The sequence below is a fragment of the Sphingopyxis sp. L1A2A genome, assembly GCF_005502465.1.
GTDB lineage: Bacteria > Pseudomonadota > Alphaproteobacteria > Sphingomonadales > Sphingomonadaceae > Sphingopyxis.
This window is the reverse complement of sequence record NZ_SCOT01000009.1, coordinates 1-110859: the sequence shown is the minus strand read 5'-3', so window position 1 is coordinate 110859 and position 110859 is coordinate 1. Positions and strand designations below refer to the sequence as shown.

96 protein-coding genes are annotated in these 110859 nt (G+C 65.5%); 42 read left to right on the top strand and 54 right to left on the bottom strand.

Annotated features, from left to right (window positions below; all coding sequences use genetic code 11):
- Positions 1-31 precede the first annotated feature (31 nt).
- Positions 32-526 carry a helix-turn-helix domain-containing protein gene (locus FFS68_RS08230; protein WP_137752703.1) on the bottom strand — a complete coding sequence of 165 codons (495 nt, stop codon included), beginning with the start codon at positions 524-526 and terminating at the stop codon, positions 32-34.
- Between the two features lie 197 nt (positions 527-723).
- On the opposite strand from FFS68_RS08230, the gene FFS68_RS08225 reads away from it, so the two are divergent.
- Together FFS68_RS08225 and FFS68_RS08220 are read left to right on the top strand one after the other, a co-directional pair.
- Positions 724-1455: an SDR family oxidoreductase gene (locus tag FFS68_RS08225; protein ID WP_137752702.1), complete on the top strand. Its 732-nt coding sequence runs from the start codon at positions 724-726 to the stop codon at positions 1453-1455.
- The gene (locus FFS68_RS08220) at positions 1449-2054 is read left to right on the top strand and encodes a 2-hydroxychromene-2-carboxylate isomerase (RefSeq protein WP_137752701.1); all 606 of its coding nucleotides are present in this window, start codon (positions 1449-1451) and stop codon (positions 2052-2054) included. Before FFS68_RS08225 ends, FFS68_RS08220 begins: the two co-directional genes overlap by 7 nt.
- Before the next feature lie 115 nt (positions 2055-2169).
- On the opposite strand, the gene FFS68_RS08215 is transcribed toward FFS68_RS08220, so the two are convergent.
- The gene (locus FFS68_RS08215; RefSeq protein WP_171003782.1) at positions 2170-3177 is read right to left on the bottom strand and encodes a DUF3011 domain-containing protein; all 1008 of its coding nucleotides are present in this window, start codon (positions 3175-3177) and stop codon (positions 2170-2172) included.
- A 172-nt stretch (positions 3178-3349) separates the two neighbouring features.
- On the opposite strand from FFS68_RS08215, the gene murA reads away from it, so the two are divergent.
- On the top strand, positions 3350-4633 hold the full coding sequence (gene murA, locus FFS68_RS08210; RefSeq protein WP_137752699.1) for a UDP-N-acetylglucosamine 1-carboxyvinyltransferase: 1284 nt from the start codon (positions 3350-3352) through the stop codon (positions 4631-4633).
- Here the strand turns inward: murA and FFS68_RS08205 are convergent.
- The 4 genes from FFS68_RS08205 to FFS68_RS08190 all read right to left on the bottom strand — a co-directional run bounded on the left by FFS68_RS08205 (position 4620) and on the right by FFS68_RS08190 (position 9648).
- A complete protein-coding gene (locus tag FFS68_RS08205) occupies positions 4620-5900 on the bottom strand; it encodes an alpha/beta hydrolase (RefSeq protein WP_137752698.1) in 1281 nt (426 codons plus the stop codon). The genes murA and FFS68_RS08205 overlap by 14 nt on opposite strands.
- Positions 5901-5947: 47 nt before the next feature.
- A complete protein-coding gene (locus tag FFS68_RS08200) occupies positions 5948-6904 on the bottom strand; it encodes a DMT family transporter (RefSeq protein WP_137752697.1) in 957 nt (318 codons plus the stop codon).
- Positions 6901-7911 carry a beta-eliminating lyase-related protein gene (locus tag FFS68_RS08195; protein WP_137752696.1) on the bottom strand — a complete coding sequence of 337 codons (1011 nt, stop codon included), beginning with the start codon at positions 7909-7911 and terminating at the stop codon, positions 6901-6903. The genes FFS68_RS08200 and FFS68_RS08195 overlap by 4 nt, the downstream gene beginning before the upstream one ends.
- 519 nt (positions 7912-8430) lie before the next feature.
- Entirely contained in the window at positions 8431-9648 is a 1218-nt protein-coding gene (locus FFS68_RS08190; RefSeq protein WP_137752695.1) for an argininosuccinate synthase, read from the bottom strand.
- Positions 9649-9816: 168 nt separating this feature from the next.
- Here FFS68_RS08190 and FFS68_RS08185 point away from each other — a divergent pair, with 168 nt between their 5' ends.
- Together FFS68_RS08185 and FFS68_RS08180 are read left to right on the top strand one after the other, a co-directional pair.
- Positions 9817-11886, top strand: coding sequence for a S46 family peptidase (locus FFS68_RS08185; RefSeq protein ID WP_137752694.1), 2070 nt, complete (start codon positions 9817-9819; stop codon positions 11884-11886).
- A 93-nt stretch (positions 11887-11979) separates the two neighbouring features.
- Positions 11980-12417, top strand: a complete 438-nt coding sequence (locus FFS68_RS08180) for a DUF1801 domain-containing protein (RefSeq protein WP_137752693.1) — start codon at positions 11980-11982, stop codon at positions 12415-12417.
- A gap of 180 nt (positions 12418-12597) precedes the next feature.
- On the opposite strand, the gene FFS68_RS08175 is transcribed toward FFS68_RS08180, so the two are convergent.
- From FFS68_RS08175 to FFS68_RS08165, 3 genes are read right to left on the bottom strand one after another with little or no spacing between them, the layout of a single operon-like run.
- A complete protein-coding gene (locus FFS68_RS08175; RefSeq protein WP_137752692.1) occupies positions 12598-13368 on the bottom strand; it encodes a molybdopterin-dependent oxidoreductase in 771 nt (256 codons plus the stop codon).
- Positions 13365-14216 (bottom strand): cytochrome b/b6 domain-containing protein, encoded by an 852-nt coding sequence (locus FFS68_RS08170; RefSeq protein WP_137752691.1) that lies wholly within the window; start codon positions 14214-14216, stop codon positions 13365-13367. Before FFS68_RS08170 ends, FFS68_RS08175 begins: the two co-directional genes overlap by 4 nt.
- 30 nt (positions 14217-14246) lie before the next feature.
- Positions 14247-15953 (bottom strand): class I adenylate-forming enzyme family protein, encoded by a 1707-nt coding sequence (locus FFS68_RS08165; RefSeq protein ID WP_137752690.1) that lies wholly within the window; start codon positions 15951-15953, stop codon positions 14247-14249.
- 134 nt (positions 15954-16087) lie between these two features.
- Between FFS68_RS08165 and lgt the strand changes: the two genes are divergently transcribed.
- From lgt to FFS68_RS08135, 6 genes are read left to right on the top strand one after another with little or no spacing between them, the layout of a single operon-like run.
- The gene (gene lgt, locus FFS68_RS08160) at positions 16088-16906 is read left to right on the top strand and encodes a prolipoprotein diacylglyceryl transferase (RefSeq protein WP_249340078.1); all 819 of its coding nucleotides are present in this window, start codon (positions 16088-16090) and stop codon (positions 16904-16906) included.
- A complete protein-coding gene (locus FFS68_RS08155) occupies positions 16899-17963 on the top strand; it encodes an SAM-dependent methyltransferase (protein ID WP_249340076.1) in 1065 nt (354 codons plus the stop codon). Before lgt ends, FFS68_RS08155 begins: the two co-directional genes overlap by 8 nt.
- Entirely contained in the window at positions 17960-18478 is a 519-nt protein-coding gene (locus FFS68_RS08150) for a GNAT family N-acetyltransferase (RefSeq protein ID WP_137752688.1), read from the top strand. Before FFS68_RS08155 ends, FFS68_RS08150 begins: the two co-directional genes overlap by 4 nt.
- Entirely contained in the window at positions 18475-19236 is a 762-nt protein-coding gene (gene pgeF / locus FFS68_RS08145; protein ID WP_137752687.1) for a peptidoglycan editing factor PgeF, read from the top strand. Before FFS68_RS08150 ends, pgeF begins: the two co-directional genes overlap by 4 nt.
- Before the next feature lie 16 nt (positions 19237-19252).
- Entirely contained in the window at positions 19253-20659 is a 1407-nt protein-coding gene (locus FFS68_RS08140; RefSeq protein ID WP_137752686.1) for a DASS family sodium-coupled anion symporter, read from the top strand.
- A gap of 59 nt (positions 20660-20718) precedes the next feature.
- Positions 20719-22044: a cystathionine gamma-synthase family protein gene (locus tag FFS68_RS08135; RefSeq protein WP_137752685.1), complete on the top strand. Its 1326-nt coding sequence runs from the start codon at positions 20719-20721 to the stop codon at positions 22042-22044.
- 98 nt (positions 22045-22142) lie between these two features.
- Here the strand turns inward: FFS68_RS08135 and FFS68_RS08130 are convergent, their stop codons facing one another.
- Positions 22143-22862: an HAD-IB family hydrolase gene (locus tag FFS68_RS08130; RefSeq protein ID WP_171003781.1), complete on the bottom strand. Its 720-nt coding sequence runs from the start codon at positions 22860-22862 to the stop codon at positions 22143-22145.
- Positions 22863-22951: 89 nt separating this feature from the next.
- On the opposite strand from FFS68_RS08130, the gene FFS68_RS08125 reads away from it, so the two are divergent.
- From FFS68_RS08125 to FFS68_RS08110, 4 genes are read left to right on the top strand one after another with little or no spacing between them, the layout of a single operon-like run.
- The gene (locus FFS68_RS08125) at positions 22952-24058 is read left to right on the top strand and encodes an ABC transporter permease (protein ID WP_137752684.1); all 1107 of its coding nucleotides are present in this window, start codon (positions 22952-22954) and stop codon (positions 24056-24058) included.
- Positions 24058-24924, top strand: coding sequence for an ABC transporter ATP-binding protein (locus tag FFS68_RS08120; protein WP_137752683.1), 867 nt, complete (start codon positions 24058-24060; stop codon positions 24922-24924). Before FFS68_RS08125 ends, FFS68_RS08120 begins: the two co-directional genes overlap by 1 nt.
- Positions 24924-25865 carry an MlaD family protein gene (locus FFS68_RS08115; RefSeq protein ID WP_137752682.1) on the top strand — a complete coding sequence of 314 codons (942 nt, stop codon included), beginning with the start codon at positions 24924-24926 and terminating at the stop codon, positions 25863-25865. The genes FFS68_RS08120 and FFS68_RS08115 overlap by 1 nt, the downstream gene beginning before the upstream one ends.
- A 14-nt stretch (positions 25866-25879) precedes the next feature.
- Complete coding sequence (locus FFS68_RS08110) at positions 25880-26488, top strand: ABC-type transport auxiliary lipoprotein family protein (protein ID WP_249340075.1); 609 nt, start codon at positions 25880-25882, stop codon at positions 26486-26488.
- Positions 26489-26772: 284 nt separating this feature from the next.
- On the opposite strand, the gene pepN is transcribed toward FFS68_RS08110, so the two are convergent.
- Entirely contained in the window at positions 26773-29370 is a 2598-nt protein-coding gene (gene pepN / locus FFS68_RS08105; RefSeq protein ID WP_137752680.1) for an aminopeptidase N, read from the bottom strand.
- A gap of 46 nt (positions 29371-29416) precedes the next feature.
- Here pepN and FFS68_RS08100 point away from each other — a divergent pair, with 46 nt between their 5' ends.
- Positions 29417-30214: an SDR family NAD(P)-dependent oxidoreductase gene (locus FFS68_RS08100; protein WP_137752679.1), complete on the top strand. Its 798-nt coding sequence runs from the start codon at positions 29417-29419 to the stop codon at positions 30212-30214.
- Between the two features lie 87 nt (positions 30215-30301).
- On the opposite strand, the gene FFS68_RS08095 is transcribed toward FFS68_RS08100, so the two are convergent.
- The 17 genes from FFS68_RS08095 to hisG all read right to left on the bottom strand — a co-directional run bounded on the left by FFS68_RS08095 (position 30302) and on the right by hisG (position 51104).
- On the bottom strand, positions 30302-31486 hold the full coding sequence (locus FFS68_RS08095; RefSeq protein WP_249340077.1) for a DUF445 domain-containing protein: 1185 nt from the start codon (positions 31484-31486) through the stop codon (positions 30302-30304).
- Between the two features lie 171 nt (positions 31487-31657).
- The gene (locus FFS68_RS08090; protein WP_137752678.1) at positions 31658-35074 is read right to left on the bottom strand and encodes an efflux RND transporter permease subunit; all 3417 of its coding nucleotides are present in this window, start codon (positions 35072-35074) and stop codon (positions 31658-31660) included.
- A gap of 38 nt (positions 35075-35112) precedes the next feature.
- Positions 35113-36294, bottom strand: coding sequence for an efflux RND transporter periplasmic adaptor subunit (locus FFS68_RS08085; protein WP_137752710.1), 1182 nt, complete (start codon positions 36292-36294; stop codon positions 35113-35115).
- Between the two features lie 322 nt (positions 36295-36616).
- Positions 36617-36886 (bottom strand): GlsB/YeaQ/YmgE family stress response membrane protein, encoded by a 270-nt coding sequence (locus FFS68_RS08080; RefSeq protein WP_137752677.1) that lies wholly within the window; start codon positions 36884-36886, stop codon positions 36617-36619.
- A gap of 154 nt (positions 36887-37040) precedes the next feature.
- Entirely contained in the window at positions 37041-37304 is a 264-nt protein-coding gene (locus FFS68_RS08075) for a GlsB/YeaQ/YmgE family stress response membrane protein (RefSeq protein WP_037512925.1), read from the bottom strand.
- A 961-nt stretch (positions 37305-38265) separates the two neighbouring features.
- Positions 38266-39255 carry a quinolinate synthase NadA gene (nadA, locus tag FFS68_RS08070; protein ID WP_137752676.1) on the bottom strand — a complete coding sequence of 330 codons (990 nt, stop codon included), beginning with the start codon at positions 39253-39255 and terminating at the stop codon, positions 38266-38268.
- A 70-nt stretch (positions 39256-39325) separates the two neighbouring features.
- Entirely contained in the window at positions 39326-40039 is a 714-nt protein-coding gene (locus tag FFS68_RS08065; RefSeq protein WP_137752675.1) for an adenylate cyclase, read from the bottom strand.
- 67 nt (positions 40040-40106) lie between these two features.
- On the bottom strand, positions 40107-40754 hold the full coding sequence (locus FFS68_RS08060) for a DUF4230 domain-containing protein (RefSeq protein ID WP_137752674.1): 648 nt from the start codon (positions 40752-40754) through the stop codon (positions 40107-40109).
- On the bottom strand, positions 40751-41554 hold the full coding sequence (locus FFS68_RS08055; protein ID WP_137752673.1) for a hypothetical protein: 804 nt from the start codon (positions 41552-41554) through the stop codon (positions 40751-40753). Before FFS68_RS08055 ends, FFS68_RS08060 begins: the two co-directional genes overlap by 4 nt.
- 1 nt (position 41555) lies before the next feature.
- Positions 41556-42473 carry an MBL fold metallo-hydrolase gene (locus FFS68_RS08050; RefSeq protein WP_137752672.1) on the bottom strand — a complete coding sequence of 306 codons (918 nt, stop codon included), beginning with the start codon at positions 42471-42473 and terminating at the stop codon, positions 41556-41558.
- 364 nt (positions 42474-42837) lie between these two features.
- Positions 42838-44523 carry a M56 family metallopeptidase gene (locus FFS68_RS08045; RefSeq protein ID WP_137752671.1) on the bottom strand — a complete coding sequence of 562 codons (1686 nt, stop codon included), beginning with the start codon at positions 44521-44523 and terminating at the stop codon, positions 42838-42840.
- Positions 44520-44888 (bottom strand): BlaI/MecI/CopY family transcriptional regulator, encoded by a 369-nt coding sequence (locus tag FFS68_RS08040; RefSeq protein WP_137752670.1) that lies wholly within the window; start codon positions 44886-44888, stop codon positions 44520-44522. The genes FFS68_RS08045 and FFS68_RS08040 overlap by 4 nt, the downstream gene beginning before the upstream one ends.
- Before the next feature lie 502 nt (positions 44889-45390).
- Positions 45391-47508: a sodium-translocating pyrophosphatase gene (locus FFS68_RS08035; RefSeq protein WP_137752709.1), complete on the bottom strand. Its 2118-nt coding sequence runs from the start codon at positions 47506-47508 to the stop codon at positions 45391-45393.
- A gap of 181 nt (positions 47509-47689) precedes the next feature.
- Positions 47690-48619 (bottom strand): thiamine-phosphate kinase, encoded by a 930-nt coding sequence (gene thiL / locus FFS68_RS08030; protein ID WP_137752669.1) that lies wholly within the window; start codon positions 48617-48619, stop codon positions 47690-47692.
- Positions 48620-48702: 83 nt separating this feature from the next.
- Positions 48703-49152 carry a transcription antitermination factor NusB gene (nusB, locus tag FFS68_RS08025; protein ID WP_137752668.1) on the bottom strand — a complete coding sequence of 150 codons (450 nt, stop codon included), beginning with the start codon at positions 49150-49152 and terminating at the stop codon, positions 48703-48705.
- A 10-nt stretch (positions 49153-49162) separates the two neighbouring features.
- Positions 49163-50455 carry a histidinol dehydrogenase gene (hisD, locus tag FFS68_RS08020; protein WP_137752667.1) on the bottom strand — a complete coding sequence of 431 codons (1293 nt, stop codon included), beginning with the start codon at positions 50453-50455 and terminating at the stop codon, positions 49163-49165.
- Complete coding sequence (gene hisG / locus FFS68_RS08015; protein ID WP_137752666.1) at positions 50442-51104, bottom strand: ATP phosphoribosyltransferase; 663 nt, start codon at positions 51102-51104, stop codon at positions 50442-50444. The genes hisD and hisG overlap by 14 nt, the downstream gene beginning before the upstream one ends.
- A 38-nt stretch (positions 51105-51142) precedes the next feature.
- Between hisG and FFS68_RS08010 the strand changes: the two genes are divergently transcribed.
- On the top strand, positions 51143-52222 hold the full coding sequence (locus tag FFS68_RS08010) for a DUF2332 domain-containing protein (RefSeq protein ID WP_137752665.1): 1080 nt from the start codon (positions 51143-51145) through the stop codon (positions 52220-52222).
- A gap of 154 nt (positions 52223-52376) precedes the next feature.
- Here FFS68_RS08010 and grxD read toward each other — a convergent pair whose 3' ends face one another.
- From grxD to FFS68_RS07995, 3 genes are read right to left on the bottom strand one after another with little or no spacing between them, the layout of a single operon-like run.
- Positions 52377-52706, bottom strand: coding sequence for a Grx4 family monothiol glutaredoxin (gene grxD, locus FFS68_RS08005; RefSeq protein WP_137752664.1), 330 nt, complete (start codon positions 52704-52706; stop codon positions 52377-52379).
- 45 nt (positions 52707-52751) lie between these two features.
- Positions 52752-52985 (bottom strand): BolA/IbaG family iron-sulfur metabolism protein, encoded by a 234-nt coding sequence (locus FFS68_RS08000; RefSeq protein ID WP_137752663.1) that lies wholly within the window; start codon positions 52983-52985, stop codon positions 52752-52754.
- Between the two features lie 3 nt (positions 52986-52988).
- Positions 52989-53315, bottom strand: a complete 327-nt coding sequence (locus FFS68_RS07995; RefSeq protein ID WP_137752662.1) for a DUF1476 domain-containing protein — start codon at positions 53313-53315, stop codon at positions 52989-52991.
- A 209-nt stretch (positions 53316-53524) separates the two neighbouring features.
- Between FFS68_RS07995 and FFS68_RS07990 the strand changes: the two genes are divergently transcribed.
- From FFS68_RS07990 to FFS68_RS07955, 8 genes are all read left to right on the top strand, one after another.
- Positions 53525-56641, top strand: coding sequence for a CHAT domain-containing protein (locus FFS68_RS07990; protein ID WP_137752661.1), 3117 nt, complete (start codon positions 53525-53527; stop codon positions 56639-56641).
- Positions 56642-56645: 4 nt separating this feature from the next.
- Positions 56646-58733 (top strand): adenylate/guanylate cyclase domain-containing protein, encoded by a 2088-nt coding sequence (locus FFS68_RS07985; RefSeq protein WP_137752660.1) that lies wholly within the window; start codon positions 56646-56648, stop codon positions 58731-58733.
- Positions 58720-59478, top strand: a complete 759-nt coding sequence (locus FFS68_RS07980) for a hypothetical protein (protein ID WP_137752659.1) — start codon at positions 58720-58722, stop codon at positions 59476-59478. The genes FFS68_RS07985 and FFS68_RS07980 overlap by 14 nt, the downstream gene beginning before the upstream one ends.
- 184 nt (positions 59479-59662) lie before the next feature.
- On the top strand, positions 59663-61483 hold the full coding sequence (locus tag FFS68_RS07975) for a ShlB/FhaC/HecB family hemolysin secretion/activation protein (protein ID WP_137752658.1): 1821 nt from the start codon (positions 59663-59665) through the stop codon (positions 61481-61483).
- A gap of 26 nt (positions 61484-61509) precedes the next feature.
- On the top strand, positions 61510-68424 hold the full coding sequence (locus FFS68_RS07970; protein ID WP_137752657.1) for a hypothetical protein: 6915 nt from the start codon (positions 61510-61512) through the stop codon (positions 68422-68424).
- Between the two features lie 134 nt (positions 68425-68558).
- Positions 68559-70043 (top strand): cysteine--tRNA ligase, encoded by a 1485-nt coding sequence (gene cysS, locus FFS68_RS07965; RefSeq protein WP_137752656.1) that lies wholly within the window; start codon positions 68559-68561, stop codon positions 70041-70043.
- A 67-nt stretch (positions 70044-70110) separates the two neighbouring features.
- The gene (locus tag FFS68_RS07960) at positions 70111-70554 is read left to right on the top strand and encodes a DUF559 domain-containing protein (protein WP_137752655.1); all 444 of its coding nucleotides are present in this window, start codon (positions 70111-70113) and stop codon (positions 70552-70554) included.
- Positions 70555-71499: a D-2-hydroxyacid dehydrogenase gene (locus FFS68_RS07955; RefSeq protein WP_137752654.1), complete on the top strand. Its 945-nt coding sequence runs from the start codon at positions 70555-70557 to the stop codon at positions 71497-71499.
- Here the strand turns inward: FFS68_RS07955 and FFS68_RS07950 are convergent.
- The 8 genes from FFS68_RS07950 to pyk all read right to left on the bottom strand — a co-directional run bounded on the left by FFS68_RS07950 (position 71496) and on the right by pyk (position 82533).
- Positions 71496-72344: a metallophosphoesterase gene (locus FFS68_RS07950; RefSeq protein ID WP_137752653.1), complete on the bottom strand. Its 849-nt coding sequence runs from the start codon at positions 72342-72344 to the stop codon at positions 71496-71498. The two genes, FFS68_RS07955 and FFS68_RS07950, sit on opposite strands and share 4 nt — an antisense overlap.
- Before the next feature lie 43 nt (positions 72345-72387).
- Positions 72388-74322 (bottom strand): cytochrome c3 family protein, encoded by a 1935-nt coding sequence (locus tag FFS68_RS07945; protein ID WP_137752652.1) that lies wholly within the window; start codon positions 74320-74322, stop codon positions 72388-72390.
- Positions 74323-74332: 10 nt separating this feature from the next.
- Positions 74333-75214: a hypothetical protein gene (locus FFS68_RS07940; RefSeq protein ID WP_249340074.1), complete on the bottom strand. Its 882-nt coding sequence runs from the start codon at positions 75212-75214 to the stop codon at positions 74333-74335.
- Positions 75214-77649 carry a cyclic nucleotide-binding domain-containing protein gene (locus FFS68_RS07935; RefSeq protein ID WP_137752651.1) on the bottom strand — a complete coding sequence of 812 codons (2436 nt, stop codon included), beginning with the start codon at positions 77647-77649 and terminating at the stop codon, positions 75214-75216. The genes FFS68_RS07940 and FFS68_RS07935 overlap by 1 nt, the downstream gene beginning before the upstream one ends.
- Before the next feature lie 286 nt (positions 77650-77935).
- Positions 77936-79027: a hypothetical protein gene (locus tag FFS68_RS07930; RefSeq protein ID WP_137752650.1), complete on the bottom strand. Its 1092-nt coding sequence runs from the start codon at positions 79025-79027 to the stop codon at positions 77936-77938.
- A 4-nt stretch (positions 79028-79031) separates the two neighbouring features.
- The gene (locus FFS68_RS07925) at positions 79032-79739 is read right to left on the bottom strand and encodes a hypothetical protein (RefSeq protein ID WP_137752649.1); all 708 of its coding nucleotides are present in this window, start codon (positions 79737-79739) and stop codon (positions 79032-79034) included.
- A 306-nt stretch (positions 79740-80045) separates the two neighbouring features.
- Positions 80046-80819: an arginyltransferase gene (locus tag FFS68_RS07920; RefSeq protein ID WP_137752648.1), complete on the bottom strand. Its 774-nt coding sequence runs from the start codon at positions 80817-80819 to the stop codon at positions 80046-80048.
- A gap of 259 nt (positions 80820-81078) precedes the next feature.
- Positions 81079-82533: a pyruvate kinase gene (gene pyk, locus FFS68_RS07915; protein ID WP_137752647.1), complete on the bottom strand. Its 1455-nt coding sequence runs from the start codon at positions 82531-82533 to the stop codon at positions 81079-81081.
- A gap of 107 nt (positions 82534-82640) precedes the next feature.
- Here pyk and FFS68_RS07910 point away from each other — a divergent pair, with 107 nt between their 5' ends.
- From FFS68_RS07910 to pal, 17 genes are all read left to right on the top strand, one after another.
- Positions 82641-82967, top strand: coding sequence for a DUF1244 domain-containing protein (locus tag FFS68_RS07910; RefSeq protein ID WP_137752646.1), 327 nt, complete (start codon positions 82641-82643; stop codon positions 82965-82967).
- 76 nt (positions 82968-83043) lie between these two features.
- Positions 83044-84366 carry an amidohydrolase family protein gene (locus tag FFS68_RS07905; RefSeq protein ID WP_137752645.1) on the top strand — a complete coding sequence of 441 codons (1323 nt, stop codon included), beginning with the start codon at positions 83044-83046 and terminating at the stop codon, positions 84364-84366.
- A 101-nt stretch (positions 84367-84467) separates the two neighbouring features.
- Positions 84468-84710 (top strand): DUF2312 domain-containing protein, encoded by a 243-nt coding sequence (locus FFS68_RS07900; protein ID WP_137752644.1) that lies wholly within the window; start codon positions 84468-84470, stop codon positions 84708-84710.
- 32 nt (positions 84711-84742) lie between these two features.
- A complete protein-coding gene (locus FFS68_RS07895) occupies positions 84743-85063 on the top strand; it encodes a YbjQ family protein (protein WP_137752643.1) in 321 nt (106 codons plus the stop codon).
- Positions 85060-85551, top strand: a complete 492-nt coding sequence (locus FFS68_RS07890; RefSeq protein ID WP_137752642.1) for an arsinothricin resistance N-acetyltransferase ArsN1 family B — start codon at positions 85060-85062, stop codon at positions 85549-85551. The genes FFS68_RS07895 and FFS68_RS07890 overlap by 4 nt, the downstream gene beginning before the upstream one ends.
- A gap of 59 nt (positions 85552-85610) precedes the next feature.
- Complete coding sequence (locus FFS68_RS07885; protein WP_137752641.1) at positions 85611-86357, top strand: YebC/PmpR family DNA-binding transcriptional regulator; 747 nt, start codon at positions 85611-85613, stop codon at positions 86355-86357.
- Positions 86358-86585: 228 nt separating this feature from the next.
- Entirely contained in the window at positions 86586-87059 is a 474-nt protein-coding gene (gene ruvC, locus FFS68_RS07880; RefSeq protein ID WP_137752640.1) for a crossover junction endodeoxyribonuclease RuvC, read from the top strand.
- A gap of 163 nt (positions 87060-87222) precedes the next feature.
- Positions 87223-87825 (top strand): Holliday junction branch migration protein RuvA, encoded by a 603-nt coding sequence (ruvA, locus tag FFS68_RS07875; protein ID WP_137752639.1) that lies wholly within the window; start codon positions 87223-87225, stop codon positions 87823-87825.
- Positions 87822-88433, top strand: coding sequence for a hypothetical protein (locus tag FFS68_RS07870; protein WP_137752638.1), 612 nt, complete (start codon positions 87822-87824; stop codon positions 88431-88433). Before ruvA ends, FFS68_RS07870 begins: the two co-directional genes overlap by 4 nt.
- Entirely contained in the window at positions 88430-88840 is a 411-nt protein-coding gene (locus FFS68_RS07865) for a GFA family protein (protein WP_137752637.1), read from the top strand. Before FFS68_RS07870 ends, FFS68_RS07865 begins: the two co-directional genes overlap by 4 nt.
- Positions 88837-89865 (top strand): Holliday junction branch migration DNA helicase RuvB, encoded by a 1029-nt coding sequence (gene ruvB, locus FFS68_RS07860; protein WP_137752636.1) that lies wholly within the window; start codon positions 88837-88839, stop codon positions 89863-89865. The genes FFS68_RS07865 and ruvB overlap by 4 nt, the downstream gene beginning before the upstream one ends.
- A 130-nt stretch (positions 89866-89995) precedes the next feature.
- Positions 89996-90475 carry a YbgC/FadM family acyl-CoA thioesterase gene (locus FFS68_RS07855; protein WP_137752635.1) on the top strand — a complete coding sequence of 160 codons (480 nt, stop codon included), beginning with the start codon at positions 89996-89998 and terminating at the stop codon, positions 90473-90475.
- Complete coding sequence (gene tolQ, locus FFS68_RS07850) at positions 90469-91167, top strand: protein TolQ (RefSeq protein ID WP_137752634.1); 699 nt, start codon at positions 90469-90471, stop codon at positions 91165-91167. The genes FFS68_RS07855 and tolQ overlap by 7 nt, the downstream gene beginning before the upstream one ends.
- Positions 91167-91685, top strand: a complete 519-nt coding sequence (tolR, locus tag FFS68_RS07845; RefSeq protein WP_137752633.1) for a protein TolR — start codon at positions 91167-91169, stop codon at positions 91683-91685. Before tolQ ends, tolR begins: the two co-directional genes overlap by 1 nt.
- 141 nt (positions 91686-91826) lie before the next feature.
- Complete coding sequence (locus tag FFS68_RS07840) at positions 91827-92528, top strand: hypothetical protein (RefSeq protein ID WP_249340073.1); 702 nt, start codon at positions 91827-91829, stop codon at positions 92526-92528.
- Between the two features lie 122 nt (positions 92529-92650).
- A complete protein-coding gene (gene tolB / locus FFS68_RS07835; protein WP_249340072.1) occupies positions 92651-93898 on the top strand; it encodes a Tol-Pal system beta propeller repeat protein TolB in 1248 nt (415 codons plus the stop codon).
- A 106-nt stretch (positions 93899-94004) separates the two neighbouring features.
- Positions 94005-94523 (top strand): peptidoglycan-associated lipoprotein Pal, encoded by a 519-nt coding sequence (gene pal / locus FFS68_RS07830; protein ID WP_171003780.1) that lies wholly within the window; start codon positions 94005-94007, stop codon positions 94521-94523.
- On the opposite strand, the gene FFS68_RS07825 is transcribed toward pal, so the two are convergent.
- The 15 genes from FFS68_RS07825 to FFS68_RS07755 form a co-directional block, all read right to left on the bottom strand.
- Complete coding sequence (locus FFS68_RS07825; protein ID WP_249340071.1) at positions 94510-95280, bottom strand: A24 family peptidase; 771 nt, start codon at positions 95278-95280, stop codon at positions 94510-94512. The two genes, pal and FFS68_RS07825, sit on opposite strands and share 14 nt — an antisense overlap.
- A 1-nt stretch (position 95281) precedes the next feature.
- Positions 95282-95998, bottom strand: a complete 717-nt coding sequence (gspN, locus tag FFS68_RS07820) for a type II secretion system protein N (protein WP_137752631.1) — start codon at positions 95996-95998, stop codon at positions 95282-95284.
- Positions 95995-96477 (bottom strand): type II secretion system protein GspM, encoded by a 483-nt coding sequence (gene gspM / locus FFS68_RS07815; RefSeq protein WP_137752630.1) that lies wholly within the window; start codon positions 96475-96477, stop codon positions 95995-95997. Before gspM ends, gspN begins: the two co-directional genes overlap by 4 nt.
- On the bottom strand, positions 96474-97619 hold the full coding sequence (gene gspL, locus FFS68_RS07810; RefSeq protein WP_137752629.1) for a type II secretion system protein GspL: 1146 nt from the start codon (positions 97617-97619) through the stop codon (positions 96474-96476). The genes gspM and gspL overlap by 4 nt, the downstream gene beginning before the upstream one ends.
- 1 nt (position 97620) lies before the next feature.
- Positions 97621-98628 (bottom strand): type II secretion system minor pseudopilin GspK, encoded by a 1008-nt coding sequence (gene gspK, locus FFS68_RS07805; protein WP_137752628.1) that lies wholly within the window; start codon positions 98626-98628, stop codon positions 97621-97623.
- Positions 98625-99239: a type II secretion system minor pseudopilin GspJ gene (gspJ, locus tag FFS68_RS07800; protein ID WP_137752627.1), complete on the bottom strand. Its 615-nt coding sequence runs from the start codon at positions 99237-99239 to the stop codon at positions 98625-98627. Before gspJ ends, gspK begins: the two co-directional genes overlap by 4 nt.
- Complete coding sequence (gspI, locus tag FFS68_RS07795) at positions 99236-99613, bottom strand: type II secretion system minor pseudopilin GspI (RefSeq protein ID WP_283214596.1); 378 nt, start codon at positions 99611-99613, stop codon at positions 99236-99238. The genes gspJ and gspI overlap by 4 nt, the downstream gene beginning before the upstream one ends.
- Complete coding sequence (locus FFS68_RS07790) at positions 99603-100085, bottom strand: GspH/FimT family pseudopilin (protein WP_137752626.1); 483 nt, start codon at positions 100083-100085, stop codon at positions 99603-99605. The genes gspI and FFS68_RS07790 overlap by 11 nt, the downstream gene beginning before the upstream one ends.
- The gene (gspG, locus tag FFS68_RS07785) at positions 100060-100566 is read right to left on the bottom strand and encodes a type II secretion system major pseudopilin GspG (protein ID WP_137752625.1); all 507 of its coding nucleotides are present in this window, start codon (positions 100564-100566) and stop codon (positions 100060-100062) included. Before gspG ends, FFS68_RS07790 begins: the two co-directional genes overlap by 26 nt.
- Before the next feature lie 3 nt (positions 100567-100569).
- Entirely contained in the window at positions 100570-101784 is a 1215-nt protein-coding gene (gspF, locus tag FFS68_RS07780) for a type II secretion system inner membrane protein GspF (protein ID WP_137752624.1), read from the bottom strand.
- On the bottom strand, positions 101777-103270 hold the full coding sequence (locus tag FFS68_RS07775; protein WP_137752623.1) for an ATPase, T2SS/T4P/T4SS family: 1494 nt from the start codon (positions 103268-103270) through the stop codon (positions 101777-101779). Before FFS68_RS07775 ends, gspF begins: the two co-directional genes overlap by 8 nt.
- Positions 103267-105471, bottom strand: coding sequence for a type II secretion system secretin GspD (gene gspD, locus FFS68_RS07770; protein ID WP_137752622.1), 2205 nt, complete (start codon positions 105469-105471; stop codon positions 103267-103269). Before gspD ends, FFS68_RS07775 begins: the two co-directional genes overlap by 4 nt.
- A 5-nt stretch (positions 105472-105476) precedes the next feature.
- Positions 105477-106349, bottom strand: a complete 873-nt coding sequence (locus tag FFS68_RS07765) for a type II secretion system protein N (RefSeq protein WP_249340070.1) — start codon at positions 106347-106349, stop codon at positions 105477-105479.
- 289 nt (positions 106350-106638) lie between these two features.
- Positions 106639-109362, bottom strand: a complete 2724-nt coding sequence (locus FFS68_RS07760) for a TonB-dependent receptor (RefSeq protein WP_137752620.1) — start codon at positions 109360-109362, stop codon at positions 106639-106641.
- 82 nt (positions 109363-109444) lie between these two features.
- On the bottom strand, positions 109445-110859 hold a 1415-nt coding region (locus tag FFS68_RS07755; protein WP_137752619.1), incomplete at its 5' end, for a hypothetical protein.

The following is a 110859-nucleotide window of genomic DNA, read 5'->3' as shown; positions in this document are numbered from 1 at the left end:
CCCCTAACCCCTCCCTTACCGGGTGGGGGATTCAGTTCGATCTCCGCCGCGCCTGCTCGGCCTTGAGCGCCGCCGACGGCTCGCCTTTCAGATCACCATAACCCAGCGGTTCGCCGCAGCCCGGACACACCATTGCCGTCCCGACATCGGTGCCGCAGGCGCGGTGGATGTAACGCATCGCCGGCCCGCCGCCGGTCTCGCCTTCGCGATATGCCCAGCGTTCGGCCCAGCCGCGCATCGCATAAAGCACGTCGAACAGATCCTTGCCCTTGTCGGTCAGCCAATATTCGTAGCGGACGGGACGCTCCTGATACGCGCGGCGCTCGACCACGCCTTCGCTCTCGAGCAGCTTGAGCCGCGCCGACACGAGCTGCGGGCCAAGCCCGGTGTTCGCGGCGATGACCTCGAACCGCCGGTTGCCAAAGAATAGGTCGCGCAGGATGAGCAGCACCGCACGATCGCCAAGCAGCTCGGCCGAGCGGCCGACGGGGCAAAAGGTCGCTGACAGATCGGTGCGTTTGGGCATCGACCGTCCTTCATTCCCGTCATTGCGAGCGAAGCGAAGCAATCCAGAGCGGTTTACGCCACTCTGGATTGCTTCGCTTCGCTCGCAATGACGACGTTTTGCCTAGCCTCGGCACTCTACGCTCCCTTCACCGATCAAAATTTCCCTTGTCACTATGATTATCATAGTTACTATCAAGCGCAAGAGGAGAGTCACTCATGCCCAATCCCGCAGCCGTCATCATCGGGGCCGGCGACGCCACCGGCGGCGCCATCGCCCGCGCCTTCGCCGCCGAAGGCCTCACCACCTGCGTCAACCGCCGGACACGCAACGCCGATCAGCTCGAGGCGCTGGCGCAGTCGATCCGCGACGACGGCTTGGCGGCCCGCGCCTTCCCCGCCGACGCGCGCGACGAAGCGGCGATGATCGCGCTGTTCGATCAGGTCGAGGCCGAGGTTGGCCCCATCGAGGTCGCGGTGTTCAACATCGGCGCCAACGTCAATTTCCCGATCGGCGAAACGACGGTGCACGTTTACACCAAGGTCTGGGAAATGGCGTGCCTCGGCGGCTTCCTGATGGGGCGCGAAGCGGCCAAGCGGATGACCCCGCGCGGCCGCGGCACGATCATCTTCACCGGCGCGACCGCATCGTTGCGCGGCGGATCGGGTTTTTCCGCTTTCTCGGGCGCGAAAGCAGCGCTCAGGATGCTCGCGCAGGCGATGGCGCGCGAACTCGGGCCGCAGGGCATCCACGTTGCCCACACCGTCATCGACGGCGCGATCGACACCGACTTCATCAAGGGCCGCCATCCCGATTTTGATAACGCCAAGGCGCAGGATCTGATCCTCAACCCGGCCGCGATCGCCGCCAATTATGTGATGCTTCATCAGCAGCCGAAAAGCGCCTGGACGCACGAACTCGACCTGCGCCCCTGGGGAGAAAAATGGTGACCAGAACCCTCGAACTGATCTTCGATTTCGGCAGCCCCAACGCCTATCTGTCGATGAAGGCGCTGCCCGAACTGCTTGACCGCACCGGCGCCGACCTGATCATCACCCCCTGCCTGCTCGGCGGCATTTTCAAGGCGACGGGCAACAAGGCGCCGATGATCCAATATGCCGACGCCCCGGCCAAGCTCGCTTATGAAAATCTGGAAATGCGGCGCTTCATCGAAAAGCATGGCCTGAACAAGTTCCGCATCAACCCGCATTTCCCCGTCAACACGCTGACGATCATGCGCGGCGCGATCGTCGCCGACGACGAAGGCGTTCTCGACGATTATATCGACGCGGTGAACCGCGCGATGTGGGAAGACGGGCTGAAGATGGACGATCCGGAGGTGATCGCGGCGTTCCTGTCGGCCAACGGCTTCGACGGCCCGGCGCTGCTCGCTCGAACGCAGGAGCCCGAGATCAAGGCGAAGCTGGTCGCCAACACAGAGGCCGCGGTCGCCCGCGGGGTGTTCGGCATCCCGACCTTTTTCGTCGATGGCGAGATGTTCTTTGGCAAGGACAGGCTTGGTCAGGTCGAAGCAGCGCTGCTCACGTAAACACTTCCGTCATTGCGAGCGAAGCGAAGCAATCTCCAGCTATGTCGGGCTTTCCGGCAGCTGGAGATTGCTTCGTCGCTACGCTCCTCGCAATGACAGCGACCAAAATCGTCGCCTACGAAAAATCCAGCTGAATGATGTCGCGCGGCGTCGCCCGACAATACATCTCGATCGCGCGCGCGCCGTCGGGATAGGTCGCGGTCATCGCGGCGCGGATCCGCCAGCCGCCATTGCCCTGTTCGAGCGACACCAGCTTGTCATAGGACAGCCGTGTGCCGCCGGTGACGCCGATCTGCCGCGCCGCGTCGGTCATGCAATTCTGCACCGACGGCCGCGCAGCGCTCGGCAGCCCGCTGAGGTTCGCGCTCAACGTCGCCGGTCCGCGTGCCGGATGCGTCGTCGCGGCGCTGTCGTCGGCGGTGCCATCGGGCTTCTTCTTTTTCTGACTCGCGAGCAGCGCGATCAACCCGCCCGCGACGACAATGCCACCGATGATCAGCCCCGTGCTTGGCCCTTTCTTTTTCTCGGGCTCCGGCTGCGGCAACGGCACCAAGTTGCGATAACCATAAGCGAATTCGGCGCGGCAGCCCTTGTCCACCCAGATGAAATCGCTGGTATAACCCCATTGCCGCCCAGCGTTGCACTTGCCGCCAAGTTTGCGCAGCAATTCGACGCGGCCGTTCGTCGGAACATTGCATTGCTGATATTTATAGCTCCACGATTCGCAGTTCAGCGTCCCCGCATAATCGTCGACCGGCTGCGGCAACGGGGTCGGATAGCCGCCGCTATTGGCATAACCATAAGCGAATTCGGCGCGGCAACCGCCCGACACCCAAATCTGGTTCGCGGTCCAGCCCCAGTCGCGCCCCTTTGAGCAGCGCCCGCCGATCACGCGCAGCAAGTCGACGCGATTGTCGGTGCGCACCGTGCAACGCTGGGTCTTGTTGCTGCGAGATTCGCAGCGGATCGTCCCTGCATAACCATCATAACCGGGCCGCGGCGGCTGGATCTGCGGACCACCCGGCGGTGGATAGGGATAGGTCGATTGCGGCATCGCCGGGACGGCCAGCTGGCTGGCGATCAACCCCGCTGACGTAACGATCGTGACGACATTATTCCGCATGACCTTCTCCCCTGTGAAAAGCCGCTTCAGTTCGCACTGCCCTGGTCGAACCCGGATATCGCGGAGGATAGTTTCATATTCGGGACCGGAAAGCCACGGCGAATACGGTCTGACGGACATGGCAGCGTTTAGCCCCGCTTGCGCCCCTGCGCCCGTGCGCTAAAGACAGCCGATGGATCAAATCGTCATTCGCGGCGGCCAGCGACTCAAGGGCCGTATCCCCATCTCCGGCGCCAAGAATGCGGCGCTCACCCTGCTGCCCTGCGCGCTGCTCACCGACGAGCCGCTGACGCTGCGCAACCTGCCGCGGCTCGCCGACGTCGACGGCTTTGGCCATCTGCTCAACCAGCTCGGTTGCTCGACGACGATCGAGGGATCGCGGCCCGAGGATTTCGGCCGCGTGATGACCGCGCGCACGACTACGCTGACCTCGACCGTCGCGCCCTATGACATCGTCCGCAAGATGCGCGCGTCGATCCTCGTCCTGGGCCCGCTGCTGGCGCGCGCGGGTGAGGCGACCGTGTCGCTGCCCGGCGGCTGCGCGATCGGCAACCGCCCGATCGATCTTCACCTGAAAGCCCTGGAAGCCTTTGGTGCTCAGATCGAGCTGACCTCGGGTTATGTAAAGGCCGTCGCACCCGGCGGACGGCTCGCGGGCGGCAAGTTCACCTTTCCTGTGGTGTCGGTCGGCGCGACTGAAAATGCCCTGATGGCGGCATCGCTCGCCAAGGGCACCTGCGTCCTCGAAAACGCCGCGCGCGAGCCCGAGATTGTCGACCTGTGCAACTGCCTGGTCGCGATGGGCGCGCATATCGACGGCATCGGCACCGAAACGCTGACCATCGAGGGCGTCGATCGGCTCCACGGCGCGACGTACCGCGTCATGGCCGACCGGATCGAAGCGGGCAGCTATGCCTGCGCCGCGGTGATCACCGAAGGCGACGTTGAACTGGTCGGCGCGAAGGCCGACGAGATGGAAGCGACGCTGAGCGCGCTGCGCCAGGCTGGCGCGACGGTCGAGGAAACCAAGACCGGCATCCGCGTTGCGATGTCGGGCCGCGCCGAACCCGTCACCCTGTCGACCGCACCCTATCCCGGCTTTGCGACCGACATGCAGGCACAGTTCATGGCGATGGCGACGCTCGGCAAGGGCGCCAGCCTGTTCACCGAAACGATCTTCGAGAACCGCTACATGCACGTTCCCGAGCTTGCCCGCATGGGCTGTGACATTGATGTGCGCGGCCGCAGCGCGGTGGTGCGCGGGGTCGATCACCTCGTCGGCGCGCCCGTGATGGCGACCGACCTGCGCGCCTCGATGAGCCTGATCATTGCGGGTCTGGCGGCAGAGGGAACGACCGAGGTCAACCGCGTCTATCACCTCGATCGCGGCTACGAGCGGCTGGAAGAGAAATTGCAGGCGGTCGGCGCCGACATCGAGCGGATCAGCGCGGGGTGACGCTTTTCGTCAAATGCTCGGCGCGGCCATAGGGACCGTGCGCCGTGCCTTTGATCCAGTCGCCGAGCAGCTTCAAATAGCCGTCGGTAATCCGCGTACCGCTGCGCGATCCGTCGGCATTGGTTCGATACTCGAACATGCCATGGTCGGTTTCAGGAAAAAGATAGACATCGACCGGCTTGCCGTCCTTCGCCAGCCCGAGCAGCGCGCCACGCGTCGTTTCGATCGGTGCCTCGCGATCCTCTCCGGCCAGCACCCACAGTAGCGGGGTATCGAGCTTTTTGAGCGCCGCAAGCGCATCATAGTCCCAGATCAGTTCCAGATTGTCGAAGCGCGCGCGGCCGACGCGGCGCAGTTCGTCGTTCGACATGCGCAGTATGGCGCCGCTATGCTCGCCCGCAATCGTCGCCGTCCACTGTTTGCCCGCCATGTCGCGGCGCACGGCGTCGAGTTCGTCATACCCCGCGGCAAAATTCGACAGCAGCAGCTTGCTTGTCGCCGCAGACAGCCGGTTGACGAGCTGCACGGCATCATCGCCCCGCCCCGCTGCCCGTACTTCCGAAACCAGCTGCTCGCGATCCTCCTCGATCGGCGACGCGACAAGGCCGAAACCGACCGCGACAAAATCAGCCTTCGTCAACGTCGCAGCGCGCGGTGCGACCCAGCCGCCCTGGCTGCCGCCGAAAAACCCGGCGCGGCCCACACGCCCCGTCGTCATGCTCCGCGCCTGATCGAGCGCCTGCGCCGCATCGGCGGCGAGCAGTTCGAAATTCTGCGTATATTCACCTTCCGACGCGCCCGTCCCGCGCTTGTCATAGACGAACACTGAAACGCCCTGCGCCGCCATCGCATAGCCGTAGACACCGCCGATTGGCGACGTGCGCTCCGATCCGTGTACCATCACCACGAGCGGTCGCTTGGCATCAGCCGCGCCCGGCGGCTCGATCAGCACGCCCGATATCTTTGACCCCACGCTGTCGAACGTCGTCGGCGTTTCGCGAAACGCAATCGGTTTCCACGTCCGGCCTTGGACGCTCACCTTGCCGGTGCCGCACGCCAGCGGCGCGCCCGCATCCGACGTCGCGCCGCGGCGACCGTCGCGAAACAGGTAACGAAGCCCCGGAGCGGGGATCGACGGCAGCGGCACGAGCACAACGAAATCGCCATCGGGCGCTGCATAGGTGCCGGGCTGGCAGTCGGTCTGGGCGACGGCAGGGGCGGACACGAGGGTGGCAAGTAGGACGAGCGTAGTGGCGAGACGTTTCATGTCGCCGACCTATCGAAACGACGCACCGGTGACAACCTGAGCTGAACCTAAGTCTCGCGCTCCACGGGAACCGACACCGTGTTGCCGCTGACCGAAGGCCGGTCTGGCCGTTTCGCCACCGCAATCACCAACCCGATCAGCGCGACCAGTCCGCCGCCGATCGACAGCGGCGCCCAGCGATAGCCCTCGAACAACGTCGAAAACCCCATCGCGATGATCGGGATCAGGACGCTCGACCATGCCGCCTGCCCCGGGCCGACGGCGCGAATGATATTGAAATAGAGCGGGAAGGTCACCGCGCTGGCAATCACGCCAAGATAGAACACGCCGCCAAGATAGCCCGGGGTCATTTCGATCGTCGGCGGCCCCACGGTCATCCAAGCGAACAGCGCATCGCCCAGCGCGCCGAATAGCATCGCCCACGCGATCATCACCGCCATCGACTGCTCGCGCGCGATGCTCGAACCCTGCATCACATTCGAAGCCGATGCGCTCATCACCCCGCACAGGGTCAGTACGGTCCCGATCAGCACTTCGCCCGCGCCGACATTGGCGGCGCGATATTCGTGGAGGATCATCATGCCGACCCCGACGATCGCGATCCCGGCGCCGAGCAGAAAGCGCCCCTCGACCCGCGTCTTCAGGAAAGCGCGGCCGAGCAATGTGTTGGGGACGATCAGCAAAGCAAACAGCACCGCAACCAGTCCCGATGTAATGTGCTGTTCGGCGCGATAGACGAAGTTGAAATTGAGCGCGAACTGCGCGAGGCCCAGCAGCGCGGCAAAGCCCCAGCCCGCCCCCGACAGCGTCAACCGCTCGCGCCGCCATGCCGCATAGGCAAACATCGCCGCCGCCCCGACAAAGAAGCGATAGGCGACCGACCAGCTCGGCGGAACGACACCAAGCTGCCCGGTGATGACGATCCACGTCGATCCCCAGATCAGGGTGACGAACAGGAACGGAAAAAGGACGCGCGGCGTCAGCAGGCCGGGCTGCGCGCTCATAGCGCCGCGATCGCGGCCGCCAGCGGCGCGACCGCCTTCGCATCCTGATCCCAGCTGACGACCAGGCGCGCCGCGCCTTCGCCCCAGTCATAGAAATCGAAGCCGGCGCCGCGCAGTTTCGCCGCCTCGGCCGCGGTCAGGCGCACGAACAATTCATTCGCCTCGACCGGATGCATCAGCCGGTCGCCGCACGCCATCGCCAGCGTCGCCGCCCCGGCGTTGGCGGCGCGCGCGTTGGTCAGCCACAGGTCGTTCGTCAGCATCGCGCGGATCTGCGCCGCGACAAAGCGCCCCTTGCTGAGCAGGTGCCCGCCGCGCTTCTTCAGTTCGCGAACTCCCGGCCCGCCGCTGCCACCAAAGAACACGATCGCCTCGGCCATCATCGCGCCATTTTTGGTAAAGCCGAACGACAGCGCATCGACCCCGGCGCGCCAGGTGACGTCGGCGGGGGCGCAGTCCAGATAGGCGACGGCATTGGCAAAGCGCGCGCCGTCCATGTGCAGCTTCATGCCCTTGCTCTTGGCAATCTCGCTGATCTCGCCGATTTCCTGCGCCCGCCAGGCCAAGCCATATTCGGTCGCGTTGGTGATGCTGATCGCCGCCGGCTGGACCTGATGCACATCCTGCCGGATGCCCGCAATCCGGGCTTTCAACGCCGCAGCGTCGATCTTGGCGCCGCGCCCGGGCAGCGTCATCAGCGTGGCGCCGCCCGAATAAAAGGTCGGCGCACCACATTCATCGACCTCGATATGCGCCTCTTCGTAACAGAGAATGCCCTGCCACGGCCGCACAAAATGGGCGAGAATGATGCTGTTGGCCGCGGTCCCGGTGGGAATCCACACGACTTCGCAATCGCATTCGAACAGCTCGGAAAAGGCCGCGTCGAGCGATTGACTGAGCGCGTCGCCATCATAGGCCGTGTCGACATGATTGGCCGCCGCCAGGGCGTCCATCACCGCCGGATGAACCGTGGCGGCATTGTCGGAGAAAAAACGGGTCGCGGTCACGACTCGCCCCTTAGCGCAGGTCCGGGCGCCATGCTAATGCTACATTGTGGTCGCGTTTCGTCAGGCGGATCGTGCCCAAACTTTACAGCTGCTGATCCGCCGAAGGCTGCCGATATATCCATTTGCTGAACGTGCGCGACTTGCGAACAAGATAGCGGCCGGGCCATATCATCCCGGTCCGCACGCCGTCGCGATTGATCAGCAAACCGACGCGCGGAAAGGCCACCCGGCAGGGGCGCCATTCATAGTCGGGATTGTCCAAGGTCGGTTGATTCTGCATCGCTTCATACTCGCTATATGCCCGCCCCTGGCTATTTTCTTACATATTCTCACTAACTTACCGTTCTATGGCTATCATCGCCATGTGGCAAAGTCATGACGCCATCACGCGGGACGGCGCGGCCGGTTCCCGTCCCGGCGCGGTGTCGCACCGAATATGCGACGAAGCGATCCCGGCCTGTTCAGCCCGGAACGATTCGGTCGGTGACGATGACGTCGGGGCCGCGGTCGGCCCCCGGCTCAGCGGTCGCGCTTGGCGAGCAGTTTCAGGCGCAGCGCGTTCAGTTTGATGAACCCCGCCGCGTCCTTCTGATCATAGGCGCCGGCATCATCCTCGAACGTCACATGGCGTTCGCTGTACAGGCTGTTCGGCGACTTGCGGCCGACGACGCTGGCGTTGCCCTTATAGAGCTTGAGCCGCACGGTGCCGCTGACCTTTTCCTGGCTGTGGTCGATTGCCGCCTGCAGCATTTCGCGCTCGGGCGCGAACCAGAAGCCGTTGTAGATCAGCTCGGCATATTTCGGCATCAGCTCGTCTTTCAGATGCGCGGCGCCGCGGTCGAGGGTGATGCTTTCGATACCGCGGTGGGCGCGCGCATAGATTTCGCCGCCCGGCGTTTCGTACATGCCGCGCGATTTCATGCCGACGAAGCGGTTCTCGACCAGGTCGAGGCGGCCGATGCCATGTTTGCGGCCGAGATCGTTCAGCGCCGCGAGCAAGGTCGCGGGCGACATCGCTTGGCCGTTCAGCGCGACGCCATCGCCGCGCTCGAAATCGACGGTGATATATTCGGGGGTGTCCGGCGCATCCTCGGGATTGACGGTGCGCGAATAGACATAGTCGGGGGTCTCGTCCCACGGGTTTTCCAGGACTTTGCCCTCCGACGAGGTGTGGAGAAGGTTGGCGTCGGTCGAAAACGGGCTTTCGCCGCGCTTGTCCTTGGGCACGGGAATCTGGTGCTGCTCGGCAAATTCGATCAATGCGGTGCGGCTCGCCAAATCCCATTCGCGCCACGGCGCAATCACCTTGATGTCGGGGTTCAGCGCATAGGCCGACAGCTCGAACCGCACCTGATCATTGCCCTTGCCCGTCGCGCCATGCGCCACCGCGTCGGCGCCGGTTTCCTGCGCAATCTCGACCAACCGCTTGGAAATCAGCGGCCGCGCGATCGAGGTGCCGAGCAGATAATCGCCCTCGTAGCGCGCATTGGCGCGCATCATCGGAAAGACGAAGTCGCGGACAAATTCCTCTTTCAGATCATCGATATAGATATGTTCGGGCTTGACCCCCATCATCACCGCCTTGGCGCGCGCGGGTTCCAGTTCCTCGCCCTGCCCCAGATCGGCGGTAAAGGTCACCACTTCGCAGCCATAAGTGACCTGCAGCCACTTCAGAATGACGCTGGTATCGAGACCGCCCGAATAGGCGAGGACGACGCGCTTGAAGGACTCGGACATGATGACACCTTTGGCGTATGAGGACAGACGCGGGCGCGGCTAGCAGCCCGCCGCGCAGCGCGCAACCGGCGCCTGTATGGTACCGCTCCGGCGTGCTTTATTCGCTTGGCCGCCCTCGCCGCCGCCGCTAGTATCAAATGATACCTTATAACGCCGAAGAGGATCCTCATGCGCCTGACCCTTGCCCTGACCTTCGCCGCTCTCGCCGCCTTAAACACCGTCAGCCCGGCCGCCGCCGAAGAGGGCATGTGGACTTTTGACGGCGTTCCCACCGACGCGATCCGCAAGGCCTATGGCTGGGCGCCCGACCAGCAATGGCTCGCGCGGACTCAGGCGGCCGCAGTGCGGCTGACCGGCGGCTGCTCGGCCTCCTTTGTGTCGAGCGAGGGGCTGATCCTGACCAACCATCATTGCGTCATCGGCTGCCTGCAAAACCTATCGACCGCCGACAGCGATCTGGTTGCCGGCGGGTTCAACCCCGCCGACCGCGCGCGCGAACGCAAATGCCCGGGACAACAGGCCGAGGTCGTCACGTCGATCACCGACGCCACCGCCGACATTCAGGGCGCGATCGGCACGCTGACCGGCGAAGCACTGGTCAAGGCGCGCGACGCGCGGATCGCCGAACTGGAATCGGCGGGCTGCACCGATCGCGATAAGACGCGCTGTCAGGTTGTGACTTTGTTCGGCGGCGGCCAGTACAAGCTGTATAAATATCGCAAGTACAGCGACGTCCGCATCGCCTGGGCGCCCGAATTCCAGGCGGCCTTCTTTGGCGGCGACCCCGACAATTTCAACTTCCCGCGCTATGCGATGGATGCCGCGTTCCTGCGCGCCTATGAAGACGGCAAGCCGGTGGCGACGCCGGTGCATCTCAAATGGAACCCACGCGCGCCGCAAGCCGGCGAAATCACCTTCGTCGTCGGCAACCCCGGCTCGACCCAGCGCCTGCTGACCGAAACCCAGCGCGAATTCCAGCGCAGCGAACGCCTGCCGTTGACCCTGATCCTGCTGTCCGAGTTCCGCGGCCGCCTGATCGCCGAGATGGACGAAAGTCCGGCAAAGACACGCGAGGGCGGCGACGAGCTGTTCGGTTATGAAAATAGCTTCAAGGCGCTGTCGGGGCAGTTCCGGGCGCTCAACGATCCGGCCTTCACCGCCAAGCTGACCGCCGAAGAAGCCGATCTGCGCGCGCGGGTAAAGGGCAATGCCGAAATCGGTGATCCCTGGTCCGAAATCGGCACAGCGATGGCCGAACGGCGCAACACCTATTTCGACAGCGTGTTCCTGCAAAGCGGCCCCGCCAGCTATTCGACACTCGCGGGTTACGCGCAGACGCTGGTGCGCGCCGCGGCCGAACGCGGCAAGCCGAACAATGAACGCCTGCCCGGCTTTACCGATTCGGCGCTGCCGCTGACCGAAAAGCGGCTGACCGATCCGGTGCCGACCTATCCCTGGCTGGAAGAACTGGGGGTCAGCTTCTGGGCCAGCAAGGCGCGCGAATATCTGGGCGCCGACAATGCAGACGTCAAAATGCTGCTGGGCAAGGAAAGCCCCGAAGCCCTCGGCAAGCGGCTGGTGACCGGAACGAAGCTGGCCGACCCCGCTTACCGCAAACAATTGTGGGAGGGCGGCGCGGCCGCGATTGCGGCGTCGGACGATCCGATGATCCGTTTTTTTGCCGCGCTCGATCCGCGCGCCCGCGCGATCAAAACGGCGTTCGACCGCGACTATGACGCGCCGGTTACCGCGGCGCAGGCGCGGCTCGCAAAGGCACGTTTCGCGGCCTATGGCGACAGCCTCTATCCCGACGCGACCTTCACGCTGCGGCTGTCCTATGGCCAGGTCAAGGGGTGGGACGAGCGCGGCAAGCCGGTCGCGCCGACGACGGTGATGGGCGGCACCTATGACCGGGCGACGGGTCAGGCGCCCTATCAACTCGCCAAGGGCTTCGTCGATGCCGAAAGCCGGATCGACAAGGCGGCGGTGTATAATTTCGTCACCACCAACGACATCATCGGCGGCAATTCGGGATCGCCGGTGATCGCGCGCGACGGCAGCGTGATCGGCGCCGCCTTCGACGGCAACATCCACTCGCTCGGCGGCAATTTCGGCTATGACGCGACGCTGAACCGCACCGTCGTCGTGTCGAGCGCGGCGGTGCAGCAGGCGCTGGAGAAAATCTGGCCCGCCCCGGCGCTGGTGGCCGAACTTGCAGGCAAGCGCCCGCGGCGCTGACCGCGCGGCAAGTCCAGCGGGTTCGCTGCGCGCGACCCCGCTGGACTTGGATTTTCCCCGCCAAACCGCTATTTCGATCGCGGGAGACACGCGATGGCCAAAACCGAAATCAAGACCAAAGCCACTGAAGTCGGCGTCGCCGACTTCATCGCCGCGGTGCCCGAAGCGCGACGGCGCAAGGAGGCCGCGGTGGTCGATGCGATCCATCGCCGCGTGACCGGGCTCGAACCGAAAATGTGGGAGCCGTCGATCATCGGGTACGGTAGTTATGACTATACATATGACAGCGGCCATTCGGGAACGATGTGCCGCGCCGGGTTCAGCCCGCGCAAGGCGGCGCTGACGCTGTATCTGATGGGTAATTACTGCAATCGGCAGGGCGAAGCCGACGCGTTGTTCGCGCGGCTCGGCAAGCACAAGACGGGCAAGTCCTGCCTGTATATCAACAAGCTGGCCGACGTCGATGTCGATGTGCTGGAACAGTTGGTCGCGCTCAGCTGGGACAGCATGAACGAGCTTTATCCGCGCTAAATCCTCCCCCTTGATGGGGGAGGCAGCGAGACTTGCGAACTTGTTCGTTAGTCGCAGCGGAGGGGGTGGGCTCTCGGCCTGACGCGACGGCGCGATGACGCACCATCACCCTCATCCAACTTCGCCTAATCGCTCCGCGATAAGGCTGCGTATCCTTCTCCCATCAAGGGAGAAGGCGGTTCAAATCCCTGCATACCATTCGTAATCGATGCGGTCTTCCCAATAGCCGCCCTTGCCCGCGCCGATGGCGTCGAGGCTGGTGACCGCCTCGATCGCGTTCACATATTTGGCGTGCTTATAGCCAAGCTGGCGCTCGATCCGCAGCCGCAACGGCGCACCATTGGCGATCGGCAGCACCGCATCGTTGAGCGCCCACGCCATGATCGTCTGCGGATGCCGCGCATCGACCATGTCGCAGCTTTCATAATAGAGCGCATCGCCAAGCCGGTCGGCGCAGCGAAACACGATGTAGCGCGCGCTGTCCTTGACCCCAGCGGCGGCCAGGATGCGGCTGAGCTGCACCCCGGTCCATTGCCCGATCGCGCTCCACCCTTCGACGCAGTCGTGGCGGGTGATCTGGGTGCGCTGCGGCATCGCGCGGATGTCGGCCATCGACAGCGACAGCGGCCGCGCCACCAGCCCGGTGACCGCGACCCGCCAGTCGGCAAAGCCGCTCGCCGCATGCGCGGCATAAGCGGCGCCCGCGGGCAGCCGCGTCCCGTTCGGCCGGAAGTAGGGCGACCGGTCGGCGCGGCTGAACTCGCGCGCCAGCGCATTCCGATCGGTCAATGCCCGCTGGCTCGCGCGGTTCATCTCTTCGCCCATCGACAATATCTTGCGCACCGCGGGCGCGTCGTTGATCGCATCGCAGGCCGAGAGCAGCGGCAGCGCCGCCGCCAGCCCCCCGGCGCGGGCGATCAATTGCCGCCGCGGCAGGATGAACTCGCTCATGCGTCTTTCTCCGGCGGCAAGCGGAACCAGCCGGTCACCATCGAGCGGACCTCGTTCAACAGCCCCGCCAATAACACCATGACGATATGGACGACAAAAAACGCGATCAGCGCCCACGCCGCGATGAAGTGGATCGACCGCGCCGACTGCCGCCCGCCGAACAGGTCGAGCAGCCATGGGGCGCTGGCGTTCAGCCCCGGCGACATCGTCAGCCCGGTCGCGATCATCAGCGGCAGCAGGATGAAGATCACGCCGATATAGCTGAGCTTTTGCAGGATGCCGTAACGCGCCGCCGCCTCGCCCGTCGGAAAGCGCAGCCGCGCGTGATCCTTCACATCGTGCCAGATGTGGCGCGGCGACCATTCGCCGCGGCGCACATGCAAATCCTTGCGGAGATGCTCAGCAACCGCGGTCCACAGCATATAGAGCGTCAGCCCGATCGCCATCACCCACGCGAAAAACAGATGCCAGCGCCGCCCGTCGGCCAGGCTATAGCTGGTCGGGATTGTCGCCCAGCCCGGAAAGGCCCAGGTCTTTTCGACGCCCTCGGCGTTGGTCCAGCGGCCGAGCACCCCGGTCGTGTCGACCCGCCAATCGCCGACGCGCAGATAGCCGCTGTCGGGGGTCGACCCGATCACCAGCCAGGCGCGGTCGAAATTGGCGCCATATTCGCCCCAGTAAAGCCGCGGATGCGCGTTAAAAATCGTCAGCCCGCTCATCAGCAGGATCAACAGCGTGACGGCGTTGACCCAGTGCCAGACCCGCGTCGGCAGCCGGTGGCGATACACGCGCACCGGTGCCAACGACGTCGGCGCCGACGGAGCAACGGGAGTTTCAGCCTCGGCCATGATCCCGGTTCGCCCCTTCACCGCAAAAAGTTACGCGACGACCTCCGCCGCATATTCGGCGCGATAGTGATTGCGCAAACTGACCTTGTCGATCTTTTCGCTGCCCAGCTTCGGCAATGCGTCGCTCGCCATCCAGATTTTGCACGGCACCTTATAGGGCGCCAGCCGCGCGCTGAGGAACGAGCACATGTCCTCCGCGGTCACGCTGCTGCCGGGCTTGACCCAGACAACCGCACCGACAACCTCGCCCAGTCGTTCGTCGGGCAGGCCGAACACCGCACATTCATTGGCGTCGGGATGCTCGTAGATCGCGGCTTCGACTTCCTGACAGCTGATATTCTCGCCGCCGCGGATGATGATGTCCTTCTTGCGATCGACGATGAACAGATAACCGTCCTCATCGACATAGCCGAGATCGCCCGACCGGAAATAACCATTGTCGAAAAACGCCGCCTTGGTCGCCGCCTCATTGTTCCAATAGCCCGAAAAATTGGCGACCGATCGGATGCACACTTCGCCAACGCTGCCCTGCGGCAGGGCGTTGCCATTGTCGTCGAGGATCGCCATGTCGACCAGCGGCTTCGACGCCGGGCCCGTCGACAGCGGCTTGGCGACATAATTTTCGTTGATGATGCCGCACCCGACCGCATTGGTTTCGGTCAGGCCATAACCCAGCAGCGGCTTGGCCTCGCCCATTTCGGACGCCAGGCGCCGCACATGTTCGGGCGGCCGCGGCGCGCCGCCGCCGGCATAGCTTTTGCACGTCGATAGATCGTAATTCTTGCGGTTCGGGCTGACCAATATCTCGTAACTCATCAGCGGCACGCCGACGAAATAATTGCACTTTTCGTCCTGGATCAGCCGCATCGCTTCATCGGCGTTCCATTTCGGCATCAGCACCAGTTTGCGGCCCAGCGCGAAACTTTGCAGGAACACCGGCACTTCGGCGGTGACATGGAACAGCGGGGTGCAGATCAAGGTCGCGGGCTGAATGTCCGACATCAGCCCGTCTTCGGTCAGCAGATGGACGATGCTCGCGGTCTGGGTGACATAGTTGAAGATCGCCTGGCATATCGCCTCGTGGCGCGAAAAGGCGCCCTTCGACTGGCCGGTCGAGCCCGAGGTGAACAGGATCGTCGCCAGATCCTGCCCGGTCAGCACCGGCAGCGTGGTCGCGGCGCTGCCCCCCGCACCGGTGAGCGGCGCGATCGCCTGATCGATCGGCTGCCGGATATCGAGGGTGATGACCTTGGCGCCATGCTCGACCTCTGCGAGCCGCGCCGCGCGCTGTTCATCGGCAATCACCAGCCTGGTTTCGCTGTCGGTAATTCCCGCCGCCAGCTCGCCCCCCTGCCACCAGCCGTTGAGCAAGGTCGCGCAGCCACCCGCCAGCAGGATGCCGATATAAGCAACGCACCACGCATTGGCGTTGCGCATCGCCAGCCCGACGCGGTCGCCGCGCTGCACGCCATGGCCGTCGATCAATCCCGCCGCGACCTGCCGGGCGGCGACATAGACCTGCTTGAACGACAGCCGTTCGTCGCCCTCGACCAGAAAGGTCGCGTCGCCATGCTGCGCCGCAAAAAACGCAACATAATCCGCCAGATTGGTCGGGGCGTTGGTGATAAAGGGCAGCTGCCGGCCGAAGCGTTCGACCGACCCGACCTGGATCGGTCCGCCCGGACCGGTGATCAGATTATAGGCGGCTTCCAGGCGCAAATCGAGCGCTGATGGCATCTTGTATCTCTCCTCTTGGTCTCGCTGGCCTAACCCCTTATGGGGAGGCCTCTCCTGGGGAAGGACCGCGCGACTTTATGTTTCTTTTTGCAACCCTAGCCGAAGCAACGCAATATGTGAACTTCCATGACCTGATGGGAGAAAACAGCGAGATTGCGTTCAGCATTTTCGGCCTGCCGATCCGTTGGTACGCGCTCGCCTATCTCGCCGGCATCTTTGTCGGCTATTGGTATCTGCTCAAGCTGATTGCGCAGCCGGGCGCGCCGATGGCGCGGCGCCATGCCGACGACATGATTTTTTACGCGATGCTCGGGATCATCATCGGCGGGCGGCTCGGCTATGTGCTGTTCTATAATCTGGGCGAATATATCAAGGAACCGCTCGGTGTCTTTCGCCTGTGGGACGGCGGCATGTCGCTGCATGGCGGCGTCATCGGCGTGCTGATCGCGATCTGGTATGTGACGCGCAAGGAGAAGCTCAGCTTCCTGCGCTTTTGCGATTATGTCGCCTGCGTCATCCCGTTCGGCCTGTTTTTTGGCCGCATGGCCAATTTCGTCAACGGTGAGCTGTGGGGCCGCGAAACCAAGGTGCCTTGGGGGATCATCTTTCCCGACAGTGGATCGATGGAAGCGCGCCACCCGAGCCAGCTTTACGAAGCCGGTCTCGAAGGACTGCTGATGATGGCGGTCCTGACCTTCCTCTTCTGGCGGACCGATGCGCGTTATAAACCCGGATTCCTGTTCGGCATGGCGGCGATCATCTATGGCCTCAGCCGTTTCGCTGTCGAATTTGTGCGCGAACCCGATGTGCAGCTGGGTACATTGTCGTGGGGGCTGACGATGGGGCAGACGCTGACCATTCCGATGCTGCTGATCGGTTTCTGGCTCGTCGCGACCGCCAAAGGCCGCCGCCAGCGGATCGAGCCGGTCGCCGGACCCGACAGCGTTGCGTGACGGACCGCCGACGCCTGCCCAGTTGATCGGCGACATCGCCGCGGCGCGGGCGACGACGGTCGCCGATTTCATGGCCGCGGCGAACAGCCATTATTATGCGACGCGCGACCCGCTCGGCGCCGCGGGTGATTTCACCACCGCGCCCGAAATCAGCCAGATGTTCGGCGAGATGATCGGCATCTGGATCGCCGACCTGTGCGCGCGCGCGGGCAATCCGGCGTTCCGCTATGTCGAGCTTGGCCCCGGACGCGGCACCCTCGCCGCCGATGCCTTGCGCACCATGGCGCGCTTCGGCTGCACGCCGATCGGCATCCATCTGGTCGAGACGAGCCCCACGCTGCGCGCGGCACAGCGCACCCGCCTGCCCACGGCCGCGCATCACGACGACGTCGATACCCTCCCCGACGACGCGCCGCTGATCATCGTCGCCAACGAGTTTTTCGATGCCCTGCCGATCCACCAATATATCCGCACCGCAGACGGGTGGCGCGAGCATATGGTCGAACGGCGGGGCGACAAGCTCGCCGCCATGCCGGGGAAAACGCCCGCCGATGACATCGTCCCCGCGGCGCTCCGCACCGCCGCCGTGGGAAGCATCGTCGAAACCGCCCCGGCGGCGGCAGCGATCATGCAGGGCTGCGCTTTTCGTCTTGCGCGGCTGGGCGGGGCAATGTTGGTGATCGACTATGGTCATGCCGGTCCCGTGGTCGGCGACACGCTGCAAGCGGTCAAGGCGCACCGCTTTGCCGACCCCTTTGCCGATCCGGGCGAGGTTGACCTTACCACCCACGTCGATTTCACCGCGCTCGCCGACGCGGCGCGGCCCGCCGGGGCGGCGGTCACTGCTGTTGCCATCCAGGGCGACTGGCTGCAACGGCTGGGCATCGATGCGCGGCTGCAATCGCTGGCCACCGCCGCGCCGACCCGCGCCGCCGAATTGCAGGGCCAGCGCGACCGGCTTGTCGCCGCCGATGCGATGGGTGAATTGTTCAAGGTGATGGCCATCACCGCACCGGGCTGGCCCCACCCCACCGGCTTCACAGGAGGCGCCGCATGACCGCGATACAATTGGCAACGCCCGGTGACGCCGAGGCGATCGCCGCCTTTGCCAACGGATCCTTCACCCACACCTTCGGCCATATCTATGACCCAGCCGACCTTGCAACCTTCCTCGCCGACTGGAACCCGCCCGCACGGGTGCGCGCGCAGCTCGCCGACCCCGGCTACGCCATCGCGCTGGTCCGCGACGAGGCGGCGGCCATCCTCGGCTATATCAAGATGGGGCCGGTCGATTTCGACCTTCCCACTGAGCAGCCGACCGGCGATGCCGTCGAGTTGCACCAGCTCTATGTTGCCGATGCGGCAAAGGGAACGGGCGTCGCGGTGGCGCTGATGGAATGGGGCATCGCCTGGGCGCGCGCGCGCGCGTCGATCCTCTACCTCACCGTGTTCACCGAAAATGACCGCGCCCAGGCCTTTTACCGGCGCTATGGTTTTTACGACGTCGGCCGTAACGAATTTCGCGTCGGCAATCATGTCGACGAAGATCGTTTTTTCAGGCTCGATCTATGACCGCGCCGTTCGTCACCGCAGAACCGCTGGGCGACATCGCGCACGGCTTCTTCGGCCGCCGCGGCGGCGTATCGAGCGGCGAACTGGCCTCACTTAACTGCGGCCTCGGCTCGGGCGACGACCCGGCGCTGATCGCCGAGAACCGGCGCCGCGTCGCTGATGCCGTGCTCCCCGGCGGGGCGCTCACCGGCGTTTATCAGGTTCATGGCAACCGCTGCCTTATCGTCGATGACGCGACCGACCTTGCCGCGCGGCCGGATGCCGACGCGCTCGCCACCCGCACCCGCGGCATATTGCTCGGTATACTGACCGCCGACTGCGTCCCGGTGCTGTTTGCGGACCGCGACGCAGGGGTCGTCGGCGCGGCCCACGCCGGGTGGAAAGGCGCGCTGGCCGGGGTCACCGACGCCACGCTCGCCGCGATGGAAAGCCTTGGCGCGCACCGCGCCAACATTGCCGCCGCGATCGGCCCGTGCATTGCGCGCGCTTCCTATGAGGTCGACGACGGATTTGTGCAGCGCTTCACTACTGACGATCCCGCCAACGAACGCTTCTTTTCCGCGGGCAAACCCGGTCATGCGATGTTCGACATCGCCGCCTATGTCGCAGCCCGCCTCGCTGCGGCGGGGGTGACCCGAATTGCCATCGGCGGGCAGGACACCTATGTCGAGGCGGAGGATTATTTCAGCTATCGCCGCGCATGCCATAAAGGGGAAAATACCTATGGCCGCCAATTGTCGGTGATCGGCCTGAACTGACACCAATGGGGGACGGATGACACGCACGCGCCTGTTTGGATTGGTCGGCGGCTTGCTGACCTTCATCGTCATGCTCGCGCTGCCCGCCCCCGCGGGCATGGAAACCACCGCCTGGCACGTCGCGGCGATGACCGTGCTGATGGCGGTCTGGTGGATGACCGAGGCGCTGCCGCTGACCGTCACGGCGCTGCTCCCTTTCCTGCTCGTCCCCGCCTTTGGCGTGATGGACGCCAATGCCATCGCCAAGGAATATTATTCGCCGATCCTGTTCCTGATCCTCGGCGGCGCCTTTCTGGCGCTCGCGATCGAACGCGTCGGGCTGCACCGCCGCCTAGCACTCGCCTTGCTCAAGCGCGCCGCGCCGACCGCCACCGGGCTGCTGTTCGCCTTCATGGCCGCGACCGCGCTGCTCAGCATGTTCATTTCCAACACCTCGACCGCGCTGATCATGATCCCGATCGCGCTCGCCGTCGTCCGCGCCGGCGGGGTGCGCGAGGGCGAGACCGAGGGCTTTGCCGGCGCGGTGATGATGGGGATCGCCTTTGCCGCGTCGATCGGCGGGCTCGGCACGCTGGTCGGCAGCCCGACCAACGCGATCGCCGCGGGGCTGATCGAAAAGGCGCTGGGCCTACGCATCTCGTTTCTCGATTGGGCAATTTACGGCGTCCCCGTCGTCCTGCTCGGCACCCCCGCCGCGATGATCATCGTCACGCGGGTTCAGCGCCTTGCCGCGCATCCCTTCGACGGCGTCGCGGCGGCGTCGGCGCTGGGCAAACAGGCGATCTGGTCGACCGCCGAACGCCGCGTCGTTCCCGTGTTTCTGCTCGTCCTGATCGCCTGGATCGCGCAGCCCTGGCTCGAACCCTTCTTGCCCAAGGGCGCGCTGACCGACGGCACCATCGCGGTGGCGGGCAGCCTGCTATTGTTCGTCCTGCCCGACGGAACCGGCCGCCCGCTGCTCGTCTGGAAAGAGGCCGACCGCGCGCCATGGGGCGTCATCATGATGTTCGGCGGCGGCCTCGCGCTCGCCGCGGCGATCACCGCCAGCGGGCTGGCCGCATGGCTGGGCGCCGTCCTTGCCCCGCTCGGCAGCATCCCGACGATCGCGCTCGCCGCGATCATCGTCGCACTCACCATATTGATCACCGAATTCGCCAGCAATGTCGCGACCGCCAGCGGCATCATGCCGGTGCTCGCGGCGCTGATCGCCGCGACCGGGGTCGACCCGGTCCTGCTCGCGCTGCCCGTCGCGATGGCGGCGAGCTGGGGCTTCATGCTGCCGTCGGGGACCGGTCCCAACGCGCTCGCCTGGGCGACCGACCATATCGCGCTGCCGCGTATGTTAAAGGCGGGGCTGGCGCTCGACATCATCGGGGTGCCGCTGTTGATCGGGGTCATCTGGACCGTTGCGATGCTGGGGTGACGCGCGGACCAAAGGGCGCTAGTTGCAATCGAAACTAATCTGACCCCAAGGAAAACTATATGCCCCCGATCGACAACAGCGACCTCACCGGCACCACCCCGCGCCGCAAGCCGAAGCAGGACGTCACCGAAATCGGTGGGCGCGAACTGTCACCGGCAACGCTGATGATGGGCTATGGCTATGACCCGATGCTGTCCGAAGGATCGCTCAAGCCGCCGATCTTCCTGACCTCGACCTTCGCGTTTGAAAGCGCGGCGGCGGGCAAGCATCATTTCGAGGGGATCACCGGCAAACGCCCCGGCGGCGCCGACGGCCTCGTCTATTCACGTTTCAACGGCCCCAACCAGGAAATCCTCGAAGCACGTCTCGGCGTGTGGGAAAAGGCCGAGGACGCGCTGGTGTTCTCGTCGGGCATGTCGGCGATCGCCACCCTGCTGCTCGCGCATGTCAGCATGAACGACGTCATCGTCCATTCGGGCCCGCTCTACGCCGCGACCGAAACGCTGATCGCGCGCATCCTGTCGCGCTTCGGCGCGACCTACGTCGATTTCCCTGCCGAAGCCTCACGCGAAGAGATGGACGCGATCCTCGTCCGCGCCAAACAGATGGCCGACGATCAGGGCGGCAAGGTCGCGATGGTCTATCTGGAAAGCCCGGCCAACCCGACCAATGCGCTGGTCGATGTTCAGGCGATGCGCGCCGCGACCGACGCGGCTTTTGCCGAAGGCGCGCGGCCGCCGATCGCGATCGACAACACCTTCCTTGGCCCGCTGTGGTCCAAGCCGCTGGCGCATGGCGCCGACATCGTCCTCTACAGCCTGACCAAATATGCCGGCGGCCACAGCGATCTGGTCGCGGGCGGGGTGCTGGGCGCGAAACATTGGCTCGGCCCTATCCGCATGATGCGCAACACGATCGGCACGATCTGCGACCCGCACACCGCGTGGATGCTGCTGCGCTCGATGGAAACCGTCGAGCTGCGGATGAGCCGCGCCGGCGAAAATGCCGAAAAGGTCTGCGCCTGGCTGCGCGATCATCCCAAGGTCGATGGGCTGGGTTACCTCGGTTTCCTGCCCGAAGGATCGCAGAAGGACATCTTCGACCGCCACTGCACCGGCGCCGGATCGACCTTTTCGCTGTTCATCAAGGGCGGCGAGGCCGAGAGTTTCCGCTTTCTCGACGCGCTGAAGATCGCCAAGCTCGCGGTCAGCCTGGGCGGCACCGAAACGCTGGCCAGCCATCCCGCCGCGATGACCCATTTGTCGGTGCCCGACGCGCGCAAGACGTTGATGGGGATCACCGACAATCTGGTCCGCATCTCGATCGGCATCGAGGACGCCGACGACCTGATCGCCGATTTCGCGCAGGCCTTGGACGCGGTTTAATCCGTCATTGCGAGGAGCGAAGCGACGCGGCAATCCAGAGGTGGCGTAAACCGCCCTGGATTGCTTCGCTTCGCTCGCAATGACGGGGTTCTGAAAGCCTATTTCCGGCGGCGCCAATCGACCACCGACCAGCCCATCTGCGGCGCCAGCCGTTTGAGTCCGCGCGACGGCGTCGTCGCGACCGCCTCGTCGGCAAAGCGCAGCATCGGGTGATCGGACACATGGTCCGAATAAGCGCGAATATGCGCGGCATCGCGGGTGATCGCGTTGGCGGCCATCCAGCCGTCGATCCGCGCGAATTTGGCGTCGCCATAACAATTGTCGCCCGACAATCGCGCATGGATATGATCGGTGCCGTCGGGCTCGTCGAGCCGGGTCGCCAGCACATCGTCCATGCCCAGCCGCTTGGCGATCGAATCGACGTAAAGATGGAACGACGCCGTCGCCAGCAACAGGCGGTATCCCGCTTCGCGATCGGCGGCGATCTGTTCCAGCGCGGCGGGGTGCAGCCCGCGCGCCACCACCTTGTCGGCATAGCTTTCGGCGAGCGGGGCGATCTCGGCGCGCGCGAAACGCTGTCCGACCAGCAGCCGCAGGTTGATCGCCTTCAGCCGCGACCGGTCGATCAGGCGCAGCGCATAGGCCAGGCTCGCCAGACCCACCAGCGGCAACAACAGCAGCCGCCATTGCTGCCGCCGCCGCGCAACATGCATCAAGAACCCGCTGTAAGTCCCTGATCGGGTTATCGTCCGGTCCATATCGTACATCGCCACGCGGTGTGCGTAATCGGTGGGCGGGGCGATCGGCGGCGTTTCCATTCGCCCGTCATAGAACGCTGCCGCGCGGCGGCCAAGGGGGCGGGATTCGCTTGCCGTGATCGGGCAAATAATACAATGTCCTCCGCACGATGGTGGCCAGGGCGGATTTCGAACAAAGCGAGGGTGCCAATGGCACCGATATCCGCTTCACCGGCCGGCTGACGCTGGCGCGTCTCGGCGATTTGCCGGCGCGGCTCGATGCGCTCGGCCCGATCGCGACCCTCGACCTGTCGGCGCTCGAACGGATCGACACCGTCGGCGCCTGGATCGTCACCCGCACCGTCAACGACCATGGCGCTAAAATTGTCGGCGCCAGCCCGGAAGCGCAGCGGTTGCTCGACGCGCTGGCCAGCGACAAGAGCGAATATCGCGTCCACCGCGACCGCCGTCCGCCGCTGGTCCGCATGCTCGAACAGATCGGCGTCGCCAGCATGGCGGTGTGGCACGAACTGCTCGGCATCATCGGCTTTTTCGGCGCCATGATCATGGCGCTGGGCACCCAGTTACGCGCCCGGCGGCGGCTGCGCTGGCATGCCATCATCACCCGCTTCCAATCGGTCGGGGTCGATGCCCTGCCGATTATCGGCCTGATGACCTTTCTGATCGGCATCGTCGTTGCACAGCAGGGCGCGGTCCAGCTGCGCCAGTTCGGGCTGGAAGTGTTCACGGTCAATCTGGTCGGCCGCGCCTCGATCCGCGAACTAGGGCTGTTGATGACCGCGATCATGGTCGCGGGCCGGTCGGGATCGGCGTTCGCGGCCCAGATCGGCACGATGAAGCTGACCGAGGAAATCGACGCGATGCGCACGATCGGCGTCTCGCCGATGGAAGCGATCGTGCTGCCGCGCGTCGCCGCGGCGACGATCCTGATGCCGCTGCTCGGCTTTTACGCCAGCATCTGCGCGATCATCGGTGGCGGGGTGTTCTGCTGGATCGGGCTCGACATTCCGCCGGTCACCTATGTTCAGCTGCTGCGCGACATCATCCCGATGACCGATTTCTGGGCAATGCTGATCAAGGCGCCGGTGTTCGGCATATTGATCGGGGTCACCGGCTGTTACGAGGGCATGCAGGTGCGCCAGAATGCCGAGGAAGTCGGCCAGCGTACCACCTCGGCGGTCGTCGCCGCGATCTTCCTGGTCATCGTTCTCGACGCGATGTTCGCGGTCTTCTTTTCCTCGATCGGATGGAATTGATGAGCGACGAGATCGACGAACAGGTCGCCGAAGAGCTTGCCGCCGCCGACGCGGTGCGCCCCGACGAATTCGACTATGCCATCCGGATCCGCGGGCTGGTCAACAAGTTTGGCGACGCGGTGATCCACGACAGGCTCGACCTCGACGTCCGCTCGGGCGAGATCATGGGGGTCGTCGGCGGCTCGGGTACCGGCAAGTCGGTGCTGATGCGCTCGATCATCGGCCTCCAGACCCCGTCGGCGGGCGAGATCGAGGTCTATGGCAAGACGCTCGACACCATCGCCAACGAAGAGGAATCGCGCGACCTGCGCCGCCGCTGGGGCGTGATGTTTCAGGGCGGCGCCTTGTTCTCGACGCTGAGCGTCGCCGAAAACATCCAGGTGCCGCTGCGTGAATATTATCCGCGCACCGACCAGAAACTGCTCGACGAAATTGCGGCGTACAAGGTGGCCATGGTCGGCCTGCCCCCCGACGCCGGGCCGAAATACCCCGCCGAGCTGTCGGGCGGCATGGTCAAGCGCGCCGGGCTCGCGCGCTCGCTCGCCCTCGATCCTGCGCTGCTGTTTCTCGACGAACCGACCGCGGGACTCGACCCGATCGGCGCCGCCAAATTCGACGAACTGATCCGCGAGTTGGCCGATACTATGGGGCTCACCGTCTTCCTCATCACCCACGATCTCGACTCGCTCTATGCGACTTGTGATCGCGTCGCGGTGCTCGCCGAAAAGAAGGTGATTGCGGTCGGCACCATCCCGGAATTGCTTGCCACCGAGCATCCCTGGATACAGGATTATTTCAACGGACCCCGCGGCCGGGCAGCGGCAGGATGCAATATCGCCACCGAGCGGCAGGATAGGAAAAGCTGATGGAAACTCGCTCGAACAACGTCCTCGTCGGCGCCTTCGTCCTTTTCTTTACCGCGGCGCTCGCCTTTTTCATCGTCTGGCTCGCGAACGACAGCGGTGGTCAGAAGCGCGAATATGACATCTTTTTCAAACAGTCGGTCGATGGATTGAACAAGGGCGCAGCGGTCCAATTCTCCGGCGTACCGTCAGGTCAGGTGCGCGAAATCGCGCTGTGGCCCGACGATCCGCAGTTCGTCCGTGTCCGCATCGAGGTGAACGAGGGCGTGCCCGTGCTGCAAGGCACGACCGCGGCCCTCGAAGGCGTCGGTTTCACCGGCGTGTCGCAGATTTCGCTCGACGGCGCGGTCAAGGGGGCGCCCGCGATCGCCGACAAGGGGCCGGCGGGCAAACCCGTCATCCCGACGCGCGTCGGAGGCCTCGGCGAATTGCTCAACACCGCACCGCAATTGCTCCAGCGGCTGTCGACGCTGACCGAACGCCTCGCCGAACTGGCCGACGACCGCAATCAGGCGAGCTTTGCTGCGATCCTCGACAATGTCGAAGCGAGCACCGCGATCCTCGCCCGCAACGGCCCCGCAATCGAAAAGGCGCTCGCCGACACGCGGATCGCCATCCAGCAGACCGGGGTCGCCGCCGAACAGATCGGCAACCTCGCGGCCTCGGCGCAGGGGACGATCGACCGCAACGTCGACCCGGCGATGCAGGATCTGCGCAAGACGCTGCGCTCGGCAAGCGAATCGATGGCCACGCTCGAAGGCGCGATCGCCGATGCGCGCCCCGGCCTCAAGACCTTCAGCGAAACGACGATCCCCGAAGCCAATGCGCTGATCCGCGACCTGCGCCGCACCTCGGCGTCGCTGTCCAGCCTGACCGACAAGCTCGACCAGCAGGGCGCCGGCGCCGTTCTGGGCGGCAGCAAGCTGCCCGATTACAAGCAATGAGGACCAAATCCGCCATGCCCAACCGCGTCCGCCGCTTTCGCACGCCGCTGCTCGCCGCCGCCGCCGCCGTCTCGCTGTCAGCGTGCATCGGCCTGGGCGGCAAGACGCCGCCCTTCCTGCTGACGCTCGATGCAGCGGCCTCACCGCCGGCGGGCGCCGCCCGCACCGCCGCCGATGCCTCGACGCTGACGATCCTGATCCCGACCGCGCCGCAGAAACTGCGCACGACGCGCATCCCGGTGCAGCAGGACAATAGCAGCGTTACCTACGTCAAGGACGCGCAATGGGTCGAGGCGCCGAATCGCCTGTTCCAGCGCCTGATATCCGAAACGGTTTCCGCCAGCACGTCGCGGGTGGTTCTCGACGAAGGCCAATATCTGACCGCGCCGGGCGAACAGCTCGCGGGCCAGCTGATGGAATTCGGCGTCGACGCGCGGACGAACGAAGCCGTCGTCGTCTATCAGGCGATGCTGGTCGCCGCGGGCGGCAAGACCGTCAGCCAGCGCCGGTTCGAGGCACGCGAGGCGATCGGCGGCGCGGTCGAAGCCAAGCCCGTGGGCGAAGCGCTGACGCGCGCGGCGAACAAGGTGGCGGGTGAAGTTACAGGGTGGCTGGGGGGCTGAGTGCCGCTCGGGGAATGTCCGCGTGCGACCAGTTCCCCGTCCTTTCATCGTCATCCCGGACTTGATCCGGGATCCATGACGACGGTGCAGCTATGGATCCCGGATCAAGTCCGGGATGACGATGGTCTGAATTCGACCGGCAGACGACATTCGATTCCCCATCACTTCGTCATTCCCGCGAAAGCGGGAACCCAGTCCGACGTTGCTGCCGGGTTCCCGCTTTCGCGGGAATGACGAAGGTGGGTGATGTCCGCTCCCCACCCCAAAAAAACTGCCCCAACGCCCTACCCCAGCAAACTCTTCGACGCCTGTTCGGTCACATCGCGCGACAGCCCCGGCTGCGCCAAAATCCGCTCCAGCTCGGCCTTCATCATCGCCGCGCGCGCATCGTCGAAGCGTTTCCAGCGGCCGAGCGGCGGGATCATCCGCGCCGATGTTTGCGGGTTTTTCGGATCGAGCGCGATGACCAGATCGGCGATCAGCCGGTATCCGGCGCCGTCGGCCTGATGAAACGCCGCCTGATTGCCCGACAGCGCGCCATAGAGCGACCGCACCCGGTTCGGATTGGCCAGCGTGAAGTCGGGATGCTGCGCCAGCTCCCTGACCGCAGCGACCGTATCGGCGCGCAGCGACCACGCCTGCACCTGAAACCATTTGTCGAGCACCAGCGGATTGTCGCGATAGCGCTGATAAAAGATGTCGAGCGCCGCGACACGTTCGTCGCTGTCGCCATGCGCCAGCGTCGCTAGCGCCGCCTGCCGTTCGGTCATCCCGTCGGCGTCGGAGAAAATCCGGAACGCGAGCGCGGGCACGTCGTCCATTGTCGTCGCCGCCAGATAGGCGAGCGCGACGCCGCGCAGGCGGCGGCCGCCCTTGGCCTTGCGCGACAGGTCGGTCGCGGGCGGCGCGGCGCCCGTCAGGATCGCGCGCCACTCGCTTTCCAGCGCGGTGCCGATCGCCGCCTGCAGCGCCAGCCGTTCGCGGCGGATCGCGTCGGGATCGACCGTCACCATCTGGTCGCCGATAAAGGCTTCGCTGGGCAGCAGCACCGCCTCGGCGACGAACGCCGGGTCGCTCGCTGCGCCGGAGAGCGTTTGGCCGATCGCGTCGATCACCGCCCGGCTATCGCGCGCCTCGCCCGATACCGCGGCGACCAGCGTATCGAGCATCAGCTGCTGCAACGCCTCATAGCGCGCAAAAGGATCGTCATCATTCGCCGCCAGCCACGCAAGTTCGCCGTCTTCGCGCGCGAAATCGACGATCACCGGCGCCGAAAAACCGCGATTGAGCGACAGCATCGGGCGGCTGCGATGGACGCCCAGCGGCACCGCCATGTCGGCGCGGTCGAGCAGCACCAGCTGCTCCGCCGCCGCATCGCCTCCATCGCGGTCGAACGCCTTGATCCGCAGCGGGATGAGCATCGGCTGCTTGTCGGGCTGGCCCGGGGTCGGTGGGACGGTCTGTGCCAGACGCAGCGTGCATTCGCCCGTCGCCGCATCGGTGTCGATCCGCGCGGTGACCCGCGGCGTGCCCGCCTGGCTGTACCACAGGCGAAATTGCGTCAGATCGATGTCCGCGCCCGCCTCGATCGCGCGGACAAAATCCTCGCACGTCGCGGCCTCGCCGTCGTGGCGGTCGAAATACAGGTCGGTGCCTTTGCGGAAGCGTTCGGCGCCGACCATCGTCGCCATCATGCGAATGATCTCGGCCCCCTTGTTATAGACGGTCGCGGTGTAGAAGTTGCTGATTTCCTGAAAGCTGTCGGGGCGGATCGGGTGCGCTAGCGGCCCCGCATCCTCGGGGAATTGCGCGGCGCGGAGCAGGCGGACATCCTCGATCCGTTTGACCGGCGGCGATCCCATATCGGCCGAAAAACTCTGATCGCGATAAACGGTGAAACCCTCTTTCAACGACAGCTGGAACCAGTCGCGGCAGGTGACGCGATTGCCCGACCAGTTGTGGAAATATTCGTGGGCGACGACGCCCTCGACCCCATCGTAATCGACGTCGGTCGCGGTGTCGGGGTCGGCCAGAATGTAGCGGGTGTTGAAGACGTTGAGCCCTTTGTTCTCCATCGCCCCCATGTTGAAATCGCTGACCGCGACGATGTTGAACAGGTCGAGGTCATATTCGCGGCCATAGACGCGCTCGTCCCACGCCATGCTGTCCTTCAGCGCCTGCATCGCATGGCCGGTGCGCCCCTGATCGCCGTCGCGCACCCAGATGCCCAGCTCCACCTCGCGCCCCGACATCGTCGTGAAGCTGCCTTTGTTGACGACCAGGTCGCCCGCGACCAGCGCGAACAAATAGGAGGGCTTCGGCCAGGGATCTTCCCACAGCGCCCAATGATTGCCGCCCGCGCCGTCACCCTTGCCGATGCAATTGCCGTTCGACAGCAGGATCGGGAACGCCGCCTTGTCGCCTTCCATGCGGACCCTGTAACGGCTCAGCACGTCGGGGCGGTCGGGGTGAAAGGTGATGCGCCGAAACCCCTCGGCCTCGCACTGGGTGCACAGCATCCCGTTTGAGGCATAGAGCCCCATCAGCTGGGTGTTCGACGCCGGATGGATCAGCGTATCGATCTCGACCGTCGCCGCGGACCGCTCGCCCAGATCGATCACCAGATCGCTGCCGTCCAGCCGCCAGTCGTTCCAGCCTTCGCCGTCGACACGCACCGCCGCCGGGGTCAGCCCGTCACCGCGCAGGACGAGCGGTACCGGCGTGTCGGCATGGCGCACGACCGACAGTGCTGCGGCCACGCGCGTCGCTTCGACCGCCAACGCGAAATCGAGCGCCACGTCGGGCACCTGCCAGTCGGGCGGGCGATAATCGCCGCGGTGGATGGTGACGGGGATGGCGGGGGTGGAAGAGGCATCGGTCATGTTTCGGGTCTAGGCGCGGGGCGCGGGGCGCGCAATAAGGCGGGCGATGGGACAGATGCTGATTTTCGGGATGGGCTATGCCGCGGGCCACCTTGCGGGCCGCTTGCGCGCACGCGGGTGGGACGTGGTCGGGACGACGCAGGACGGGCGCGGCGACAGCATCGCGTTTGCCGACGAGGGCGCGGTGCTCCCCGCCCTGCGCTCGGCGACGCATATCCTCTCGTCGGTGCCGCCGGTCGCAGGTGCCGACCCGGTGCTTGCGCATTATGGCGATGCGATCGCGGTCGCCCCGGCGACGTGGGTCGGCTATCTGTCGTCCACCGGCGTTTATGGCGACACCGGCGGTGCGTGGGTCGATGAAAGCGCCCCGATCAAGGGCCGCCGCGCCGACCGCAACGCCGCCGATGCAGCGTGGGGGGCGCTGCGCGGCGATGTGTCGATCTTTCGCCTCCCCGGCATCTATGGCCCCGGCCGCTCGATCCTCGATCGCATCAGCGAGGGCCGCGCGCACCGGATCGCCCTGCCCGACCAGGTCTTCAGCCGCGTCCATGTCGACGACATTGCGCGCGGCGTGATCGCATCGTTCAAGGGACCGGCGGGGGTCTATAATCTCGCCGACAATGACCCCTGCCACCAGAACCGGCTGGTCGAATGGGGCTGCGCGATGCTGAGGGCGCCGCTGCCGCCGCTGCAAACGCTCGACGAGGCGGGCCTGTCGCCCGCGGCGCGCGCCTTCTATGCCGAGAACCGGCGCGTTGCGAATGGCAAGGCCAAGCGGCTGTTGGGCTGGGCGCCGCGTTATCCGAGTTATCGGGAGGGGCTTGCTAGCATAATCCAAACCTAACTTCGTCATTCCCGTGAAAGCGGGAACCCAGCGAGCAGGCGTTGCAACTGGGTTCCCGCTTTCGCGGGAATGACGAATGGGTTGGCTCTAAATCACCACATCGACCGTGTGGATCAACACCCCGACCAGCCCGCCAACCAGCGTCCCGTTGATGCGGATATATTGCAAATCGTCGCCGACCGCATTTTCCAGCCGGTCGGTGATCGTCTTGGCATCCCAGCCGCGGATCGTGTCCGACACCAGTTTCAGCGCGGTTTCGCCATAGCTATCGACCATGCCGACGACGGCGCGGCGCGCATAGCGATTGAGCGTGCGCTTGATCGCGACATCTTCGCCCAGCATCGCACCAAATTGCGTGACCAGCTCGCCGATCCGTCCCGCCAGCATCGTGTCGGGATTGCGCGCCGCCTTGAGCAGCGCACCGCGGCCCTGCTCCCACAGACCGTCGAGCCAGCGTTTGACCGCCTTGTTTTCGAGCAGTTCGTCGCGGACCTTGGCGACCTTGGCCTGCACCTCGGGGTCGTGCTGCAGGTCGAGCGCCATCTTGGCCAGCCCCTCCTCGACGCGGATGCGCAGCGGGTGCGTTTCGTCGACCGCCATCTCGCTCAGCAGCTTTGACAGCCCGGCGACGATCCGATTGGAAATGCTTTCGTCGAGCCCGGTGAAACGGACGATCGCGTTCGAATTATCATGGACCATCTGGTGGATCAGATGCTCGTTCAGTTCGAGCGTCTTCGACCCCCATTTGACCATCGCATCCAAAAGCGGTTGATGCCGTCCCTCGGCCAGCGCTGCCTGCATCGCCTGCCCCAACAGCGGCGCGACATCAAGTTCGCGCAGGCGATCGGCGATCGCCGATTTGACCATGCCGCCCAGCCGTTGCTGGTCGAGCGCGCCCAGGGCGTCGGCGATGATCCGCGACGCGCCGATCTTGAGCCGCCCGCCCCCCTCGGCCGGTTGCGACAGAAACGCGCCGACCGCGCCCGCCACATCGAGCGTCTGCATCTTGCGCGCGATCAGCCGCGGCAACAGGAAGTTGGTGAGCAGGAAACGCGCCAGCGTATCGCCAATGCGGTTCTTGTTGCGCGGGACGATGGCGGTGTGCGGGATCGGGATACCCATCGGGTGGCGAAACAAGGCGGTCACCGCGAACCAGTCGGCCAGCCCGCCGACCATCGCCGCCTCGGCAAAAGCGCGAATGAAGCCGACCGCGGGGTGAACGTCCTGATAAAATTTGGCGGTGATGAACACGAACGCCATCACCACCAGCATCCCGGTCGCGACGACGCGGATATTCAATCCGCCGGTCGGAACGGCAACGCCCACCCCGATAGGGTGGGCGCGTCCGGCGGTCGCCGGCGTCGAATTATTGTCGATCATCCGCCTAAAATGGCGACGCGACGCAAAAGTTGCAACCAAAGCAGCACATTTGCGCGGGTCGCCTCATTCGGCAGGCTGCGGCGTCGGTTCCCCATGCGGTTTCGTATCGTCACCCTTTTTATAGGTGAGCAGATTGCGCGAGAAGAAGCGGCCCATGCGCTTTTCCATGCTGTCGGCCAGACTGAAGCCCGCCGGAACGATGAGCAGCGTCAGCAGCGTCGACAGGATCAGGCCGCCGATCACGACGACGCCCATCGGCGCGCGCCACGCCCCGTCGCCCGACAGCGAGATCGCCGTCGGCACCATGCCCGCGACCATCGCGACCGTGGTCATCACGATCGGCTGGGCGCGCTTGCGCCCGGCATCGAGCAGCGCATCCATCTTGCTGACGCCATGGTCCATTTCCTCGATCGCGAAATCGACGAGCAGGATCGAGTTTTTGGCGACGATGCCGAGCAGCATCAGCAGACCGATGTAAACCGGCATCGAGATTTCCATGCCGGTGATCGCCAGCCCCAGCAGCCCGCCGAGCGGCGCGAGCAGCAGCGACGACATATTGACCAGCGGCGACAGGAAACGGCGATAGAGCAGCACCAGCGTCGAGAAGACGAGCAGCAGCCCCGACACCACCGCAATGATGAAGTTCATGATCAGCTCGGCCTGCCATTTGGCGTCGCCCTGAATGACCTTGCGGATACCCTGCGGCATATTTTTGACCGCGGGCAGCGCATCGATCTTTTTCTGCGCTTCGCCGGTCACCAGCCCGGGCGCCAGGTCGGCGCCGATGACGATGCGCCGCGTCTGGTTGTACCGGCGCAATTCGGTCGGTCCCGCGCCGAACCCGATCTCGGCGACCGATTTCAGCGGCACCGTCGTCCCGCGCGATGTCGGCACCGGCAGATTTTCGATCGTCGCCAGGCTGCGGCGCGAATCTTCGGACAGCAGCACCCGGATCGGGATCTGGCGATCGGACAGCGAGAATTTCGCCGCGTTCTGATCGATGTCGCCCAATGTCGCGATGCGGATCGTCTGGCTGAGCGCCGCCGTCGTCACGCCAAGCTCGGCGGCCAGATCCATGCGCGGATTGACGATGATTTCGGGGCGCGGAATATCGCCTTCGATGCGCGGTGCGCGCAATTCCTTCACCCCGCCCATCTGGGCGACGATCGTGCGGGCATGTTTTTCCAGCGCTACGGGATCGTCGCCGCCGATGACCATCGTAATGTCGCGGCCCGAAAAGCCGCCCGACTGGCTTTGGAACGACACCCGCGCATCGGGGATCGCCGCCAGTTTCGGCTGCAGGCTGCGTTCCCATTCGACGCTGGTCAAATCGCGCTCTTTCTTGAGCGTGATAAAGGCGTTGCCGCCGCCGACATTGACGTCATAGAAAGCGGTCTGGACGACCGGGCTGTTGTCGAGGACGTCGCCGATCTGCCGCACGATATTCTCGCTCTGCGCCAGCGTCGAACCCGGCGGCAGCTCATAGCGCACCTGGCTGTAATCGCTGTTGGTCGTCGGCTGGAACTGCTGCGGCAGCACCATGAACAGGCCGATGCTCGACAGGAACGCGAGCAGCCCGACCCCGACAATCCAGACGCGATGATCGTGAAGGCGCGCCCAAAAACGCTGGATCATGAACTTTGCCCAATGGGTGAACGCCCATTGGCGCATACCCATCACATAAGCGAGCGCGCCGACCAGAATGGCGAGCAAGCTGGTCGCCAGGAACGTCACGATCGCCATGACCGGGGTCAACACCAGGAAATGGACCGCCGGATTGGGGCCATCCTGCCCGGCGGGGACGGGCTGAAAATAAAAGAAGATCGAAAACAGGACATAGAGCCCGGCGAGCACCAGCGGCACTGCCAGATAGGCAATCTTGGTTGACGTGCCGTCGTACCGCGCCCGCACCGCCTGTTGCTTCGTGCTGTCGAGCGTCCAGGCGAGCAGCCGCTCGTAACGATCGACCCACGGTCCCGCGGCATGGTCCTGCTCGCCCTGCGCCGACAGGAAATAGGCGGCGATCATCGGCGTGATCATGCGCGCGACCGCCAGGCTGACGAGCACCGCAAAGACGACGGTCATCCCGAACTGGACGAAAAACTGCCCCGAAATACCCGGCATCAGCGCGACGGGCAGGAACACCGCGACGATCGACATCGTCGTCGCCACCACCGCCAGGCCGATTTCGTCGGCGGCGTCGATCGACGCCTGATAGGCGGTCTTGCCCATCCGCATGTGCCTGACGATATTTTCGATCTCGACGATCGCGTCGTCGACGAGCACCCCCGCGACCAGGCTGAGCGCAAGCAGCGACAGGCTGTTCAGCGAAAAGCCCATCATGTCCATGAACCAGAAGGTCGGGATGGCGGACAGCGGGATCGCAAGCGCCGAAATCAGCGTTGCGCGCCAGTCGCGCAGGAACAGGAACACGACCACGACGGCAAGCACCGCGCCCTCGATCATCGCCAGCATCGAACTGCGATATTGTTCCTTGGTATATTCGGTGCGGGTGAACAGGATCTTGAAATCGACCTTGGGGTTCGCCTTCTTGATCTCCGCGAGTTTCTTCATCGTCTCGTCATGGACGGTGACGTCGGACGCACCCTTGGCCTTTTCGATCGAGAAGCTGAGCACCTGGCGGCCCTTGATCTTCGCCAGATTGCGCTGTTCGGCATAGCCGTCGGTCACCTTGGCGACGTCGGACAGGCGCACCGTGCGGCCATTGCCGATCGACAGGCGCGCATTGCCAAGATCGAGCGCGTTGGCGGCGTTGCCGAGCACCCGCACCGCCTGTTCGCTACCCGCGATTTCGGTGCGACCGCCGGCGGCGTTGACGTTGGTCTGGCGCAGCTGCTGGTTCACCTGGCTCGCGGTCAGGCCATAGCTTTGCATCCGCGCCGGATCGAGGATGACGCGAATTTCGCGATCGACCCCGCCCGAACGGCGCACCTGGCTCATGCCGGGGATCGCCAGCAGTTCTTTCGCCACCGTATTGTCGACATACCAGGACAGCTGCTCGAGCGTCATGTCGGACGCTTCGACCGCAAAATAGGTGATCGGGCCGCCGGCGATGTCGACACGCACGACTTGCGGTTCGAGGATGCCGTCGGGCAGGTCGCTGCGGATCTGCTGAACCGCCTGATTGACGTCATTATAGGCACGGTCGATCGGTGTACCGATCGCAAACTGCACCATCGTCCGGCTGCTGCCTTCGCTGACATAGGAAGACATTTCGTCGACGCCGCTGACGCCGCGCACCGCCGCCTCGACACGCTGGGTGACTTGCGTCTCGAGTTCGGTCGGCGCCGCACCCGGCTGAACGACGATGACTTGCACCGCGGGGAATTCGATGTCGGGATTGTCGTTGACGTCCATCCGGTTGAAACTGACGATCCCCGCCAGCATCAACAGTACGAACATGACGACCGGCGGCACCGGATTGCGAATGCACCAGGCGGAAATGTTGCGAAAGCTCATGATTCAAACGCCTTTTGTGCGCACGCGACCGAGGATAGTTATTGCGACGATTTCTGGACCACCGGCTTCACCTTGTCGCCGACGTTCAGGAAGGCACCGGCGAGCACAACCACGCGTTCATTGCCTGCCAGACCCGATGCGATCGACACGCCGTCGTCGGTGATCGTGCCGACCTTGACCGCACGGCGCTGGATTATGTTCTTGCCATCGACGATCAGCACATAACTGCCTTCGGGGCCGCTCTGCACCGCGCTTTCGGGCAGCAGCGGCGCTTCTTCGGTCCCCGACACCAGCCGCGCGTCGGCAAAGCCGCCGGGGCGGAGCGCCGCGCTATACGGCACCGCGATGCGGACCATGCCCTGCCGCGTGTCGGGATTGATGACCGGCGAAACCTGCCACACCTGACCCGCGATCTGCAAATTGGTGCCGACCGGGCTGATCGTCGCGCGTGTACCGACGCGCACCCGCTGCAGATCGGCTTCGGCCATCTGGGCCAGCAATTCCATTTCGCCGCCGCGCGCCATGCGGAACAAGACACCGCTGCCGGCGCCGACAATCTGCCCGGGCTCGACGCCGCGCGTCAGCACCAGGCCTGCCGCGGGCGCGACGATGTTGAGCCGGCCGTTGCGCGCCTGCGCCTCGGCATATTGGGCCTGCGCGACGCGGACGCGCGCATTGGCGGCGTCGCGGGTCGCGCGCTTGCGGTCCATGTCGGCCTTGGAAATAAAGCCGCGCGCCACCAGCGCGTCGGCGCGGGTCAATTCGGCCTGCGCCAGGTCGGCATCGGCCTGCGCGACGCGGATCGAGGCGGCGAGGCTGGCGGCCTGCTGCGCCTGAACCGACCGATCGATGACCGCGAGCGGCTGTCCGGCACCGACCCACTGGCCGGGCTCGACCAGAACGCGGACAACCTGTCCGCCCTCACCGGCGACGCCGACCGGCATTTCGCGGCGCGCCGCGATCGTGCCGTTGGTCGAGATCGTCGACTGGACCGACTGGCGGCCGGGAATGACGACCGTGATGCTGGGGACGGCTGCGGCGCCCGCGCCGCCCGCCGCGCCATCTGCTCCGGCGGCGCCATCCTTGCTGGAACTGAACGCGTACCAGGTCGCCGCCAGCGCCAATGCCATCAGCACCACGGCAATGATCAGCCACGTCCGCTTGCGGCGGCTGTCCGCCTCTTCATAATAGCTCTGGGTCGAACCCGCGAGGCTGTCCATCACATCCACTTTCCGCTCGTAGTTCACGCCGAATGCCTTCCTGCCCGGTGCGGCAGCCGATGCGGCAAGCGCGACAGCGCTTCGCCCCCTCAGACCCGCACGACAGGACCGAAATCCCGTATGAGGTGTATTACCTAATTAAACCACCGCTGGCAAGAGGTCAAACTTCGCCGCCTCACCGCCCCCTCGGCGCGTGGTTCATAAGCGGGTATCGCCGCGATTTCCAGTGGTTGCGGACATGAAAAAGGGCGGCGCGCCTGTCGGCCCGCCACCCTTTGATCCGGCCAATCCCAAAGGATCAAAGGCCGGTTTGTCGATCGTTTCAGCGAACGCGACCGCGCCGCACGAGGTTGACGATGGCGAGCAGCACGACCGCACCGATAAAGGCGGTGAGCAGGGTCATCGGGTCAAAGGCGTTACCGCGCAGGTGACCGCCGCCCAGAAACTGGCCGAACAGAAAGCGACCGAGGATCGAGCCGATACAGCCGACGATGATGTTCAGGAAAATGCCCTGCTGGGCATCGGTGCGCATCACGATGCTGGCCAGCCAGCCGATAACGCCGCCCATGACGATTGCGATAATGAAATCCATGATATTGACCCCCTACGATCATTGGTGTCGCCCGACATTGCGGGCATGTCTTTGGTAACCCAGATATTTGAAATCGCCTAGCACTATGGCTCGGCGGGATAGGCGCGGCAGAATGGCGGCGGTGCGACCCCGCACCGCCGCCATGCCGTTTTACTTAACGAACGCTGCCGCGGCGAACCAGGTTGACGATGCCGAGCAGTACCACCGCACCGATGAACGCCCACAACAGGCCGATCGGGCTGAAGGTGTCGAGGCTGGCGCCCATACCGAAAAAGCTGCCGAGGAAATTGCCGAGGAACGCCCCGACAATGCCGACGACGACATTCAATATGATGCCTTGCTGCGCATCGGTGCGCATGACGATGCTCGCCAGCCAACCGATGATGCCGCCGACGATCAAAGTGATAATCAAACCCATGTTAATCCCTTCCTGAACCGCCGGGCAGACGCCGACACCCGGCGAAGCATTTTCAAACGTCCGGTCGCGCCCGGACATCGTTTCAACGATGCGAAGATAATGCGGAAGGGGAGCGAAAGGTTCCCGGCCGGCCCGAACGGGCGCGGCCGGGAAAGTGGGATCAGTTCCAGATCAAGAACTGCTCCGGGTCGCAACGACCGGGTTAAGCAGCCTTGTTTGACCGCGATGTGACGGACGTCACAGATGCGGAAATAAACTCGGAAAATGGGGTGGAGAAAATCGGGGGGCCGGGCGGCGCCGCGCGCTGCACCCAAACGAAATGCCAAACGAAATGGGGGCCGACATCGCTGCCAACCCCCACTATCCGGCTTTGCCCCACGTACTCCGCCTCACTCCATCCCGGTCCGCTTCTCTTGCGATCAGCAGCCCGCAAAACGATGCGTTGCGGCGCACGCCGGAACAATCCGGCGACGGTTTGGTCGGCCCCCTTTCGGGGGCCGGCCGCACCTGGAAAGCCCTTCATCATCTCTTCCGGGTCTCTGCCGAAGCAGTCGCCGTTCCAAGCGATGGACTGCATTTCCTGTACCCGATCGGGTCCGCATCAACTCGTGGGAATCGCTACGTTCCGTGACCAGGCTATCGGTCGATTTCCTCGTAAAACCAGTCCGTTCTCTTCTGGCTAGTCTTGCAACTACCCTTGATGTCCCGGCGGTCTTTCGTCTCTGTCGTCCGATGATTTGAAGCTGACATGAAGCATTCGGGCAGCCAACCGAAAAACGCCCAAATGCCCCTCCCGAACGTCGGCTGCTGTGGATAAGTCCGGTATTAGCAACAAGCGGATTCGGTGCAGCATTTTTGTAACAAGCATGCAGCATTTTCGGATTCGAATTTGCCGCTTATCGAGCCGTCGACGTTCCGCCGACTCGTGGTAGCGAGTCGAAAACGCGACTCGCTTCAGCGATCACGCCCGTCCCAGATCACCCTTGCCGATCGTCCCCGATGCCATCTCCAGCATCCGGTCGAGGCTTTTGCGTGCCGCCAGCCGCAGCCCTTCCTCCATCTCGATCTGCGGTTTCAGGTCGCGCAGCGCGAGGTAGAGTTTCTCCATCGTGTTGAGCGCCATATACGGACAGATGTTGCAGTTGCAGTTGCCGTCGGCGCCCGGCGCCCCGATGAAGGTCTTTTCGGGGATCGCCAGCTCCATCTGGTGGATGATGTGCGGCTCGGTGGCGACAATCAGCGTGTCGCCGGGAAAGCTCTTGGCGAATTGCAGGATGCCGCTGGTCGATCCGACATAGTCGGCATGGTCGACGATGTGCGGCGGACATTCGGGATGCGCCGCGACCGGGGCGCCGGGGTGCTGCGCCTTCAGCTTGATCAGCTCGGTCTCGCTGAACGCTTCGTGGACGATGCACACGCCGGGCCACAGCAGCATCTCGCGCCCGAACTTGCGGTTGAGATAACCGCCCAGATGGCGGTCGGGGCCAAAGATGATCGGCTGGTTTTCGGGAATCTGGCTGATGATCGTCTCGGCGCTCGACGAGGTGACGATGATGTCGCTCAGCGCCTTCACCGCCGCCGAGCAGTTGATGTAGGTCAGCGCGATATGGTCGGGGTGCTTTTCGCGGAAGCGTTTGAACTGTTCGGGCGGGCAGCTGTCTTCCAGGCTGCACCCGGCATCCATGTCGGGCAGGATCACGATCTTTTCGGGGCTCAGGATCTTTGCCGTCTCGGCCATGAACTTCACGCCGCAGAACGCGATGACATCGGCGTCGGTGTCGGCGGCCTTGCGCGACAACTCCAGCGAATCGCCGACGAAATCGGCCAGATCCTGAATCTCGGGCTTTTGGTAATAATGCGCCAGGATTACCGCGTTGCGGTCCTTGCGCAGGCGTTCGATTTCGGCGCGCAGGTCAACGCCCGAGAGATTCTCGCGGATGGGAGCAGTCATCGCTTTTCCTTATCTGGCTTTTGCCTTGGCCACCCCCCTACACCGCGACCCCGGACAGGGCAACGCGGCGTCAGCCGCCAACCAGCCGGTCCGCGAGCGCAATGACAGGGGGTGTCAAAGCCACCAGATAGATGGTGAGCCGCACCGCGATGACAATCACCGCGATCGCCTTTGTTGCGGGATGCACGCTGCCCAGCGTCCGGCGGTCATACATCACGATAATGCCGACCACGCCCAGCTGGATCAGCCCGATCGGAATGTCGGACCAGCCGATCATCAGCGGCATCGGCAGGATGCGGCCGAGCGCGGGTTCGAGGATGATGATCGTCGCCCCGATCATCAACCGCCGGTGCCACGCCGTCGTGTGGCGCCGCCGCACCGCCGCCCACACCATCAAGCCGAACACCAGCGATTCGATGAAGGTCAGCGCGAGAAAATAGGGCGGCGAGAAAAAGGGCGGAAAACGGCCGAGCACCAGCGACGCGATCCCGGTGAATATCCCCAGCCCGGTGATGATGATCGCGAGCGTGGCGCCGGTCCAACCGAGCCGCCGGTGCAGCGCCATATTCTGCCGCGATACCAGCGTCGGTTGCACCACCAGCAGCCCGAGCCAGGCGAGCATCAGTCCGCCGTGCAGGTGCACCCAGAAGGGCGCGGCGACCGGATCGACAAAACCGCGCAACGCGAATTGCAGGAAGCCGAGGATGATGAAAAGCGCGAGGCCGATTGCCATGCGCTGCCAGAAAAGTTCGGCGCGCTCTGCGCCCGCTGCCGTCGTTGCCATGCCACACCCCCCAGTCGGCCGGAATTGGGGCCAGACTAGCGAAGGATGACGCCGCGCGAAAGCCCGCCTAGCCAGCAGGGGTATTGGCAAAGCGCGCGGTGACCGTGGCGTCGATGCCCGCGGCCTTGAGCGGCATCGCGAAACTCTGCTCGATGGCCGCCCGCGCCGCGCCCTGGGCCAGCCGCATCGGGGTCGCCCCCTTCGCCTGCTTGATCAGTTCGGCCTGCGCCGCCTTGCGGTTGGCGGCGTCGAGCGAGGCTTCGGCGTCGGTCAGCGTCAGCAGGATCGCGCCATCGCGAAACTCGCTGATCGCATCGAGGTCGATTTCGGGGCCCGCGAGCCGCAGCGGCGGCAGGGTAACGGTCAGCGCCCTGGTCGCGGCATCCCAGTCGAGATCGGCTTGCTTGAGCTTGCCCAGATCGACCTCATAACGCACCGTGCCTGGCATGATCAGCGTCTTTTTCGCGCTCAGCCCAAGTCGGCTCTGCGTCGAGGTGACAACCGCAACGTAGCGCGCGGTGAACGGCACGAGGATATTCTGTTCCTGCAAACCCTGCAGGCTCGCAGCCACGACGGTTTCGGGGTCATAGCCCCGTTGCCAGTCGCGCCACGCCGATACCGCCCACCACACGGCAAGAAGGAGCATCGCCGCCGCAGCGAGCAGGATCAGGCGCCCGGCGAGGCGCGGTGCGGGCGAGGAAGGAGTCGAGGTCATGGGGTTGTATAGACCGAACAATCGGGCGCGGGGCGATCCATTTCGTAACGGCCCGTCGCAGGATTGTGGCGCAGCACGCGTTCATAGCTGCACTCGGCGTCTTTCCAATGCGCGAGATCGCTCTTCTTGAGCTTCTGCCCGCTATTGTCCTCGCTCCGCCGCGACGTCTGCGGATAGGCGGTGGCAAAGCTGCGATAGGTCAGCGGCGGCAATTCGCCGCCATCGTCCGGACCGGGTTTCAGCACCGCTTTGAATTCATATTCGTCGTGGCAGGCGTCGAGCCGGTCCTTCGCGTCCTGCTCGGAAAAACAGGCGCGGATCATCAGCGCGCTGTTCCAGACAACATCGAGCACTTCGCCGCTAAGCCCGATCGCGTGTGGCGCCATGCCAAAGCGCAGCAGGTGAAGCCGCGCGCCCGAACCGCCGCCACCCGAATACATCGCGCGCTGCTCACCGATCACCCCGACCAGCATCTCCAGCCCTTCCCGCCCGTCAGCTTCGTCGCCGCTGCGCACCGAGACGATTTGCGGCCACAGCCGCAACCCTTGTGGATCATCCGCAAAGGCGGGGAGCGGCAGCGAGGTTTTTCCGGTATCGCCTGACCCCGGGAAAGAAACAATCAGACTGGCTGGCCCCTCACCCGTGTCGGCACTGTTCGACAGTTCGAAACATAGCTGACCTTCGGGCAGGCAATGCTGGCCGCCTTCGCGGGCGATCAGGTCCATAATGCGCGATTGCGCGGCGGCGGGCGCGGTGTCGGCGGCGGGCTGCGCGGCGGCGAGCAGCATCGTCAAAAGCATGTCAGGCAAGTTCCCATTCGTCATCACGTTCGCGCACCACGCCGCGCGCGCGCAGGTCGAACAGATGCGCGAGCACCGAACGTCCGGCGGCGCCGGTCAGCCGCGGGTCTAGCCCCTTGTACATATGCGCGACCATCGCCGGGATGACCCGGGTTCCCTTTTCCAGCTCGCGCACAATCTGCCGCTCGCGCTGCTTGCGGTGCCCCAGCATGCCGCGGACAAGCTGCCGCGGCTTGGTCACCGCGGGGCCGTGCGCGGGATAATAGATGCGGTCGCCCCGCTCATACAGCTTCGACAGGCTGGCCATATAGGCCGCCATGTCGCCATCGGGCGGGCTGACGACGCTGGTCGACCACGCCATGACATGATCGCCGGTGAACAGCGCGCCGCTTTCGAGCAGCGCAAAACAGAGGTGGTTCGACGTGTGGCCCGGTGTCGCCACCGCCTCGATTGTCCACCCGCCCCCCGAAATCCGCTCGCCGTCGGTCAACACCCGATCGGGGGCGTAATCGGGATCGAACGCCGAATCGGCGCGCGGACCGTCGTCGCGGATCGCCAGCGGCGCGCAGCCGATGATCGGCGCGCCGGTCGCGGCTTTCAACGGCGCCGCGGCGGGGCTGTGGTCGCGGTGGGTGTGGGTGCACAGGATCGCAGTGACGCGCTGGCCGCGGGTCGCGCGCAGGATGGCATCGACATGGCCGATGCCATTGATGTCGGCGGGATCACCGATGCTCATCCCCGATCCGGTTGGCCCCGGATCGATCACCGCAACATCGCTGCCCGCGCCGACGATCCACGTCTGGGTGCCGGTAAAAGTATAGGGCGACGGGTTCGGCGCCAGCACGCGGCGGACGAGCGGCTCATGCTGCTCGCAATCGCCGGCGCGGATGCTGTCGGGCCAGGGCTTTTCTTCGCTCATGGACCTCATGTGGCATTGCGGGGGGCGGAACGAAAGGGGTGGCGGCGATCATTTCAGATAATGGCCGGTTGCGGGCGATCGCAGACCTAACGATCCTCCCCATCGACTTGCGATGGGGAGGTGGCAGCGCGAAGCGCTGACGGAGGGGTAACGACGCAGCGTTGCTGCCCCTCCACCACTCGCTTCGCGAGCGGTCCCCCTCCCCATCGCAAGTCGATGGGGAGGATCAGCGATGTTCGATCCCCACCCCAAAGCACAATATTTCGACCACCCACACGAAAAAGGGAGCGGTCGCCCGCTCCCTTTCCCGCCCCTGCCGCCAGCCCCACCGGGGAGCAAAGGCTGGCGCGGAAGCTGTTCGGGCCTAGTGGTCCGATTTCTCGAAGTCGGCGATCGCCTTGTCCAGATCGGCGGCGACCTTGGCGCGCATGTCGTCGGACAGGCCGCGCGCACGCTCGCCCTCGGCAAAGGCTTCGCGCGCTTTCTTGAGCGCCGACAGCCGCGCCGCTTTGCCTTCGGCGCTGTCGTTGCAGGCAAACATGACGACGCGGCTGCGCTTGTTGCCGTCGCTCTCGTCGCGGTTGACGATCGGCGCCGCTTTTTTGCTGTCGCCGCACTTGCCCAGCACCATCGTCTGACCATGCACCGACGACCAGGCGCCGTGCGGCATGGGGGGCATCGGCGGCATCGGGGCCAGCACCGTGCGCAACCGTTCCTTGCGTTTCGCTTCCAGCTTGTCGGCGATCGCCTCGGCCTGCTGGCCGGTGATGCCCTGTTCCTTCAGCGTCGCGAGCACATCGTCGCGCGACAGGCTGCCCGGCATGCGGACGTCGATACGGCGCAGCTTGTCCTTGCCGTCGGCGGGCGCAAACATCACCATCGGTGCCTTGCCCTCACCATCGCCGTCGCGGCGGATGACGATGCGATGCACTTCGCGTTTTTTCCCATCCTTGTCGGTGGTGACGTCTTCGCTGTGGTCGGTGAAGACCGTGACCTCTGGGGCGGCGGGGGCATCCGGGGCGTCGGGCGCTTCGGGGGGTAGCGGTGCCTCGGGCGGCAGTGGCGGCGCGGGCGGCTCGCCCATATCGACCGTCTGCGCCGTCGCCGTGACGATCCCCGCCGGCACCAGCGTCGCGGTCGTCGCCAGCACCGCCAGCGTTGCCCCACCGATCAGCACCCGGCCCGCCAGCCCGCGCTGTTTCGAAATATCCCTCCGCATCAACATCGTCAGCCTCTCCTGCAAATTATCGTGAACCGCCATCGGCGCCGCCAGCGACAGCCGCGAACCGACGGCTGCCTTGGCAATTGCGGTCGCATAGCGTGCGGTGCGCTCGCCGCGCGCGTCCTGGTCGGCCCCGCCATCGACCAGTGTCAGCACGCGCGCGTCGCACGCCGCCTCCTGATCGAAGCGAAAGGCGCGGATCGCGCGCCACGCGAACGGATTGAACCATTGCGACGCCAGCAGCACGAGCGCCGCGGCATTGGCCCACAAATCGCCGTGCCGGTGGTGCGCCAGCTCATGATCGACCGCGAGCGCGCGCTCGTCGGCGGCATAGCGGGCAAAGAAATCCTGCGGCACCGCGACGATACGATGCCACAGGCCAAAGGCGACGGGGCCGTCGACCGCGTCGGTCATCACCAGCCGGATCGTCCCGATCGGCGCAAGCTCGACCGCTTCGGCGAGCACCTCGGCGCGGAAGCGGCGGTGCGACAGCAGCGCCATCGCGAGCACTGCGGCCATGCCCATCGCCCATAAAACAAAGACATAGGGCATCGCATCGGCGATCGACCAGGCCGGGATCACCGGGGCGGTCATTGCCATATCGACCGCAACCAGCATGGCTTCGCCGCTGTCGGGCGCCGCCACGGGATCGGCGAACGGCAGCGGCGGCAGCACCAGCCGCAGCGCCGGGATCAGCCACAGGCTATACGCCAGCCGCGGCCCGAAATGGCGCGCGAACGGCTTGCGGACCAGCAGCACCGCCAGGACGAGCAGCCCGGTGGTGAGCAGCGTGTCGCTCCACACCTGCATCCATGTCGCGGCGCTCATGACTTGAGCCTCCGCAGCAGCGCCTCGATCTCGGCGATGTCGGTGTCGGTCAGCGCCTCGCGATCGGCGAGATGGGCGATCAGTGGGCTGACGCGGCCGCCGAACAGGCGGTCGACAAAACGCTGCGATTCCTCCCCGACGGCGTCGGCGCGCTCGATCGCGGGGCTATAGAGGTACCGGCGGCCGTCGGCGGCGGCGGTCACCGCGCCCTTCTGGACCAGCCGCGCGAGCAGGGTCTTGACCGTCGCCTGCGTCCAGCCATTGGTTTTGCCGATGCGGTTGGTCAGGTCGGCCGCGGTCTGCGGGGCGTCGTCCCACAGCGCCGACAGCACCTGCATCTCCGACTCGCTTGCTCGTTCCGCCATCAGAACCCCTCCCATTGGCACCGCCGATTTGCGATGCGACTACAAATGTAGTCAATGGGCTGAATGGTCGATGAACGAAGCTGAACGGGAAAGTGTCGGGATTTTTGACAAGCGGCGCCAGCGGTAAGGAATCGCTAACCACCGTGACTCGCGCATATCCATCGCCGCGGCAAATTGGCACGGCAATTGAATAGTATCAGATGTTCCCGAGTGTTCCGCTCAATGGAGCGGTGGGGGGCATCGGTCTGGTCCCTGATGCCCCCTGCCCCCACCGGGAAATCCTCACTTACCCCCGATGCAGACGGGGGGCGGAGCGGCCGAAAGGCCCCGCCCCCCGGACGCTCGTTCCGCCAATCGCATCGGACGTTCGCCCAATCAAAGCGAAACGAGGACGATGTCCGTTCACGACCGAACGAGCCGCTGCCCGCCCCAAAGCCGTCGCATAAAAAAGCCCCGCCGGATCGCTCCGACGGGGCCTTCTATTGCCCGCAGGCGGTGCGGCCTAAACCGCGCCGTTCGCCAGCGCCGCGAGGAGCAGGATCGCCACGATGTTGGTGATCTTGATCATCGGGTTGACCGCCGGACCCGCGGTATCCTTGTACGGATCGCCGACGGTGTCGCCGGTCACCGCGGCCTTATGGGCCTCGCTGCCCTTGCCGCCGTGGTTGCCGTCTTCGATATACTTCTTCGCATTGTCCCATGCACCGCCGCCCGAGGTCATCGAGATGGCGACGAACAGGCCGCTGACGATGACACCAAGCAGGAGCGCACCGAGCGCTTCGAGCGCCGCAGCCGGACCCGCAACAGCGCGGATCACGAAGAACACGACGATCGGTGCCAGCACCGGAAGCAACGACGGGATGATCATTTCCTTGATCGCCGCCTTGGTCACCAGATCAACCGTCCGCGCATAGTCGGGCTTGCTCTCATAAGTCATGATGCCGGGGTTGTTCTTGAACTGGTCGCGAACATCCTTGACCACCTCGCCCGCCGCGCGGCCGACCGCGGTCATGCCGAACGCACCGAAGAGGTACGGCAACAGTGCGCCGAGCAGCAGCCCGACGATGACATAAGGCGACGACAGCGAGAAAGTCAGCGGCTCGGTCAACCCGAGCTTGGCCGAATATTCGGTGATGTCGGCCGTATAAGTGCCGAACAGCACCAGCGCCGCCAGACCCGCCGAACCGATCGCATAGCCCTTGGTCACCGCCTTGGTCGTGTTGCCCACGGCGTCGAGCAGGTCGGTCTTTTCGCGCACCGAATCATCGAGCCCCGCCATTTCGGCGATGCCGCCGGCGTTGTCGGTGACCGGACCATAGGCGTCGAGCGCGACGACCATGCCGGCGAGCGCCAGCATGGCGGTGGCCGCAAAGGCGATACCAACGATGCCCGCGATCTGGAACGCGGCGATGATGCCGGCACAGATGACCAGCGTCGGCGCCGCGGTCGATTCCAGGCTGATCGCCAGACCCTGGATGACGTTGGTGCCATGGCCGGTTTCCGACGCCTTGGCGATCGAGCGCACCGGGCGATAGTTGGTGCCGGTGTAATATTCGGTGATCCAGATGATCAGCCCGGTGATGATCAGGCCGAGCAGCGAGCAATAGAACAGGTCGTTGCCATTGAACGTCTGGCCGGTGATGTCGGTCGCCATGTCGCCTTTCAGGACATAGCTGGTCGAGAACCAGATCGCCGGGACCGAGAGGACCGCGGTGACCAGGAAGCCCTTGTACATCGCGCCCATGACATTCTTGCCGCCACCGAGGCGGACAAAGTAAGTCCCGATGATCGAGGTGATGATGCAGACGCCGCCCATCAACAGCGGCAGACTCATCAGCGGCAACAACATGTCGCCCGCGCCCTTCAGCAGCAGCGCCATCAGCACCATGGTGGCGCCGACGGTGACGACATAGGTTTCAAACAGATCCGCGGCCATACCGGCGCAATCGCCCACATTGTCGCCGACGTTATCGGCGATCACCGCGGGGTTGCGTGGGTCATCCTCGGGGATGCCCGCCTCGACCTTGCCGACCAGATCGGCGCCGACGTCGGCGGCCTTGGTAAAGATACCGCCGCCCAGACGCGCAAAGATCGAGATCAGCGAGGCGCCGAACGCGAGCGCAACGAGCGCGTCGACGACAGTGCGATCCTCACCACCAACGGTGAAGCCGCCGGGACCGATCAGATACCAGAAAAAGACCGAGATCGCGAGCAGAGCAAGCCCCGCCACCAGCATGCCGGTTATCGCCCCGGCGCGGAACGCCATGGTCAGACCGGCCTGCAGCCCGGTCTGCGCCGCGGCCGCGGTGCGGACGTTGGCTTTCACCGAAATGTTCATGCCGACGAAACCGGCAACCCCCGACAGGACGGCGCCGATGACAAAGCCCGTCGCCGAAATCGCGCCGAGGAAAATTCCGACGAGAATGGCGACGACGACGCCGACGATGGCGATGGTGCGATATTGGCGGCCCAGATAGGCTTTGGCGCCTTCCTGGATGGCGGCGGCAATTTCCTGCATCTTTTCATTACCCGGCGAGGCGCTGAGCACCTGGCGGGAGGTAATGAAGCCATAGAGCACGGCGATAAGGCCGCACGCTATCGCGATCATAACCGGATCAATCATGAATTTCCTTCCCCATTGAGCGGGGCGGAGTCAGGTGAACAGTCGAGCACGTCCGACTTATATTGCCGGTTCGCCCTCTCCCCTGATGCGACCGCCCCTAAATTTGGACGCCGCGTTATGGGAAGAAAGAAAGCCAAGGGCAACCCCGGTTTTTCGGCACTTTTGTAACGATTTCGCGTCAGTGCGTGAAACCAAGACGCTCGGGCAGCGCAAGCCGCTGAGCCCGGTGTGTCAGCGTGATTCCCTCGCCCACCCCGGCATGACCGATCGGCGTTGCCGCCACGTTCAACCCGGTTGCGATCTCGCGGATCGCCGCCGCGGCGCCGGGGTCTGCCGCGAACAGCAGCTGATAATCGTCGCCCGCACTCGCGGCGGCGAGCCGGGTGTCGACCACATCGGGCCGCACCGCGAGCAGCGCCGCCGACAGCGGCATCGCCTCGAGCATCAACACAAACTCGCATCCGCTGGCGACCGCCATCCGCTGCGCGTCGATCAACAGGCCGTCGGACACATCCATCATCGCATGGACGTGCGGCACCAGCGCCTGTCCGAACGTCAGCTGCGGCTGCGGGCGGCTGTAGGCGGCCAGGCAGGTTTCGTTCGGGTCGATCTGCCCCAGCCGCATCGCCAGCCCCAGCCCAGCGTTGCCGATCGAACCGGTGACCCACAGCTGATCGCCCGGCCGCGCGCCGCTGCGCGAGGGCGCGCCGCCCGGCGGCGCCCGGCCGATCGCGGTCAGGCCGAAACTGCGCGGCGCCCCCGCTGGCACCCGCACCGTATCGCCGCCGAGCAGGATGATACCAAAGCGGCGCAGCACCAGATCGAGCCCGTCGACAAACGCCGCGTCCCACGCATCGTCGCCCAGGGTGTAACCGACGAGGACGCCGATCGGCGCCGCGCCCTTGGCGGCCATATCCGACAGATTCACCGCCACGAGTTTCCACGCGACGTCCTGCGGCGTGTCGTCGGGCAGAAAATGGATGCCCTCGACGATCATGTCGTGCGTCAGCACCAGCCCCTCCCACTCGGCAGCGTCATCGGCGAGCCCGCGCGCGGCGGGGTCGGTCGCTATGGCGCGGAGGCGGGCGATGAAATCGGCTTCGGACATGGGCTGAGCTTAGGGGATACCGCAGCGGTATAATAGACACCGTGCGATCCTCCCCATCGACTTGCGATGGGGAGGATATTTCACTATTTCGCCCGCACATCCTTGCCGATCGCATCGAGCAGGCCATTGGCAAACCCCGCCTCGCGCGCGTCGAAGAACGCTTTCGCGACATCGACATATTCGCTGACCACCGCGCCGACCGGCACGTCGCCGCGCGCCATCAGTTCATAGGCGCCGGCGCGCAGGATCGCCTTCATCGTGCGGTCGAGCCGCTCCATCGACCAGCCGCTCGCCAGCCGCGTGATGATCGCCGCGTCAATCTCTTCGGACCGCGCCAGCGTGCCTTTCACGATATCGTCGAAAAATTCGGTGTCGGCGCCGGCATATTCGGCGTCCTCGATCGTCGCGCCGATGCGGTGCTGGTGAAATTCGTGGATCAGCTTGGCGACCGGGGTCGCTTCCATCTCATGCTGATAAAGCGCCTGGACGGCGGCGAGACGGGCGGCAGAGCGAGACTGAGAGCGTTTGTTCATGGTTCTTTTCTTAGCTGAGACGCTGGCGGACCGAAAGCGCGTGGGCGGGAAGCCCCTCGGCCCCCGCGAGCGCGACCGCGGCCGGACCGATCGCGGCAAGGCTGGCTTCGTCGAGCGCGAGGAAGCTGGTGCGCTTCATGAAATCGCTGACCGACAGCCCGCTCGAAAAACGGGCGCGGCGGCCGGTGGGCAGGACATGGTTCGGACCCGCGACATAATCGCCGATCGCTTCGGGGGTCTGACGGCCCAGAAAGACCGACCCGGCGTGGCGCACTTTGGCAAACAGCGCGTCGGCCTCGGCGGCATCGACCGCGAGTTCGAGATGTTCGGGCGCGAGCCGGTCGCAGAGCGGGATCGCGTCGGCAAGCGTCGGCACGATGACGATGGCGCCATTGGTGTCCCAGCTGGCGCGCATCGTCGCGGCGGTCGTCAGATTAGGAATCTGATGCTCTATTGCTGCCACCACGGCGTCGGCAAAATCCGCATCGTCGGTGAACAGGATCGACTGGCTCGTCGGATCATGCTCGGCCTGGCTGAGCAGATCGGCGGCGATGATATGTGGTTCGTTCTGCCCGTCAGCGACGACGACGATCTCGCTCGGCCCCGCGACCATGTCGATGCCGACGACGCCATAGACTTGCCGCTTCGCCTCGGCGACCCACGCGTTGCCGGGGCCGGTTACGACGTCGACCGGGGCGATACGGTCGGTGCCATAGGCCAACGCCGCAACCGCCTGCGCCCCGCCGATCCGCCAGATTTCATCGACCCCGCCGATATGCGCCGCGGCCATGACCACTGGGTTGATTTCGCCGCCCGGCGTCGGGGTCATCATCACGATGCGGCCGACCCCCGCGACCTTCGCCGGCAGGATGTTCATCAGCACCGACGAGGGGTAAGCGGCGCGGCCGCCGGGAACATAGACCCCCGCCGCATCGACCGCGTTCCAGCGCGCGCCGAGGCGCGCTCCCGTCGCATCGCGATAGTCGCGGTCTTCGGGCAGCTGCGCAGCGTGATAGGCACGGATGCGGTCCGCGGCGAGATTGAGCGCGTCACGCAATTCGGGCGCCAGCGCCTCATAGGCCGCGGCGCAGTCTTCCTTAGAAATACTCCACCCGCTCGCGTCGAGATCGAAGCGGTCGAACCTGGCGGTAAAATCGGCCAGCGCGGCGTCGCCGTCGGCCTTTACCCGCGCGATGATCGCCGCGACGTCGCTCGACACATCCGAATCGCTTTCGCGCCGATCATTGACCAGCGCGTCGAACGCCGCCGCAAAGCCGGGTTCGGAGGCATCAAACCGCCGCATCACCCTGCCCCACCGCCATGCGGAACCGCTCGACCAGCGCCGGAACCTCGGCCGAGCGCAGCTTGAACGCGGCGCGATTGACGATCAGCCGCGCCGACACGTCGCTGATGATCACCTGCTCGGCGAGTGCGTTCTCGACCAGCGTCCGCCCCGTCGAAACCAGGTCGACGATATGCGAAGCGAGCCCCAGCTTCGGCGCGATCTCCATCGCCCCGTTCAGCTTGATGCACTCGGCCTGGATGCCCTGGGCGGCGAACCAGCGGCGCGTCGTCGCGGGATATTTGGTCGCGACGCGGATATGGCTTTCACCCAGCCCCGGCGGCGGTGCGTCGGCAGGCCCGGCGAGCGACAGGCGGCAATGGCCGATGCCCAGATCGACCGGCGCATACAGCTCGCTATAGTCAAACTCGTCGACGACATCGGACCCGACGATGCCCAGCTGCGCCGCGCCATGCGCCACAAAGGTCGCCACGTCGAACGCGCGCACGCGGATCAGCGAAATATGCGGCTGGTTCGTCGCGAACACCAGCGCGCGGCTGTTCTTGTCAAAGAAATCCGCCGCGGGCTCGATCCCGACGCGCGCGAGCAGCGGCAGCGCCTCGTCGAGGATGCGTCCCTTGGGGATGGCAAAGATGATCGGTTCGGGCATAAGCGTCGCGCACATAGGCGGCGGAGGGAAAAAGGGCAATGAGCGAGCGCTACGACTTCGTTGACATGGCCGAAACCGGACCCGCGGCGGTCCGCACCGCTTTTGCCAATCAGGTCGCCTATTGCCGCGCCAATGATGCGCCGATCACCGCGCGCATCGTCGCCGCGCTCGGCGCCTTGCTCAACAAGCCCTCAAGCGACTTTGCCCGCCGGATCGCCGACTGGAAAGGCGCCCCGCTCGCCGATGCGCTGCCGCTGCGGGCGGCGGGCGGCATTCACGCACTGCATCTGGCGGGCAGCGCGCATGAACTGGCGCCGATCTATGCCGACGCCGACGACATCAACGACGCCGCGATCGTCGCCGGGGTGGTGTCGCGCCACGAAGCGGCGCTTCTCCCCTGGCTCGACGGCCCGCCGCAGACCAACGAGGCGGGGCGCTCGTCAAATTTCATCGCCGCGATGCTGTGGCTCGCCGACAAGGGGTTGCCGCCGCGCTTCGACTGCCGCGAAATCGGGTCGAGCGCCGGGATCAACCTGATGATCGATCGCTATCATTATGATCTTGGCGGGGTCCATGTCGGGCCGCGGCCCGGCGCCATGGCCTTCACCCCCGACTGGCGCGGCAACCATCCGCCGCAGCACGCTATCGAGTTTGCGAGCCTGAAGGGCTGCGACGTTGCGCCGGTCGACCTCAGCGACCCGGCGCAGGCGCTGCGGCTGAAAGCCTATATCTGGCCCGAACATCATATCCGTTTCCAGCGCATGGCGGCGGCGATTGCCGCAGCGACCGAAGCGCCGCCGCAGCTGATCCATGCCAACGCCGCCGATTTCGTCGAAGCCGAACTGGCGCGCCCACAGGCCGATGCGACGACGCGGGTGCTGATGCATTCGATCGTCTGGCAATATGTCCCCGCTGACCAGCAGGCGCGGATCACCGCGGCGATGGAAGCCGCGGGCGCACGCGCCACCGCAGAACGGCCGCTGGCCTGGATCGCGCTCGAGGCCAATCGCACCGTGCATCATCACGAACTGGTGGTGCGCCACTGGCCCGGCGGCGCCGAACCGGTGAAACTGGGCCACGCCCACGCCCATGGCGCGTGGGTCGAGTGGTTAGGCTAAGCGATGGTTTGCGAACGAAACCAGCCGTTCCCAGGTGAATGCCGAGGATCATAGCCTCCGTCCACCACCCCAAAACGCCGATCCGCATCGACAAAAAGGGCGGCACTAAGCCACCCTTTAAATATCCATCACTAGCGATCATTCGCCCGAGGACTTACTCGGCCCGCGCCGGAATCCCCGTCATCAGCGTGTGGAGCTCGCCCGCTTCCCACATTTCCATCATGATGTCGCTGCCGCCGACAAATTCGCCCTTCACATACAGCTGGGGGATCGTCGGCCAGTCGGAAAATTCCTTGATGCCCTGGCGGACTTCCATATCCTGCAGGACGTCGACGGTGTCATATTCGACCCCGAGGCGGTCGAGCATCGCGATCGCACGCGACGAAAAGCCGCATTGCGGGAACAGCGGTGTGCCCTTCATGAACAGCAGCACGGGGTTGTCGGCGACCAGCTTGGCGATGCGGTCATGCGTGGGTTCGGTCATAATCGTCTCCGGCGGCGCCATTGCGCCATAAATTGGGTGATCCCCCTATGAAGGGACGGCCGTGGTCAATTGCAAGGCATGAAGTTCGCCGCCCATGCGCCCGCCGAGCGCGGCATAGACCGCCTTGTGCTGCGCGACGCGCGTCATCCCGCGAAAGGACTCGCTGATCACATGCGCGGCATAATGGTCATTGTCGCCCGCCAGATCGGTGATCGCGACATCGGCATCGGGAAAGGCCGCGACGATCATCGCCCGCAAATCATCCTCGCGCATGCCCATGGCTTAGCTCTGGCTGTCCATGAACTGGCGTCGCGCCTCGACCGACTTGTCGTTCAGCGCCGCACGGATCTCGGCGTCGCTGATCTCGACCTGCGCCGCGGTCAGGTCGCCCGCGAGCTTGCGGATGACGTCTTCGTCGCCCGCTTCCTCGAAATCGGCCTGCACCACCGCCTTGGCATAGGCATCGGTTTCCTCGGGGGTCAGCCCCATGCGTTCGGCGGCCCATTCACCGACCAGCCGGTTGCGGCGCGCGGTGATCCGGAACTGCATTTCCTGATCGCGGGCGAACTGGGCCTCGAAGGCGCGTTCTCGGTCGTCGAATCCGCTCATATTGTCCTCATGGGTTTGAAACTGTCGCCTTGCAGATAGGTTGCGCGTCCCACGGGTGCAAGCGGCCTGTGCCGCTGATCACTTCCCTTTTACGGGCGAAGGGGTTAGGGTTCGGGTCAGGGAATGGGTCGTACCGCAGCAATGAAGACTGCGCCTTGCCGCAATATCGTCGGCACGGCGCCTCTGGGCTTGTGTTTGGGGGATTGGTGATGACCTTACGACGTCCGTTTTGCCTGCCGATTCTGGCGGCGCTCGCTTTCGCGACGCCCGGAACCGCGCAGGCGCAGGGCACCGACCCCACGCTTCGTGACAGCTTCTCGATCGGCGATCAGGGCGGTTCGCTCTGCGCTGTGCAGGCGACGGTGCGCGACGCTGTCATCGACGGGATGTTCGACCGCGCCTGGGTGATCCTGTGCCGCGATACCAGCCAACCGGTCGGCTATGTTCGCATGCTCCGCGCCGGCCCCGACGCAGCGAAAGCCCGGGTCGAGCGCGGCCGCGCCGGGACCGTCACCTGCACCGCCGATGGAACTTGCACGGTCAAGGACAGCAGCGTCGTCTGGCAGACGCGGATCGAGACCGATGGCGACACCGCTTATGTCGTCGAGGGTTTCGCCGCTTATGGGGATGCATTGAACATCGCGCTCGATTCGATCCGCGAGCGCAAGGTCGTCCCCGGGGTGATCAAGGTCGCCACGACATCGGTCGGCGGCAACGACGGTTTCGCCCGGACGCTCGCCGGGGCCATCGACGTCGACAAGGCGCTGGCCGAAGGATACCGGCGCAACCACAGCGGCGACTATGCCGAAGCCGCCGAATTTTTCGAAACCCTGTCGCGGCGCACCCAGGGCGACCAGGCGGCGGCCGACATCGATCCGACCGAATTCACCCTGAACCGTGCGCTGCAACGCTCGAACCTGGGCGAGTTCGGCGAGGCCGCACGGCTGTTTGCCGAGGCCGAGGCGGTGCCGACCAGCGACCCCGTCCAACTGCGCCTGCGCCGCAACTTCCGCGCCATCCATGCGCTGAACCAGCGCGATTACGACGCCGCCGCCGAACTATTGCAGCGGGCGATCCCGCCGTTGACCAGCGCGGTCACCGTCGATGGGGCCAGCGTCACATTAACCCCGACGATCGTCGCCGGGGTGAACAGCGGCAGCAATGCCCGCGCCGTCCAGCAAGGGTCGGACCGTGAACGGCTGACCCCGATCGAGCGCGGCCAGATCATCGATGCCCAGGCGGTCCACCTGCTCGGCACCGTCGAACGGCTGCGCGGCAACGGCGCCGCGGCCAGGGCGGCGCAGCTCAAAGGCCTCGCCGATGCGGTCGCGGTGCGCGAGGGCCGCGTTACCTCGATCGTGCGGCTGCGCTCGCAGATGCTGGGCGAACTCGCGCTGGCCGAAGAGGCGCTGGGCGACACCGCCGCCGCCGACGCGCGCTTTCTGGAATCGATGAACGCGCTCGCGATCGAATATCCCGAAACCAACGCGCTCGCCTCGGCGCGCGCGCGCTACGCCGCCTTTCTGACCCGTCATGGTCAGGACGACAAGGCGCTCACCATCTATCGCGAGGTGGTCACCGCGCTGGCGAATTCGCAGCGCTCGACCACCGGGATGGCGAACATGATGGCGCCCTATTACCGGCTGCTTGCCAGCCGCGCCGCGACCGACCCGGCCGCGGTCAGCGATTTCTTTGTCGCCAGCCAGCTGCAGGTCCGCCCCGGCGTCGCCGACACCCAGGCGGTGCTGGCGCGCGAATTGTCGAGCGGCAGCGACGACGGCGCGCGCTTGTTCCGTCAGGCGACGACGCTGAACCGCGACATCGAACGGGCGCGGATCGAGGATGCGCGGCTCGCGCAGCTGCCGGTGTCGCCCGAAGTGGGCGCACTGCGCGCCGATCTGAAGACGCAACTCGACAATCTGGCGTTCCAGCAGGCCGAATCGATCGCCCTGCTGTCGGCCTTCCCGCAATATCGCGTCGTCGCGCCGGGCAAGCTCGACCTTGCCGAACTGCAACAGGTGCTGCGCCCCGACGAAGCCTATCTGAAGATGCTCGTTGTCGGCGATGCCGTCTATGCAATGCTGATCGAGCCGGGCGGCGCGCAGCTGTGGAAATCGGACATTGGCGCCGCGGCGCTCGACACCGCGGTCGATACGCTGCGCTCGACGATCTCGATCGTCGAAAACGGCCGCCGCGTCACTTATCCCTTCGATGCCGCGACCGCTTACAAACTCTATGGCCAGCTGTTCGGCCCGGTTGCGGCCAAGCTGCCGTCGGTCGCGCATCTGATTTTCGAACCCGACGGCGCGATGCTGCGCCTGCCGATCAACCTGCTCGTCACCGCCGACACCGGCCTTGCGGCCTATGAACAGCGGCTGCTCGACCCCGACGCCGATCCGTTCGACATGCGCCAGGTCGCCTGGCTGGGGCGCACGACGCGGCCCAGCACCGCGGTCTCGACCCTCGCCTTCCGCAACGCACGGCAGGCGGCGCCGTCGAAAGCAGCGAACCAATATTTCGGGCTGGGCCAGAACCTGCCGATCAATGGCACGACTTTGCCGTCGCTCGGCACCCGCGGCGGCGCAGCCAGCACCATCGACGGCGACTGCCAGTGGGACGTGTCGCAATGGGCGCGGCCGATTTCCGCCGACGAGTTGGTGACGGCACGCAATGCGATGGGCGACGACGCCGGGACGCTGCTCACCGGCGGCGCCTTTACCGACAGCGCGGTCAAGACCCGCACCGACCTCTACGACTATCGCATCATTCATTTTGCGACCCACGGGCTCGTCACCGCGCCGCGCCCCGCCTGCCCGGCGCGGCCGGCGCTGGTCACCTCGTTCGGGGGCGGCGATTCGGACGGGCTTTTGACCTTTCAGGAAATCTTCGACCTCAAGATCAACGCCGACCTCGTCATCCTGTCGGCGTGCGACACGGCCGGCGCGGCGTCGGTCGCGGCGACGCGCGAAGCGGGATTGTCAGGCGGCGGCAACGCGCTCGACGGGCTGGTGCGCAGCTTCATCGGCGCCGGCGGCCGCTCGGTGATCGCCAGCCATTGGCCCGCCCCCGACGATTTCGACGCGACCAAGCGGCTGATCGGCGGCCTCTTCACCGCCGGGCGGGGCACCAGCGTCGCCGATGCAATGTGGGGAACGCAAATGCGGCTGATGGATGATCAGCAGACGTCGCATCCCTATTATTGGGCCGGGTTCGCGATCATCGGCGACGGCGGTCAGGCCCTGCTGCACAGCGGCGCGGCCACCGCCGATGCGGCGCCCGCACCGGTCACACCCGCCCTGGAAGGTGCCGGCCGCGCTGCCCGCTGATCCGATGACCGACCCTGACACCAGTACGCCCGCGGCCGAAACGTCCGCGCCGGACGGTCAGCGGCCCGCGGTGCCGCTGCGCAAGCAGGTGCGCCGACTGGTCATGCAGCTTGGCCCGTCGCGGATGGCGGCGACAATCCTGTTCCTGATCGTCGCGGTCCTGATCGCACGCTTCAGCTGGCAGATGCCGTTGATCGATGCCGCCGAACGCGCGCTGTACGACGCACGCGCGACGCTGATGGCGCCGCACGTCGAACAGGACAAACGCATCGTCCTGATCACTTATAATGACGAAACCTTGTTCAACACCGGCATCCGCTCGCCGCTCGACCGCACCCTGCTCGCCAATGCGCTCGGCAATATCGACCAGATGGGGGCGAAGGCGATCGGCATCGATATTGCCTTTGATTCGCCGCGCCCCGACGACGAGGCGCTGAAAACCCAGCTGCGCGCGATGACGACGCCGACCTGGCTCGCCTATGCCGAGCAGGCGAGCAATCCGAACACGATCTTTTACGAACAGCAGAAGTTTCTCGAAGCCTTCATCGCCGCGGTCGCGACCGACAAGACGAAACCCACCAGCGTGCTGTTCCGCACCGACGACGACAGCGTGATCCGCAACTGGCCCGACCGGCCGAAAAACCTGCCGCCGCTGATGTCCAACGCCATGGCGCCGGTCGATCCGGCGCATGCGGATTTCCAGGGTAATATCCGCTTCCTCGTGCCAGCGCGCGCCGCCGCCGGCCAGGAAGAACCGGTCTTTGCCAATATTCCGATCGACACCTTTGCCATGCCGATGGACGCCGATATGCGCGCTGGCTTTTCGGAGCTGGTGAAGGATCGCTACGTCCTGATCGGCGGCGATATCATCGACAACGACCAGTTCAACACACCATTGAGCCGCTTTACCGATCCGATCACCGGCCAGCATGAAACGATGATCGGGCTGGAGGTTCACGCCCATATGCTGGCGCAACAGCTCGACAATGGCTGGTCGCGCCCGCTGTCGGCGCCCGTGCTGTGGATACTCGCCGTCCTGATCGTGCTCGCGGGGGGGCTGACCAGCCTGATCGACCTGCGCGCCCGCTGGGTGGCGCTCGCGTTTCTCGGGCAGATGGCGTTTTTCATCGCCTTCCCCTTTTGGTTACAAGGCCGCGGCGTCGACACCACCACCCTGCCCACCTTTGGCTGGGCGATCGGCTGGCTGTTCGGCTATGCGGCGGTCGGCACCGCGGCGCGCACCATCGGGTCGCGTCAGCGCGCCTTTGCCCAATCGGCGCTAGGCAAATATCTGCCCGCCGACGTCGCGGAACAGATCATGCGCGATCCCGACCAGCTGTCGCTGCACGGCGAACGGCGGAACATCTTCTGCGTCTTCACCGACCTCGAAGGCTTTACCAAGCTCAGCCATGCGGTGACCCCGGAAACCGTCGCGCGCCTGCTCAACGCCTATCTCGATCGCTTGTCCGACATCGTGCTCGACCATGGCGGGACGATCGACAAATTCGTCGGCGACGCGATCGTGGCCTTTTGGGGCGCGCCGCTCCACCGCCCCGACGATGGCCCGCGCGCCGCCGCGGCGGCGCTGGCGATGTATGAGGCGGGCGAGAAATTCCGCGTCGACCTGGCCGAGGGCGTTCCGCCACTGGGCATGACCCGCGTCGGGCTGCACGTCGGTGACGCGATCGTCGGCAATTTCGGCGGCGAAGGCCGCATCCAATATACCGCGCTGGGCGACAGCATGAACACCGCCTCGCGGCTTGAAGCGGCGAACAAGAGCCTGAAAACCGGCGTACTGATCTCGGCCGAGGCCGCGGCGCGATCGGGTCGCGACGACCTGATGCCGATGGGGCGGGTGACATTGCGTGGTCGCGCCCAGCCGGTCGACGTGTTTACGCCGCGCCCCGACCTTGACCCAGAACGACGCGCCCGCATCGCGGCGCTTGTCGCCGCGCACGCCGCGGGCGATACCGGCACCTATGTGACGGGCGCCACAGCATTGGCGCGCGAATTCGGTCAGGATCCAGCCATCATGTTTCTGATAGACCGTCTGAACAATACCGAAAAAGGAGAAAGCTATGTTCTTTCCTGATCTGCCGAAGCGCCGCCTGAGCCTTGCCGCCGCCGCTGCCGTCATGGCGGTGGCCGTCGCCGGCACCGCCGCCGCGCAATCGATGGTCGTCCGCTCGACCGGACCGTCGGCGAGCAAATATCCGACCGGCGCCAAGCTGAAGTCGGCCGACAAGCTGACCCTGGTCGCGGGCGACAAGGTCGTGCTGATGCAGGCGGGCAAGACTCGCACCCTGTCCGGCCCCGGCACCTTTGGCGCCAGCGGCACGATTCAGGCCAGCCAGTCGATGAGCGGCACGGTGACGCGGATGCTCGCCAAGGGGCCGACGATGCGGTCACGCGGCGGATTTTCGCGCGGTCCCAATGACCCGGCGCCCGCCGAGGCCCGCGCGCCCAATTTGTGGCTGCTCGACTATCGCGAAACCGGCACCTTCTGCGTCGCTGATCCGGCAACGCTGATGCTGTGGCGCCCCAACATGGAAGGCGACACCGCGCTGGAAATCGAAAGCACCGGCAAAAAAACGACCGTCGCGATTGTCGATGGCGCCAATTTCCGTAAATGGCCGACCGATACATTGCCGGTCCAATATGGCGTCGACTATCGCCTGTCCGGCGGCGGCTTGCCCGCGCCGGTCAAGGTGCGCTTCACGCCGCTGGGGAATGCCCCCGATACCATCGAGGGATCGGTCGATATGCTGATGGCCAAGGGCTGCACACCGCAGCTCAATCGCCTGGTCGATGCGATGTCGGAAGGCGAGGCGGGATAAGGTTAACCGAAACGGGGAAATATTGAACCGTTCGGGACCATCTGATAACGATAAGAAGAAAATCTGCCGATCCGTCGGCAGAACCTTTCCTTGGGTCGAAAAATTCGCGCTGCCGGTGTTTGGCAGAGCCTGATGAATTGCCGCACCGCGATTTCGCGGCTGCGTTCGTACACAAGGGGTGGTGATGGTCACGGGGGTTCAGGGAATTTATGCGGGCGTTCGGCCGAAACGCGCCGTCCTTCGGGACAGGTTGTGCGGTTCGGCGGCGCTGATCGCTGCCGCTTTACCCGCGGCGGCACTGGCCCAGGCGACCCCGCAGATCCCCACGCGTGAGGAAATTCAGCAACCGACGCTGGCCCCGGTGACCCCACCCAGTGAGCGGGTCGTGTCGGCCGACGATGCCATCGAGCGCGCGCCCTGCCCGCTCGCTAATCCCGAATTTGCGACCGTCCGCATCACGCTGCGCGGGGTCGAATTTTCGCGCGTCGAGGGCATCGATGCCGCGATGCTGATGCCGAGCTGGTCGGACAAGGTCGGACAGGATCTGCCGATTTCGGTCGTCTGCGACATCCGCGATCGCGCCGCGACGATGCTGCGATCGAAAGGCTATCTGGCGGCGGTCCGGGTGCCCCCGCAAACGATCGCCGACGGCGTCGTGCGGCTCGACATATTGGCGGCGCGGATGGCGCGGATCGAGGTGCGCGGCGATGCCGGCGCCAACGAACCGCTGCTGCAACGCTATCTGTCGCGGCTCGACGACCAGCCGGTGTTCAACATCGTCGATGCCGAACGCTATCTGCTGCTCGCGCGCGATATCCCCGGGCTCGACGCGCGGCTGACCCTGCGCCCGGGCGCCGCGCCGGGCGAAGTTGTCGGCGAAGTGGTGGTGGCGCGCACCCCGGTGCTGTTCGATTTCAACGCGCAGAATTTCGGATCGCGCGACGTCGGGCGCTGGGGCGGCGTCGCGCGCGTCCGCTTTGCCGGGCTGACCGGCATGGGCGACCTCACCACCGCCAGCTTTTACTCGACCCCCGATTTCGACGAGCAACAGGTCGTCCAGCTGGCGCACGAGTTCCGCGTCGGCGGCGAAGGGCTGCGCTTCGGCGCCAGCTACACCTACGCTTGGACGCGCCCCGACATCGCGGCGTTTCCGATCAAGTCGAAAACCCAGATCGCCAGCCTGTTTGCGTCCTATCCGGTAACGCTGACGCAGGCGCGCCGTCTGACGATCGGCGGCGGGCTCGACCTGATCGATCAGGACATCGGCCTGGGCGGGGTGCCGATCAACCGCGACCGGTTGCGGGTGTTCAACCTGCGCGCCGATGCGAGCTGGATCGATCCCGCGTCGGTCGCCGGCCGCGGTGGGTTCAGCCCCAGCGAACCGCGCTGGGCGCTATCGACCTCGCTCGAAGCGCGGCAGGGTGCCAGCTTCCTGGGGGCCAGCGACGATTGCGGCCCCACCGGGGCGACCTGTTTCCTGCCCGGCGCGGTGCCGCTGACCCGCGTCGAGGGCAAACCCGATGCGTTCCTGCTGCGCGCCAACGCGCTCGCCGAATGGCGGCCGCACAAGCTGTTCACCCTGTCCGCCGCGCCGCGCGCGCAATGGGCGAGCGATCCGCTGCTCGCTTATGAAGAATTTTCGGGCGGCAATTTTACCGTCGGGCGCGGTTTCGATCCCGGCACCATCATCGGCGACAGCGGCGTCGGCGTCGCACTCGAGGCGCGCTACGGCTCGTTCGTCCCCGCCAATACCAAAGCGTTCGCGCTCCAGCCCTTTGCCTTTTTCGACGCGGCATGGGTGTGGAACAAGGACAGTGCGTTCGACGGCCTGAACCCCCAGAAACTCTATTCGGCGGGCGGCGGGATGCGCGTCGCATATGGCGATGTCGCGCGGCTCGACGTGACGATGGCGGTGCCGCTCAACCGCGGCGGCTTCCTGACCCAAAAGCCCGACCCGCGACTGCTGGTGTCGCTGACCACCCAATTCGGCGTGAAGGCGCGCTGATGCTTTTCGTATCGAGGACCAACGCCATGCGTGCCACCGCCACCTCCGCGCCCGACCACCACGGCAAACGGCGCCTGCTGACCAGCTGCGCGATCGGCGCGGGCATGATGGCGCTGGCCCATGGCGGACCGGCGCTGGCGCAGGTGGCGGGGTCGGGGACGATCACCACCCTGCCCGCCGGGACGACGACCGGTACCGGCGTGAACCCTTCGACGGTCAATGTGAACGGACCGCAAAGCATCATCGACTGGACGCCGTCCAATGCGCCCGTCGGCGGCATCATCGATTTTCTGCCGACGGGAAACACCCTCAATTTTGTCGGCAACACGGTCGACTATATCGTGCTCAACCGCTTTATCGCGGCGTCGGGCACCCCGATTGCAGACCAGATCGCGCTGAACGGGACGGTGAACAGCGTCGTGTCGATCGCGGGCCTGCCGACGCTGCAAAATGGCCATATCTGGTTCTATAACGCCGGCGGCATCCTGATCGGCAATGGCGCCGCGATCAACGTCGGCAGCCTGGTACTGACCACCAACGATGTCATCACGACCGGCGGCCTGCTGGGCCCGGCAGGCGAAATCCGCTTTCGCGGCGCGTCGGGCAATATCGCGCCAGTCACCATCGCGAACGGTGCGGCGCTCAACGCCGACAATGCGTTCAATCCGGGCAGCAGCTATGTCGCGATCGTCGCGCCGCGCATTGTCCAGGCGGGCGCCGTGCGCGTCGATGGCTCGGCGGCCTATGTCGCCGCGGAACAGACCGACATCCGCATCAACAGCGGACTGTTCGACATCAATGTGCTGGTCGGGGCCGAGGGCGGCAACGTCATCACCCACACGGGTAGCACGACCGGTCCGGCGCATGTCGATGGCGACGTCGATCAGAGCCGCATGTATATGGTCGCCATCCCCAAAAATGACGCGGTCACGATGCTGGTTTCGGGTTCGATCGGTTATGACGATGCCGTATCGGCATCAACCGACCCCGATGGCGCGGTGCGCCTGTCGGCGGGGTATAATATCTTCAATGGCGAACTCGACGGCGCCCCGGCGAACGCTTTGGCCGCCAATATCACCATCAACGACACGTTGTTTCGCAGCAACACCGTCGCGCGCGCCAGCGGCGCGCTGCTCGGCCAGCCCTTGCTCCAGGTGCCGTCGGGCGGGCCGTCGAGCTTCGTGCCGCCGCCGCACCTGGGGCGCGTGGTCGTCCAGGGTGACGGCCTGTTCATCGGCGACGCCAGCGCGACGTTCAACCTTGGCGCTGGGCAGGTCATTGGCGCGACCGGCAATCTGACTTTGGCGTCGGGCGGCGCCAATGGCGCAGGCGGCAACGCTGCGATGAACGTCAACGGGGGCCAGTTGCTGACCGGCGGCATGCTGGCAGTGCTTGCCGGGGGCCAGATCGACGCGACGACGGGCAGCAGCACCGCAGGGACCGCATCCTTCACGATGACCGGCGGCGCCGTACAGCTTGGCGATCTGTCGGTCGCCGCCGATGCCGAAGCGGGCGTCGGGACCGACGGAACCGCGGGCACCGGCACCGGGGGGACGGCGACAATCAACCTGCTCGGCGGGGTGCTGAACAGCAGCTCGGTGACGGTGTCGGCGACCGGCACCGGCGGCCGCGGCCCCAACGGCAGCGACGACAATGCGGCGAATATAATTCCCGGCGGCACCGGCGGCACCGGCGTCGGTGGCAGCGCGACGATCGTGATCGACGGGGCGACGGTCACCGCGACCGGCGCCGTCGCCGCTTATGCCGAGGGTCAGGGCGGCGCCGGCGGCGATTTCAGCGCCTTTGGCGGCATTGCCGACGCCGGCGGCCTGGGCGGCAACGGTCAAGGCGGCACCGCGGCCATCGAAATGGTCTCGGGAACGCTCAACACCGGCGACCTGATCGCCGGCGCGGGCGGCTTTGGCGGCACCGGCGGCAATGTGTTTGCCTCCAGCAGCTCGGGATCGGTCACCGGCATCGGCATCGGCGGTAACGGCGGCAACGGCCAGGGCGGCACCGCAACGCTCGACCTTGCCGCGCCGGTGAACGCGACGGGAACGGTAATCAGCACCGCCGCGGCCCAAGGCGGCAATGGTGGCTTTGGCCTGATCGGCGGCAGCGGCGGCAACGCGACCGGCGGGCTGGCGCAGATCATCGTCACCGATTTCAGCGCCGATCCGCTGTTCGTGAATGTCGATGCCTCGGCGCGCGGCGGCGATGGCGCGTTCGGCAACAATGGCGCGGGCGGCGACGGCGGCGACGGAACCGGCGGCACCGGCCGGATCCAAGCGACCGGCGGCGGCGGGCGCGCCACGCTCAGCCAGGCCAATTTCCAGACCGGCGGCACCGGCGGCAACGGCGGCAGCGCGGGATCGTCCTTTTTCGGCGCAGAAACCGTCGGCGCCGCAGGCGGCAGCGGTGGATCGGGCAGCGGCGGCACGCTGGAAATTTTGGCCAGCGGCGGCGCCACCATCTTCCTCGATTCGGACGCCGGGGGGCTCGTCTCGCTCGGCAGCGATGGGGCCGGCGGCATCGGCGGTGATGGCGCGTTCAACGGCTTTGGCGCCGGATTCATTGGCGGCGACGGCGGTGATGGCGGCGCCGCGACCGGCGGCACGGTGCGCCTGTTCTCCAATGGCGGCACGATCAGTTCCAGCGGCAGTCCGGTCAGCATCGCGGCGGGCGGCATCGCGGGCACCGGCGGCGCGGGCGGCACCGGAACCAGCGGCAACGGCGCGGCGGGCGCCGCGCTGCAAACCACCGGCGGGCGGGCGCTGATCGAGGCGACCGGCGGGGAAACCGCCGCTCTGGTCAACCTGGGGGTGACGACGGTTGCCGCCAATGGCAATCTCGCCGGGCGGATAGAAATCCGCACCTCGGGCGACGGCGCGGTCCGGATGACCAGCCTCGCCGCCGAAGCCCTGGGTGACGCACCGCCGACCAACAACGACACCGACGAAGCGCCCGCGGGCATTTTCTTTACCGCAAACGGCGGCACGATCGCAACCACCGGCACCATGACGCTGACCACCGACAGCTCGTTCGGCGCCTATGCCCAGTCGAACGGCACCGTCAACGCCGGCAGCAACCTGGCTATCGATGCGGGTGACCAGATCGACATCCGCCACGATAATCGCGAAGGCATCGCCCCGACGATGGCGGCGGGCGGCAATTTGACCGCGAGCGCGGGCAGCATCAGCGGCGCGCCGGGCAGCCTGCTGAACGCGGGCGCCACGCTGGCGCTCACCTCGACGCTCGGCGCGATCGGGGTCGATCGCCTCAATGGCAATGACATCCTGATCACCGCCGCGGGCGCGGCATCGGTCGAACATGCCGAAGCCGCGAATGATTTCATCGCCAGCGCCGCCAGTTTCCGCACCGGGCTGAATTCGATCATCACCGGCGGCAACATCATCGTCACCTCGCCCGGCGCCGTCGATCTGGGCAATTCGAGCGCAGGCGGCTTTGTCCAGGTCGATGGCCAGTCGATCCTGTTCAACAACATCGACGCCGGCGCGTCGGTATCGCTGACCGCGAGCGGCAATGTCGCGGGTGCCGAGGGGATCAGCGGCGGATCGATCAATGCCGACGGCAACGTCAACCTGACCGCGACGCGCATCGCGATCACCGGCACGGTCACCGGCGCCGCGTCGCTGTTCGCGATCGGCAGCGCTGGGCCGGTGGCGATCAACCTGGCAAACATCGGCGATGATATCGCGGTCTCGGCCCGCGGCGACGTCACCGGCACCTATAATGCAGTCGGCAATATCCGGCTGCGGTCGAGCGCCAACATCAATGCGTCGGCCAACGCCACCGGCTTTGAAAGTTCGAGCAGCGGCCCACCGATCGCCGCCAGCGTTTTCGCCGATGCTGTCGGCAACGTCACCCTCGCCAACAGCAGCGCCACGGGCATGTTTGGAGTCAACGCCGGCGGATCGGCATCACTCAGCGGAATCAACGCCGGCGAAGACATATTGGTGCTGGCGGCGACGACCGCGACGCTGACCGATCTCACCGCGGGCGATGACCTGACGGCGATCGCCGCGGGCGGGATCATTGCCAATGGCCTGACCACCACCGGGGCCGGACCCGACACCGCGACGCTGACCTATCGGCTGCCCAGCCCCGTGGCACCGGGGGGCTTCCAGATCAACGCATCCTCCCCCGACCTGTCGAACATCGTGCTGACCGCATCGGCGGGCAATATCGGCGGCGGCAATATCAATGCCTTCGACAATCTGACGCTGACCGCTTCGGGCGCGGTGACGACCACCGGTACCCTGCGGTCGGGGCAGGCGACCAGCATCAATGGCGACAGCATCGCCTTCGCCGCAATCGATGCAGGCAGTACGGTCAACCTGTCCGCCACCAACGCGATCAGCGGAATCAACATCGCGGCTGGCGGCGACATCACCGTCTTCGGTGACAGCATTGGGCTGACTGGCGCCGTTACCGGCGATGCGTCCTTCTTCGCCTTTGGCCTTGGCGGCCCGGTGGCCGTGAACCAGACAAACGTGGCGGGGACGATCTCGATTTTCGCCGATGGCGACCTGACCGGCGCCTTTGTCGCGGGCGGCGACGTCAGGTTGAATTCGAACGCCAACATTACCGCATCGGCGACGGCGAATGGCGGCTATGTCGATTTCAACGGCGGCATCGCGCAGGGCAATGTGTTCGTCGAGGCGGCGGGCAACGCCGCGCTGACCAACAGCGGCGCGGCGCGCATGTTCGGGGTCAATGCCGGCGGCTCGGCGACGCTGACCGGGGCCAGCGCGGGTGAGGATATGCTCGTCCTCGCCGGCACCAACGCCGCACTCAGCGGCGTGACCGCGGGCGACGATGTCGAGGTGCGCGCGGCGGGCGCCCTGACCGCCACCGGCGTCAGCGCCACCGGAACCGGCGCCGACACCGCCACCCTCGGCTATATGGCCGGTAACGGCTTCACGATCAGCCAGGGCGAGGGTGTCTCGGCGACCAATGGCGCCGACGTCTTCCTCACCGCGGGCGGCGCAATCACCGCATCGACCTTGTCGGCCGCCGACGACATTCTGGTCACCACAACCGGCGCCCTCGCGATCAACGGCGCGACGACGCTGGGCCAGGGGGTAACGGGCGGCAGCAGCGACATTCGCACCCAGGGCGGCGACACTATGCTGGCGGGGATCAATAGTTTCACCGACGTCCTCGTCACGGCAACCGGCACCCTCGACGCGACCGGACCGGTGACGGCGGGCCGCCATATCGCGATCACCGCGGCGGCGGCCAATCTGGCGCCGCTCGCCAGCCCCGGCGGCGCGGTCATCGACACCCTCGATGCGGGTGGCAATCTGTCACTCGTCACCGTGGGCGCCATCGTCGGCGGCCGCTTTCGCGCCGGGGGTGACCTGATCCTGACCGGCGGGCGCATCGACATCGTCCGCGCCCAGACCACCGGTACGGGTCCGTTGACGCTGACCGGCACGAACGGCGTCAACGCCACCAACATTCAGGCAGGCGGCGCGACGTTGCTCAATGCCAGCAACGGCGCGGTGACCTCCAACGGCGTGATTTCCACCGGCCCGGTTACCGTTGCCGGCGACAGCATCGACCTGGGCACCGGAGGCGATATCGTCTTTGCCGTCCTCGACGCCGATGTCGGCGACGCGGTGGTGACCAACGGGTCGGGGACGCTGACGATCACCTCCAGCATTGTCGCGGGCCGGACCACGCTGACCTCTGAAAACGGCAATGACATCATCATTTCGCAGCTAGCCGCGAACGCCGCGAACATTTCGGCCGAGGGCGATATCGTCGTCAACGGCGTGCTGACGGCGCAGAATATATCCTTGCGATCGAACGACATCATCATCGCCAGCGGCGCCCGCGTCGGCACCGCGGGCAGCACCGAGAGGCTGTCGATCGAGAACAACGACGTGTTCAGCCAGACCTTCGTCGGCGGCACCGGGACGCGCAGCGGCTTCCATCTCGATGCCAGCGAACTGACACGCCTGTTCGGCACCGACATCGAAGTTTTCGCGCCCGAGGTCGAGGCCGTCAACGACGCTTCGGTCGGCAGCAGCGCGCCGCCCGACATCATCGTCGACAGCTTCACGCTTGCTGGCGGCGCCGCGGGGTCGAACCTTGGTGCCAATGGCGCACTGACCATTCGCACCCCCGGCAAGATGCGGGTGATCGGCAATGTCCAGCTGACCGGCCTGTCCGACACCAATGCGCTCAACCTGTTCGCCGACGACGCGCTCGAGGTCATTTTGGGCCAGGGTACAGTGCGGCTGGTCAACGGCACAAACGCGGCCGGACAGCTCAACATGGTGTCCGACGACATCATCGTCGCCACCACCGCGGCGATCGGCGATGTCGGCGCCGCGACGACGACCGACGCAATCGAAACGCGCCTCGCGCAGAACGACGGGATCGTCATCGATGAAGGATCGCTGTTCGCGCGCGGCATCCGCGCCGAGGTCATCGGCGGCTTCTATGTCCAGAACAGCGGCGCCGGGACCGATTTCGCCAGCCGCCGCGGGCTGACCTTTGGCGCAGGCGGGATCGACGTCCTCACCGAAGGAAGCGGCTCACGGATCGTTATCAACGGGGTCCAGATCGGGGCGACCGGCCAGGTGACCGGGCTCGACACCATCCCGCTGCTCACCATCGGTGGGTCGGCACCATCGGCGGGCAGCTTTGACCCGCGCTCGACCTTCAACGGCTGCGTCATCGCCAGTGCCGCAAGCTGCGCCTTCGTGGGTCTGGAAAACAGCTTCCCGGTCCAGGACGTCATCGAGGAAGAGGCCGATGCCGAGGATGAAGACGGCAGCGGCCAGAGCCTGCCGGTGCCGCTGATCACGATGCGCGGCCTCGATCCGCTGAGCGGCGAACCTTTGCTCGACGATCCGGTGACCGGCGCCGGCAACGACGACCTGTGGACGCCGACCGAGGGGCCGTAGCGGGCTTTGCAACAAAACCGTAGCCCTGAGCCTGTCGAAGGGCGCCTATCCGAGAAGCGCCCTTCGACAGGCTCAGGGCTACGGTCCTTCAAGCGGGTTGACGCCTCACCCAGCCGCAAGGCATGGGCGGCAACATGACCGACGCCCCTGCCCCAACCCCGCTCAAGCTGTTCAACAGCCTGACGCGCCAGCTGGAAGAGTTCCAGCCCGTCCACCCCGGTGAGGCGCGCGTCTATAGCTGCGGACCGACGGTCTATAACTATCCGCACATCGGCAATATGCGCGCCTATGTCTTTGCCGACACGCTGGGCCGTACGCTGTCGTTCAAGGGTTATCAGCTCACCCACGTCATCAACATCACCGACGTCGGCCATCTGACCGACGACGCCGATGCGGGCGAGGACAAGATGGAAAAGATGGCCGCGGAGAAAGCGCAGTCGATCTGGGACATCGCGCGCCATTATACCGAGGCCTATTGGGCGGATGTAAAGGCGCTCAACATCCGCCAGCCGGCGCACTGGTCGATCGCCACCGATTACGTGCCGCAGATGATCGAGTTTGCGAAGGCGATTGCCGACAAGCATTGCTACGAACTCGACGGCGGCCTCTATTTCGACACCTCGACCGTCGCCCACTACGGCGCCCTCGCACGCGCGAAAACCGAGGATGGCGAAGGTCGCATCGGCGAAGTCGAAGGCAAGCGCCACGCCGCCGACTTCGCGATCTGGCGCAAGACGCCTGCGGGCGAGACACGCCAGATGGAATGGGACTCGCCCTGGGGCCGCGGCGCGCCGGGCTGGCACCTCGAATGCTCGGTGATGTCCGAAGCCCTGCTCGGCTTTCCGTTCGACATCCACACCGGCGGCATCGACCACCGCGAGATCCACCACCCGAACGAAATCGCGCAGAACCAGGCGCACAGCTGCAGCGACGCCAGCGGCGCGCGCGTCTGGATGCACAATAATTTCCTGATCGAACGCAGCGGCAAGATGTCGAAATCAAGCGGCGAATTCCTGCGCGTGCAGTTGCTGATCGACAAAGGCTACCACCCCCTCGCCTACCGCCTAATGTGCCTGCAGGCGCATTATCGCAGCGAGCTGGAGTTTTCGTGGGAGGGCTTGGGCGCGGCATTCACGCGTCTAAAGCGATTAAATTTGGCCGTGAAAAATGCGCAAATACAAATGCACGTTCAGGCGCCGAACGGCGGGCCAATATCCGATGAGCAAGTGGTGATTGGCCCTGAAGTCCAACAGTTCCTTGCACGCTTCGATGCCTCCGTCAGTAACGATCTAAACACTGCAACTGCGCTCGTTACTCTCGAAGAGCTTCTCAGCAATAAGAAGCTCGACCCTCGTCAGGTTGTTCGCGCTGCCCACAAGATGGACGAGGTTCTTGGGCTGGAGCTCTTCTGGGGTTCGGCTCAGCGTGTTCTCCGCATCCGCCCCAAATCCGCCACCATCACCGAAGCCGAAATCGAAGCCGCCCTTACCCGTCGCAAGGAAGCGCGCGCGGCCAAGGACTTCGCAACCTCCGACCAGCTCCGCGACGAGCTCATCGCCGCGGGCGTCGAGGTGATGGATGGCGACCCGCTCGGCTGGGACTGGCGGCTGGAGGCATAGAATATCCTCCCCATCGACTTGCGATGGGGAGGTGGCAGCCCGCAGGGCTGACGGAGGGGCAACGACGATGCGGCCAGACAAACCGGCGAAATCCGTTCACCGCGCAAAACGCTTCCGCCGCGACCTCAGCCTTCCCGAAGCGATGCTCTGGCGAATTCTGCGCACGTCGCCAGATGGGCATAAGTTCCGCAAACAACACCCAGCTGGCCCGTATGTCCTCGATTTCTTCTGCGCGCGCGCCAATCTCGCGATCGAGATCGACGGTATCTCGCACGACATGGGCGACCGCCCCACTCGCGATGAACGTCGCGATCACTTCCTGCGCGAACATCGCGTCGACACGCTTCGCATTCCGGCAAGAGATGTGCTGGACAGCGTGGAAACCGTAGCCCAATCTATCGTGGAAATCATCGAGAGCCGCTTGGCGGCGTTCGGAAAAGCCCCTCCGTCATCGCTTCGCGATGCCACCTCCCCATCGCAAGTCGATAGGGAGGATCAAGAAGGAATCTGAATGACCAAAACCGTTACCGTCCTGTCGGGCCTCATCCGGCCGCTTGTCGAAAACCGCCTGCCCGACTGGGTCGAACCGCGCTTTTTCCAGTCGAAGGACGACGCGCTCGCACTCGCGCCGTCGGCCGAGATCGGCTGGTTCGACATGTACGACAAGAAGGATATGGCCGCGGTCATCACCGCCGCGACGAAGCTGAAATGGCTGAACTCGATCTACGCCGGGGTCGACGGCATGCCGCTCGACCTGCTCGGGCAGCGCGGCACCGTCGTCACCAACGGCGCCGGGATCAACGCGATCACCATCGCCGAATATGTCGTGATGGGGATGCTCACCGTCGCCAAGGGCTATCGCGACGTCGTCCGCGCGCAGGAACGCCGCGAATGGCTGATGGATTCGCCGGGCAAGGTCGAGCTGTTCGGATCGAAGGCGCTGCTGCTCGGCTATGGCGCGATTGGCAAGCTGATCGAGGAACGGCTGAAGGCGTTCGCGGTCGACGTTACCGTGGTGCGCCGTTCGCCGGGTGAGAACACGCTAACCCCCGATCAGTGGCGCGCGCGGCTTGGCGATTTCGACTGGGTGATCCTGGCGGTCCCCGCAACCGCCGAGACCGATGGCATGATCGGCGCCGCTGAGCTCGCGGCGATGAAGCCGACCGCGACGCTGATCAATATCGCGCGCGGCAGCGTCGTCGATCAGGACGCGCTGGTCGCGGCGCTAAACGAAAAGCAGATCGCGGCGGCGTTCCTCGACGTCACCACCCCCGAACCGCTGCCCGCCGATGACCCGCTGTGGAGCCTCGACAATGCCCACATCACCATGCACCTGTCGGGCCGCGCGCAGGACAAGATGTTCGTGCGGTCGGCGCAGCGGTTCCTGGAAAATCTGGCGCGCTGGAAGCAGGGCGAGGCGGTCGAGCCGCGGGTCGATTTGACGCTGGGGTATTAGCCCGGCCGCTCGGCCTTCAACTCGCGCACCAGCGGCTGCAGATGCGCGTCATATTTCGCCAGCATCGTATGCGCCCCGGCAAAATCGTAAAAGCTCACCAGTTCGCGGCCGTTCCAGCGGTGGAGCGCATAGGCCGGGTCTTCGGCGACGATCATCGGCCGGTCGTCGGGGCGGTCCGCATCGATCGGGCGCAGGTCGAGCGAGACTTGCGGCGCGGTCGATGAACAGATCGCGACGGTGCGCCCCTCCCACGCCACGGTGACGCTGCGGTGAAGGTGGCCGCAGATCAACCCGCGCACTTGGGGGTGACGGCTCATCACATCGGTGAAGGTCGTGACCCACGGCTCGTCGGGATGGGTGTTCATCCATTCGATGCCGCTTTCGACCGGCGGATGGTGCATCACGATATAGGTCGGCTTGGCGGCGTCCTTCGCCAGTTCGGCGTCGAGCCACGCCGCCCGCGCCTCGCAAAACGCCCCGCCGTGGCGCCCTTCCTCCAGTGTGTCGATCGTCACCAGCCGCATTTCGGGCAGTTCGATCGTGTATTGGACAAAGCCGTTGCCATCGTCGAAGCCCGGAAACTGGGCGTGGAAATTATCGCGCAAATCATGATTGCCGACGCTGGGCCACACCGGGAACGGGCAGCGCGAAAAGGCGTTGGCCAGACGGCGATAGCTGTCCTCGTCGCCGCGATCGGTGATGTCGCCGGTGGCGAGCAACAGGTCAGGGCGGTTAGGCCCCTCGATCAGCAGGTCCAGCACCTCGTCGAGGCGCTTGCGGTTATACTCGGCCGGATTGTCCGGATCGAACCCCAAATGGATATCGGTGATCTGCGCGACCAGCACATCCGTCCCCTGCTCCGGCCCGTTATCGGCCCCGGTTCTAAACCTATCCGCCCCGCCTTGCCCCGTGCAAGGCAGATGTGCGCCACGTCACATTGTAAAGACCCCGTGTCCCGATGCCTGTGATCCCACTCACACCATAGGTAGCACGCAGGGGTTTATTTGTGATTGCCGCGGCATTGCCCTTCCGCTGACGGTTCGGAACCCACGGCTGGCCGCCGTCCGAATGATATTCGTGGCACATCGCGCAGGGCGATTCGGTTGCGGTTTCGACCTTGACGATCCGCGCCCCGCCCTCACCGACATGACAATCGCGGCATTGGCGCAGACCGGGGACGAGCAGGTCGCTCGATGCTTTCGACGCGGGCGCGGCGGTGTGGCAGTCGGCGCAGTCGGTCTCGCGGTGGGCGTCATGGTCGAACCAGCCCTTTTGCAGGTAGCGCGGCGTCTGGCTGACCGCCGCGACCCGCCAGCTGTTGCCCGCCTGCGGCGCAAAGATCGTGTGGCAGTCGTAACAGGCGCCGCCTTTTGAAAAGACCGCGCGCACCGCATCCTCGGCGCGGCCCGGCCGCACCGCGACCTCGCGGAAATAGATGTTGTACACCTGCCCCTCGGCATAGGCGCCGGGCCGCCGCCGCTGCATCCCGCCCAGCTGGAGCGGACGCGCGGGCGGGGTCGCGCGGTAATAGGCGGTAAGGTCGGCGACGACCTGATCGGGTTCGCCGTGGCGCAGCGTCCGCGTCGTGCCGCCGACGGTCTCGAACGCCAGGCTGTGACACATCGCGCAATCGCGCTCCATCTCGACCGGCTTGACGCGCACCCCGTCGGCCTCGACCCGGTGGCAGTTTTCGCACGCCAGCTTTTGCCCGAAATCATAACGCCCGCGAAAACTCGCCGCCATCCGCGCGACCCCGCCCGTCGCCTGCAAATGCATGTCGTGCGGGAATTTCAGCCCGTTGTAATCGACGGTCCCCTTGCCCGGCGCCGCACGCGCCAGCTTCGCGCCCGGTACGGCGCGGACCAGCGGGCGGAATTCGGGGTGGCCGGTGCCGAAGTCGGCGGCATCGGCCAGCGTCGTCGGATGCCCCGCGGCCTTGAGCCTGCCCTGCATCCCGTCGTGGCAATCGGCGCAGAATTTTTGCGGCGTCGCGGGCATCGGCCCGGCGCCTTCATGCTCGGTATGGCAATCGACACAGCGCCCCTGCGGCCGGTTGAACGCCTCGCCGACATTCGCCAGCAATTTGTCGAACCCGCCGTCGCGCGCGCGCGCGGCGAGCAGCATCGCGGTCGGCGCCCCGGCGTGCGCGGCGCTCATCGCCTCATGCTCGCCGGTGTGACAGCTGACGCAGGCCTTGTCGGTCACCGCCACGAACGGCTCGACGTGGCACGACTGGCAATCGTCCTTCAGGCTGGCGTGCGCGCTCGACAGCGGTCCCGAAGACCAGCTGCTGTCGGCGTGGAAGCCATCGGGGCGCTCGTCGACCTGCCTGTAACTATACCAGGCCCAGATCGGCCCGATCAGGAACGCCGCCAGCATCAACAGTCCGAACGCCCAGGCCCCCACGCGTTTGCCGAGCATGACACCTTGCAGCGAGAACGCCTTCGCCTCGTCGACATCCTTCGACGATTGTGACAGCTCGTCGATCCGCTCGACGAGCAGGATGATATTCTCCCCCTCGCGCGCGATCGTCAGCCGGTGGCCGCCGAAACGCAGCTCGCCGCCCGCGGCGCTGTCGATGTCAGCGACGGCCTCGCTGCGGCCGTTCAGGTCGAAACCCAGTCCCTCACTCGCGGTGACGCGGACGTGGCGGCCATCGGTGCTGCCGATCGTCGCATGCTGCGGGTTCACCGCCAGATCGGCGATGTGGATGATGTTGCTGCCCTCGCGGCCCAGCGTGATCATGTCGCCCGGCAGCGGCTGATCGCGGATGATCTGCTTGCCCGTCTTGGTCGTCGAAATGCGGCGCAGGATGAAGCTCATCGTCCCCGCCTCACCAGTAAAAGAACACGCTGATGATGTGCGCCGACAGCGCCGCGATCAACGCAAAGGTCAGCGGCACATGCACATAAAGCCAGATTTCAAGCAGCGCGCGCAGCCGCAGATGCGCGCGCAGTCGCGCCAGTGCCGCGACCTTCTGCTTCAGCAGTCCGACCACCTTCTCGCGCGCCGCCGCATCGCTGCTGAGCGACGCCGCCAGCGTGCGCAGCGCCGCCGCGGTCGCGCAATTGGGATAGCGTCCGCCCAGGCGCGCCACGATGCCGCCCGCGAACGGGTCTTCATCGAGCGCCGCCAATACCGGCGCGGTATCGGCGGGGGTCAGCGGCTGCGCGGCGCTATGCAGCTGGCGGTCAAAGGCGCGGATCGCCTCGAGCATCTGCATCTGCGTCATTTCGTCGCGGTTGTTCGACAGCGCCGCGGGCAGCGTCGCATAGACGATCACGCCGTACAGCCCCGACAGGATGACCAGCAGCATCAGCGCCCACGCCAGCGTATGGACATTCCAGCCCAGCTGGAACCCGGTGTGCCAGGTGCCAATGACGATCAGGCTGAGCCCCAGATAGACATGCGCCGACGTCCACGCCTTCAGCGACCAGGCGGTGCTCGTCATCTTGCGCTTGCGATAGCCGAGCGCGGTGAGCCACAGGATCAGCGCGGCGCCGATCGTGCCGAGCGTATAGCCGTACCAGCTGCCGCCATTGTGCCGTGGCGTCACGTCGACCATGGCATAGCTGACGATAATCAGCAGGCACAGCCCGCCCGAAATCTTCGCCCAGCGAAAGCCTGCGTAGCGCAGGAACCCCTCATGCTTGCGCTCGCGGACGCGCTCGGTCTGGGTGGCCTTTGTGCGACCCCGTTTAAACAGGCTCGCCATCAACCGGCGTCCTCTTCGAGCCGCGCGATCGACAGAAACTCCTCGGGCGACACGCGGATCGCGGCGCCGGTCGGGCACGCCCGCACGCATGCCGGGCCGCCCGAAATGCCTTTGCACATGTCGCATTTGACCGCGATCTTCTTGGGCTTCTCGTCACCCAATTGCTTCTTGGTCCATTTTGGCGACGGCTCGCCTGGACCGGGACCAAAACCGGTGAGCAGCCAGCGCAGCAGGCTGGGCTTCTCGGGCGGTGCCGCCTCCATGCGGATCACGCCATAGGGGCAGTTACGCATGCAGTTGCCGCACCCGATGCAGCCCGGCTCCATGAACACCTCGCCGTCGGGACCGCGGTGGATCACGTTGGGTGGGCAATCGGCCATGCAATGCGGATGCTCGCAGTGGCGGCAGCTCGTCGGCACATGCAGATGGGCAAAGGTCTTGCCCGCCTCGCGGTCGAGCCGCGACAGCCCTTCGTGGCTGTCGGCGCACGCCTTTTCGCAATTGTCGCAGCCGACGCAGAGATTCTCGTCGATCAGCAGCGCGTCGGTCGCCTCGCCTAGCCCCTCCTTCATGATGAAGGTCGCGGTGTCCGAATACAGGTCGACCGCGCTCGAATAGCTCGCCTTGCGCGATTCGATGAAGTCGTTCATCGCCGCGCGTTCGGCGACCGCCGCCTCGGTCGCGGCGCGCACCTGCGGCCGTTTGGCGAGCATGTCCTTGAACTGCTCGCCCTTCAGCCGGATCACTTCGCTGGCGACCGCGGCCTTGACGGTGGCGTTGCGCGGCGCGCCGCTCAGCACCGCCATTTCGCCGAAAAAGCTGCCCGCGGGCAGGTAGCGCAGGAAGATCGGTTTGCCGCCGATGTCCTTCTCGACCACCATCGAGCCCGACCTGATCACATAAACATCGTCGCCCGCATCGCCCTCGGCGAGCACGACTTTCCCCGCCGGAAACCGTTCGATCGCCGGATCCTCGACGATCGGCTGCAGATCCTCGACCGTCAGCCCGCCCTTGAAAATCTGGAGCAATTGCCGTTCGAGCGAGATGCGGTTGATCACCCGCTTGGCGCCCGGCACTGCCGCCATCAGCTTCAGCGCCGCGGTGCGCGACACTTCGACAAAGATCGCATCCTCACCCGCCCGGATCGTCGCGCCGCGCTTGCGGCCCGAAATCAATCCGACCTCGCCAAAGATCGATCCCTGCTCGATCGGCACGGTCACATCGGGACCGACCTCGACCACCGCATGGCCGTCGGCGATCGCGAACAGCGATGACCCCGGCTCGCCCTTCTCGAACACGACATCGCCCTTGCCGTAAAAGGCGACCTTCGAATCGAGCATGAACTCGCGCATCTGCAGCGGCGACACGTCGGCAAAGATGCGGATGCGGGTGCGCAGATAGTCCAGCCATTCGCTAACCGATTTCTGCTGCGGCAACCCCGCAAAGATCGCCGCCAGATCCTTTTCGTCGGCGGGAGTCAGCGCCTGGTTGCCGTTGATGAACTCGACGACGTCATAGCCCTGGTTCATGCAATGCTTGATCAGCGGATAGCCCGCAAGCGCGCCGATGACATAGAGGCCCGGCACCGTCGTCTCGAACGTCGGCGACAGCTTCGGAAAGGCTTCGCGGTCGGGTCCGGTAAACTCGATCCCCATTGATTCGACGAAGCCGCGCGGCGCCACCGACCCCAGCCGCGCGACGATCACGTCGCATTCGATCTTTTCCTCGCCGGTCGGGGTTTCCAGCGTTAGCCACCCGGCCTCAACCAGCTTCGGCTGGGTTTCGGTGCGGATCGACATAAAGCCATTCTCGCCCGCCTCGGTCATATCAGCGACATTCTTCGCCTTGGCGCGCGCAAAATCCTTCGATCGGTTGAGGATGGTGACGGTATTTTCCAGGGCTTCCTCGGCGACACCCAGCGCATTTTCGATCCCCGCGTCGCCCGATCCGACGACGGTGATATGCTTGTCCTTGAAATCCTCGGGATCGTCGACCTGATAGATGATGTGCGGCAGGTCAGCGCCTTCGCAGCGCATCCGGTTCGGATTGCCCTGGGTGCCGATCGCCAGCACGATATTTTCGGCGTGAAAGATATCACCCTTCGCGGTCCGAATCGCGAACGCGCCTTTTTCGCCGGTCACTTCGGCAACCTCGGCATGATAGGCCACCTGCACCTTGTTGTTCGCGGCATCCTCGTCCCAATTGCCAAGGATATATTCGCGCGCACCCTCGGCAAATCGGCAGTCGGAGCGCAGGTCGAGCCGCTCGGGCGTCGCGAGGACGCGCTTGCCCTTTTGATATTTGAAAATCGTGTCCGACAGATGGTCGGTCTTTTCGAGCAATATGTGGCTGAGGCCCAGTTGCGCGGCGCGCGATGCGGCGCTCAGCCCCGCCGGCCCCGACCCGATGATCGCGACCTTGACCGGCTCGCTCATGGGCGCACAAACCCGCGGCGACAACCGCTCACCCAGTCGCTGGCCGTGATGCTGACGAACGCGCGCACGGGCATCCTTTCCCCCTCTCGCCAGCCCCCCGGCGAACTCATAACGGATGCGACCCGGACTAATGTCCTGGACGCAAAGCTATGCCCTTGAAAGCGGGGAAAGGTCAACCGGTAGCCGCGGACAATCGTTGCGCGGCGGGTCCATCGGCAGGGCCACTGGTGCGGCGGGCCTTGGCGCCCGTTTTCAATTACGGCGCATCACAATCAGCGGGTGATCGTCATCCGGCGTCATCGACGGTCTGCAGGCGCGGCGTCACCGCATCATATTTCGCAACCACCCGGCACGGCTTCTCTGCGCCCTGGCAGGCGCGATAGAGGCGCTGCTCCAGCATTCGGTCGCCGCTGGCGCTGATCCAGCGGCTTTCGCCCTTGGCGTTGACATAGTGGGCGAGCATGCCGTTTGCTGCGAACGAACTGATGACACACGGCATTTTCGTATCGGCACGGCAGCGGTCGAGAACCTCTTTGCGGACCGCGTCGGCCCCCTGCTTGCCGCTGATCAGCCAGCTTTTCGACTTGAACGCCGGCGGCGCGTTTTCCGGCCGCGCGACCACGACCCAGTGGTGACGTCTCACAGTGTAGTTCGGAAAGATATCTTTCGAATAGTCGGCATCCGGGTCGGCACTATAGTGGATGAAGGTGCCGGGAAAATGGAACGACTGATAACAGCCAAAGGAGTTGGCGTTGCAAAGCCGCAAGGCGACATTCTTGGCTTGCTGGCGGTCAGCAAGGTCGCCTTTAATTTGGGGGACACCCTTTACCCAGGGAATGCCCATCGCATCATAGACAACAACGATCGTGGCCCAGCTGTCTCCCGTCCCTCCGAGCGTACACCCTCCGCCCATGGCGGCGTTGCAAGCGCTTAGCACATGCTGCTCGGCCGGCTTTTGCTTCCAATGCGCGCGGGTGATCCAGACCGCCGACGTGTCGACATGCGTGGCAATGGCCATGAAGGCGGTGAACGATGGTGGCGGCGGCGGTGCGCGCGGGGATTCCGGCTCGTCATATTGGTCCGAGCTCCACCCCCCATAGGACTCCGCCGCCTGTCGGCCGTAATCGACCATATTCTGGTGATGCTGCTGGTTCATCTGGCAAATATTGGCCAGATCGGAACAGGCCAGCGCGGGGCTCGACATGCTGCCAAGCGCAGCAAAAAGGCCGATGCCAAGAGCGCGCCGCGCAGTACCAAATCGATTCCAACGTGCAACAATTCCGTCGTGCAGAACATGGGAAACAGCCATATCCAGCCTCCGCTTCATCGGGACGGCCGAAAGATCAGCCGCGTCGGGGTGAACAAATATACTGGTCATGCAACTAGCCCTTGGCGCCCGCACTCATGCATTTTTCCAGTTCCTTGCGGGCGGTCAGGCCGTCATGCCATTCGAACCTCGCGCTGCCATAGCCCTCCTGTTCGATGGTGAAGACCGCCTCATCTTCCATCCCGGTCAGCAGATCGCCGATCGTCGGAACCGCAAAAGCGAAGGAGCCCAGAGCAAAGCCGGGCATTTTCTGGTTGAACACCTGGACGGTCTGCGGCGACCCGTCGCCCTGATCCAATGTGACCCTGACCTTCTTCATCGTCCCCGGCGTCGGAATGCCGTCTTTCCAGAAGATCAGCATGGCACCTTTGTAATCGCCGCCCGGCCCGGAAATCAAAATGACCCAATTGCCCTTCATGTAAAAAGCGCCGCAATATTCCCCCGGCTTTGCGCCGGCTTGTGTGGGCAGCATCTCCCACCCGCCCTTGTCGAACCGCTCGACCGCGGCCGCAAATTTGGGGTCTTTCATCCTCTCCTCGTATTTCTTGCCTTTCGTCCTCATGAGCTCGGCAAGGCTGCCGACTTCCGAAAGGCGCGAAGCGACGGGATCGAAATAGGGCGACGCCGGCTCGCCATCGACGCCGGTCGATTTCGGCGGCGGCCCCGCCATATCCTCCATCGCCTGCTGCTGGGCACAGATGTTGGGCAAGTCGGTGCACGCCTGCGCGGGCGCAGTAAGCTGGAGTGCCAAAACGGTCGCCACGCCAAGCAGCGCAGGTCGAAAACAATATTTCATGGTCACTCCGAAATCATCCCAACCGCGATCCATTTATCTTCCGTTGCCGAGCCGCGAGCGAAACTTCGCCAGCCATAGCTCTAATGGCCTCCGGATCGCGGGTCATCGGTTCACATGACCCGGGTCAATAGCGCCGGGCACAGCAAAATGTTGTGAAAAGCCAGTGCGATATGGCGTCCGGTTGCAGTCCATGCGACCGACCGTAGCCGCCCGTGAGGCAGCCACTGTGACCAAAATCACAACCAGTACATCGCCGCGCCGGGCGGCAACGGGTCAGGCGAGTTCGAAGATCGCCGCCAGACCGGTCGACGCGGCCGGTTCGAACCGCGACCAGCCATCGGGGCCGAGCCGCTCGATCGGGCGGAAGCGTGCCTTATACGCCATGCGCGCCGACCCTTCGATCCAGTAACCCAGATAGACATAGGCCAGCCCGGCGCGCGCCGCGCGCTGGACATGGTCGGCGATGATATAGGTGCCCAGCCCCTCGCGCAACGGATGCGCGGCGTCGAAGAAGCTGTAGATCATCGACAATCCGTCGCCCTGCCGGTCGGTCAGGCAACAGCCGATCAGGCGGCCCTTGCTGCCGTCCGTCGTCGGTTCGCGATATTCGATCATGTAGGAATCAACCGGGGTCTGTTCGACCATGTCGGCGAAATCCTGCTCGTCCATGTCGGCCATGCCGCCATTGGGGTGGCGCGACCCCAGATAGGATCGCAGCAGCGCATATTGTTCTTCGGTCGCCCACGGCTTGCACGCGGTGGCCACCAGGTCGCCATTGCGGCGCATGTTGCGCTTTTGGGAGCTGCTCGGGGTAAATTCGCTCGCGCAGACGCGCACCGACACGCAAGCCGCACAATCGGCGCAGCTGGGGCGATAGGCCACCGACTGGCTGCGCCGAAATCCGATGCGGCCGAGCGCGTCGTTCAGCTCGTTCGCCGTATTGCCGCTAAGCTCGGTGAATACCTTGCGCTCGGTCTTGCCCGCCAGATACGGGCAAGGCGCCGGGCTGGTGACGAAAAAGCGCGGAAAACGAAACGGTGCAGACACGCGGCTTGGACCTCCAGCTATGCGATGCGGAGCCCCCCGACGCGGGTCCGACGCGCACCACCCACCAACTATGCCGCGCGGCGTCAATGGTGCAAAGTCTGTTTACCATTTTTAGTCGTCCCGATCTGAATCAGGCCGAAAATTTTCTGAATCGCGGGGTAACTATTGTCCCGGACTGAATCACAATCCGACTGCAATCTCCCAATCGTCATCCCGGCGAAAGCCGGGATGACGGAAGAACGGGTCGCGGAAGCCGTGCTCAGCTATAGCCGCGCAGTTCGTCGCCGGTCAGCGTCGCGACGTGGAGCACGTTGGTCGATCCCGGGGTGCCGAATGGCACCCCCGCCATCATCACCAGCTTCGCGCCCGCCTTGCCAATGCCGTGGCGCAGCGCCATGCGCTTGCCCTTGGCGATCATCTCTTCAAAACTGCCGATGTCCTTCGTCGGCACCGCATGCGCGCCCCACAGCAACCCGAGCCGCCGCGCCGCTTCCTTTTTCGGGGTCAGCACCAGCAATGGCGCGTTCGGCCGCTCGCGCGCCACCCGCCGCGCGGTCGATCCCGATGCGGTGAAGCAAATGATCGCATCGGCGGCGATCGTCGATATGATCCCGCCCGCGGCTTCGGCCAGCGCGTCGGCGGTGGTCGCATCGGGCAGCGTTTCGGTGAAATGCAGGCGGCGGAAATAATCGGGATCGCTTTCGACCGACCGCGCGATGCTGTCCATCATCGTCACCGCCTCGATCGGCCAAGCGCCCGCAGCGGTTTCGGCCGAGAGCATGATCGCGTCGGCGCCGTCGTAAATCGCGGTCGCCACGTCGGACACTTCGGCGCGCGTCGGCGACGGCGACACGATCATCGATTCGAGCATCTGCGTCGCGACCACCACCGGCTTGCCCATCCGCCGCGCCGTCGCGACGATCCGTTTCTGCAGCGGCGGCACCGCTTCGGGCGGTAATTCGACCCCCAAATCGCCGCGCGCGACCATCGCCGCGTCGGCGAGCTCGAGAATTTCCTCGATCCGCTGCACCCCCGACGGCTTTTCAAACTTCACCAGCAGCGCCGCCTTGCCGCCGATCAGCGTGCGTGCCTCGGCGACATCCTCGGGCCGCTGCACAAACGACAGCGCGATCCAGTCGACCTGCTGTTCGAGCGCGAAGGTCAGGTCCTTGCGGTCCTTTTCGGTCAACGCCGCCAGCGGCACGACGACGTCGGGGACATTGACCCCCTTGCGATCCGAAATCTTGCCGCCGACCTCGACCACCGTGTCGATCCGCGTCGGCGACACCGCCTGCACGCGCAGCACCAACTTGCCGTCGTCGATCAGCAACCGGGTGCCCGCTTCCAGCGCTGCGAACAATTCGGGATGCGGCAGGTGAACGCGCGCGACGTCGCCCGCCGCGGTGTCGGCATCGAGCGCAAAGGGTGCACCCTTACTAAGTTCGACCGGTCCATCGGCAAAGGTGCCGACGCGCAATTTCGGCCCCTGCAGGTCGACGAGGATCGTCGTCGGACGCCCGGTTTCCTTTTCCAGTGCGCGGATAGCGGCGATCACCTTGGCATGGCCGGCATGGTCGCCATGGCTCATATTGACGCGAAACGCGTCGGCGCCGGCGCGGTGCAGCGCCGCGATCATCGCGGGATTCGCGCTCGCAGGACCAAGCGTCGCCAGGATGCGCACCTTGCGCTGGCGGGGGGTAAAACTCTGGACCACAAATGCTCCGAACCGATAAAAAGCTGGGGCCGCTTGCGTAGGCGCGTTGCCCCCGGCAAGGCAAGCAACGTATAGCTATTCATGCCATCAGCAGAAGGAAATCCGCCATGTCCTGCAGCGACGATCAGGCCGCTCCGAACGACGCGCTCGATACCCTCGACGATGCGGTCGCCGCCGCGGCCTTCCGCCGCCTCGTCCGACTGCTCCAGCATCGCAGCGACGCGGCGAACCTCGATCTGATGGGGCTCGCCGGTTTCTGCCGCAACTGCCTGGGCGACTGGATCGCCGAGGCGGGCGGCATGGACAAGGAAGCGGGCCGCGCGATCGTCCACGGCATGCCGACCGCGGACTGGAAAGCGCTGCATCACACCGCCGCCACGCCCGAACAGCTCGCACGGATGGAAGCCAGCATGGCGAAGAACCCGCGTCACTGATCTTGCTCCGACTGCGCTTTGCGGACATGAGGATGACAACCGCCGCTGAGGCACGGAAAATGGGGAGAGTTGGGCAATGCGCATGATATGGACCGCAGCTGTGCTGGGCGCGGGAATTTTGGCCAGTGGCCCGCTTGCCGCGCAACCGTCCACCACCACCTATATCCATGCCGGGCGTTTGCTCGACCAGCCGGGCCGCGAACCGCGCGGGCCATCGACGGTCATCGTCCGCGACGGCAAGATCGCCGACGTGCGCGACGGCTTTGCCACGCCCGAAGACGGCGCAAAGGTTGTCGACCTGAAGACCGCCTTTGTCCTGCCCGGCCTGATCGACATGCACGTCCATATTTCCAGCGACGACAATCTGCTGCGCAGCCGCCTCGAGTCATCGGGGCGCGACGTCGAGGATGTTTTCGTTATCGCCCAGGGGAACGCACGCCGCACCCTCGAAGCCGGCTTCACCACCGTGCGCGACCTCGGCGGCGATGGCCGGACCACGACCACACTGCGCGATGCGATCAACAATGGCGTCATCGTCGGCCCCACCGTCATCCCCGCCGGAACGATGATTTCGGTCACCGGCGGCCATGGCGGGGTCAATGGTCTCAACCGCACCCTGACCCATGCGGTCGCCGCTGAGCGCACCAACGTCTGCGACGGACCGGATGGCTGCGCCAGCGCCGTCCGTGCGCAGATTTCGCTGGGCGCCGAAGTCATCAAATTCGCCGCCACCGGCGGGGTGCGCTCGAACGTCGCCGGCGGGCTGGGCAAGCAGATGTCCGATGCCGAAATGAAATCGGTCGTCGACACTGCGCACAGCTTTGGCCGCAAGGTCACCGCCCACGCGCATGGCAAGGAGGGCATCGACGCGGCGCTGCGCGCCGGGGTCGATTCGATCGAGCATGGCAGCTTTATCGACGATGAGACGGTCAAGCTGTTCAAGGCGTCGAATGCGGCGCTGGTGCCGACCGCGGTCGCGCCGATCGCCGCGCTGGCGCAGGCGCGCCGCGGCGATGCGCCGGGTCCGCAACTCGCCAAGGCCGAGGAAGCCGCGGCATCGCACGCCGCCAGCATGGCGCGTGCGATCAAGGGCAATGTCCGCATCCTGTTCGGGACCGATTCGGGCGTCGCGCCGCATGGCGATAATGCCAAGGAATTTGCGCTGATGGTCAAGGCCGGGATGACCCCGGCGCAGGCGATCAAGGCTGCGACCATCGACAATGCCGCCGAACTGGACCGGCCGATCGGGGCGATCCTGCCGGGGCGCGAAGCCGACATCATCGCAGTGGGCGGCGACCCCCTCGCTGATGTCACCGTGCTGGAAAAGGTCGATTTTGTGATGCGGCGCGGCATCGTCCACAAACTGGACGGCAAGCGCCAGGCCTTTCCGCCCGAGTGACGCCGCGCGGCCAAGAAAGCATGGCCAAAAATCCTCGGGGGCTTTAGGGACGCGCCAACCGCGATTCTCGCGCCGCATCATCCCAATCACCGGAGCATAAAATGAGCGAAGCCACCGTATCCGACGAACAACTGCGCCTTTTCATCGAGCGCATCGAACGGATGGAAGAAGAGAAAAAGGGCGTCGCCGACGACATTCGCGACACCTATAACGAAGCGAAATCGCAGGGTTACGACCCAAAGATCATGCGCCAGATCGTTCGCCTGCGCAAATTGCCGATCAACGACCGCAAGGAAATGGAAGCGATCCTCGACGTTTATAAATCGGCGCTCGGCATCGACTGAGCCCCCGCAATTTTCAGCACAGGAGAGTGACGATGTTCAGCACCACCACCAATGCCGTCGAGGGCCGTCCGGTCCGCGAATATCTGGGCATCGTCACCGGCGAAGTGATCGTCGGTGCGAACCTGTTCCGCGACCTGTTCGCGAGCATCACCGACATCGTCGGCGGCCGCTCGGGCAAATATGAAGATGTCCTCGCCCGCGCCCGCAAGGAAGCGATCAGCGAGATGGAAGCCGAAGCGGTGCGCCTCGGCGGCAATGCGGTGGTCGGCGTCGACCTCGACTATGAAGTGCTCGGCCAGAACGGATCGATGCTGATGGTGAGCGCGTCGGGGACGGCGGTGACGCTGGGGTGAGGGTTGACCTCCGCCCAGCCACGTCGGCCGACGCCGCGCGCTGTGCCGAGATTTACGCACCCTATGTCACGGACAATTGGGTCAGTTTTGAACTTGATCCGCCCGATGCGGCGGAAATGGCGCGCCGGATCGAATATTATGGGGCCAGTCACGGCTGGCTGGTTGCAGAGGTCGACGGCAAAACTGCGGGATATGCCTATGGCTCCCCGCACCGTACGCGCGAAGCCTATGCGACCTCGGCAGATGTCGCGGTCTACCTTGATGCGGCATTTGCGCGGGCCGGAATTGGGCGGCGGCTTTATGAGGCGCTGTTTCCCATCCTGAAGCATCGCAATGTCCACGCAATCTTTGCCGGGATTGCCTTGCCGAATGACGCCAGCATCGGCTTGCACCGGGCGATGGGCTTCACGCCGATCGGCATCTACCGTCAGGTTGGCTGGAAAATGGGCGCCTGGCGCGATGTCGGGTGGTGGCAGCGGTTGCTTTGACATTCGATCCTGATGTAAGCGCGCGCCTCCAGTTCCTTCCAGCCGAAAAGAAGAGAGCCATGGCCGGCCATAGTAAATTCAAGAACATCATGCACCGCAAGGGTGCGCAGGACAAAAAACGCAGCACGCTGTTTTCCAAGCTCGCGCGCGAAGTTACCGTCGCGGCAAAAATGGGCCTGCCCGATCCCGACGCCAACGCGCGCCTGCGCGCCGCGGTCAACGCCGCCAAGGCGCAGTCGATGCCCAAGGACAATATCCAGCGCGCGATCGACAAGGCGACCGGCGGCGAAGGCGATAATTACGAGGAAATCCGCTATGAAGGCTATGGCCCCGGCGGCGTGTCGCTGATCGTCGAGGCACTGACCGACAACCGCAACCGGACGGCGACGAACGTGCGCACCGCATTCAGCAAGAATGGTGGCAACCTCGGCACCAGCGGCAGCGTCAGCCACGGCTTCGACCGGCTCGGCATGATCAGCTACGCCGCCAAGGCCGGCGACGCCGACACGGTGTTCGAAGCCGCGCTCGACGCCGGCGCCGACGATGTCGAATCGTCGGAGGACGGCCACGACATCTGGACCAGCATCGACAGCCTGCACGAAGTCGCCAAGGCTCTCGAAACCAAGCTGGGCGAGGCCGAAGGCGTGAAGCTGGCGTGGCGCCCGACGCTGAAAAGCGAAATCGCCGACGAAGCGACCGCGCAAAGCCTGTTCAAGCTGATCGACACGCTCGACGACGACGACGATGTCCAGACCGTGTGGGGCAATTACGAAATCCCCGACGCGGTGATGGAGAAATTGGGTTGATTTATCCCTCTCCCCTTGGGGGGATGCAGGGTTGAACTGCCCCCCGGGCAGTTCAAGTTCGTGCCGGGGGCACGAACGACCCAGCATCGGTTGCGCAGACTTGCGGGCTCTGCCCGCTAGTCGCAGCTGGGTGAGGGCATGGCCAGGTCACAGTCCCTCACCAAGTCCGGCTAGCCAGACAAGCTGGCAAGCCTCCCTATCCTCTCCCCCAAGGGGAGAGGGTCCGCAATGATTATCCTCGGCCTCGACCCCTCGCTCAGCTGCACCGGCTGGGGTGTCATCCGCGTCGAGGGCAGCCGGATCAGCCATGTTGCCAATGGGCAGATCAAGACCGATGCCAAAGCCCCCCTGCCCGACCGCCTCGCGCATCTCGACACCGTGCTCGCGGCGGTGATCGCCGACCATGCGCCAATCTGTGCCGCGGTCGAAGAAGTGTTCGTCAACGACAATCCGCAATCGACGCTGAAGCTCGCGCACGCCCGCGGCGTCGTCCTGCTCGGCTGCGCGCGCGCCGGGCTGACCGTCGGCGAATATGCGCCGCGGCTGGTCAAGAAGGCGATTGTCGGCACTGGTGCCGCGGCGAAGGAACAGGTGCAGGCAATGCTGCGCGTGCTGCTGCCGGGTGCGAAGGTCGTCGGGGCGGATGCGGCGGATGCGCTGGCGGTCGCGATCTGTCATGCGAATCATCGCCCGCGCTACTAACCTTTCGTCACCCCGGACTTGATCCGGGGTCCCGCAGACTTCCAGCACGGCGCCCGGAAAAAAGCGGCATGCCGGATCAAGTCCGGCATGACGAAATGAGCGGCGGCTTTGCAAGCGCAGGGAAACTGTTCCCTTTTCATTCTCCCCGCGCTACGCACGGCCCATGATCGCCAAACTCACCGGACGACTGGACTCCAGCGGCGCAGGCCATGCGGTGATCGACGTCTGCGGCGTCGGTTATCTGGTCGAGGCATCGGCACGCACATTGGACGCGCTCGGTGCCATCGGCGGCGAGGTCACCATCCACACCGAAATGCTGGTCGGCGAAGATTTCCTGCGCCTGCTCGGCTTTGCCAAGGCCGAGGAACGCGACTGGTTCCGCCTGCTCACCAGCGTCCAGGGCGTCGGCGCCAAGGTCGCGCTCGCGATCCTCTCGGCGCTCGAAATCACCCACCTGCAACGCGCGCTGGCGAGCGGCGACAGCGCGATGATCGCGCGCGCCAACGGCGTCGGCCCAAAACTGGCGCAGCGGATCACGCACGAACTGAAGGACAAGGCGGGCGCACTGGGCGGCATATCGGGCAGCGGCGCGACTTATGTATGCGCCACCCCCGGCCCGCTCGCCGACGCCGTCACCGCCCTCACCGGCCTCGGCTTCAAACCCGGCGAAGCGAGCGCTGCGGTCGCGGCCGCCAACGAGGAACTCGGCGCGGGTGCGAGCCTCGACGCGCTAGTTCGGGTGGCGCTGAAGAAGGCCGGAAAATGACATCCGTATCCATCGATCCAAATTGGATTTCAGCGGTCGCAGCTTTTGTGGCCATCATGTTTTCGGTGTGGGCACATCGTTCTGCTGAAAAATCGCGCAAGAAAACGGATGCCCTTGAAATACAAAATGCCGAACTCACAAGAATACAAAGCGTTCTCGCCCATCAAAGCTGGTCCGATGAGTATTTTCGCGAAATTACATCATGGTCGTGCAACGTGGCCACGGCCATTTCGCGAGCAATTCATCTTGTAGGCGTCAATGACCCAGATTCGCATAGGGACGTATTGTCGACACTCTCAGCATGCATTGACATGGGGCGGTGGTACTTCCCTAACCGAGATCACGACAAGAAGGGCAAGAACAAGGAACCCGCCTATCGCGGCGTGAGACAGCCCTGTCTGGACTGGGTTGTATTCGCTTATGATATCTTCGCCGACCAGCAGAATACTGTAGGCGCTAGAGAGCAACTTGTATCCTGCCAGCGACATTTCGTCAGCTGCATCCAAGAGGTACTCGACCCACGGTCCAGAGAGGAAGCGATTGAACGCGTCTTAACGGATTTCAAGGCGATCTCGACACTTCCCAAGGTTGAGAGTCCAGAGCGGTGACAGACCTCGCCAACTCCACCCGCCACGCATCCTGCCGCTGCGGCCAGATCCGCATTGCATGCACTGGCGAGCCGATCCGCGTTTCGGTTTGTCACTGTCGCAACTGCAAGGCGCGAAGCGGCAGCGCCTTTGCCGCGCAGGCGCGTTTTCCCGCCGCAAATGTGCGCACCGAAGGCGAAGCGAAGTTGTACCAACATGTCGGCGGCAGCGGCACTCTCGCGGATTTCTATTTTTGCGGTAATTGCGGCTCGACGCTCTGGTTCCTGAACCGTCCGGAGATGGACAGTTACGCAGTGCCGATCGGCAATTTCGAACCGGGCCATGATTTCGAAATCCAATTTTCGGTCTATGAGGATCGTCAGGAACCTTGGGTTTGTATCGTTGGCAAGGCAATAGAACGTTTATGACTGAGCCCGCCCTCACGACCCCAATCCGCACCCCCGAGGACGCCGACGCGGCGTTGCGCCCCAAGACGCTCGGCGAGTTCGTCGGGCAGGCGGCGGCGCGCGAGAATTTGCGCATCTTTATCGAGGCCGCCAAATCGCGGTCCGATGCGCTCGACCATGTGCTCTTTTATGGCCCGCCGGGCCTCGGCAAGACGACGTTGGCGCAGATCGTTGCGCGCGAGCTGGGCGTCGGGTTCCGTTCGACCAGCGGCCCGGTGATCGCGAAAGCGGGCGACCTTGCCGCGCTGCTGACCAATCTCGAGGACGGCGACGTGCTGTTCATCGACGAAATCCACCGCCTGTCGCCTGCGGTCGAAGAAATCCTCTATCCCGCGATGGAGGACCGCGCGCTCGACATCATGATCGGCGAGGGGCCGTCGGCGCGCAGCGTCCGCATCGACCTGCCCAAATTCACCCTCGTCGGCGCGACGACGCGGCAGGGGCTGCTGACGACGCCGCTGCGCGACCGCTTCGGCATCCCAGTGCGGCTCAATTTCTACACCCACGGCGAGCTTGAGCAGGTCATCACCCGCGCCGCGCGGCTGCTGTCGCTCCCCATCGCGTCCGACGGCGCGCTGGAGATCGCGAAGCGGTCGCGCGGGACGCCGCGCATCGCCGGGCGGCTGCTCCGCCGGGTGCGCGATTTCGCGACCGTTGCGGGGCACGCCATCGTCGATGCCAAGGCCGCCGACGCCGCGCTCAACCGGCTCGAAGTCGATGCGCTCGGGCTCGACGCGATGGACCGGCGCTACCTGACGATGATCGCCGATATTTACCGCGGCGGCCCGGTCGGGGTCGAGACGATGGCGGCGGGCCTGTCCGAACCGCGCGACACGATCGAGGATGTGATCGAGCCCTATCTGCTGCAAGTCGGCCTGATCGCGCGGACGGCGCGCGGGCGGATGCTGAATGCCAGCGCGTGGAAGCATCTGGGGCTTAATCCGCCCGCGGGATCGCAGGATGGGTTGTTCGATAACGGCAAGTGACTGTGCCCCTGCGAGCCTCGGAAGAATGTAGCGAAAATCCGCCATCATCTCCCACCAAACGGCCCCCATCTGCGACGAACCGTTGGTTAGGGGTTTGCGACGAGTCGAAGGCCCGCTATCGATCAACCCCATGGTAAACGCCCCGCCCCCCTTCATCCCCGGCGCCTTCGTCGGGGCGGCGCATCATTACCGGGCGCGTGTCTATTTCGAGGATACCGACCTGTCGGGCATCGTCTATCACGCCAATTACCTGCGCTATATGGAGCGCGCGCGGTCCGACATGCTGCGGATCGCGGGTATCGACCAGCGCGCCGCGATGGACGCGGGCGACGGCAGCTGGGCGGTCACCGACCTGACGATCAAATACCGCCGCCCCGCGCGGCTCGACGATGACCTGCTCGTCGTCAGCACCGTCGAAGCGGTGCGCGGCGCCAGCGTGATCATCGCCCAGCGCATCCTTCGCGGAACTGACACGTTAACCAGCGAGACACTCACCGACGGGCGGGTCACCGCCGCCTTCCTGTCGCCCGGGGGTCGGCCGCGCCGCCAGCCCACGGGCTGGGCCGACCGCTTTACCGCCATCATGAATGGAGAGAAAATCCCTTGCTAGACAATATCTCGCTGGCCGCCGACGCGGCGACGCTTTCCCCCGTCGCGCTGTTTCTGCAGGCCGATATCATCGTGAAAGCGGTGATGATCGGGCTGTTGCTGGCGTCGATCTATGTCTGGGCGGTGATCTTCACGCACGGCCGCAGCGTCAGCAAATTGATGCGCGCGTCGGAAAATTTCGAACGCGATTTCTGGCGCGCTGACAATATCGACAAATTCTTTGACAAGAACAGTGGCGAGGAATTGCCGAGCGCCAAGGTGCTGGCCGCGGGGATCAGCGAATGGCGCCGATCGACCAAGAGCAAGATCATCGACCGCGACGGGACGCGCGAGCGTCTCGGCATCGCGATGAACAGCGCGGTCGCGGGCGAAGTCGATCGGCTCGCCGAAAAGATCGGCACACTCGCCACCATCGGCTCGGTCGCGCCCTTTGTCGGCCTGTTCGGCACCGTGTGGGGGATCATGCGCAGCTTCACCGCGATTGCGGCGAGCAACAACAGCAGCCTGGCGGTCGTCGCCCCCGGCATTGCCGAGGCGCTGTTCGCGACCGCGATCGGCCTGTTCGCCGCGATCCCCGCGGTCATCGCCTACAACGCCTTTTCGCATCGCCTGAACCGGCTCGAATCGCGCCTCGGCCGCTTCGCCGACGGGCTGCACGCGACCTTCAGCCGCGAGCTTGAGGTCGAAGCCTGATGGCGATGTCCGGTCCCTCGGGCGGCATCGGCGGGCGACGCGGCCGCGGCCATCGCCGCGCGCCGATCGCCGACATCAACGTCACCCCGCTCGTCGATGTCATGCTCGTGCTGCTGATCATCTTCATGATCACCGCGCCGCTGCTCGCCTCCGCCGTGCCGATCGATCTGCCCGAAAGCCGCGCCAAACCGATCGAGACCGAAGAGCAGGAACCGGTGCAGCTGTCGATCAACGCCGACGACACGCTGTATATCGGCGAAGAGGTGGTGCCGGAGGCCGAGCTACCGGCGCGGCTCGACGCCATCGCGCGCGAACGCCAAGGCGAGGACAAGCCGCGCCAGATCATGCTGCGCGCCGACAAGGGGCTCGATTATGGCCGCGTGATGCGCGTGATGGGCGAACTCAACCGGGCCGGACTGACGCGGATTTCACTGGTCACCACGGGCGCCGAAGGTGCCGCCGACAGCGCGCCGACCGCTGCGGCCGCGGTCACCGACGGTTCAGAAACGGGGCAATAGGGTCACATCATGGCCGCAACACGGGCATTGAGGGGGAAAGGAGGACGCGGCATCGCCATCGCGGTGGCGGCGCATGTCGTGATCATCGGCCTCCTCTCCGTCCAATGGACCGCGGGCGAACGCCGCTTCGACAACCCGCCGATGGAGGTCGATCTGATCGCAGAAACCGCGGTGCAATCGACCGCGCCGGTGATCAGCGAAAATCCGCCCGCGGCGCGGCTGGGCGAGGAGGAAGCGGTCGACATCGCCGCGCCCGAACCGATGCCCGCGCCGCCGCTGCCCGAACCGATCGTCCGCCCGACGCCCGCGCCGACCCCGAAGCAGGTTGCACGCCCGAAGGCGCAGCCCAAACAGACCCCGCCCGCCGCAGCCAAAGCGCAGCCAAAAGCAGCGCCGAAAGCGACACCAAAGAAGCAGGCTTCGGTTCGACCGACGGGCCGTCTCGACGGCATAGATTTAGGCCAGAGCAAATCTCCAACTAAATCGACGCAGGCGAAAGGCGCGCCAGCATCGGCAGTATCGGCGGAAACCCGGCGCGCATTTTCAGCGGCCGTCGATGGGGAAATCAGACCACATTGGCAGCGGAACGCGAATGCGATCAGCGGCGTCGAACTTGATCAGTTGCGGTTGAGACTGGATATTCATCTTAATCGCGATGGCTCTATCGCCGACATCCGCCAGAATGGGTCGATGACTGGAAAGACAGAAAGCAACGCGCCTCAGCAAAAGCGCTTCGTCGAGTTGGCGGTTCGTTCCATCCGTCAAGCAGCGCCGTTCAATTTGCCGCCCGATCAATATGACGGCTGGAAAGTTATCACGCAGCCGTTTCGCATGGAGAATTAATTGTGAAAACCTCAGTTGTTGCTGCGTTCGGCTTGTTGCTGTCCCTCACTTCGGGTCAAGCACTAGCGCAAACCGTTACGGCATCGTCGCAGACGGAAAATTCGGCAGAATCGCCGGAAGTCGTGGCGACGATTTCCAACAACCGCACGATCATCGCCATCCCCTCGCTCGCAACCTCGTCGGTGCAGACCGTCGCGGGACTGCGCACTGACAGTCTGGGCCGCCAGATCGCGGAAGTCATCGCGGCCGATCTCGAACGCAGCGGCCTTTACGACCCGGTCGGCCCCAGCGGCGTGCGCGCGATCACCCGCGCCGAGGTGCAAGCGCCGCGCTTTGCCGACTGGCAGGCGCGCAACGCCGAAAATGTCGTGCATGGCTTTGTCGATGCCAGCGGCACCGGCGGGCTCGTCGTCGGCTGCTATCTTTACGACACCGCGCTCGGCAGCGAGCTGGTCCGCAAGGGGTTCGAAATCCAGCCCGGCGACTGGCGCCGCGCCGCGCACAAATGCGCCGACGCCATCTATTCGCGCCTGTCCGGCGAAGCGCCCTTCTTTGACAGCCGCGTCGCCTATATCGCCGAAACCGGTCCGAAGGGGAACCGGATCAAACGCCTGGCGATCATGGATAGCGACGGCGGCAACCACCGTTTCATCACCAACGGCCAGGCACTGGCCATCAGCCCGCGTTTCTCGCCCGATTACAAAAAGATCGTCTATGTCAGCTATCTGAACGATCGCGTTCGCGTCTTCATCTATGACGTCGCCGCCGGATCGCAGAAGCTGGTCACCGAAAGCCGCAACACGACCTTTGCGCCGCGCTGGTCGCCCGACGGCACCCAGATCCTCTATTCGATGGCGGTCGGCGGCAACACCGACATCTATCGTATCTCGGCGGGCGGCGGCACCCCGGTGCGGCTGACAAGCACCCCCGGCATCGACGTCGGCGGCAGCTTCTCGCCCGACGGGCGCAAGATCGTGTTCGAAAGCGACCGGTCGGGCAGCCAGCAAATCTATACGATGAACATCGACGGGTCGAACCAGCAGCGGATCAGCTTTGGCGGTGGGCGGTCGGCAACCCCCGAATGGTCGCCGCGCGGCGACCTGATCGCCTTCACCCGGTTGGGCGGCGGCGAGTTCCGCATCGGGGTCATGACCCCCTCGGGCGGCAGCGCGCGGATGCTGACCAACAGCTGGCAAGACGAGGCGCCGACCTGGTCGCCGAACGGCCGCGTCATCCAGTTTTTCCGCACCACCCCGGGGCGCGAGGGCAAGTCCAGCCTGTGGCAGGTCGACCTGACCGGCGTCAATTTGCGCCGCCTGCCGACCCCGCAGGATGGATCGGACCCCAGCTGGGGGCCGGTGCTGCCGTGACAAAAACGGAACCAAAAAGCGATATTCGGGTTCCCATAGCAGGTTCTAACGCCGCCAAATCGGCCGCACGAGAGAATTTTCCAGCAACAACAAGAGGACAGACAAGATGACGATACGCAAAAGCACCGCGATGATCGCGGCGATCACCATGCTTGCTGTTGGCGCCTGCGCGAAAAAGGCCCCTGACACGCTGCCCCCCGTTCCAGAAGGCACTGGCACCGATACCGGCGCTGGCACTGGAACCGGGGTCGTTCCCGGATCGCAGGAAGATTTCCTCGCCAGCGTCGGTCTCTCGGGCGACCGCATCTTTTTCGACTTCGACCAGTATAACGTCGACAGCGCGGACATGGCGACGCTGCAAAGCCAGTCGCAATGGATGCAACGCAACCCCGCGGTCCGCGTTACCCTCGAAGGTCATGCCGACGAACGCGGCACGCGCGACTACAATATCGCGCTGGGCGAACGCCGCGCCAATGCGGCGAAAAATTACCTCGCCTCGCTCGGCATCGATCCGTCGCGGATCAACGTCATCAGCTATGGCAAGGAACGCCCCGCCGAACTCGGGTCGACCGAGGACGCCTATGCCAAGAACCGCCGCGCGGTGACCGTCGTTATCGGGCAATAAGCAGCGGCCACAGCGGCACCGCGGCGAAAGCGGCGGTGCAGGCAAAGACACCGAAGGGGACCGGCCGCTCACCGAGCGGCTGGTCCCCTTTTCGTTGGATCAGCAGCGCCCAGACGATGCCCCCCAGGCTGGCGAGCAACAGCATCAGCGGCAGCGCCTGCCAGCCGAGCCAACACCCGATCGCCGCGACCAGCTTGGGATCGCCGCCCCCCATGCCGTCACCGCCGCGCGCGCGCCAATAAGCCCAGGCGATCAGCGCCAGCGCCGTCCCTCCAGCGAGCGCGCCGATCCAGCGATCGAGCAGCGGCGCCCCGAGCAGCGGACCCGCGAGCAGTAGGCCGACCACCGCCAGCACTGCGCTCAACCGGTCGGGAAGCCAAAAATGCCGCGCATCGAGCAGCGCGAGCGGCAGCAACAGCCAGCCGAAGAGCGCCCACAGCCATCCCTGTGTCCCCGGCATCGCCGCAAGAGCTAGGCCGCCGATCAGCGCGGCGCCGACCTCGACAATGCTATGGAAACGGTCAATCGGTGCGCCGCAGCGGCGACAGCGACCTTGCAGCCAGAGCGCTGACACCAGCGGGACAAGGTCCAACGGCCCCAGCTGCTGCTGACAGCCGTCGCATCGCGAGCGCCCAAGCACCGATCGCCCCGCGGGCCAGCGCAACACCAATGTCGCGATAAAACTGCCGAGGACCAGCCCGATCAGCGCGGCAAAGGTGACGCCCATGCCAAAGGGCAAGGCATCGAGGATCGCCACGTCAGAAGCGGCCCGTGGTCGCCAGCACGAAACCACCCGAACCGGCGCGGAACCCCAGCGCCGCCAGCGCCGCCGCCATCGCCGGGTCGCGATCGACATTGATCGCAAACTGCGCGCGATACGCGCCGCTGCCGTCGAACGACAGGGTCAGCCGCTCCATCCCCGACTGGCTGGCCAGGACCGCCTGCGCGCGCCCGTTCGCGCACCGCAGCGGCCCCGACAGACCGCGCGACAGGTCGAGCCCGGCGATCGGCGCGGTCACCGCCAACTGGATGCGCCCGCTCGCGCTGGCGCATTTCCCGGCGGCGTCGAACCGCAGCGTCGCGCCTTCAAAACGGATCGTATCGACCGGTATCATCCCCAGCCCGCCCGCCAGCGCGGTCGTGCCGTTGACCTCGGATACTCCGCGCGGGTTGCTGCCGTGGAGCCGCCCCGCCAGCGCGCCGAGCCGCTGGTCGGTGCGCGAAAAGGCGAGTTCGGTGTTCCCGCCGAGCAACGCCAGCGGCGATAAGCTGGCGCGCACCGTGCCGAGCGGCAGCGCCCCCAGCCGCGCTTCGACCAGCTCGCCCGACCACACCGACCCCCGCACCTCGCGCGCCGTCACCCCGGCGTTGGTCGCGCCCGACCATGCCAGCGCCAGCCGCATCGGAAAGGTCGCAATGATCAGGATCAGCGCCAGCCCCAGCGCCGCGATCCCCCAACGTCTGCGCGCGCTCATTGGCCGCCCTTTCGCAGTTCGGCGGTCAGCCCGACGGTGCCGTCGGCGGCGGGGGTGATCGTCAGCTGGTCGATGACAAAACCCTGTCCCTCAAGTGAGGCAAGCCAGTCGGTCAGCACCGGTGCGCGCGCGGTGGAGATCGCAATCGTCGCCTGCTCCGCGCCGCGCGCCTCGTTGCGGTCGAGCGTCAGCCCAATTTCGCTCGCCGATTGCGCCAGAAATTGGTCGATCGCCACCGCATCGACCGTTGTCGCGACCGATTTCGCCGGACGCTGCGCCAACAGCTGCACTTTCGCGGCGATCCGGCCTTCGCGCTCGATCGCGGCGCGATGCCGGTTTTCCAGATCGACAAAGGCGGCATAGGCCGGACGCCCGAGTCCCCACAGGATGACCCCGAGCGCCAACACGCCCGCGATGCCGACCAACCAGCGTTCGCGCTGCGACAAGCCCAGCCACCAGTTTTTCAATCGCTCGGTCATGGCACCGCCCGGATCGTGATGTTCGCCATCTGCTGACCGTCGCTGCCCGCCATCGGCTGCGCGGTGACGCGGTAACCGCGCGCCTGCAACGCGAGCAGCACCGCGTTGATGTCCTCGACCCGCGGCGCCGCGAGCGTCGTCGTCAGCGTCCCGTCGGTGCGATGCGACAATGTCTTGAGCGCGACGCCGGGCGCATCGCCCATCGCATCATAGAGCGCCGACGCCGGCACCGAAAACGCCAGCGGCCCGCCGCCCGCCGCCGCGAGCCGGCGATCGAGTTCCGCCTCTGCCGCGGTGGCGTCGTCCGCGGTCACCCCCGCCTTTTTGGCCATCGCGACCACCGCGTCATCGGCGCGGTCGCTGTCGGACGACAGGCGCAGAGCGTGGATGATCGGGATCAGCAGGCTGACGACAAGCAGCGCGATCGCCAGCCGCTTGGCCAGCCGCAGCAGCGCCGGATCGAGCGACCAGCTGCGCTTCGGCTTCCACCCGCCGCTGAGCAGATCGAGCGGCGGCGCGGCGAGCGTCAGGAGCAATGCCTCGCGCATCCGGTCGCCATCGAGCGGCGCGATGTTGCGGCCCCCCGCAATCAGCGGGTCAAGCGCGGGATCGGAGCGATAGGCATGGTCCGCCGCCCGCACGATCTGTTCGCCGCCGACCTCGGCCGACCACAGGCTGTCGGTCTCGGGCGGCGGCACCGCGGCCGCCGCCGGAATGATCGCGACCGGCGACAGATCGCGCGCCTTCAGCCAGCCGGTCCACGCGGTCATCGCCGCATGCGTCGTCACCGCGACCGGCACCGCCTGCCCCGCCTCAATCGGCTGGCCCGCGACGATATGCAGCAAGGCGCCGTCGCCCAGACTGTCCTTCAACGTGTCGAGCCGCGCCGCCGATGCCGCCTGCGCCGGGGCCGCATCGGGATAATGCCGCCAGCGCAGCGGCACGTCGGCGGCGGGGGCCAGCGCAATCAGCCGGTCGTCGGGGCCGTCGTCCTGCGGTTTTTCCCACGCATCGACCCAGCCGTCGTCCTGCCCCGAATCGACGATCACGCCGTCGTCGATACGCAGCCACGCCGGATCGGGGGCATCGCCATCGCCCAGCGCCGCCACCGGGGGCAACCACAGAACCAAAGTGCGGCTCATCTCAGTCGCTCTCGCCCCAATCGCGGCGCACGATCACCGGCGGCGCCTGCCCCGCGGAGGGGGCGCCGCCATTGGCATCGATGAGCGAAACTGCCGTCAAAAACCCGTCCCCCATCGTCACATTCGTCGTCAGCACCAGCCAGCGGCTGGTCACCCCTGCCTGTTCGGCCACCTCGGTCGGCGGGTCGAACCGTTCGAGCGGTCCCGCCTCCCAGAATCGCACGCTGCTGCCATAGCCGCCCGCGGGCCGCGCCGCCAGCGCCGCCCGCGCATCGGCGAGCGTCATTTCGCCGGGCAGTAACATCGCCACCAGCGGCGCCTGTTCGGGCGCCAGCGTGTTGACGTTCAGCCGCACCGGATCGGTCACGGGCAACACGCAGATCCAGGGTTTGAGCCGTGCATAGATTTTGGGACCGACCCCGCGCACGGCGCGCAGTTCGCTGACATCGGCCATCTTGCGGTTCGCCGCCAGATACGCCCCGGGCAGCGACCGATAGACATTGTCCTCGGCGCCGAGCGGGCCGTCGTTGCTGTCGCTGTCGATCCAGTCGGCGGTGGCGCCGGCGATCGCCTGCGCCTGTGCGGCGTCGATGCCGAGAAGGACCATCAGTTCGCCGAACTGGCGCATAGACCCCGATCGCTGGCTGAATCGTCCCGGTACCGTCTCGGCGACCAAACTGTTGAGGTTAAAGCAATTGTTCGCATCGGTCAGCCGTGCACTGCCGGTGCCATTTGGCAGTGGCAGGGTAAATTCGCGTCCGAGCCAACCACCCGCGAGCGTCAGCTTAGCGGGATCGCGCCCGACCAGATCGGCAACGCGGCGCAGCGCGATTTGCTCGGCGGCAAAGCTGTACGCGCGCCCCTGATCGACCGTCGCCGCGCTGCCCGCAATGCGCGTCGCCAGCGTCAGCCGGTCAAGCGCGGTCGCCGCGATCACCGCCATGACCGCGACGAGCAGCAACACGGTGAGGAGCGCGGCGCCGCGCTCATTGGGGGGGCGGCGGGTCATGGCGCGGGATTTTCGGCCGCAGGCGGTGGTGGCGGCAATGTCGGCGCGGTGAGAAACAACATCGTCAACGCCTCGCGCCCGCTGCGCGATACCCGCACCTCGACCGCACGCGGCAAGCGGTCGCCGGGTTCGGAGTTCCAGCTGTCGCTCCAATTGCCGGTGTCGTCGCGATAGCGCACCGCCACCGCGGCGACCTCGCCGAGCAGCCGGTCGCCAGCGTTTAGCGCGGTGCCGTCGAGCATCGGTTGCGTCGCGCGGCGCCATTCGCGGCCGACGAGGGCATAAGCGACCCGTTCGACTGCGGGTCGCGGCGACCCGTCAAGCGCCGCTGCCCCGCCATGGACGAAGGCAAAGCCGGTCGATGACCCGACGAAGGCAGGCACCGCCTCGCCCGCCGGGCCGCGTGTCGACCGCTGGACCGCCTGCGCCAGATCATTCGCCATCACCGCGCGCAGCCGGTTGACCCCGCCCATCGCCTTCAACCGCGTCTGCACCGCATCCTGCGTATCGACACTGCTGCGCAGCAGGCCCACGCCGATCGCCGCGATCGCCGCGAACAGCGACAGCGCAACGAGCATTTCGATGAGGGTGAAGCCGCTCTCGTCCTTCATCGGCTTGGCCGGATAATCGTCAGCGCCGCCTGCCCGCGACCGCTTTCGGGGCGGACGATCAGGTCGATGCGCAGCAAGCTGTCGTCGGCGGTGCGTGCCACCCGCTGCTCAACGCGCCAGTTGCGCCCGGCATTGGCGACGCCGATCGCGCTATTGCCGATCGTCGGCGGCGCCGGGTCGGTCCACAGTTCGACGGCGCGATTCTGCGCCACGATCCCGGCAACCGTGCTTTCGTCGAGGTCGCCCGCCGTGCGCACCGCAAAGGCGTCGAGGCGGACGAGCGTGAGCGCCGCGATGCTGATGACGCTGAGCGCGACCAGCATTTCGAGCAGGGTGAAGCCGCGCTCGCAGCGATTGACGCGCTCATTCGCCACGGCTCACCTCCCCCGTCGCCGACACCCGCACAATTTCGCGCGCCTCGCCGCCGCTCAGCACCACCGTCTGCGGGGTCGGGCTGGTGCCGACGCGGTCGAACAGGATGCGTGTCGCGCCCTGCCCGTCGCCCGCGACAAAACGCACGTCGCCGGGCCAATTGCGCTGGGCGAAGGCGCGGCCGGGCAGCGGCTGCCATTCGCCCGCGATCCGCCGCTCGAAACCGTAACCCGACGGCGCGAAATTGACCGCAACGCTGCGCCCTTCAATCACCGCAATGTCGCGCGCCCCCGCCAGCCGCGCCGCGAGCCGGTCGGCCTCGCTGCGCACGCTGCGTTCCTCGCCGGGAATGGTCAGCACGACCGCGGTCGCGGCGAGCGCCATGATCGCCAGCACGACCATCAGCTCGACCAGCGTGAAGCCGTTCGCCTCGCGACCCGCGCGCGCCTTAGCCTTCGCTGCGAATGTCCGCATTATCGTCGGTCCCGCCGGGGGCGCCGTCGGCGCCGAGCGACCAGACGTCGAACGCCTTCCCGTTCGGCCCGGGCGCCTGATAATTATAGGGACGGCCCCACGGATCCGCAGGCAGTTTCTTGATGTAACCGCCGCGGCGATACCGCTCGGGCTGCGCGAGCGACGGCGGCGGTGTGCTGAGCGCGTTCAGCCCGTCGGTCGATGCCGGATAGGTCAGATTGTCGAGGCGATATTGCTCGAGCGCGGTTTCGAGCGTCGCAATATCGGCCTGCGCCTTGGTCACCATCGCGCGGTCCTGGCTGGGCAGCACATTGATCAGCACCACCGTGGCGAGCAGCCCGATGATGAAGATCACCACCATCAATTCGGTCAGGGTAAAACCGCGCTCGTCGCGTTTGCGGCGGCGGTGGACCGCCGGGCGGCCCTCCCCCGAAAAGGAGGTGTCGAGCATCAGGCGGATGAAAAGCTGCATCAGCGACATCTATTATATTCCGGCAAGAGTCTGCAACTGAAGGATCGGCAGCAGAATGGCGAGGATGATCAGGGCAACGCATGACCCCATAAGGACTATTATGACAGGTTCGAGTAACGCCATCGACGCCGCCGTAAACCGGTCGAATTCGCGCTCCAGATAATCGGCGGCGCGTTCCAGCATCTGCTCCAGCCGCCCGGCGCTTTCGCCGCTGGCGGTCATGTACACCAGCAGCGGCGGGAACACCCCGGCATCGCGCAGCGCCGCCGACAGACTGCCCCCGGCGCGGACCTGATCGACGATCGCAGCGGTCGCGCTGGCCAGCGCGGCGTTGCGGATCGTCGGCAGGGTCAGCCGCAGCCCGTCGACCAGCGGCAGGCGACTCGACACCATCGTCGCCAAGGTGCGGGCAAAGCGCGCCGCATAAAGATCGCGGAGCAGGCGGCCCAGCAGGGGCAGGCGCAGCAGCCGCGCATCGACCCGCGCCTTGAACGCCGGACGGCGCATCGCGGCGGCCCAGCCAAAACTCGACGCGACGAGCAACAGCGCGATCAACCACCACCAGTTCGCGGCAAAGCCCGAGATTGCGATCACCGTGCGCGTCAAGAAAGGCAATTGCTGGCCGACGTCGGTAAATTGTTCGACGACGCGCGGAACGACAAAGATCATCAACGCCGCGACCACCCCGATCGCGACGACCGCAAGCACGATCGGATAAGCGAGCGCCGCGATCAGCTTGCCGCGCACTTCGGCCTGGCGTTCGAGCAGGTCGGCGAGGCGCGCGAGGATCGTCGCCAGGCTGCCCGTCGTCTCACCCGCCGCGACCATCGCGCGATACAGCGGCGGAAAGCTGGCCGGCTGGCGCGCCATCGCATCGGCGAGGCGGCGGCCTTCGAGCAGGCCGGCATGGACGTCGCCGATGATCGTGCGGGCGCTTTCGGCCTCGCTCTGGCGGGTCAGCGTGCGCAGCGCCTCTTCGAGCGGCGCGACCTCGGCAAGCGTCGCCAGCTGGCGGGTAAACAGCGCGAGGTCTTTGCTACTCAGCCGCACCCGCCGGAACGCGAGCAGCGACCGGCTGGCGGGCTTCGCCCCCGCCGCCTCGACCGCGACGATATGAAATTTGCGCCGCACCAGGTCGGCGCGCGCCGCATCGTCGTTGGCGGCGGTCAGCCGTCCCTTGCGCTCGCGGCCCTGCGGATCGATCGCCACATAGCGATAATCAGGCATCGATTTCCTCGCGCCGCGCGATGCGGATCGCCTCCTCGGCGGTGGTCAGCCCCTTCGCGACCATCGCGCGCGCCGCCGATGCCAGCGTCGGCGATTTCAGGAAGGCATGGCGCGTGATCATCGCCTCGTCGCCGCCATTGTAGATGTAGCGGCGCACCGTTTCGTCGACCTTGATCGCCTCGAACACCCCGATCCGGCCCTTGTAGCCGGTGCCGCTGCACTGCTCGCAGCCCTTGGGCCGCCAGATCACGGTGCCGATGTCGAGCCCCAGCATCGCGGCGACGCTGTTATCGGCCTGCACCGGTTCGCGGCAATGGTCGCACAGCTTGCGCACCAGCCGCTGCGCGATGACCGCGCGCAGGGTCGAGGCGAGCAGGAAGGGTTCGACCTTCAAATCTTTCAGGCGTGTGATCGCGCCTACCGCGTCGTTGGTGTGAACCGTCGACAGCACAAGGTGGCCGGTCAACGACGCCTGCACCGCGATGTCGGCGGTTTCGCGGTCGCGGATTTCGCCGACCATCACGACGTCGGGATCCTGGCGCAGGATCGCGCGCAGCCCGGCGGCAAAATCGAGCCCGACTTTGGCGTTGACCTGCGTCTGGCCGACCCCATCGACGGCATATTCGACCGGGTCTTCGACGGTCAGGATGTTGCGCTGGCCATCGTTGAGCTGCTTGAGCGCCGCGTAGAGCGTCGTCGTCTTGCCCGACCCGGTCGGCCCGGTGACGAGGATGATGCCATTGGGTTCGGCCAGCGCCTCGCGCAAAATCTGGTCGGAGGTGCCCGACAGGCCGAGGACGTCGAAATCGATCCCCGCCGCATCCTTGTCGAGGATACGCATCACCACCCGCTCGCCGGCGCGGCTGGGCAAGGTCGATACGCGCACGTCGACCGCCTTGCCGGCGAGCGTCAGCCCGATGCGCCCGTCCTGCGGCACCCGGCGCTCGGCGATGTCGAGGCGTGCCATCACCTTGATGCGGCTGACCACGACCGGCGCGACGTGCGGCGGCATCCGCAGATGTTCGCGTAGCACGCCGTCGGTTCGCATCCGCACCACCAGCCCGCTTTCATAGGGTTCGATATGGATGTCGCTGACGCCTTGGCGCACCGCTTCGGCGATGATTGCGTTGATCAGGCGGATTGCCGGGGCATCGTCGGCGCTGTCGAGCAGATCTTCGGCGCTGGGCAGGCTGAAATCGATATCGTTGCCGCCCACCGACCCCGCCATCGCCGCCGCCGAGCTGTCGACGGCATAATGGTCCGACAGCAGCCGGTCGAAATCGGCGACGCTGGCGGTCGCAACGCGCAGCGGCTGCGCGAGGTAACGCTTCACTTCGATCAGCACCGCGGGATCGGCATCCTCGCGCAGGGTCGCGAGCCACGCGCCGCCTTCGCCCGGCGCGATGACGACACCGTGCGCGCGGGCAAAGCCATAGGGAATATCGACCGGCGCTGCGGGAGCGACGATCGGTTCGGGATCGGTCACGGATAGTCTCCGGGCGGCGGCGCGGGCGCGTTCGAAATCGACGGGGGAACGTCGGTCGAAATCACGCGGCCATCGGGGCCGCGCAGTTCGGGCAGGTTGACCGGGCCGACGGTGATGTCGGCGGCGGTCGCCTCGGTCGGCACCGGCGGCACCGCGCCCAGATAGTCGCGCACCAGCGTGTCGATCGCGGGTTCCTCGTCGGGGTTCCGCTGCAACTGAAAGTCGCGGATATAGCCGTAACGCCGCGCCGTCAGCGCCGCATTATCCTCGCGATTGCGCAGGATCGTCGGGCGGATGAACACCATCAGATTGGTTTTCGACCGCGTCCGGCTGCGCGACTTGAACAATTCGCCGAGCAAAGGAATGTCGCTGAGCAGCGGGATGCGCTCGATCGTCTTGCGCTCGTCATCGTTGAGCAGCCCGCCGATCGCCAGGATTTCGCCATCGTCGACGGTCAGCACCGTTTCGAACGAACGCTTGTTCAGGATGAGATCGCTGTTGCGCGACGACACCGGACCGGCAACGCTCGACACTTCCTGACGCAGGAACATCTTCACTTCGCCCGCGCCGTTAACCTGCGGCGTCACTTCCAGCTTGATCCCGACCTCTTCGCGCTGGACGGTGCGGAAGGCGTTTTCGAAATTATCGCCCAGCTGTTCACCGGTGGTGATCGGCACGTCCTGCCCAACGAGGAATTTCGCCGCCTGATTGTCGAGCGTCACGATATGCGGGGTCGCGAGCAGGTTCGATGTCGTATCCGATTTCACCGCGTTGATGATCGCGCCGAAGATCGTGTTCTTGCCGATATCGCCCGCAAAACCGGCAAAACCGCCAGTGGCGGTGAGCAGCGACGCCGCCGCCGCTTCCTGCAAGCTGTTGCCGAGCGAGCTGTTGGTCTGGGTCACCGTCGTGTTACCGTTGACCGTCGTCGTTTCCTGCGACAGCCGGTTGGCGGCGTAGGCGCCGCCCAAGGTCAGGATATTGGGCGACGCATTGCTGTAGCTGGTGGCGACAAACGGAATATTCTTGCCGCCGAGCAGAAACTGGACCCCCAGCCGCTTCGCCGCATCGTCGCCGATTTCGACGACGATCGCCTCGACCAGCACCTGCTGGCGCCGGCTGTCGAGCTGGCGGATCAGCTCGCCGAGCATCCGCTGCACGTCGCTGTTGGCAGCGACGATAATCGCATTGGCGCCCTCGTAACGGGTGACGATCGCGGGGCCGCGGGTGGCGATGCTGCCCCCCGCGCCGCCGGTCGATACGGTAGCGGCCGCCGCTGGTGCCGGCGTCGGCGTGCTGCCCCCGCCAGACGATGACGAAGCCGTCGCAGGCGGCAAGCCCGCCTTTTGCGCCGGGTCGCTGCCGCCGCCGACCAGCTGCTGGATTGTTGGCAGCAGTGTTTCGGCATTGGCATGTTCCAGCCAATAGACGCGCAGTTCGGTCCCGCCTGCGGCTTTCTGATCGAGATCGGTCGCCATCGCGACGAAGCGCGCGACCATCGCCTGATCGCCGCGCAGCGCAATCGCGTTGCTGCTGTCGATCGGCACGATCGCGACCGGCGCCCGCGCGCCCTCGCCCGCCGCCGGGACCAATGCGGTCAGCGCCGCGGCGATTTCGCGCGCCCCGGCATTTTTCAGCGTCACGATCTGGCTGGTCGAACTGTCGCGGTCGATGCTTGACGCCAGCGCGCGGATGCGGCGGATATTGTCGGCGAAATCAGCGACGACCAGACTGTTGGCGTTGCGGTTGGCGGTCAGCGATCCCTGCGCGCTGACCAGCGGGCGCAGCGTTTCGACCGCAGCGACGGCGTCGATGTGGCGCAGGCGGATGATTTCGGTGACGAACTGGTTCTGCGCCGCGCCGCGGCTGCCGATGCGGCCCGGTTGCGCCGCGGCGCCGTCGATCGGCTGGACGCGGTAGCTGCCATTGGGGCCGGGGACCGCGACAAGGCCATTCGAGCGCAGGGTCGACAGAAAAATCTCAAAATATTCGCTGCGCGACAGCGGCCGGTCGGTCACGACCGACACCTTGCCGTTGACGCGCCCGTCGATGACGAAGGTCCGCCCGGTGATCCGCGCCGCATCCTGGATGAAGGCGCGGATGTCGGCGTCGCGGACGTTGAGCGTATATTGGGCGACCGCGGGTGCCGGCGTAGCAGAAACGAGCGCGGCGGCGAGCATCAGGGACAGTTTGAAACGCATAAAACCTATTGCTTCGAGAGGAAGATGGCGACGGGAACGACGCTGGCGCCGCGTTCGACTTCGAGCGAGATTCGTGCGCCGGGCGCGATCTGGTTGGCGAGTGCGGCGGCATCGCCTGCGGACCCGATCGGGCGCCCGTTGACCGAGCGGATGACGTCGCCCGGGCGCAGGCCCGCGGCGCGGAATATCGCGCCGTCGCCCTGCGGCTGGACGACCAGCCCAGTGACGCGGCCATCTTCGGCGCGCGGCGCAAAGCCGACCCCGGCCTTGAGCGTTGCGGGCGACATTTCGCCGCTGGCGCTCACCCCGGCAGTCGCCGTCGATCCGACTTCCGGGGTGGGCGACGGCAGCGGCGTCGCCGGGGTCGCGACCGCAGCCTCGCCGCTCTGGTCGAGGAACAGGCTTTCGCGCGCACCGCCGCGGTCGAGCAGCACATGGTCAAAGGCGACGCCGACGAGCTTCACGCCCGGGGCAATCTCGTCGCCGACGGCATAGCTGGTCTGCACCCCGTCCTCGCCGGCGATGATCGCCGAGCCGCCGCCGGTCGCTTCGTTGATGTTGATGCCGAACAAAGTCAGCCCGAGCGCGGTCACGGTCGCCGACGCCGGACCCTCCGGAGCGCTGCGAAAGAACGGATCAAAACTGGCGAACAGCGCGCGGCGTTCGGCGGGCGAGGCGATGACCGCGGCCTGCGGCTGCCACGCGCCGAGCGGCGACAGCGGGGTGATGACGGTCCACAGCAGGCGAACCAGCTGCCAGATCAGCACGGCTCCGAGCACCCCGGCGAGCAGCACCGGCCCGATCTCGCGCGGCGAGCGCCGCCCGCCGCGCAGCCACGTCGGCAAGCCGCGCGACAGCCTGAAGGCCGATCCGGACATCAGCGTCGCCATGAAATCGTCGTTTCCCCCTGAGGCTGAAGTTGCCGTCGCGAATCGCCTAGGGGCGATTGGTGACAATCAGTTGACGGGAAGATTACAGTTTTTTGACGGGCGAGCGAGTCTGGCGGTCGGCGCGGCCCATCGATGATCCTCCCTGTCGCGCAGCGATGGGGAGGTGGCAGCGCGAAGCGCTGACGGAGGGGCTTTGACGCACCGCCTTTGCCCCTCCACCACCCGCTACGCGGGCGGTCCCCCTCCCCACCGCTTCGCGGCAGGGAGGATTACGCAATCAAAACTTCAGCGACGCGCTCAGCGAGAAGGTGCGGCCGAGCTTGTAGCGGTTGAGAAATATCCGGTTGTCGCCGCTTTCCTGCACTTCCTGATATTTACGCCCGGTCAGGTTGCGCGCCTCGAACTTCAGCTCGATTTCCTTGTTCAGCAGGTTGATCCCCTGCCGCGCCACGAAGTCGACCGAAATGCCCGGCTTTTCGCGAATGTCGGGCTGGCCCGACGGACCACGGCTGGTGACGCGCGGGCTGGCATAGGTGACGAGAATGGTCTGCTGTGACAATTTGTCCTGATCTTCGAGCCCGATCTGGAAATTGATCAGATGATCCGACTGGCCGGTCAGCGGCGCGCCGTCGAAGAAGAAGTTGCGCGCATCCTGCACCACCCCGTTGATGACGGTCGTGTCACCCGCGCCGACCTGGATCTCCGACTTGGTAAAGGTGTAGTTGCCGATCAGCACCAGACGGCGGCTCGCCCAGAACGTCGAGTCCGACAGCGTGTCGAGCGCGAAATATTTCTGCACCTCGATCTCGCCGCCATAGAGCAACGCCTTGGGCGCGTTGGCAAAGCTGGTGTTGGCGACCGAATCGGTGCTGAGCGAGGTATAGGCTTCGATCGGATTCTCGATCTTCTTGAAGAAACCCGCCGCGGTCAGCCGCTGATCCTTCGCGAAATACCATTCGTAACGCAGCTCGGCGTTCCACAGCTCGCTGTCGGTCAGCGACGGGTTGCCGCGGAACTGACGGTTCGATTCGGGATCCTGATAGATTTGCGCGATCAATTCGCGAAACTGCGGACGCGCGATCGTATTCGACGCATTCATGCGCACCTGCATATCGGGTGCGACTTCCCAGGTCAGCGTGACGGCGGGGAGCCAGTAATCATTCTTCAGATTGGTTTGGGCAATCGCGCTGCCGCCAGTGCCGAACAGGTCGATCGGGACAACCGTCTGTTTGCCGTCTTCATAGCGCACGCCGACATTGACGTTCATGCCCGATACGATTTCGGCCTGCAGCTGCGCATAGCCCGCGTGGGTGGTCAGTCCGGCATCAAAAGCGGCGGTGCCGTCCTGCGCCGATGTTTCGACCAGCGCGATATCGTACAGCTGGATGCTGGCGTCAGAGAGGAGAAAGTCGGGGCGCAGCTGTTGCACCGCGACCGGCAGCCCCGGCGCGCGGAACTGGAACGCGCGGCGCACCGCGGTACGGCTGGTGTCAGTATAGGCATAGCCGACCGTCGCCGTGATCTGCGGCGCCAGCTCATAAGACAGATCGACGCCGCCCGACCACAGATCCTCGTTCAGGTCCGAAAAGGCAATCGTCGCATCGCCGCGATTGCCGCCCAGATCGTTGACGAATTTGTCGCCGGTTGGATCCTGTGTCGTTGGCAGGTTGGTGCGGACATAGGTAAAGCCGCGCTCATAAGGCGCCTCGCGCTGCGAATTGGCGTAAGCACCGCGCAGGTCAACCTGCAACCGGTCGAAGTCCAGCTCGGCGACCAGCTGGGTGTTGATCAGCTGACGTTCGTACCAGGCGGTGTCCTGTTTCAGAATATCGCGTTCCGACTGGTTGCGGTCAGTGCCCAGCCCCAGGCGCGATTGCTTCAACGTGTCGCGAATGTACAGGTTGGTCCAACGGAATTTGTGATCGCCCAGTTCCAGACCAAAACCGAGCAGGCCGTTCACGACGACGCGATTGTCGGTGATGACCCGGTTATAGCTGGTCTGCGGATCGCCCGACAGATCCTGGTTGAGCGAGGTCTGCTGCAACGTGTCGCGGGTCCGCCACTTGTTGCTGATCCCGGCGGTCGCAATGATGCCCAGTTCGCCGTCGGCGAGCGGGATGTTGAGGCCGCCGGTCAGTCCGGCCGACCAATTGACCGGGATATTGTTGTTCTGCTGGAGCAGCGTCGTTTCGGCGTTCACCAGTTCCATCTGGATGGCTTCCAGATCACCTTGCGTGAAATCGGCGCCCTCGAGGATCGGCTTGCCACTGGCAAAGGCGGCCTTCAGCAACGGCGGGACATCGCGGGTGCCGTCATCAAAGCCGGTCCAGTCGGTGTCGCTGCCATAATAGGTGTAACCAAGCTGATTGGTCGTCTCGCTGTCCCATCCGATCCCGCCCGACAGGGTCAGGAAACTTTCGCGCGGGATCGATTTGGTCGTCAGGTTGATGACGCCACCACCGAATTCGCCGGGAAAGTTCGCCGAATAACTTTTCTGGACCAGCGTCGAATCGATGACATTCGACGGAAAAATGTCGAGCGGCACGACGCGCTTCAGCGGCTCGGGGCTGGGCAGCGGCGAACCGTTGAGCAGCGCGAGCGAATAACGATCGCCAAGACCGCGGACATAGACGAAACCGCCGCCGACGACCGACAGGCCGGTGACGCGCTGCAACGATCCGGCAATATCGCCCTCGCCGGTGCGCGCGATATCTGCCGATGACAGCACCGAAACGACTTCAGGCGTCGCGCGGACAATGTTGGGGGTGTAGCGGCCGGTCACGACGATTTCGGCATCGGCGCCGCCCGGGATCGAAATGTCGGCCTCTTCCTCTGCGGGCACTTCGTCGGGCGCGGGCGCATCAGTGGGGGCTGGAGCGTCGGTTGCCACCGGCGGTGCATCGGCAGCGGGTTCACTGCCGACGGCCTGGGCGAGCGCCGCAGGCGCGACAAGCGCCGAGCTAAGAAGGAGCAGGCTGGCAAAGATCGGCCGCTTGGTCATGTGGAATGTCCCCAGGATTATGTAGGAAGGGAGCGGGCCAGCCCTTTCGGCGTGCCCGCTCCCCAAAGTGGATCGCGAGCGATCAGGTCGTCGGAATGGCGGTGCAGCTGCCGCTGGCGGTGCCGAAATCCGCGGTTGCCGAGTTGCAGGTCCAGCCCCGATACCAGGTGTCGTTGGCGTCGCGGACGGCGCCGACATAGGCGGTGGTGTCAAAGAAGGCGTTCAGCGTCTTGGCATCGAACGGCGTGAATGCCGTCTCGGTCGCCCCGTTGACGAACAGGTTCGTCAGGCTGGGGGTATAGGTCGAGCGGTTGTTCGTGCCGCTTTCAAAGATCGCCTGAACTTGCGCTGCGGTCACGCCGTTCGAACCGCGGAACGGCGTCGCGTTGCACTGCAGCGACATCGAGAAGAAGCGCGGCGGACCCTGCTCGTCGGGACCGGTGGTCTGAACCGTCGTAGCGCTGTCGATGCGCAGGCAGCTGAGGCCCGGCGCCACGATCAGGCCGTTGGCAAAGGTGTAATCGGCACCGCCGCGGATGCGGATCGCCGCACCATTGCCCGCCGCATTGTTGCGCTGAACATAGGTAAAGTTCGACAGGTTCACGCGCTGGCGCGGCGTCGTGTCTTCATTACCGTCCGAGTCGATTTCCATCATCGAATCGCCAACCGCGCCGCCGGCACGCTGGACGCCGATGACATATTGAATGTTGCCCTGATAACCGACGTCGGTATCCAGACCGTCATCTTCGGCGCCGGTGATCACCAGATGCTTCATGTTGACGCGGCCGCCGAACACTTCGGCACCGTCGTCCGAGCTGTTGTGGATCTGGATATGGTCGATCTGGGTGTTGTTGCCGACGCCCGACGGAGTCAGGCCCTGCAATTCGCTGTTCGACGCCAGGACGAAGCCCGAGTAACGGATCTGGACATAGGACAGGCGGCCCGAATTGTCCCCCGGCTGCGCGCCGCCATACAGCGCGTTCGACGTACCTTCGGTGTCGCGTTCGCACGCGGCGGTGCCCGGCGTCGCACCCGGCGCAAGGCAATCGGTGATCGGCGCGCGGCCGAGCAGAACGACGCCGCCCCACAGCTGCGAAGTCTGGTCGTTGGCCGAACCGACGACATTGCCGCGGCCGGTAAAGATGATCGGCTGGGTCGGGGTGCCGACCGCGTCGATGCGGTTACCGCGATTGACGGTCAGGAACGACACGCCGGTGGCGCCGAAAATGGTCACGCCCGGATCGATCGTGAGCGTCACGACATTGTTGGAGGTCGCCGCGCCCTGGTCGGTGCCGACATCGACACGGCCGGGCAGCGAATAGAGCACACCCGCGACCTTCGGAATCGCGGTCGTCGCGGTGAAGCGCGTCGGGAAGCCGCAGTTGCGCCATTCGCCGCCGGGGCCGCTGATCGTGCCCAGGTTCGACAGCTGGTCGGGGCCGGCGATGGTCGGGCAATTGGCGGCGGGAGTCACTGCGGTCGGGGTCGGGGTCGGCG

What these genes read in the sequence shown, in the direction of transcription:
- FFS68_RS08230 (WP_137752703.1), bottom strand. Translation starts at nt 526, where the DNA reads ATGCCCAAACGCACCGATCTGTCAGCGACCTTTTGCCCCGTCGGCCGC.
- FFS68_RS08225 (WP_137752702.1), top strand. Translation starts at nt 724, where the DNA reads ATGCCCAATCCCGCAGCCGTCATCATCGGGGCCGGCGACGCCACCGGC.
- FFS68_RS08220 (WP_137752701.1), top strand. Translation starts at nt 1,449, where the DNA reads ATGGTGACCAGAACCCTCGAACTGATCTTCGATTTCGGCAGCCCCAAC.
- FFS68_RS08215 (WP_171003782.1), bottom strand. Translation starts at nt 3,177, where the DNA reads ATGCGGAATAATGTCGTCACGATCGTTACGTCAGCGGGGTTGATCGCC.
- murA (WP_137752699.1), top strand. Translation starts at nt 3,350, where the DNA reads ATGGATCAAATCGTCATTCGCGGCGGCCAGCGACTCAAGGGCCGTATC.
- FFS68_RS08205 (WP_137752698.1), bottom strand. Translation starts at nt 5,900, where the DNA reads ATGAAACGTCTCGCCACTACGCTCGTCCTACTTGCCACCCTCGTGTCC.
- FFS68_RS08200 (WP_137752697.1), bottom strand. Translation starts at nt 6,904, where the DNA reads ATGAGCGCGCAGCCCGGCCTGCTGACGCCGCGCGTCCTTTTTCCGTTC.
- FFS68_RS08190 (WP_137752695.1), bottom strand. Translation starts at nt 9,648, where the DNA reads ATGTCCGAGTCCTTCAAGCGCGTCGTCCTCGCCTATTCGGGCGGTCTC.
- FFS68_RS08185 (WP_137752694.1), top strand. Translation starts at nt 9,817, where the DNA reads ATGCGCCTGACCCTTGCCCTGACCTTCGCCGCTCTCGCCGCCTTAAAC.
- FFS68_RS08180 (WP_137752693.1), top strand. Translation starts at nt 11,980, where the DNA reads ATGGCCAAAACCGAAATCAAGACCAAAGCCACTGAAGTCGGCGTCGCC.
- FFS68_RS08175 (WP_137752692.1), bottom strand. Translation starts at nt 13,368, where the DNA reads ATGAGCGAGTTCATCCTGCCGCGGCGGCAATTGATCGCCCGCGCCGGG.
- FFS68_RS08170 (WP_137752691.1), bottom strand. Translation starts at nt 14,216, where the DNA reads ATGGCCGAGGCTGAAACTCCCGTTGCTCCGTCGGCGCCGACGTCGTTG.
- FFS68_RS08165 (WP_137752690.1), bottom strand. Translation starts at nt 15,953, where the DNA reads ATGCCATCAGCGCTCGATTTGCGCCTGGAAGCCGCCTATAATCTGATC.
- lgt (WP_249340078.1), top strand. Translation starts at nt 16,088, where the DNA reads ATGGGAGAAAACAGCGAGATTGCGTTCAGCATTTTCGGCCTGCCGATC.
- FFS68_RS08150 (WP_137752688.1), top strand. Translation starts at nt 17,960, where the DNA reads ATGACCGCGATACAATTGGCAACGCCCGGTGACGCCGAGGCGATCGCC.
- pgeF (WP_137752687.1), top strand. Translation starts at nt 18,475, where the DNA reads ATGACCGCGCCGTTCGTCACCGCAGAACCGCTGGGCGACATCGCGCAC.
- FFS68_RS08140 (WP_137752686.1), top strand. Translation starts at nt 19,253, where the DNA reads ATGACACGCACGCGCCTGTTTGGATTGGTCGGCGGCTTGCTGACCTTC.
- FFS68_RS08135 (WP_137752685.1), top strand. Translation starts at nt 20,719, where the DNA reads ATGCCCCCGATCGACAACAGCGACCTCACCGGCACCACCCCGCGCCGC.
- FFS68_RS08130 (WP_171003781.1), bottom strand. Translation starts at nt 22,862, where the DNA reads ATGGAAACGCCGCCGATCGCCCCGCCCACCGATTACGCACACCGCGTG.
- FFS68_RS08125 (WP_137752684.1), top strand. Translation starts at nt 22,952, where the DNA reads ATGGTGGCCAGGGCGGATTTCGAACAAAGCGAGGGTGCCAATGGCACC.
- FFS68_RS08120 (WP_137752683.1), top strand. Translation starts at nt 24,058, where the DNA reads ATGAGCGACGAGATCGACGAACAGGTCGCCGAAGAGCTTGCCGCCGCC.
- FFS68_RS08115 (WP_137752682.1), top strand. Translation starts at nt 24,924, where the DNA reads ATGGAAACTCGCTCGAACAACGTCCTCGTCGGCGCCTTCGTCCTTTTC.
- FFS68_RS08110 (WP_249340075.1), top strand. Translation starts at nt 25,880, where the DNA reads ATGCCCAACCGCGTCCGCCGCTTTCGCACGCCGCTGCTCGCCGCCGCC.
- pepN (WP_137752680.1), bottom strand. Translation starts at nt 29,370, where the DNA reads ATGACCGATGCCTCTTCCACCCCCGCCATCCCCGTCACCATCCACCGC.
- FFS68_RS08100 (WP_137752679.1), top strand. Translation starts at nt 29,417, where the DNA reads ATGGGACAGATGCTGATTTTCGGGATGGGCTATGCCGCGGGCCACCTT.
- FFS68_RS08095 (WP_249340077.1), bottom strand. Translation starts at nt 31,486, where the DNA reads ATGCTGGTGGTGATGGCGTTCGTGTTCATCACCGCCAAATTTTATCAG.
- FFS68_RS08090 (WP_137752678.1), bottom strand. Translation starts at nt 35,074, where the DNA reads ATGAGCTTTCGCAACATTTCCGCCTGGTGCATTCGCAATCCGGTGCCG.
- FFS68_RS08085 (WP_137752710.1), bottom strand. Translation starts at nt 36,294, where the DNA reads ATGGACAGCCTCGCGGGTTCGACCCAGAGCTATTATGAAGAGGCGGAC.
- FFS68_RS08080 (WP_137752677.1), bottom strand. Translation starts at nt 36,886, where the DNA reads ATGGATTTCATTATCGCAATCGTCATGGGCGGCGTTATCGGCTGGCTG.
- FFS68_RS08075 (WP_037512925.1), bottom strand. Translation starts at nt 37,304, where the DNA reads ATGGGTTTGATTATCACTTTGATCGTCGGCGGCATCATCGGTTGGCTG.
- nadA (WP_137752676.1), bottom strand. Translation starts at nt 39,255, where the DNA reads ATGACTGCTCCCATCCGCGAGAATCTCTCGGGCGTTGACCTGCGCGCC.
- FFS68_RS08065 (WP_137752675.1), bottom strand. Translation starts at nt 40,039, where the DNA reads ATGGCAACGACGGCAGCGGGCGCAGAGCGCGCCGAACTTTTCTGGCAG.
- FFS68_RS08060 (WP_137752674.1), bottom strand. Translation starts at nt 40,754, where the DNA reads ATGACCTCGACTCCTTCCTCGCCCGCACCGCGCCTCGCCGGGCGCCTG.
- FFS68_RS08055 (WP_137752673.1), bottom strand. Translation starts at nt 41,554, where the DNA reads ATGCTTTTGACGATGCTGCTCGCCGCCGCGCAGCCCGCCGCCGACACC.
- FFS68_RS08050 (WP_137752672.1), bottom strand. Translation starts at nt 42,473, where the DNA reads ATGAGCGAAGAAAAGCCCTGGCCCGACAGCATCCGCGCCGGCGATTGC.
- FFS68_RS08045 (WP_137752671.1), bottom strand. Translation starts at nt 44,523, where the DNA reads ATGAGCGCCGCGACATGGATGCAGGTGTGGAGCGACACGCTGCTCACC.
- FFS68_RS08040 (WP_137752670.1), bottom strand. Translation starts at nt 44,888, where the DNA reads ATGGCGGAACGAGCAAGCGAGTCGGAGATGCAGGTGCTGTCGGCGCTG.
- thiL (WP_137752669.1), bottom strand. Translation starts at nt 48,619, where the DNA reads ATGTCCGAAGCCGATTTCATCGCCCGCCTCCGCGCCATAGCGACCGAC.
- nusB (WP_137752668.1), bottom strand. Translation starts at nt 49,152, where the DNA reads ATGAACAAACGCTCTCAGTCTCGCTCTGCCGCCCGTCTCGCCGCCGTC.
- hisD (WP_137752667.1), bottom strand. Translation starts at nt 50,455, where the DNA reads ATGCGGCGGTTTGATGCCTCCGAACCCGGCTTTGCGGCGGCGTTCGAC.
- hisG (WP_137752666.1), bottom strand. Translation starts at nt 51,104, where the DNA reads ATGCCCGAACCGATCATCTTTGCCATCCCCAAGGGACGCATCCTCGAC.
- FFS68_RS08010 (WP_137752665.1), top strand. Translation starts at nt 51,143, where the DNA reads ATGAGCGAGCGCTACGACTTCGTTGACATGGCCGAAACCGGACCCGCG.
- grxD (WP_137752664.1), bottom strand. Translation starts at nt 52,706, where the DNA reads ATGACCGAACCCACGCATGACCGCATCGCCAAGCTGGTCGCCGACAAC.
- FFS68_RS08000 (WP_137752663.1), bottom strand. Translation starts at nt 52,985, where the DNA reads ATGGGCATGCGCGAGGATGATTTGCGGGCGATGATCGTCGCGGCCTTT.
- FFS68_RS07995 (WP_137752662.1), bottom strand. Translation starts at nt 53,315, where the DNA reads ATGAGCGGATTCGACGACCGAGAACGCGCCTTCGAGGCCCAGTTCGCC.
- FFS68_RS07990 (WP_137752661.1), top strand. Translation starts at nt 53,525, where the DNA reads ATGACCTTACGACGTCCGTTTTGCCTGCCGATTCTGGCGGCGCTCGCT.
- FFS68_RS07985 (WP_137752660.1), top strand. Translation starts at nt 56,646, where the DNA reads ATGACCGACCCTGACACCAGTACGCCCGCGGCCGAAACGTCCGCGCCG.
- FFS68_RS07980 (WP_137752659.1), top strand. Translation starts at nt 58,720, where the DNA reads ATGTTCTTTCCTGATCTGCCGAAGCGCCGCCTGAGCCTTGCCGCCGCC.
- FFS68_RS07975 (WP_137752658.1), top strand. Translation starts at nt 59,663, where the DNA reads ATGGTCACGGGGGTTCAGGGAATTTATGCGGGCGTTCGGCCGAAACGC.
- FFS68_RS07970 (WP_137752657.1), top strand. Translation starts at nt 61,510, where the DNA reads ATGCGTGCCACCGCCACCTCCGCGCCCGACCACCACGGCAAACGGCGC.
- cysS (WP_137752656.1), top strand. Translation starts at nt 68,559, where the DNA reads ATGACCGACGCCCCTGCCCCAACCCCGCTCAAGCTGTTCAACAGCCTG.
- FFS68_RS07960 (WP_137752655.1), top strand. Translation starts at nt 70,111, where the DNA reads ATGCGGCCAGACAAACCGGCGAAATCCGTTCACCGCGCAAAACGCTTC.
- FFS68_RS07955 (WP_137752654.1), top strand. Translation starts at nt 70,555, where the DNA reads ATGACCAAAACCGTTACCGTCCTGTCGGGCCTCATCCGGCCGCTTGTC.
- FFS68_RS07945 (WP_137752652.1), bottom strand. Translation starts at nt 74,322, where the DNA reads ATGAGCTTCATCCTGCGCCGCATTTCGACGACCAAGACGGGCAAGCAG.
- FFS68_RS07940 (WP_249340074.1), bottom strand. Translation starts at nt 75,214, where the DNA reads ATGGCGAGCCTGTTTAAACGGGGTCGCACAAAGGCCACCCAGACCGAG.
- FFS68_RS07935 (WP_137752651.1), bottom strand. Translation starts at nt 77,649, where the DNA reads ATGAGCGAGCCGGTCAAGGTCGCGATCATCGGGTCGGGGCCGGCGGGG.
- FFS68_RS07930 (WP_137752650.1), bottom strand. Translation starts at nt 79,027, where the DNA reads ATGACCAGTATATTTGTTCACCCCGACGCGGCTGATCTTTCGGCCGTC.
- FFS68_RS07910 (WP_137752646.1), top strand. Translation starts at nt 82,641, where the DNA reads ATGTCCTGCAGCGACGATCAGGCCGCTCCGAACGACGCGCTCGATACC.
- FFS68_RS07905 (WP_137752645.1), top strand. Translation starts at nt 83,044, where the DNA reads ATGCGCATGATATGGACCGCAGCTGTGCTGGGCGCGGGAATTTTGGCC.
- FFS68_RS07900 (WP_137752644.1), top strand. Translation starts at nt 84,468, where the DNA reads ATGAGCGAAGCCACCGTATCCGACGAACAACTGCGCCTTTTCATCGAG.
- FFS68_RS07895 (WP_137752643.1), top strand. Translation starts at nt 84,743, where the DNA reads ATGTTCAGCACCACCACCAATGCCGTCGAGGGCCGTCCGGTCCGCGAA.
- FFS68_RS07885 (WP_137752641.1), top strand. Translation starts at nt 85,611, where the DNA reads ATGGCCGGCCATAGTAAATTCAAGAACATCATGCACCGCAAGGGTGCG.
- ruvC (WP_137752640.1), top strand. Translation starts at nt 86,586, where the DNA reads ATGATTATCCTCGGCCTCGACCCCTCGCTCAGCTGCACCGGCTGGGGT.
- ruvA (WP_137752639.1), top strand. Translation starts at nt 87,223, where the DNA reads ATGATCGCCAAACTCACCGGACGACTGGACTCCAGCGGCGCAGGCCAT.
- FFS68_RS07870 (WP_137752638.1), top strand. Translation starts at nt 87,822, where the DNA reads ATGACATCCGTATCCATCGATCCAAATTGGATTTCAGCGGTCGCAGCT.
- ruvB (WP_137752636.1), top strand. Translation starts at nt 88,837, where the DNA reads ATGACTGAGCCCGCCCTCACGACCCCAATCCGCACCCCCGAGGACGCC.
- FFS68_RS07855 (WP_137752635.1), top strand. Translation starts at nt 89,996, where the DNA reads ATGGTAAACGCCCCGCCCCCCTTCATCCCCGGCGCCTTCGTCGGGGCG.
- tolR (WP_137752633.1), top strand. Translation starts at nt 91,167, where the DNA reads ATGGCGATGTCCGGTCCCTCGGGCGGCATCGGCGGGCGACGCGGCCGC.
- FFS68_RS07840 (WP_249340073.1), top strand. Translation starts at nt 91,827, where the DNA reads ATGGAGGTCGATCTGATCGCAGAAACCGCGGTGCAATCGACCGCGCCG.
- pal (WP_171003780.1), top strand. Translation starts at nt 94,005, where the DNA reads ATGACGATACGCAAAAGCACCGCGATGATCGCGGCGATCACCATGCTT.
- gspN (WP_137752631.1), bottom strand. Translation starts at nt 95,998, where the DNA reads ATGAGCGCGCGCAGACGTTGGGGGATCGCGGCGCTGGGGCTGGCGCTG.
- gspM (WP_137752630.1), bottom strand. Translation starts at nt 96,477, where the DNA reads ATGACCGAGCGATTGAAAAACTGGTGGCTGGGCTTGTCGCAGCGCGAA.
- gspL (WP_137752629.1), bottom strand. Translation starts at nt 97,619, where the DNA reads ATGAGCCGCACTTTGGTTCTGTGGTTGCCCCCGGTGGCGGCGCTGGGC.
- gspK (WP_137752628.1), bottom strand. Translation starts at nt 98,628, where the DNA reads ATGACCCGCCGCCCCCCCAATGAGCGCGGCGCCGCGCTCCTCACCGTG.
- gspJ (WP_137752627.1), bottom strand. Translation starts at nt 99,239, where the DNA reads ATGAAGGACGAGAGCGGCTTCACCCTCATCGAAATGCTCGTTGCGCTG.
- FFS68_RS07790 (WP_137752626.1), bottom strand. Translation starts at nt 100,085, where the DNA reads ATGCGGACATTCGCAGCGAAGGCTAAGGCGCGCGCGGGTCGCGAGGCG.
- gspG (WP_137752625.1), bottom strand. Translation starts at nt 100,566, where the DNA reads ATGTCGCTGATGCAGCTTTTCATCCGCCTGATGCTCGACACCTCCTTT.
- gspF (WP_137752624.1), bottom strand. Translation starts at nt 101,784, where the DNA reads ATGCCTGATTATCGCTATGTGGCGATCGATCCGCAGGGCCGCGAGCGC.
- gspD (WP_137752622.1), bottom strand. Translation starts at nt 105,471, where the DNA reads ATGCGTTTCAAACTGTCCCTGATGCTCGCCGCCGCGCTCGTTTCTGCT.
- FFS68_RS07765 (WP_249340070.1), bottom strand. Translation starts at nt 106,349, where the DNA reads ATGTCCGGATCGGCCTTCAGGCTGTCGCGCGGCTTGCCGACGTGGCTG.
- FFS68_RS07760 (WP_137752620.1), bottom strand. Translation starts at nt 109,362, where the DNA reads ATGACCAAGCGGCCGATCTTTGCCAGCCTGCTCCTTCTTAGCTCGGCG.